The 112,606-nt window shown below is 71.4% G+C and carries 104 protein-coding genes and 1 tRNA gene (2 of these 105 only partly in view); 54 read left to right on the plus strand and 51 right to left on the minus strand.

Annotated features, from left to right (window positions below):
• On the minus strand, window positions 1-313 hold the 5' portion of the coding sequence (gene dcd, locus KSO98_RS02510) for a dCTP deaminase (protein ID WP_225283259.1). The gene continues 263 nt to the left of window position 1, outside the view; only the first 313 of its 576 coding nucleotides appear in the window; its start codon is at window positions 311-313; its stop codon lies off the left edge, out of view.
• A gap of 55 nt (window positions 314-368) precedes the next feature.
• On the opposite strand from dcd, the gene KSO98_RS02515 reads away from it, so the two are divergent.
• From KSO98_RS02515 to KSO98_RS02530, 4 genes are all read left to right on the plus strand, one after another.
• The gene (locus tag KSO98_RS02515; protein ID WP_225283260.1) at window positions 369-1,124 is read left to right on the plus strand and encodes an SGNH/GDSL hydrolase family protein; all 756 of its coding nucleotides are present in this window, start codon (window positions 369-371) and stop codon (window positions 1,122-1,124) included.
• Window positions 1,125-1,155: 31 nt separating this feature from the next.
• Window positions 1,156-1,231 (plus strand) — tRNA-Gly (locus KSO98_RS02520).
• 387 nt (window positions 1,232-1,618) lie between these two features.
• Window positions 1,619-2,968, plus strand: coding sequence for a C39 family peptidase (locus KSO98_RS02525; protein WP_225283262.1), 1,350 nt, complete (start codon window positions 1,619-1,621; stop codon window positions 2,966-2,968).
• On the plus strand, window positions 2,965-4,158 hold the full coding sequence (locus KSO98_RS02530) for a hypothetical protein (protein ID WP_225283264.1): 1,194 nt from the start codon (window positions 2,965-2,967) through the stop codon (window positions 4,156-4,158). The genes KSO98_RS02525 and KSO98_RS02530 overlap by 4 nt, the downstream gene beginning before the upstream one ends.
• Window positions 4,159-4,216: 58 nt before the next feature.
• On the opposite strand, the gene KSO98_RS02535 is transcribed toward KSO98_RS02530, so the two are convergent.
• Window positions 4,217-6,733 (minus strand): carboxypeptidase-like regulatory domain-containing protein, encoded by a 2,517-nt coding sequence (locus KSO98_RS02535; protein WP_225283266.1) that lies wholly within the window; start codon window positions 6,731-6,733, stop codon window positions 4,217-4,219.
• A 161-nt stretch (window positions 6,734-6,894) separates the two neighbouring features.
• On the opposite strand from KSO98_RS02535, the gene KSO98_RS02540 reads away from it, so the two are divergent.
• Window positions 6,895-7,527: a DUF2461 domain-containing protein gene (locus KSO98_RS02540; RefSeq protein ID WP_225283268.1), complete on the plus strand. Its 633-nt coding sequence runs from the start codon at window positions 6,895-6,897 to the stop codon at window positions 7,525-7,527.
• A gap of 9 nt (window positions 7,528-7,536) precedes the next feature.
• On the opposite strand, the gene KSO98_RS02545 is transcribed toward KSO98_RS02540, so the two are convergent.
• A complete protein-coding gene (locus tag KSO98_RS02545; RefSeq protein ID WP_225283269.1) occupies window positions 7,537-7,977 on the minus strand; it encodes a nuclear transport factor 2 family protein in 441 nt (146 codons plus the stop codon).
• Window positions 7,978-8,116: 139 nt separating this feature from the next.
• Here KSO98_RS02545 and KSO98_RS02550 point away from each other — a divergent pair, with 139 nt between their 5' ends.
• From KSO98_RS02550 to KSO98_RS02560, 3 genes are all read left to right on the plus strand, one after another.
• Window positions 8,117-9,976: an acyl-CoA dehydrogenase gene (locus KSO98_RS02550; RefSeq protein ID WP_225283271.1), complete on the plus strand. Its 1,860-nt coding sequence runs from the start codon at window positions 8,117-8,119 to the stop codon at window positions 9,974-9,976.
• 160 nt (window positions 9,977-10,136) lie between these two features.
• Window positions 10,137-11,636 carry a family 43 glycosylhydrolase gene (locus KSO98_RS02555; protein WP_225283273.1) on the plus strand — a complete coding sequence of 500 codons (1,500 nt, stop codon included), beginning with the start codon at window positions 10,137-10,139 and terminating at the stop codon, window positions 11,634-11,636.
• Window positions 11,637-11,748: 112 nt separating this feature from the next.
• Window positions 11,749-12,672 carry an oxidoreductase gene (locus tag KSO98_RS02560; protein ID WP_225283274.1) on the plus strand — a complete coding sequence of 308 codons (924 nt, stop codon included), beginning with the start codon at window positions 11,749-11,751 and terminating at the stop codon, window positions 12,670-12,672.
• A gap of 9 nt (window positions 12,673-12,681) precedes the next feature.
• On the opposite strand, the gene KSO98_RS02565 is transcribed toward KSO98_RS02560, so the two are convergent.
• The 4 genes from KSO98_RS02565 to KSO98_RS02580 are packed head-to-tail and all read right to left on the minus strand — an operon-like array spanning window position 12,682 to window position 16,349.
• Entirely contained in the window at window positions 12,682-13,473 is a 792-nt protein-coding gene (locus tag KSO98_RS02565; protein WP_225283275.1) for a crotonase/enoyl-CoA hydratase family protein, read from the minus strand.
• Window positions 13,474-13,522: 49 nt separating this feature from the next.
• Window positions 13,523-13,918: a hypothetical protein gene (locus KSO98_RS02570; RefSeq protein WP_225283276.1), complete on the minus strand. Its 396-nt coding sequence runs from the start codon at window positions 13,916-13,918 to the stop codon at window positions 13,523-13,525.
• Window positions 13,919-13,956: 38 nt separating this feature from the next.
• Window positions 13,957-15,186 (minus strand): fatty acid desaturase family protein, encoded by a 1,230-nt coding sequence (locus KSO98_RS02575; RefSeq protein WP_225283277.1) that lies wholly within the window; start codon window positions 15,184-15,186, stop codon window positions 13,957-13,959.
• Complete coding sequence (locus KSO98_RS02580; RefSeq protein ID WP_225283278.1) at window positions 15,183-16,349, minus strand: ferredoxin reductase; 1,167 nt, start codon at window positions 16,347-16,349, stop codon at window positions 15,183-15,185. Before KSO98_RS02580 ends, KSO98_RS02575 begins: the two co-directional genes overlap by 4 nt.
• Window positions 16,350-16,435: 86 nt before the next feature.
• Between KSO98_RS02580 and KSO98_RS02585 the strand changes: the two genes are divergently transcribed.
• Together KSO98_RS02585 and KSO98_RS02590 are read left to right on the plus strand one after the other, a co-directional pair.
• Window positions 16,436-17,581, plus strand: a complete 1,146-nt coding sequence (locus KSO98_RS02585; RefSeq protein ID WP_225283279.1) for a PucR family transcriptional regulator — start codon at window positions 16,436-16,438, stop codon at window positions 17,579-17,581.
• Between the two features lie 20 nt (window positions 17,582-17,601).
• On the plus strand, window positions 17,602-18,456 hold the full coding sequence (locus KSO98_RS02590) for an SGNH/GDSL hydrolase family protein (protein ID WP_225283280.1): 855 nt from the start codon (window positions 17,602-17,604) through the stop codon (window positions 18,454-18,456).
• A 12-nt stretch (window positions 18,457-18,468) separates the two neighbouring features.
• On the opposite strand, the gene KSO98_RS02595 is transcribed toward KSO98_RS02590, so the two are convergent.
• The 3 genes from KSO98_RS02595 to KSO98_RS02605 all read right to left on the minus strand — a co-directional run bounded on the left by KSO98_RS02595 (window position 18,469) and on the right by KSO98_RS02605 (window position 22,892).
• A complete protein-coding gene (locus KSO98_RS02595; RefSeq protein ID WP_225283281.1) occupies window positions 18,469-19,707 on the minus strand; it encodes a CoA transferase in 1,239 nt (412 codons plus the stop codon).
• A gap of 114 nt (window positions 19,708-19,821) precedes the next feature.
• Window positions 19,822-21,264 (minus strand): amidohydrolase, encoded by a 1,443-nt coding sequence (locus KSO98_RS02600; protein WP_225283283.1) that lies wholly within the window; start codon window positions 21,262-21,264, stop codon window positions 19,822-19,824.
• Window positions 21,258-22,892 carry an ABC-F family ATP-binding cassette domain-containing protein gene (locus KSO98_RS02605; protein WP_225283285.1) on the minus strand — a complete coding sequence of 545 codons (1,635 nt, stop codon included), beginning with the start codon at window positions 22,890-22,892 and terminating at the stop codon, window positions 21,258-21,260. Before KSO98_RS02605 ends, KSO98_RS02600 begins: the two co-directional genes overlap by 7 nt.
• A gap of 63 nt (window positions 22,893-22,955) precedes the next feature.
• On the opposite strand from KSO98_RS02605, the gene KSO98_RS02610 reads away from it, so the two are divergent.
• Window positions 22,956-24,440, plus strand: a complete 1,485-nt coding sequence (locus KSO98_RS02610; protein WP_225283286.1) for a carboxyl transferase domain-containing protein — start codon at window positions 22,956-22,958, stop codon at window positions 24,438-24,440.
• Between the two features lies 1 nt (window position 24,441).
• Here KSO98_RS02610 and KSO98_RS02615 read toward each other — a convergent pair whose 3' ends face one another.
• The 3 genes from KSO98_RS02615 to pdhA are packed head-to-tail and all read right to left on the minus strand — an operon-like array spanning window position 24,442 to window position 27,786.
• Complete coding sequence (locus tag KSO98_RS02615) at window positions 24,442-25,677, minus strand: dihydrolipoamide acetyltransferase family protein (protein ID WP_225283287.1); 1,236 nt, start codon at window positions 25,675-25,677, stop codon at window positions 24,442-24,444.
• 34 nt (window positions 25,678-25,711) lie between these two features.
• Entirely contained in the window at window positions 25,712-26,683 is a 972-nt protein-coding gene (locus KSO98_RS02620) for an alpha-ketoacid dehydrogenase subunit beta (protein ID WP_225283289.1), read from the minus strand.
• Entirely contained in the window at window positions 26,680-27,786 is a 1,107-nt protein-coding gene (gene pdhA, locus KSO98_RS02625; RefSeq protein WP_225283291.1) for a pyruvate dehydrogenase (acetyl-transferring) E1 component subunit alpha, read from the minus strand. The genes KSO98_RS02620 and pdhA overlap by 4 nt, the downstream gene beginning before the upstream one ends.
• 199 nt (window positions 27,787-27,985) lie before the next feature.
• Here pdhA and KSO98_RS02630 point away from each other — a divergent pair, with 199 nt between their 5' ends.
• On the plus strand, window positions 27,986-29,002 hold the full coding sequence (locus KSO98_RS02630; protein WP_225283293.1) for a family 43 glycosylhydrolase: 1,017 nt from the start codon (window positions 27,986-27,988) through the stop codon (window positions 29,000-29,002).
• Window positions 29,003-29,013: 11 nt separating this feature from the next.
• Here the strand turns inward: KSO98_RS02630 and KSO98_RS02635 are convergent, their stop codons facing one another.
• Genes KSO98_RS02635 through KSO98_RS02650 form a run of 4 tightly spaced genes read right to left on the minus strand, consistent with a single transcriptional unit; the run spans window position 29,014 to window position 31,207 of the window.
• Window positions 29,014-29,733, minus strand: coding sequence for a hypothetical protein (locus tag KSO98_RS02635; RefSeq protein ID WP_225283295.1), 720 nt, complete (start codon window positions 29,731-29,733; stop codon window positions 29,014-29,016).
• 3 nt (window positions 29,734-29,736) lie between these two features.
• The gene (locus tag KSO98_RS02640; protein WP_225283296.1) at window positions 29,737-30,555 is read right to left on the minus strand and encodes an EsaB/YukD family protein; all 819 of its coding nucleotides are present in this window, start codon (window positions 30,553-30,555) and stop codon (window positions 29,737-29,739) included.
• Window positions 30,548-30,856, minus strand: a complete 309-nt coding sequence (locus KSO98_RS02645) for a WXG100 family type VII secretion target (protein WP_225283297.1) — start codon at window positions 30,854-30,856, stop codon at window positions 30,548-30,550. The genes KSO98_RS02640 and KSO98_RS02645 overlap by 8 nt, the downstream gene beginning before the upstream one ends.
• 30 nt (window positions 30,857-30,886) lie before the next feature.
• Window positions 30,887-31,207 carry a WXG100 family type VII secretion target gene (locus KSO98_RS02650; protein WP_225283298.1) on the minus strand — a complete coding sequence of 107 codons (321 nt, stop codon included), beginning with the start codon at window positions 31,205-31,207 and terminating at the stop codon, window positions 30,887-30,889.
• 179 nt (window positions 31,208-31,386) lie between these two features.
• Between KSO98_RS02650 and eccCa the strand changes: the two genes are divergently transcribed.
• Window positions 31,387-35,019 (plus strand): type VII secretion protein EccCa, encoded by a 3,633-nt coding sequence (gene eccCa / locus KSO98_RS02655; protein ID WP_225283299.1) that lies wholly within the window; start codon window positions 31,387-31,389, stop codon window positions 35,017-35,019.
• A 130-nt stretch (window positions 35,020-35,149) separates the two neighbouring features.
• The gene (locus KSO98_RS02660) at window positions 35,150-35,326 is read left to right on the plus strand and encodes a hypothetical protein (protein ID WP_225283300.1); all 177 of its coding nucleotides are present in this window, start codon (window positions 35,150-35,152) and stop codon (window positions 35,324-35,326) included.
• Window positions 35,327-35,434: 108 nt separating this feature from the next.
• Here the strand turns inward: KSO98_RS02660 and KSO98_RS02665 are convergent, their stop codons facing one another.
• Window positions 35,435-37,054 carry a helicase HerA-like domain-containing protein gene (locus tag KSO98_RS02665; RefSeq protein ID WP_225283301.1) on the minus strand — a complete coding sequence of 540 codons (1,620 nt, stop codon included), beginning with the start codon at window positions 37,052-37,054 and terminating at the stop codon, window positions 35,435-35,437.
• 49 nt (window positions 37,055-37,103) lie between these two features.
• Here KSO98_RS02665 and KSO98_RS02670 point away from each other — a divergent pair, with 49 nt between their 5' ends.
• Together KSO98_RS02670 and KSO98_RS02675 are read left to right on the plus strand one after the other, a co-directional pair.
• Window positions 37,104-37,424 (plus strand): type II toxin-antitoxin system VapB family antitoxin, encoded by a 321-nt coding sequence (locus KSO98_RS02670; protein WP_225283302.1) that lies wholly within the window; start codon window positions 37,104-37,106, stop codon window positions 37,422-37,424.
• On the plus strand, window positions 37,425-37,928 hold the full coding sequence (locus KSO98_RS02675; protein WP_225283303.1) for a LytR C-terminal domain-containing protein: 504 nt from the start codon (window positions 37,425-37,427) through the stop codon (window positions 37,926-37,928).
• Between the two features lie 85 nt (window positions 37,929-38,013).
• Here the strand turns inward: KSO98_RS02675 and KSO98_RS02680 are convergent, their stop codons facing one another.
• Window positions 38,014-39,504 (minus strand): potassium/proton antiporter, encoded by a 1,491-nt coding sequence (locus KSO98_RS02680; RefSeq protein WP_225283305.1) that lies wholly within the window; start codon window positions 39,502-39,504, stop codon window positions 38,014-38,016.
• An 84-nt stretch (window positions 39,505-39,588) separates the two neighbouring features.
• Between KSO98_RS02680 and KSO98_RS02685 the strand changes: the two genes are divergently transcribed.
• From KSO98_RS02685 to KSO98_RS02700, 4 genes are all read left to right on the plus strand, one after another.
• Complete coding sequence (locus KSO98_RS02685) at window positions 39,589-40,758, plus strand: aminotransferase class I/II-fold pyridoxal phosphate-dependent enzyme (protein ID WP_225283307.1); 1,170 nt, start codon at window positions 39,589-39,591, stop codon at window positions 40,756-40,758.
• 64 nt (window positions 40,759-40,822) lie between these two features.
• Window positions 40,823-41,125 carry a putative T7SS-secreted protein gene (locus tag KSO98_RS02690; RefSeq protein ID WP_225283309.1) on the plus strand — a complete coding sequence of 101 codons (303 nt, stop codon included), beginning with the start codon at window positions 40,823-40,825 and terminating at the stop codon, window positions 41,123-41,125.
• A complete protein-coding gene (locus KSO98_RS02695; protein ID WP_225283311.1) occupies window positions 41,122-42,348 on the plus strand; it encodes a lipase family protein in 1,227 nt (408 codons plus the stop codon). Before KSO98_RS02690 ends, KSO98_RS02695 begins: the two co-directional genes overlap by 4 nt.
• Window positions 42,349-42,437: 89 nt before the next feature.
• Window positions 42,438-43,880 (plus strand): glycosyltransferase 87 family protein, encoded by a 1,443-nt coding sequence (locus KSO98_RS02700; RefSeq protein WP_225283313.1) that lies wholly within the window; start codon window positions 42,438-42,440, stop codon window positions 43,878-43,880.
• Here the strand turns inward: KSO98_RS02700 and KSO98_RS02705 are convergent.
• Entirely contained in the window at window positions 43,864-45,267 is a 1,404-nt protein-coding gene (locus tag KSO98_RS02705) for a VWA domain-containing protein (protein WP_225283315.1), read from the minus strand. The genes KSO98_RS02700 and KSO98_RS02705 overlap by 17 nt on opposite strands.
• Before the next feature lie 8 nt (window positions 45,268-45,275).
• Complete coding sequence (locus KSO98_RS02710) at window positions 45,276-46,202, minus strand: AAA family ATPase (protein ID WP_225283317.1); 927 nt, start codon at window positions 46,200-46,202, stop codon at window positions 45,276-45,278.
• 62 nt (window positions 46,203-46,264) lie between these two features.
• On the opposite strand from KSO98_RS02710, the gene KSO98_RS02715 reads away from it, so the two are divergent.
• From KSO98_RS02715 to KSO98_RS02730, 4 genes are read left to right on the plus strand one after another with little or no spacing between them, the layout of a single operon-like run.
• On the plus strand, window positions 46,265-46,582 hold the full coding sequence (locus KSO98_RS02715) for a hypothetical protein (protein WP_225283319.1): 318 nt from the start codon (window positions 46,265-46,267) through the stop codon (window positions 46,580-46,582).
• Window positions 46,583-46,628: 46 nt separating this feature from the next.
• Entirely contained in the window at window positions 46,629-47,333 is a 705-nt protein-coding gene (locus tag KSO98_RS02720; protein ID WP_225283320.1) for a response regulator transcription factor, read from the plus strand.
• Window positions 47,334-47,341: 8 nt separating this feature from the next.
• On the plus strand, window positions 47,342-48,748 hold the full coding sequence (locus KSO98_RS02725; RefSeq protein ID WP_225283321.1) for a sensor histidine kinase: 1,407 nt from the start codon (window positions 47,342-47,344) through the stop codon (window positions 48,746-48,748).
• On the plus strand, window positions 48,745-49,329 hold the full coding sequence (locus KSO98_RS02730) for a DUF3558 family protein (RefSeq protein WP_225283322.1): 585 nt from the start codon (window positions 48,745-48,747) through the stop codon (window positions 49,327-49,329). Before KSO98_RS02725 ends, KSO98_RS02730 begins: the two co-directional genes overlap by 4 nt.
• On the opposite strand, the gene KSO98_RS02735 is transcribed toward KSO98_RS02730, so the two are convergent.
• The 3 genes from KSO98_RS02735 to KSO98_RS02745 all read right to left on the minus strand — a co-directional run bounded on the left by KSO98_RS02735 (window position 49,295) and on the right by KSO98_RS02745 (window position 53,635).
• Entirely contained in the window at window positions 49,295-50,110 is an 816-nt protein-coding gene (locus KSO98_RS02735; protein ID WP_225283323.1) for a TetR/AcrR family transcriptional regulator, read from the minus strand. The two genes, KSO98_RS02730 and KSO98_RS02735, sit on opposite strands and share 35 nt — an antisense overlap.
• A 103-nt stretch (window positions 50,111-50,213) precedes the next feature.
• Window positions 50,214-51,641 carry a glucose-6-phosphate dehydrogenase gene (gene zwf / locus KSO98_RS02740; protein WP_225283324.1) on the minus strand — a complete coding sequence of 476 codons (1,428 nt, stop codon included), beginning with the start codon at window positions 51,639-51,641 and terminating at the stop codon, window positions 50,214-50,216.
• Between the two features lie 74 nt (window positions 51,642-51,715).
• Window positions 51,716-53,635, minus strand: coding sequence for an anthranilate synthase family protein (locus KSO98_RS02745; RefSeq protein ID WP_225283325.1), 1,920 nt, complete (start codon window positions 53,633-53,635; stop codon window positions 51,716-51,718).
• Between the two features lie 149 nt (window positions 53,636-53,784).
• Here KSO98_RS02745 and KSO98_RS02750 point away from each other — a divergent pair, with 149 nt between their 5' ends.
• The 8 genes from KSO98_RS02750 to KSO98_RS02780 all read left to right on the plus strand — a co-directional run bounded on the left by KSO98_RS02750 (window position 53,785) and on the right by KSO98_RS02780 (window position 58,328).
• The gene (locus tag KSO98_RS02750; RefSeq protein ID WP_225283326.1) at window positions 53,785-54,285 is read left to right on the plus strand and encodes a hypothetical protein; all 501 of its coding nucleotides are present in this window, start codon (window positions 53,785-53,787) and stop codon (window positions 54,283-54,285) included.
• A 118-nt stretch (window positions 54,286-54,403) separates the two neighbouring features.
• On the plus strand, window positions 54,404-54,739 hold the full coding sequence (locus KSO98_RS02755; protein WP_225283327.1) for a hypothetical protein: 336 nt from the start codon (window positions 54,404-54,406) through the stop codon (window positions 54,737-54,739).
• A complete protein-coding gene (locus tag KSO98_RS19095) occupies window positions 54,736-55,086 on the plus strand; it encodes a hypothetical protein (RefSeq protein ID WP_504756268.1) in 351 nt (116 codons plus the stop codon). The genes KSO98_RS02755 and KSO98_RS19095 overlap by 4 nt, the downstream gene beginning before the upstream one ends.
• Window positions 55,087-55,810: 724 nt before the next feature.
• Window positions 55,811-56,083 (plus strand): glycine zipper domain-containing protein, encoded by a 273-nt coding sequence (locus KSO98_RS19100; RefSeq protein WP_504756270.1) that lies wholly within the window; start codon window positions 55,811-55,813, stop codon window positions 56,081-56,083.
• 8 nt (window positions 56,084-56,091) lie between these two features.
• Window positions 56,092-56,862 (plus strand): TY-Chap domain-containing protein, encoded by a 771-nt coding sequence (locus KSO98_RS02765; RefSeq protein WP_225283329.1) that lies wholly within the window; start codon window positions 56,092-56,094, stop codon window positions 56,860-56,862.
• Complete coding sequence (locus KSO98_RS02770; protein WP_225283330.1) at window positions 56,859-57,293, plus strand: hypothetical protein; 435 nt, start codon at window positions 56,859-56,861, stop codon at window positions 57,291-57,293. Before KSO98_RS02765 ends, KSO98_RS02770 begins: the two co-directional genes overlap by 4 nt.
• A complete protein-coding gene (locus tag KSO98_RS02775) occupies window positions 57,260-57,904 on the plus strand; it encodes a hypothetical protein (RefSeq protein ID WP_225283332.1) in 645 nt (214 codons plus the stop codon). Before KSO98_RS02770 ends, KSO98_RS02775 begins: the two co-directional genes overlap by 34 nt.
• Before the next feature lie 37 nt (window positions 57,905-57,941).
• Window positions 57,942-58,328: a TY-Chap domain-containing protein gene (locus KSO98_RS02780; RefSeq protein ID WP_225283334.1), complete on the plus strand. Its 387-nt coding sequence runs from the start codon at window positions 57,942-57,944 to the stop codon at window positions 58,326-58,328.
• Between the two features lie 121 nt (window positions 58,329-58,449).
• Here the strand turns inward: KSO98_RS02780 and KSO98_RS02785 are convergent, their stop codons facing one another.
• The 3 genes from KSO98_RS02785 to KSO98_RS02795 form a co-directional block, all read right to left on the minus strand.
• The gene (locus tag KSO98_RS02785) at window positions 58,450-60,630 is read right to left on the minus strand and encodes a HelD family protein (protein WP_225283335.1); all 2,181 of its coding nucleotides are present in this window, start codon (window positions 60,628-60,630) and stop codon (window positions 58,450-58,452) included.
• Between the two features lie 147 nt (window positions 60,631-60,777).
• Window positions 60,778-61,530 carry an enoyl-CoA hydratase family protein gene (locus KSO98_RS02790; protein WP_225283337.1) on the minus strand — a complete coding sequence of 251 codons (753 nt, stop codon included), beginning with the start codon at window positions 61,528-61,530 and terminating at the stop codon, window positions 60,778-60,780.
• Window positions 61,523-62,608, minus strand: coding sequence for a YihY/virulence factor BrkB family protein (locus tag KSO98_RS02795; RefSeq protein ID WP_225283339.1), 1,086 nt, complete (start codon window positions 62,606-62,608; stop codon window positions 61,523-61,525). Before KSO98_RS02795 ends, KSO98_RS02790 begins: the two co-directional genes overlap by 8 nt.
• A gap of 45 nt (window positions 62,609-62,653) precedes the next feature.
• On the opposite strand from KSO98_RS02795, the gene KSO98_RS02800 reads away from it, so the two are divergent.
• Window positions 62,654-63,163, plus strand: coding sequence for an RDD family protein (locus KSO98_RS02800; RefSeq protein WP_225283341.1), 510 nt, complete (start codon window positions 62,654-62,656; stop codon window positions 63,161-63,163).
• Window positions 63,164-63,170: 7 nt separating this feature from the next.
• Here KSO98_RS02800 and KSO98_RS02805 read toward each other — a convergent pair whose 3' ends face one another.
• The 12 genes from KSO98_RS02805 to KSO98_RS02860 all read right to left on the minus strand — a co-directional run bounded on the left by KSO98_RS02805 (window position 63,171) and on the right by KSO98_RS02860 (window position 76,325).
• Window positions 63,171-64,334 carry an acyl-CoA dehydrogenase family protein gene (locus KSO98_RS02805; RefSeq protein WP_225283343.1) on the minus strand — a complete coding sequence of 388 codons (1,164 nt, stop codon included), beginning with the start codon at window positions 64,332-64,334 and terminating at the stop codon, window positions 63,171-63,173.
• Window positions 64,331-66,319: an ATP-binding protein gene (locus tag KSO98_RS02810; protein WP_225283345.1), complete on the minus strand. Its 1,989-nt coding sequence runs from the start codon at window positions 66,317-66,319 to the stop codon at window positions 64,331-64,333. The genes KSO98_RS02805 and KSO98_RS02810 overlap by 4 nt, the downstream gene beginning before the upstream one ends.
• A gap of 20 nt (window positions 66,320-66,339) precedes the next feature.
• A complete protein-coding gene (locus tag KSO98_RS02815) occupies window positions 66,340-67,953 on the minus strand; it encodes an acyl-CoA carboxylase subunit beta (protein ID WP_225283347.1) in 1,614 nt (537 codons plus the stop codon).
• A 13-nt stretch (window positions 67,954-67,966) separates the two neighbouring features.
• Window positions 67,967-69,103 (minus strand): acyl-CoA dehydrogenase family protein, encoded by a 1,137-nt coding sequence (locus KSO98_RS02820; RefSeq protein WP_225283349.1) that lies wholly within the window; start codon window positions 69,101-69,103, stop codon window positions 67,967-67,969.
• On the minus strand, window positions 69,100-69,450 hold the full coding sequence (locus KSO98_RS02825; protein WP_225283350.1) for an AtuA-related protein: 351 nt from the start codon (window positions 69,448-69,450) through the stop codon (window positions 69,100-69,102). Before KSO98_RS02825 ends, KSO98_RS02820 begins: the two co-directional genes overlap by 4 nt.
• A 76-nt stretch (window positions 69,451-69,526) precedes the next feature.
• On the minus strand, window positions 69,527-70,834 hold the full coding sequence (locus KSO98_RS02830; protein WP_225283351.1) for an acyclic terpene utilization AtuA family protein: 1,308 nt from the start codon (window positions 70,832-70,834) through the stop codon (window positions 69,527-69,529).
• Window positions 70,827-71,624 carry a TIGR03084 family metal-binding protein gene (locus KSO98_RS02835; protein WP_225283352.1) on the minus strand — a complete coding sequence of 266 codons (798 nt, stop codon included), beginning with the start codon at window positions 71,622-71,624 and terminating at the stop codon, window positions 70,827-70,829. The genes KSO98_RS02830 and KSO98_RS02835 overlap by 8 nt, the downstream gene beginning before the upstream one ends.
• Window positions 71,624-72,220 carry a TetR/AcrR family transcriptional regulator gene (locus tag KSO98_RS02840; RefSeq protein WP_225283353.1) on the minus strand — a complete coding sequence of 199 codons (597 nt, stop codon included), beginning with the start codon at window positions 72,218-72,220 and terminating at the stop codon, window positions 71,624-71,626. The genes KSO98_RS02835 and KSO98_RS02840 overlap by 1 nt, the downstream gene beginning before the upstream one ends.
• Window positions 72,221-72,287: 67 nt before the next feature.
• Entirely contained in the window at window positions 72,288-74,948 is a 2,661-nt protein-coding gene (locus tag KSO98_RS02845; RefSeq protein WP_225283354.1) for an FtsX-like permease family protein, read from the minus strand.
• Window positions 74,945-75,664 carry an ABC transporter ATP-binding protein gene (locus KSO98_RS02850; protein ID WP_225283355.1) on the minus strand — a complete coding sequence of 240 codons (720 nt, stop codon included), beginning with the start codon at window positions 75,662-75,664 and terminating at the stop codon, window positions 74,945-74,947. The genes KSO98_RS02845 and KSO98_RS02850 overlap by 4 nt, the downstream gene beginning before the upstream one ends.
• The gene (locus KSO98_RS02855; RefSeq protein ID WP_225283356.1) at window positions 75,661-75,807 is read right to left on the minus strand and encodes a hypothetical protein; all 147 of its coding nucleotides are present in this window, start codon (window positions 75,805-75,807) and stop codon (window positions 75,661-75,663) included. Before KSO98_RS02855 ends, KSO98_RS02850 begins: the two co-directional genes overlap by 4 nt.
• On the minus strand, window positions 75,804-76,325 hold the full coding sequence (locus tag KSO98_RS02860) for a PadR family transcriptional regulator (protein WP_225283357.1): 522 nt from the start codon (window positions 76,323-76,325) through the stop codon (window positions 75,804-75,806). Before KSO98_RS02860 ends, KSO98_RS02855 begins: the two co-directional genes overlap by 4 nt.
• Before the next feature lie 83 nt (window positions 76,326-76,408).
• On the opposite strand from KSO98_RS02860, the gene KSO98_RS02865 reads away from it, so the two are divergent.
• From KSO98_RS02865 to KSO98_RS02880, 4 genes are all read left to right on the plus strand, one after another.
• Window positions 76,409-77,932, plus strand: coding sequence for a flavin-containing monooxygenase (locus tag KSO98_RS02865; protein WP_225283358.1), 1,524 nt, complete (start codon window positions 76,409-76,411; stop codon window positions 77,930-77,932).
• Window positions 77,933-77,985: 53 nt separating this feature from the next.
• Complete coding sequence (locus tag KSO98_RS02870) at window positions 77,986-79,029, plus strand: AurF N-oxygenase family protein (RefSeq protein ID WP_225283359.1); 1,044 nt, start codon at window positions 77,986-77,988, stop codon at window positions 79,027-79,029.
• A 52-nt stretch (window positions 79,030-79,081) separates the two neighbouring features.
• A complete protein-coding gene (locus tag KSO98_RS02875) occupies window positions 79,082-80,125 on the plus strand; it encodes an AurF N-oxygenase family protein (RefSeq protein ID WP_225283360.1) in 1,044 nt (347 codons plus the stop codon).
• Between the two features lie 83 nt (window positions 80,126-80,208).
• Window positions 80,209-80,901: a TetR/AcrR family transcriptional regulator gene (locus tag KSO98_RS02880; protein WP_225283362.1), complete on the plus strand. Its 693-nt coding sequence runs from the start codon at window positions 80,209-80,211 to the stop codon at window positions 80,899-80,901.
• Window positions 80,902-80,933: 32 nt separating this feature from the next.
• Here the strand turns inward: KSO98_RS02880 and KSO98_RS02885 are convergent, their stop codons facing one another.
• Window positions 80,934-82,082: an acyl-CoA dehydrogenase family protein gene (locus KSO98_RS02885; protein WP_225283363.1), complete on the minus strand. Its 1,149-nt coding sequence runs from the start codon at window positions 82,080-82,082 to the stop codon at window positions 80,934-80,936.
• 60 nt (window positions 82,083-82,142) lie between these two features.
• Between KSO98_RS02885 and KSO98_RS02890 the strand changes: the two genes are divergently transcribed.
• The 7 genes from KSO98_RS02890 to KSO98_RS02920 all read left to right on the plus strand — a co-directional run bounded on the left by KSO98_RS02890 (window position 82,143) and on the right by KSO98_RS02920 (window position 90,433).
• Window positions 82,143-82,754, plus strand: coding sequence for a MerR family transcriptional regulator (locus KSO98_RS02890; RefSeq protein ID WP_225283365.1), 612 nt, complete (start codon window positions 82,143-82,145; stop codon window positions 82,752-82,754).
• A 46-nt stretch (window positions 82,755-82,800) separates the two neighbouring features.
• Window positions 82,801-84,012, plus strand: a complete 1,212-nt coding sequence (locus tag KSO98_RS02895) for an acetyl-CoA C-acetyltransferase (protein WP_225283366.1) — start codon at window positions 82,801-82,803, stop codon at window positions 84,010-84,012.
• Window positions 84,013-84,041: 29 nt separating this feature from the next.
• On the plus strand, window positions 84,042-86,231 hold the full coding sequence (locus KSO98_RS02900; protein ID WP_225283367.1) for a 3-hydroxyacyl-CoA dehydrogenase NAD-binding domain-containing protein: 2,190 nt from the start codon (window positions 84,042-84,044) through the stop codon (window positions 86,229-86,231).
• A gap of 106 nt (window positions 86,232-86,337) precedes the next feature.
• Window positions 86,338-87,297 (plus strand): IS481 family transposase, encoded by a 960-nt coding sequence (locus KSO98_RS02905; protein ID WP_225283428.1) that lies wholly within the window; start codon window positions 86,338-86,340, stop codon window positions 87,295-87,297.
• 143 nt (window positions 87,298-87,440) lie between these two features.
• Complete coding sequence (locus tag KSO98_RS02910; RefSeq protein WP_225283368.1) at window positions 87,441-87,959, plus strand: PadR family transcriptional regulator; 519 nt, start codon at window positions 87,441-87,443, stop codon at window positions 87,957-87,959.
• Complete coding sequence (locus KSO98_RS02915; RefSeq protein ID WP_225283369.1) at window positions 87,956-89,962, plus strand: NADPH-dependent 2,4-dienoyl-CoA reductase; 2,007 nt, start codon at window positions 87,956-87,958, stop codon at window positions 89,960-89,962. Before KSO98_RS02910 ends, KSO98_RS02915 begins: the two co-directional genes overlap by 4 nt.
• A gap of 60 nt (window positions 89,963-90,022) precedes the next feature.
• Window positions 90,023-90,433, plus strand: a complete 411-nt coding sequence (locus KSO98_RS02920) for an HIT family protein (protein WP_225283370.1) — start codon at window positions 90,023-90,025, stop codon at window positions 90,431-90,433.
• A 43-nt stretch (window positions 90,434-90,476) separates the two neighbouring features.
• On the opposite strand, the gene KSO98_RS02925 is transcribed toward KSO98_RS02920, so the two are convergent.
• Window positions 90,477-91,874, minus strand: coding sequence for a glycoside hydrolase family 1 protein (locus KSO98_RS02925; RefSeq protein WP_225283371.1), 1,398 nt, complete (start codon window positions 91,872-91,874; stop codon window positions 90,477-90,479).
• A 16-nt stretch (window positions 91,875-91,890) separates the two neighbouring features.
• Between KSO98_RS02925 and KSO98_RS02930 the strand changes: the two genes are divergently transcribed.
• Together KSO98_RS02930 and KSO98_RS02935 are read left to right on the plus strand one after the other, a co-directional pair.
• Window positions 91,891-92,565 (plus strand): pirin family protein, encoded by a 675-nt coding sequence (locus tag KSO98_RS02930; RefSeq protein ID WP_225283373.1) that lies wholly within the window; start codon window positions 91,891-91,893, stop codon window positions 92,563-92,565.
• A 61-nt stretch (window positions 92,566-92,626) separates the two neighbouring features.
• Window positions 92,627-93,634, plus strand: a complete 1,008-nt coding sequence (locus KSO98_RS02935) for a helix-turn-helix transcriptional regulator (RefSeq protein ID WP_225283375.1) — start codon at window positions 92,627-92,629, stop codon at window positions 93,632-93,634.
• 3 nt (window positions 93,635-93,637) lie between these two features.
• Here KSO98_RS02935 and KSO98_RS02940 read toward each other — a convergent pair whose 3' ends face one another.
• The 3 genes from KSO98_RS02940 to KSO98_RS18770 form a co-directional block, all read right to left on the minus strand.
• The gene (locus tag KSO98_RS02940) at window positions 93,638-95,089 is read right to left on the minus strand and encodes an NAD-dependent succinate-semialdehyde dehydrogenase (protein WP_225283377.1); all 1,452 of its coding nucleotides are present in this window, start codon (window positions 95,087-95,089) and stop codon (window positions 93,638-93,640) included.
• Between the two features lie 321 nt (window positions 95,090-95,410).
• On the minus strand, window positions 95,411-97,264 hold the full coding sequence (locus KSO98_RS02945; protein ID WP_225283379.1) for a penicillin-binding transpeptidase domain-containing protein: 1,854 nt from the start codon (window positions 97,262-97,264) through the stop codon (window positions 95,411-95,413).
• A 117-nt stretch (window positions 97,265-97,381) separates the two neighbouring features.
• Window positions 97,382-99,193: a DEAD/DEAH box helicase gene (locus KSO98_RS18770; protein ID WP_225283381.1), complete on the minus strand. Its 1,812-nt coding sequence runs from the start codon at window positions 99,191-99,193 to the stop codon at window positions 97,382-97,384.
• Between the two features lie 141 nt (window positions 99,194-99,334).
• On the opposite strand from KSO98_RS18770, the gene KSO98_RS18395 reads away from it, so the two are divergent.
• From KSO98_RS18395 to mctP, 4 genes are all read left to right on the plus strand, one after another.
• Complete coding sequence (locus KSO98_RS18395) at window positions 99,335-99,463, plus strand: hypothetical protein (RefSeq protein ID WP_263642202.1); 129 nt, start codon at window positions 99,335-99,337, stop codon at window positions 99,461-99,463.
• A gap of 153 nt (window positions 99,464-99,616) precedes the next feature.
• Window positions 99,617-100,216, plus strand: coding sequence for a YceI family protein (locus tag KSO98_RS02955; RefSeq protein ID WP_225283383.1), 600 nt, complete (start codon window positions 99,617-99,619; stop codon window positions 100,214-100,216).
• Between the two features lie 112 nt (window positions 100,217-100,328).
• Window positions 100,329-100,580: a DUF3311 domain-containing protein gene (locus KSO98_RS02960; RefSeq protein WP_225283384.1), complete on the plus strand. Its 252-nt coding sequence runs from the start codon at window positions 100,329-100,331 to the stop codon at window positions 100,578-100,580.
• A complete protein-coding gene (mctP, locus tag KSO98_RS02965; protein WP_225283385.1) occupies window positions 100,577-102,199 on the plus strand; it encodes a monocarboxylate uptake permease MctP in 1,623 nt (540 codons plus the stop codon). Before KSO98_RS02960 ends, mctP begins: the two co-directional genes overlap by 4 nt.
• A gap of 62 nt (window positions 102,200-102,261) precedes the next feature.
• On the opposite strand, the gene KSO98_RS02970 is transcribed toward mctP, so the two are convergent.
• The 4 genes from KSO98_RS02970 to KSO98_RS02985 are packed head-to-tail and all read right to left on the minus strand — an operon-like array spanning window position 102,262 to window position 106,116.
• The gene (locus KSO98_RS02970) at window positions 102,262-104,151 is read right to left on the minus strand and encodes a M3 family metallopeptidase (protein ID WP_225283386.1); all 1,890 of its coding nucleotides are present in this window, start codon (window positions 104,149-104,151) and stop codon (window positions 102,262-102,264) included.
• A gap of 56 nt (window positions 104,152-104,207) precedes the next feature.
• Window positions 104,208-105,371 carry an RNA polymerase sigma factor gene (locus KSO98_RS02975; RefSeq protein WP_225283429.1) on the minus strand — a complete coding sequence of 388 codons (1,164 nt, stop codon included), beginning with the start codon at window positions 105,369-105,371 and terminating at the stop codon, window positions 104,208-104,210.
• Window positions 105,372-105,417: 46 nt separating this feature from the next.
• A complete protein-coding gene (locus tag KSO98_RS02980) occupies window positions 105,418-105,747 on the minus strand; it encodes a YciI family protein (RefSeq protein WP_225283387.1) in 330 nt (109 codons plus the stop codon).
• Window positions 105,748-105,750: 3 nt separating this feature from the next.
• Window positions 105,751-106,116 (minus strand): YciI family protein, encoded by a 366-nt coding sequence (locus KSO98_RS02985; RefSeq protein ID WP_225283388.1) that lies wholly within the window; start codon window positions 106,114-106,116, stop codon window positions 105,751-105,753.
• Between the two features lie 139 nt (window positions 106,117-106,255).
• Here KSO98_RS02985 and KSO98_RS02990 point away from each other — a divergent pair, with 139 nt between their 5' ends.
• Window positions 106,256-107,548, plus strand: a complete 1,293-nt coding sequence (locus KSO98_RS02990; protein WP_225283389.1) for an MFS transporter — start codon at window positions 106,256-106,258, stop codon at window positions 107,546-107,548.
• A gap of 4 nt (window positions 107,549-107,552) precedes the next feature.
• Here the strand turns inward: KSO98_RS02990 and KSO98_RS02995 are convergent, their stop codons facing one another.
• Entirely contained in the window at window positions 107,553-108,059 is a 507-nt protein-coding gene (locus tag KSO98_RS02995; protein WP_225283390.1) for a mycothiol transferase, read from the minus strand.
• Between the two features lie 44 nt (window positions 108,060-108,103).
• Between KSO98_RS02995 and KSO98_RS03000 the strand changes: the two genes are divergently transcribed.
• Together KSO98_RS03000 and KSO98_RS03005 are read left to right on the plus strand one after the other, a co-directional pair.
• On the plus strand, window positions 108,104-109,093 hold the full coding sequence (locus KSO98_RS03000; RefSeq protein ID WP_225283391.1) for a TIGR03557 family F420-dependent LLM class oxidoreductase: 990 nt from the start codon (window positions 108,104-108,106) through the stop codon (window positions 109,091-109,093).
• 61 nt (window positions 109,094-109,154) lie between these two features.
• A complete protein-coding gene (locus KSO98_RS03005) occupies window positions 109,155-110,006 on the plus strand; it encodes a sigma-70 family RNA polymerase sigma factor (protein ID WP_225283393.1) in 852 nt (283 codons plus the stop codon).
• Window positions 110,007-110,017: 11 nt separating this feature from the next.
• On the opposite strand, the gene KSO98_RS03010 is transcribed toward KSO98_RS03005, so the two are convergent.
• Window positions 110,018-110,608: a TetR/AcrR family transcriptional regulator gene (locus KSO98_RS03010; RefSeq protein WP_225283394.1), complete on the minus strand. Its 591-nt coding sequence runs from the start codon at window positions 110,606-110,608 to the stop codon at window positions 110,018-110,020.
• A 71-nt stretch (window positions 110,609-110,679) separates the two neighbouring features.
• On the opposite strand from KSO98_RS03010, the gene KSO98_RS03015 reads away from it, so the two are divergent.
• Window positions 110,680-112,119, plus strand: a complete 1,440-nt coding sequence (locus KSO98_RS03015; RefSeq protein WP_225283395.1) for an MFS transporter — start codon at window positions 110,680-110,682, stop codon at window positions 112,117-112,119.
• A gap of 28 nt (window positions 112,120-112,147) precedes the next feature.
• Here the strand turns inward: KSO98_RS03015 and KSO98_RS03020 are convergent, their stop codons facing one another.
• Window positions 112,148-112,606, minus strand: partial view of a carbohydrate kinase family protein gene (locus KSO98_RS03020; protein WP_225283396.1) — the end only. The gene runs 471 nt beyond the window's last position; only the last 459 of its 930 coding nucleotides appear in the window; its start codon lies beyond the right edge, outside the window; the stop codon is at window positions 112,148-112,150.

Consider the following 112,606-nt stretch of genomic DNA (forward strand, 5'->3'; position numbering starts at 1 on the left):
CCAGGGAGGACTTGCCCTCGACGCGGGCGGCGATGTCGTCGGGCAGCGTCACGGTCTCGTAGGTGGAGCCCAGCACGAACTCGCCCGGGTGCAGGATGAACGGCTCGTCGCCCTCGGTCTCGACCATGCGCGTGAGGTCGGACTGGTCGGCGGCCGGGTCGATCGCGGCGTACTTGTGGTTGTCGAAGACCCGGAAGAACCGGTCCAGCCGGACGTCGATCGAGGACGGCTGGAGCATGGCCTCGTCGTACGGCTCGAGCGCGATCCGCCCGTTGTCCAGCTCGGTCTTGATGTCCCGGTCACTCAGCAGCACGGGGTCAACCTACCCAATTCCGTCCCAGCGGGACCGTCGCGTCAGAATGCTGGGCATGATCAAGCGGTACGTGGCTCTCGGGGACTCCTTCACCGAGGGCGTCGGCGACGTGGATCCGACCCGGCCCAACGGGGTGCGCGGCTGGGCCGACCGGGTGGCCGAGGTGCTCGGCGGCTGCTGGGGCACCGAGTACGCGAACCTCGCGATCCGCGGCCGCAAGCTGGGTCAGGTGATCGACGAGCAGGTCCAGCCCGCACTCGACCTCGGCCCGGACCTGGTCACCATCTACGCTGGCGCGAACGACATCCTGCGCCCGTCGGTCGACATCGACGACCTGATGACCCGGTACGACGAGGCCATCGGCGCCCTGCGCTCGGGCGGCGCGACCGTGCTGGTGTGGAGCGCCTTCGGCGCCCGCAAGTCCAAGTTCTACGGGCTCCTGCGCGGCCGGTTCGCGTACTACAACGAGTGCGTGCGCGAGCTCGTCGACAACCACGGCGCGACGCTGGTCGACTACTGGCGGATGGACGAGTACAACGACTGGGGCTACTGGGACGTCGACCGGCTCCACATGAGCACGCCCGGCCACGCGCTGATGGCGACGAAGGTCCTCGACCGGCTCGGCCTGGGTCACGACCTGCCGACGCCCGAGCCGCTCAAGCGCCCGATCCTGAGCGTCGCCGAGCAGCGATCCGCCAACCTGGCCTGGACGCGCGAGCACCTCGGCCCCTGGGTGAAGCGCCGGCTCACCGGCACCTCGTCCGGCGATGGTCTCAGCCCGCGTTATCCGACGCCTCAGATCATCGGATAGGGTTCCTCACAGCCTGGCTGGCCCAGGTGTTGCGGATGTAGCTCAGTTGGTAGAGCGCGACCTTCCCAAGGTCGATGTCGCGAGTTCGAGTCTCGTCATCCGCTCCAACAGCCCGAGAGGGCTCGAGCGCAACACTGCGCCCGATCGTCGATGTCGCGAGTTCGAGTCTCGTCATCCGCTCCAACAGCCCGAGAGGGCTCGAGCGCAACACTGCGCCCGATCGTCGATGTCGCGAGTTCGAGTCTCGTCATCCGCTCCAACAGCCCGAGAGGGCTCGAGCGCAACACTGCGCCCGATCGTCGATGTCGCGAGTTCGAGTCTCGTCATCCGCTCCGACGACAGAAGGTCGCCGCCCACCCGGGCGGCGACCTTCTTCTTTCCTGGCAGATGCCTGTGTGACTGGTGGGATTGTTGCGACTTCTGGGATTCCGGCCGATAGTGGAGCGTCGATACGACCCGAAACTGCCTCTTCCCCAGCCCCTCGGAGTGACGCCATGCACCGCCCTCGCCCTCGCACCATCGCCGCCGGCGCGCTGATCCTGCTGCTCGCCGCCGCGCCCTTCATCCCGCGCGGCGAGGACGACCACGGCAGCATCGCCCCCTCCAGCGAGCAGCCCCGCTTCCAGCCGCGCGACTCCTCCGCGGTCGGCACCACCCGGATCACGCCGGAGATGCGCAGCGAGATCGAGCGGGTCGCGGACGCGACCGCCGGCGTGCCGCAGGTCCACGGCCGCATCGACCCGCGCACCGCGGCCGCGATGGCCCAGTGCGCCGACCTCGACGGCCAGCACTACTGCCTGGGGGTCGGCTTCACCGAGGAGGCCCCGGCCGCCATCCAGGCCCGGGTCGCCGCCGATGCGGCGCCCGCCCGTCGTACGGCGCACCGCAGGCCGCGCGTCAACACCGGCGACCTGTCCGCGCGGGGCGAGGCCAAGCGCCTGGCCGCCATGACGCCGGCGAAGCGCGCCGCGGCCACCCGCCGCGAGCTCACCCGCGCGGCCCGCTCGGTCGGCAAGGTCTGGATGCTGCGCCACGAGATCCAGGGCGTGCCGCTGCCGGACGGCTTCCTCGCCGCTCACCCGGAGGCCCGGGTCAGCACGACGACGCCGGCCGCCCGCGCCGCGGTGACCACGGCCGCCGCGACGAAGAGCGCGTCCCCCACCCCGACCACGGTCAAGGCGACCACCGCGGCCGCCCCGCGTACGGGCACCGCGAGCCCGAGCGCCACCGCCTCGGCGACCGCCGCCCCCACGATCGCCGCCTCCGTGCCGGTGACGTATCCGGTGAAGAAGCGGATCCTCAAGAGGACGCAGACCGCCGAGCAGATCCGGACCTACTGGTGTGGCCCGACGTCGATGCAGATGATCACCTGGGGCTGGAAGCAGAAGGACCGCGGCGCTGCGCACTGGGCCAGCAAGCTGCACACCACGACCGGCGGCACCGCGATCACCGACATGGTCCGGGTCGTCAACCGCTCCACCGGGTGGGACGACGCGGCCCACGCCGGCACGTACGTCGTGCTCGACGTCCGCGGCTGGTCGACCGCGCAGTTCTACGCCCTGATGCAGAAGCACATCGCGCAGTACAGGGCGCCGGTGATCCTGCACCCGCTGCTCTCGACGCGCTACTTCCCCTACTTGCCGTACAGCGGCAGCGGCCACTACCAGGTCGGTCGCGGCTACCGGACGACCGCGGACGGGGTGAAGGAGATCGGCTACTTCGAGCCGTGGAACCCGCAGCGCTTCCACCCGTCGGTGCCGTACGTCTCGCGCGTGCAGTGGCTCCCGGTGAGCAACGTCCTCGCCGCGAACAAGGCCAACTCGCTGCATAACATCGGCCTGTGACCTCGCCCGTGCCCCTGTCCGCGACGCTGCGACGTACCGCCTGGGGGCTGCTCGCCGCCCTCGCGCTGACGGCCGTGGCCGGCTGCACCGGATCCGACGACCAGCCGGAGAACGCAGCGGCGCCACAGCCCGAGCCGTCGGTCGCCTCGTCGAGCGCGCCCGCGACGCCGTCGCCGACGGCCTCGGCGAGCGCGTCGCAGCCCCCGAGTGCGGGTGGTACGACCACTGCGTCGCCCACGACCGCGCTTCTCGCCTGGAAGCCGTTGCCCGGCGACCCGGCCGACACGATCACCACCAACGGCCGGTGGACCCTCACGATCGCCGCCGACGGCCGGTCGTGGAGGCTCACGCCGGCAGGCAAGGGGCCAGGCAGGACCTTCGGGGCGAGCGCGCCGCGCGGGGAGCGGATCATGAAGGCCGGGCTCAACGGATCCTTCGCCGTCGTCGTCTACGGCACCGAGGCCGGCACCAGGCCCGAGACCGCGGCGGTGACCGATCTCGGGAGGCAGCGGACCAGCACGATCGACGCCGACGCCGATGCCGCCCCCGCCTCCGACACCTCGTGGTCGCTGTACGGCACGCACCTCTGGTACGCGACCGGGGGCCAGGGCGGCACGCCGTACTGCCTCGCGAGCGCGGACCTCGACACCGGCCGGTCGGCCGTCGGCTGGTGCGCCGACGCGCACCACGGATTCACCAACATCACGGCCGCCGACGGCCCGACCGCGATGATGACGTTCGACGACGCCCGCCCGACGTCCTGCCGCACCCTCGTCACCGTCTCCGGCGAAGCCCAGCGCCCCGGCAACGAGATCACCCCCGTGCCCGGCGTGCCGGCGTGCAAGGGCAGCCAGGCGGTCGCGCTGGCCGGCAGCACGGTCTGGTCGATGGTGCCCGACGAGCACCGCTACCAGCAGATCCACGTGTACGCGTCGGCCTCCGACGGCGGCGTCACCGACCTCGGCCTGGGCGTGAACAACACGCTGGCCCGCTGCGGCGACTCGATCTTCTGGGCCAAGAACGCGACCGGCTCGGCCCCGGCCGCGCTGATGCGCTGGGACGGCTCGGCGCTGACCACCGCGTACGAGACCAAGGGCTTCCTCGGCCAGCCGCTGTGTGCCGGAGACCGGATCAACATCGCCGAGTCCGGCACTGCCCGCGACCGCCAGCTCACCGCCACCGTCGACTGACCTGACGATGGCCCCGGCTCCCTCCACGGGAGCCGGGGCCATCGCTGTTCCTACGGGATCAGCGCACGCGGCCGACCCGGACGATCCTCACGATCGGCTCCTGGCCCGGCACCTCGATGGTGATCCTGACCTTGACCGAGCGGCCCTGGTCACCGTCCTTGACGGTGTAGCCCTTCCGCTGGCCGTGGTGCTTGACCTTCTTGCCGCCGACGAACCACTGGTAGCTCACGGTCGCGCCCTCGGGAAGGTCATCGATGGCGGCGATGAGCTTCTTGCCCGGCTTCGGCTTGCCGGCGACGTCGGCCGTGGGCTGGGTCTGCGGCGTGGGCGAGGCCGACGGCGTCGGCGTCGGGGTGGGCTTCGGTGTCACGCTCGGGCTCGGCGATGTGGACGGCGACGTGGACGGGGTCGGCACCCCGCCACCGCCGCCTCCGGACGGTGGGCCACCCGGGGTGGCCACCGTGACCGTCAGGGCCGTACGGGAGCCGACCGTGTTGCTGTCGAGGTCCGGGCTGAAGATCGCGACCAGAGCATGCGTAGCCGGGCTGCTCGGGACCGTCCAGCTCACCGTGCGGCTGCTGGTGTCGGGGTCACCCACGTGACCGATCGGCAGCGGCTGGCCGATGATCACGCCGTTGTCGGTCAGGAGCAGGGTGCCGCGCAGGCCCTCGGTGTTCGTGTCCACGGTCACCGTGAGCGGGACGATCGAGCCCGCGGCCAGGCTCCCACCGGTGGCGCCCGCGACGGTGAAGTCGACACTCGTCGTGGCCGGCCGATTCGCCACCTCGCCGAGCTGCTCGAAGGAGACCGTCGCGGCGTCCAGGTCGACGACGACCCGGTAGTCGGCGCCGAGGACGAACTGGCGCGGATCGATGGTGCCGGTGCTGATCGCGAACTCGCGCGCGTCATCCTCACCAGCGACGAGGAACGAGCCGGAGACGGTACCGCTGAGCAGCAGCGACGGGTCGTAGGCACCCGCGAAGCGGAAGCCGCTCACGCCGTCGACGGTCTGCATCACGACCTCGGGCTCGAAGTCGGGGTAGCCGATCGCGGAGGCGTTGATCCGGATCGACGTCAGCACGGCGTTCGGCAGCTGGTCACCGTTGCCGAAGTTCCAGTGGGAGGAGAGGAGCACGCCGCTGTCGAGCCGTGCCGGTGCCAGGACGTTGATCCGCAGGTCCTGATCGACGAAGCCGCTGCCGACGGTGACGCTCGCGCTCGGGCTGGTCACGTCCGTGCCGTGGCCGCAGACGTAGGCATAGACGTCGTACGACCCGGCCGGGACCGGAGCGCTGTAGTGGCCGCTCACGTCGGCGGTCACGTCCATCGACAAGTCATCGTTGTCCAGGTGGACACACATACCCGCACCGCCGTCGTTGCGGGTCGCGGTGCCCTCGACACCATCGGTGGGAGCCACCGGCTGGACCAGGAGCCGGAAGAGGCCGGCACCCGCCGCGGACCAGCTGCCGACGAGGACCCGGTAGGTGGTGCCCGCGACGGCTTCGAACTGCACCGTGCGCCGCGCATCGGCGACGACGGGCTCGACGTCGGCGAGGGACTGCCCCGTGAAGACACCCGTGACCTGCCCGTTGCCGGCGGCCTGGACGGAGACGAGACCGCTCGTGCTCGGGGTCCAGGAGTACCAGACGGTGTGGGTGAGGTCGCCCAGAGCGTCCTCACCCTCCTCGTGCGTCCCTCCGTCCGAGTTGTTGCCGAGCGCGAAGCTCGGCAGGGCGCCGCTGAGCGTCAGCGCATCCGCGAAGTCCGCGCCCCAGTGCACCGCCGGCGCTGTGACCGTGACGCCGGCCTCGGCGGTGGTCAGGTCGACGTCGAGGACGGTGGTGGCGCCGGCGACGATCTGCTGGGTCACGTCGTGGGAGACCGAGTGCTCGTCGTTCCCGTAGTACCGGTACGTGATCGTGCGCGGCCCGTCGGCGCGGAGCGCCACGGGCAGCTCGTAGTGGCCGTCCTCGTCGACCTGGGCCTGGACGTCGCTGCCGGTGACCCAGATCTGGACGTTGCTGAGAGGGATGCCGTCCGGCACGACCACCGTGCCACGCACGGCGGTCGGCGCCGCGGTGATCGCGAGGTCGAACGGCTGGGTGGCCGTCTCCCCGTCGTAGCGGTCCACCATGATGCGGTACGTCTGACCCGCGACGGCGTTGAAGTCGACGGCGCTCTGCAGGTCGTAGAAGTCGTCGTTGTCGACGATCCAGTTCAGGTCGGCGACGTCGTCGCCGGTCATGACCGCGAGGACGGTGTCGAACCTCGACCCGGCGAGATTGACCTCGATGGGCCCGCTCGTCGTCGCCGTCCAGGAGTACCAGACGGTGCTTCCCCCGCCGAAGTCGGCGGACTCGCCGTCCTCCAGGGTGGCACCGGCGACGGTGCCCGTCGTGTGGAGCGGCAGTGCGCCGCTCAGCGTGATCGCGTTCGCAAGGTCGTCGTTGGACGGCGCGGTGTCCGCGTGGGCGGCCGGCGCGACGACGCCGAGGCCGGTCAGGGCCAGGGCCGTCGTGGCGATCGCGGCCGCGAGCCGGCGGCGGCGCAGGGACGCGCCAAGTGTTCTCGTCATACGCGCTGTCTATGCGGACCCTGTGTCCGGAAGTGGACGTTGACAGCGAACGGACAGGTACACGACCCGATCCGACCCCCTACCCGGGACAGACACCGGGGACGTTCGTCCCCGAAACCCGGGACACCAGCAGCGGTCGCAGCGGTCGTAGGCTCGGGCGCGTGACCTTCGAAGGCTTCCCGTCCGCCGCGCTCGACTTCTACGACGACCTCGAGGTCGACAACACGAAGAGCTTCTGGGAGGCCAACCAGCAGGTCTACAAGGACTCCGTGCTGGCGCCGATGAGGGCGCTGACCGAGGCGCTGGAGCCCGAGTTCGGGAAGGCGAAGATCTTCCGCCCGTACCGCGACGTCCGCTTCGCGAAGGACAAGACGCCGTACAAGACCCACCAGGGCGCCTTCGTCGGCCTCGCGCCGGCGACCGGGTTCTACATCGAGGTCTCCCCGCGCGGCGTGCGGACCGGCGGCGGCTGCTACGACTTCGACTCGGCCCGGCTGGCGTCCTTCCGCGCGGCGATCGCCCACGACACGTACGGCGTCGAGCTCGAGCGCCTGCTCGCGCAGACCGAGAAGGACGGGTATGAGACCGGCGGTGATCTGCTCAAGACCGCCCCGCGCGGCTTCGACAAGGACCACGCTCGCATCGGTCTGCTGCGCCACCGGAGCCTCTTCGTCGGCCACCTGATCGGCTTCGAGCCGGTCATCCACACCGCCGAGCTCCTCGACCTGGTCCGCGACGACTGGCGCGCGGTCCGCCCGGTCGTCGACTGGATCGTCCGGAACGCCGGCGCCTGAGACCGACGGTCAGGGCGCCGGCGTGAAGCTCGCCATCGAGCGCTCCGGCTCCCAGTAGGCCCGCATCGACGCCACCCGGCCCTCCTCGTCGACGACGTAGACCATGACCAGCTCGGTCGTCGTGTACGAGCCGTCGGGGAACGTCGTCGTGATCCGGCCGATGTTCGCGCAGGTGTTGGAGCCGGGGTTCGCGAACGAGTCGTCGATCTCGAAGGCGAACGCCGCGATCGGCGCGATCGCCTTCTCCCAGAACGCCGTGATCCCCGCGTGCCCGTGGTGACCGAGGCCCTCGGGGTCGAACATCGACGGACCGACCGGGTCCTCCAGCACGGCGTCCTCGGCGTAGACCGTCAGCCACTCGGCGAGGTCGCCCTTGGCGACCGCGGAGTACGACCGCTGCGACGCCAGCCGGGCCGGATGCGGGTCGTTGGGCGCGTTCCAGGTGATCATGCCGGGCAGTCTAGAACGTGTTCTATTTTCCGGCGAGACCTCCTTCACGTCCACCCGGTGTTGCCTGGAGCAAGCACCCAACTTAGACTTTAGTTACCGGCCAGTAGCCGGGCGATCCCCGAGCCAGAAGGTGCAAGCAGTGAGCCACTACAAGAGCAACCTGCGCGACGTCGAGTTCAACCTCTTCGAGGTGTTCGGTCGCGAGAAGGTCTACGGCCAGGGCCCGTTCGCCGAGATCGACGTCGACACGGCCAAGGAGCTCCTTGCCGAGATCGAGCGCATCTCGGTCAACGAGCTCGCCGCGTCCTACGAGGACAGCGACCGCAACCCGCCGGTCTTCGACCCCCAGACCAACACCGCCCCGGTCCCCGCCTCGTTCAAGAAGTCGTACGACGCCTGGATGGAGTCGGGCATGTGGGCCATCCAGACCCCTGCCGCCGTCGGCGGCCAGGACGCCCCGCCGAGCCTGATCTGGTCCACCGCCGAGTTCATCCTGGGTGCCAACGCACCGGTCTGGATGTACGCCGCCGGCCCGTTCTTCGCCTCCGTCGTCCACAAGAACGCCAACGGCGTCGAGCGCGACCTGAAGATCGCGAAGCACATGGTCGAGCGCCTCTGGGGCGCCACCATGGTGCTGACCGAGCCGGACGCCGGCTCCGACGTGGGCGCCGGCAAGACCTACGCCACCGACAACGGCGACGGCACCTGGAACGTCACCGGCGTGAAGCGCTTCATCACCTCCGCAGAGTCCGACCTGCAGGAGAACATCATGCACCTCGTCCTCGCCCGCCCGCGCGGCGTCGAGGGCGTCGGCGGCCCGGGCACCAAGGGCCTCTCGCTGTTCCTGGTCCCGAAGTACCACTTCGACGTCGAGACCGGCGAGCTGACCGGCGAGCGCAACGGCGCCTACGTCACCAACGTCGAGCACAAGATGGGCATCAAGTCCTCCAACACCTGCGAGGTCACCTTCGGCGACCCGCAGGTCGGTGGCGGCGAGCCCGCCCGCGGCTGGCTGCTCGGCGAGGTCCACGACGGCATCCGCCAGATGTTCGACGTCATCGAGAACGCTCGCATGATGGTCGGCACGAAGGCCATCGCGACCCTGTCGACCGGCTACCTCAACGCCCTCGAGTACGCCAAGACCCGCGCGCAGGGCGCCGACCTCACCAACTCGGCCAAGGACGCCCCGCGCGTCACGATCACCCACCACCCCGACGTGCGACGCTCCCTGCTGGTGCAGAAGTCGTTCGCCGAGGCCATGCGCGCCCTGGTCGTCTACACCTCCTGCTGGCAGGACGACATCATGGCGGCGAAGGCAGCCGGCGAGGAGAGCGCGCTCGCCGAGGCCGTCAACGACCTGCTGCTGCCGATCGTGAAGGGCTACGGCTCGGAGCGCTCATGGACCCTGCTCGGCACCGAGTCGCTGCAGACCTTCGGTGGCTCCGGCTTCCTCCAGGAGTACCCGCTGGAGCAGTACGTCCGCGACGCCAAGATCGACTCGATCTACGAGGGCACCACCGCGATCCAGGGCCAGGACTTCTTCTTCCGCAAGATCGTGAAGAACCAGGGCCAGGCGCTCGGCCACATCGCCGGCGAGATCAAGGCGTTCCTCGAGGCCGACGGCAACGCCGAGCTCAAGGAGAGCCGCGCCCTGCTCGGCACCGCGCTCGAGGACGTCAACGCGATCGCCGGCCACATGTTCAACGACCTCATGTCCGCGCAGGAGGAGATCTCGAACATCTACAAGGTCGCGCAGAACACCTCCCGCCTCCTGATGGCGGTCGGCGACGTGGTCTGCGCCTGGCTGCTGCTGCGTCAGGCCGAGGTCGCGCTGACGGCGCTCGCAGGTGAGCCGGGCAAGGACAAGGACTTCTACACCGGCAAGGTCGCCGCCGCGAAGTTCTTCGCCGCCTACAACCTGCCCAAGATCACCGCCGAGCGCGCGATCGCCGAGGCGATCGACAACTCGATCATGGAGCTGGACGAGTCCGCCTTCTGAGCGCGCTGCTGCTCGCATGATCGACCTGATCTGACCTCCTTCTGGGTCAAGAAGCTGTGGGGTCCGGCCAAAAGCCGGACCCCACAGTCGTTTCAAAGCGAAAAAGCAGCCGCGCCGGGTTAGCCTCATTCGTCACTTTCGTCACGTCCCGGGGTCACTCATGCGTCTCGCTCCCTCCCGTCCGCCTGCCCGCTTCTCCCGCCGCCTGGCCGTCGGCGTCGTCGCGCTGCTCGCCCTGGTCGCGCCCGCGGCCGTCGCGCTGAAGCCCGTACCCCTGGACTGGAAGCACACCGTCGGCGACCCCAGCATCGTGCGGACGGCGACCGACTACGTCGTGATCGCGACCGGCGCGAAGGTCAACCGCGCGCTGTCGAAGAACGGCAAGGTCTGGAAGTGGCACTCCTCAGCGCTGGGCAGGCTGCCCTCCTGGGCGCGGCCCGCCGGCGGCGACATCTGGGCCGCCGACATGGAGAAGGTCGGCTCGCAGTACGTCCTCTACTTCTCGGCCCCGATCCGCGGACGAACGGGCAGTAGCCGCTGCATCGGCGCCGCGACCTCGGCCTCGGCGACCGGCACCTTCGTCCCGGTGGCGGGGCCGCCGCTCGTCTGCCCGTCGTGGTTCACCGTCGCGCCCGCGCAGGACCGCATCATCGACCAGTCGGTGATCGCCGCCTACCCGTCCGCCTCGGCCGCCGCCCAGCAGAAGCGGAAGCTCGCCAGTGCCCAGTGCACCAGCGCCAGCGCCAGCGCCGTGGCGGTCGCCAACCTCGCCAACTCCCAGGCGGAGGCCGACGCGCGGGCCTCCGCCTCGGCGCGGGCCGGAGCCGAGTCGCAGGCCGCTGCCGCCGCCAACGCTGCGGCCGCCACCGCCACCGCCCCGGCGACCGCGACCGGGACGGCCACCGCCACCGCCACGTCATCGGCCACACCGCACGCCACCGCGACGGCGACCGCCACCGCGACGATGGTCACCATGCCGAGCACCTCGACCACTCCGGCCCAGGTGCTGCCGACCTGGAGCCCGGTCGCGCCCACCATCCCCGCCTGCGTGCTGCCGCCGAAGGCACCCAAGCCCGCGACCGCCGCTCCCGTGATCGGCGCGATCGACCCGTCGTTCTTCCTCGACACCGACGGCAAGCCGTACCTGCTCTACAAGACCGACGGCCGGCCCTCCTCCATCCGGATCCTGGCCCTCACCGCGGACGGCCTCCACCCGGCGGCGGGCGCGTACAGCCAGGAGCTGGTCAACAACTCCGGCGTGCTGGAGAACCCGGTGATGATCCACCAGGGCGCGCGCTACTACCTGTTCAACTCCTACGGCGACTACGCGCGGTGCAGCTACTCGACCGTGTGGCGCTCCTCCACCTCGCTGCTCAACTGGCGAGGCGCGAGCCAGCACCCGCTGCTGAGCCGCTACCGGACGCACAAGCTCTGCGGCCCCGGCGGCGCTGACGTGCTCACCCGGCCCAGCGGCGCGGTGATGTACTTCGAGGCCTGGACCTGCAAGCGCAGCTGGCACCCGTGCGGCAAGAGCTTCTGGTCCTACAGCAGCACCTGGCAGCGCCAGCACCCCGTCCGGGCGCTCTACGCGGTCCGGCTCGGCTTCAACAGCGCCGGCGCGCCGTACGTCAGCCACTTCCTCAAGGGCTCCAAGCACTGACCCTCGCGGTGGCTCGCTCGGTCGCCTCCTGCGCTGCTCGCGAGCCGGCTCCTTGCTCGCCACCCACGAGCAAGCTCGCGGTGGCTCGCTTCGTTCGCCTAAGTTGAGCGCCATGACCTGGACGACGGCTGACATGGGCGACCTCGACGGCATGACGGTGGTGGTCACCGGCCCCTCCGTCGGCGGCATCGGGTACGACACCGCGCTCGAGCTGGCTCGGCACGGCGCCCGGGTGGTGCTCGCCGGGCGCTCCGTGGCCAAGCTCGACGAGGCCGAGGCGGAGATCCGGCGGGTCGTCCCCCGCGCCGACCTCGTCCAGGTCGTCCTGGACCTCAGCGAGCTCGCGTCGGTGCGCCGCGCGGCTTCAGAGATCGCCGCGCTCGGCCCGCTGCACCGGCTGATCAACAACGCCGGGATCATGGCCACGTCGCACGGACGCACCGTCGACGGGCTCGAGCAGCAGCTGGCGACGAACCACTTCGGCCCGTTCCTGTTGACCGGCCTGCTGCTGCCCTCGCTGCTCGAGGCGGGCACGAGCCCGTACGGCGCCCGGGTGGTCACAGTGGCGAGCGTCGGGCACAAGCTGGCCCCGAAGGCGCCGCTCGCGGACCCGCGGGTCGAGGGCCGCTACCTGCGCTGGCCCACCTACTTCCAGACCAAGCTGGCCAACCTGCTCTTCACCTACGAGCTCGACCGGAGGCTGCGCGGCGCCGCGCTGCCCGTACGGGCGCTGGCGGCGCACCCGGGCGCGGTCAACAGCCGGCTGATCAGCAACGGGACCTCGTTCGGGCCGCTGTCGCGGATCGCCGACGCCGCGTACCCGCTGGTCTCGCAGCGTCCTGCCCAGGGTGCGTGGCCCTCGCTGATGGCAGCCACCGCCGACCTGCCCGGAGGCACGTACGTCGGGCCGTCAGGCATCGGCGAGATGCAGGGGCCGCCGCGGGTGGTGGGCTCGACCAAGCTGTCCCACGACCAGATCGCGCAGCGACGCCTGTGGGAGATCTCCGAGCAGACGACCGGGATCAGCTACCCCTGAGGGGCCAGATCAGCGCCGCGGCTCGTAGACCGGCTTCTCCTTCTTGAAGGCGGCCTTCTGGGCGATCTTGGTGTTGGTGCCGACGAGCAGCTTGAGCTGCTCGAAGCGCTCGCGCCGGAAGACCTTGCGCGGCGAGGCGCCCCACGTGTCGAGGAAGATCCGCTTGGTCGCGGCGAGCGCGTCCGGGGAGCGCTCGGCCAGCTGGCGGGCGAACGCGGTCGCCGAGGCGATCGGGTCAGCAGAGAGCTCGCCGACCAGGCCGAGGCGGTGCGCCTCCTCGCCGGTGAGCATCTGGGCGGTCATGGTGAGCCGCTTGGCGGTCTCGAGCCCGACGACCTCGGCCATCGAGCGCATGCCGCTCATGTCCGGGATGATGCCCCACTTGCCCTCGAGGACCGACCAGGTCGAGTCGGGGGTGGCGAAGCGGAAGTCCGCGCCGAGGGCGATCTGCACGCCGCCGCCGAGGCAGTGCCCCTCGATGGCCGCGATCACCGGCACCGGCACCCGACGCCACGCCCATGCGGCCTCCTGGAAGGTGTTGGTGCCTCGCCACGGACGGGGCGCGAAGGCCGTCCACATCTTCTTCGGCTCCTTGAGCACGGAGGCGAAGTCCAGGCCGGCGGTGAAGGAGCCACCCTCGCCGGCGATGACGACCGCACGCAGGCTCTTGTCCTTGCCCAGCGTCCGCGCGGTCTCGACCAGCTCGGTGAGCAGGTCGAGGGTGAGCGCGTTGAGCTTGTCGGGCCGGTTGAGCCGGACCTGGGCGATGCCGTCGGAGATCGTGGTGGTGACGAGAGCCATGGCCGCAGCCTACGACCACATCCCTACCGGCGAGTAACCACGTCTCGGATCAGAGGAAGTCCGGTACCACGAACGCCTCGGGGTCGGCCTTCGGCGGGATCGACTCGAGCGCGATCCGCACCAGCGCGACCCGGGCGGTGAGCAGCATCTTGCGGCGCAGCCGGCCCTCGTCGCCGAGCTGGGCCTCGACCGCCTCGGTGATCTGCTCGTCGGTGTACTGCGGGCGCTCGCCGATCGCCACCTCCACGTCGGGCAGCGCCACCAGGACGGGCAGCACCTGGTCGCCGAGGCCGTTGAGGACGACGTACCGCTGGTAACGGGTCATCAACTCCCACAGCTCGTCGACGCTGACCTTCCCCTTGCGGACGCTCTTGTCCTGCGCCGCCACGACCTGCTTGGCGACGCCCGTCAGGGCGGCGGTCATCTCCTTCTCGGTGAGCCTCATGCGCACATGATGCCCGGCCCACCGAGAAGGAGTGATGATCAGGCCAGGTAGGCGGCCTCGAGGTCGAGCTGCTCCTGGAGCTTGCGGCGCTGCGCACGCGAGCCGCGCGACATCTTCCACAGCACCTTCATCTGCTTGGGCAGGTTCTTCGGCGTCGTGGTCGCGAGCCAGTTGTTCGGCAGCGAGAGGCGCACGACCTTGTGCCAGGCCGAGTAGACCTGGGCCGGCATCGAGGCCTCGTGGTAGTTCAGCCCGTACTTCTCGAAGAGCGCCTTGACCTGCGGCGCGACCTCGGCGTAGCGGTTGGAGGGCAGGTCCGGCCAGAGGTGGTGCTCGATCTGGTGGGACAGGTTGCCGGTCATGACGTGCATGGCCTTGGAGCCGGAGATGTTGGCCGAGCCGAGCATCTGGCGCAGGTACCACTCGCCACGCGTCTCGTTCGGGTCGATCGAGGCCTTCTCGTACGTCTCGACGCCCTCCGGGAAGTGGCCGCACATGATGACGCTGTGGGACCAGACATTGCGCACGACGTTGGCGATCACGTTGGCCGCCAGCGTGGGCAGCGCGGCGCCGAGGGGGAGCGCGAGGAGCGGGTGGACGACGTAGTCCTTCGTGGCCTGCTTGCGGACCTTCCGCAGCGTCTTGCCGACGTTCTCCGTGAACTCCTGCGGACGCTTCTCCTTCGGCAGGCGCAGGTTGCGGCCCAGCTCGAGGTCGTAGGCGGCGATGCCGTACTCGAAGAAGATCATGTTGATGAAGTTGTAGAGCGGCTGGCCCAGCGACGCCGGCGTCCAGCGCTGGTCCTCGTCCACGCGCATGATGCCGTAGCCGAGGTCGTTGTCCTTGCCGATGATGTTCGTGTACGTGTGGTGCAGCTCGTTGTGGCTGTGCTTCCACGACTCCGCGGTCGAGGCGCTGTCCCACTCCCAGACGCTGGAGTGGATCTTCGGGTCGCGCATCCAGTCCCACTGGCCGTGCAGGATGTTGTGGCCGATCTCCATGTTGTCGAGGATCTTGGCCACCGAGAGACCGGCGGTGCCGAGGAAGAAGGCCGGCGGGAAGAACCCGCTGGCGAGCAGCGTCGCGCGCGAGCCCAGCTCGAGGTAGCGCTGCGTCTTGATCATCCGGCGGATGTAGCGCGCGTCGGCCTCGCCACGGGTCTCCATCACGGACTGGCGGATGGCGTCGAGCTCGCGGCCGATCGCCTCGATGTCCTCGGGGCTGAGGTGCGCGACGGGTGAGGTGGGCTTCTTGGTGATGACGGTCATCGAACGCTCTCCTTCATGGGGGTGGCGCTGGTCGGACGGGGGTGGTGGTCGATGGTGCAGGCGCCGGCGGCGGCACTGATGCACGTCTGGATCGGGAGGCCGCCCTCGGGCGTCTCACCGGGCACGGCGCGGGTGACGTCGCCGTTGCGCAGATCGCGTACGGCCCCCTCGCGCAGCGGAAGGACGCAGCCCATGCAGATGCCCATCCGGCAGCCGCTGGGCATGATCAGGCCGGCCTCCTCGGCGGCGTCGAGGATCGGCGTGGTGCCGTCGACCTCGATCTCCTGGCCGCCGATGGCGACCGTGCCGCCCTCACCCGCCTCGACCTGACCGAGGCGGAACTGCTCGGTGAAGAGCGGCAGGCCCAGCGCGTCGTGGTGGGACTGGAGGGCGTCGAGCAGGCCGTGCGGACCGCAGGCGTAGGTGACGCGGTCGTGGAGGTCCGGCACGAGCTCGGCGAGGGACTCGACGCTGAAGAGGCCGTGCTGGTCGTCGTACCGGGGGATCAGGGTGATGGCGCCGGAGGCGCCGAGCTCGCTGAGGTTCTCGCGGAAGATCGTCTGCGGCTCGCTCGGCGCGAGGTGCACGACGGTGATGTCGAGGTTGCGGTCCTTCGCTCCCAGGACGCCGGAGTCGGTGACCGGGTAGAGGTTGCGCAACATGCCGATCACCGGGGTGATGCCCGAGCCCGCGGTGACGAAGAGCAGCTTGCGGTGGCTCTCGTCGAGGACGAACTCGCCGGCCGCCTGCTCGAGGTGGACCATCGTGCCCGGCGTGGCCTGGTGCACGAGGAAGGGGCTGACGACACCGTCGGGCACTGCCTTCACGGTGATCGAGATGCGGCGATCGGCACGCGGGCCGTGGGTCAGCGAGTAGGCGCGCCAGTGGCGACGGCCCTCGACGTCGATGCCGATCCGGATGTACTGGCCCGGCACGTGGCCGGCCCAGTCCTTGCCCGGCTTGAGCTCGATGGTGGCGGCGTCGTCGGTCTCGGCACGCACGGCGGTGATCCGGGCGCGGAGGTCGGCGCCGCGGCGCAGCGGGCTGAAGAGGTCGAGGACGTCGGCGGGCTCCATCGGGGTGACCGCCGCGGAGAAGGCCTGGTGGAGAGCGCGCCGCAGACCGCCCGATCGGGTCTGCTCGGCGATGGATGCACTGCTCATGGAACCAGAGTGCCTGGCGGATGGGGTTAAACTCTTGTGGTCACGACGCGAATCTACGCGCCGGTTTTGTTCGCAGGAGACAAACAATGACCCGTCCGCCGGAGCTGTTGCTGCCGCCCCAGGTCGTCGAGGCCCTCGGCCCCATCCTGCCCCGGGTGGGCGAGCAGGTGGTCGCCGCGGTGATCAGCGAGGTCCCCGCCTATCAGGGCGCCTGGTCCGACCAGATGAGCAAGACGATCCAGAGCGCGGTGAAGGTGGCGCTCGGCGGCTTCCTCGCCGTCGCCTCCGGCGAGATGTCCGACGCCGGCCAGGCGACGCCCCCGGCGGTCAAGGGCGCGTACGAGCTGGGCCGCGGCGAGGCCCGCAGCGGGCGCTCCACCGAGGCGCTGCTCGCCGCCTACCGGATCGGCGCGCGGGTGGCGTGGCGCGAGCTGTCCACCGCCGCGGTCGCCGCGGGGCTCCCCTCCGAGACGCTGGTCGAGCTGGCCGCGCTGGTCTTCGCGTGGATCGACGAGGTCTCCGACGCCTCGGTCGCCGGGCACGGCGACGAGCTCGCCACCGCCGGCCGGGTCCGCCAGCAGCTGATGTCGCGCCTGGGCCGGATGATCCTGCGCGGCGACCCGCCCGACGCCCTCGACGCCGCGGCCGAGCGGGCCAGCTGGGAGCGGCCGTCGACGCTGACCGCCGCCCTGGTGCCGGCCGCGCAGGTCGGGCCGGTGCTGGCGATGGCCTCCCAGGCGACGATCGTGCTCTCCGAGCTCAGCGAGCTCGACGAGGTCACCCTCCTGCTGGTCCCCGACGTGCACGGTCGCGCCCGCGGCGCGCTGCTGCGGGTGCTGGAGGGTCGCGACGCGGTCTGCGGCCCGGCCAAGCCGTGGCGCGATGCGCGCATCTCGTACGAGCGGGCGATGCGGGCTCGCGACGCCGGGCTCGGTCTCGACACCGACAAGGCGCTGGTAGCACTGGTCCTCGACGCCGACCCCGAGGCCCGCGCCGACCTGCGCGCCGCGGTGCTCGCGCCCCTCGCCGACCTGCGCCCCTCGACCGCGGAGAAGCTCACCGAGACGCTGCGCTCCTGGCTGCTGCACCAGGGGCGGCGCGAGGAGATCGCCTCCGAGCTCTTCGTGCACCCGCAGACCGTCCGCTACCGCATCGGTCAGCTGCGTGAGGTCTACGGCGACAAGCTCGAGGACCCGAAGTGGCTGCTGGCTTTGACCGTCGCGCTCGGCTGAGGCCACGTACGGTGGGTCGCATGCTTCGCTCGCTCGGTCCGGTCCTGCTCGCGCTCGCCCTCCTGACGGGGTGCGGCGCGGAGTCGAGCGACGTCGCAGGACCCACCGGCGCGCCCGCTCCGGGCGGCCTGGGGCGCTATGTCGCGCTGGGCGACTCCTACTCGGCGGCGCCCGGCGTGCCCGATGCCGTCCCCGACACCAGCTGCTTCCGCTCGACGCACAACTATCCGCACCTGATCGCCGCCGCCGTCTCGGGCCTGGAGCTGGTCGACGTGACCTGCTCCGGCGCCGCCACCGCGGACATGACGTCGCGACAGCAGACCGACCGGGCGCACGGGCTGAGCGAGGCACCTCAGTTCGACGCCCTCACGCCCTCGACCCGGTTCGTGTCCGTGAGCATCGGCGGCAACGACCTCCACTTCTTCCAGCGGATGCTGATGTGCCTGACGCACGGCGGCTGCGCGCAGCGCTTCGGCGGCAGCGCGAGCGACGAGGTCGTCGAGATCGGCCACCGCCTCGATCGGGTGCTGCGCGGCGTCCACCAGCTCGCGCCGCAGGCCAAGGTCGTCGTCGTCGGCTACCCGCGCATCCTGCCGACTAAGGACAGCTGCCCGCTGCTGCACTCGGATCCGACGGCGCTCGCCTTCGCCCGTACGGCCTGGGCGGACCTGGTCGGCGAGATGCGGCGCGCGGCGAGGTCCGCCGGCGACAGCTTCGTGGACCTGAGCGACGCGGCCTCCGGCCACGACCTCTGCGCGGCCGAGCCGTGGTTCAACGGGCCGGTCGACAACGAGCAGGCGATCGCCTGGCACCCCTACGCACCCGAGCAGGCCGCCGCGGCGAAGCTCGTGGGCGCGGCGCTCGCCGCTCGGTGACGCCGCGCCGGCTCAGCGCCAGGCGGGCGCGCTGGCGGCGTAGCCGCTGATCGACCGCTCCAGGGTCTCGCCGTCGAGGAGGATCGGCGGCGGGACGGCGACCACCGGGCCGTACGGGGAAGGCACCTCGACGGTGTGTGCGCGAGGCGACCCGACCGGGCCGTCCGACGGCGCCGGTCGCCCGAGGAGCGTCCGGGCGGCACCGAGCAGGCTCGCGCGCACCACGCCCGCCTCGCCGCGGGCGAGCATGCCGATGACATGGGCGGCGAGCTCGTAGCCGGTGGCGTAGTCGAGGGCCTGGACCGGGAGTGCGCCGGGCCTGCCGTCGGCGGCGCACCGCTCGGCGATGCCGCTCGCGGCCTGGACGATCGAGTCGAAGCCGGGGCGCTCGGCCCACGGGCCGTGCTCGCCCCAGGCGGAGAGCGACCCGACGACGAGCCCCGGCCTGTGCTCGATCAGCTGCGCGGGCGTCAGACCGAAGCGGGCCAGCGACCGAGGGCGGTAGCCGAGGATCACGACGTCGGCCCGCGGCACGAGTCCGTCACGCACCAGATCGCACGAGTCCGCCAGATCGAGCTCCGCCGAGCGCTTGCCCATGGCGTTGGAGATGTACTGGTCGAGCAGCTCCGGTCGCGCCGGCGCGTCGATCCGGAGGACCTCGGCGCCGAGGCAGGCGAGCAGCTGGGTGCAGGCCGGGCCGGCGAGGACGCGGGTGAGGTCGAGGACCCGTACGCCCGCCAGTGGGAGGCCGTCTCCGGTGGGAACGGCCGGGCGCGTGCCGGTGGTCTCCTGGGTCACCCAGGCGTCGCCGGCTGTGGCGAGCGCGTGCGGGTGAGCACCCCACTCCCGCTCGCTGCGCACGACCGTCGCGATGCCGCCGGCGACGACGATGCGGTCGGCGGCCTCTGCTGCCGGCAGCGCGGCCACCTTCGCGTCGAGCTCGTCGCGGGTGGTGGCGCCGAGCGCGCGTGTGATCGCGGCGGCGTGGTGCGGGAAGTTCGCGTGGGTCCGGATCCAGCCGTCGGTGGCCCGGACGAAGCCGGACATCGGCGCCCACGCCTGGGGTGCACGGCCGTCGATGCGGAGGTGGTCGACCGCGGCGAAGGACGACGCGACCAGGCTGGGCGTGGCGCTGACCTCGCGCCCGGGCGCGCACTCGGCGACGGCGCCGCGGACCGCCTCGACCGCGCTCGTCGCGAACGCCTCGACGTCGAAGGGGCCGGGCCACCACCGGGGGCGATCGTCAGCCATGACAGCACCCTAGCCAGCCGGAGGGCCGGGTCGGCGGGGCGCAAGGGCCGGGTCGGCGGGGTGCGAGGGCCGAGTCGGCGGGGTGCGAGGGCCGAGTCGGCGGGGTGCGAGGGCCTACTCGACGGGGCGGCCGGCGACCAGGGTGCGCTCCACCGGCATCGTCCGCAGCTCGGCGGGCGTGGCGGCGAGAGGGTCGCGGTCGAGGAGGACCAGGTCCGCACGGCTGCCGACGCCCACGGTCGGCTGGCCGTCGACGCTGGCGGCGAGCGCCTCCCGTACGGTCAGCGCCTGGGCCGGGTGCCACGGCTCGCGCTCGTCGCCGCTGCGGTGCACCGCGGCCGCGATCGCGAGCCACGGGTCGAGCGGCGCGACCGGGGCGTCACTGCCCAGCGCCAGCGTGACTCCGGCGTCGCGCAGCCAGCCGAACGCGAAGCTGCGCTCCCCCGCGGCCGGCCAGACCCGGTCGGCGACGTCGCGGTCGTCGAGCAGATGGGCCGGCTGGACGCTCGCGATCAGCCCCAGCTCGGCCATCCGGACGGCGTGCTCGCGCTGGATGAGCTGGGCGTGCTCGATGCTGCCACCGGCTCCGGTGCGGGCGTAGGCGTCGAGGGCGATGCCGACGGCCCGGTCGCCGATCGCGTGGGTCGCCACCGTCACGCCCTGGGCGTGGGCGCGCGCGAGCGCCGCCTCGAGGTCAGCGGCCGTCAGGTTGGGGGCGCCGTGGGCGCCGGTGTCGGCGTACGGATCGCAGCACCAGGCCGTCCGGCTGCCGAGCGAGCCGTCGCTGATGATCTTGAGCGAGCCGAGGGTCAGCCCGGGCCTGATCTCGTCACCCGTGCGGCCGCCCCGGAAGGCGTCCAGGTCGTAGGTCGCGCACCGTACGCGCAGGAGGTCGCAGCCCGCGTCCCAGCGCTGCGCCCAGTCATCGTGGTGGACCCCGAACTCGAGGTCGACGAGGCCGACCACGCCGAGCCGGGCGGCGGAGCGCAACATCCGCGCGTAGGCGGCGGGCGTGGCCGCCTCCGCCTCCAGGGCGTCGAGTCGCGGGCTGGCGGCGTACCACTCGGTCTCGCGGACGACGGTGTCGCGCCGCGGGAGACCGAGGAGGTCCAGCGCGGCGGTCGACATCCAGGCGTGGTGGAAGTCGGAGTTGATCAGCACGACCGGGGTCGGCCCGGCGACGGCGTCGAGCTCGGCGACGGTGACCGGTCGGGGCCACGTGCCGGCGCGGTGGCCGGCACCGACGACCGGGTCGCCGGGCCGCTCCCGCAGCCGCTCGGCGACCGCGGCCAGGGCCTCCTCGGGCGAGCCCGCGGCGCCCAGATCCAGGCGCGTGGTGGTCCGCGCCCACTGGCCGGCGTGCACGTGCTGATCCCACAGGCCCGGGATGAGCCAGCGCCCCTCCGCGTCGTACGTCTCGCGCCGCCCGGACGGATCGAGGCGGGGACCGATCTCGGCGACGCGGCCGTCCGCGATGAGGACGTCGACCGGCACGGCTGGCGCAGGCGTCGTCACGGGCACGACCCGGGCGTTCCTGATCAGCACGTCGCTCAGCATTCGGTGACGGTGCCCCCTTCGACGCGGAGCTGTCGGGTGGTGTGCACCGCGGCGAGCATCCGACGGTCGTGGGTGACCAGCAGCAGCGTGCCGGGATAGGTGTCGAGGGCCTGCTCGAGCTGCTCGATCGCCGGCAGGTCGAGATGGTTGGTCGGCTCGTCGAGGACCAGCAGGTTGACGCCGCGTGCCTGGAGCAGCGCGAGCGCCGCGCGGGTGCGCTCGCCGGGGCTGAGGCTGGCGGCCGGCCGGGTCACGTGGTCGGACTTGAGGCCGTACTTGGCCAGCAGCGTCCGGACCTCCTCGGGATTCTGGTCCGGGACGTGCGCCTGGAAGGCGTCGACCAGGATCGCCTCGCCCTCGAACAGCCGACGGGCCTGGTCGACCTCGCCGACGACGACACCGGGGCCGAGGTAGGCGGTGCCCTCGTCGAGCGGGATCCGGCCGAGGAGGGCGGCCAGCAGGGTGGACTTGCCGGCGCCGTTGGGGCCGGTGATCGCGACCTTCTCCGCCCACCCGATCTCGAGGTCGACCGGGCCGAGGACGAAGCCGCCGCGGCGGACGACGGCCCTGGCCAGCGCGGCGGTGACCGCGCCGGATCGGGGAGCGGCGGCGATCTCCATCCGCAGCTCCCACTCCTTGCGGGGCTCCTCGACGGCGTTCTTCTCCAGGCGCTCGATCGCCTTCTCGGACTGGCGGACCTTGGCGGCCTGCTTCTCGGAGCGATCGGCCTGCCGGTTGCGCAGCGACTTGTCGGGCTCGCTGCCCTGCTTGCGCATCGCGTTGCGGACGCCCTGGGTCATCCAGTTGCGCTGGGTGACCATCCGGTCGCCGAGGGCGCCGAGCTTGCCGGCGTACTCCTCGTACTCCTCACGGGCGTGTTGCCGGGCGATCTCGCGCTCGCGCAGGTAGGCGTCGTAGCCGCCGCCGTAGAGGTTGACCTGGTGCTGGTGCAGGTCGAGCTCGAGGACGCGAGTGACGGTGCGGGCGAGGAACTCACGGTCGTGGCTGACCACGATCACCCCCGCGCGCAGGCTCGTGACGAAGCGCTCGAGCCGGTCGAGACCGTCGAGGTCGAGGTCGTTGGTCGGCTCGTCGAGCAGGAAGAGGTCGTAGCGGCTCAGGAGGAGGGAGGCGAGGTTCGCGCGCGCAGCCTGCCCGCCGGACAGGCCCGTCATCAGGGCGTCGGTGCCGACCGTCAGGCCGAGGTCGGCGAGCACCTCGTCGCTGCGCTCCTCCAGGTCGGCGCCGCCGAGGGCGAGCCAGTGGTCGAGCGCCTCGGCGTACTCGTCGGGGTCCTGGTCGTAGTGGGCGGTCGCGTGGTCGTAGCGGGCCTGGGCGGCCGCGACACCCGTACGGCGGGCGAGGAACTGCGCCACGGTCTCGCCCTCGCGGCGCTCGGGCTCCTGCGGGAGGTAGCCGATGGTCGCCGACGGCGGGCTGGTGGCGACCGAGCCGGCCTCGGGCGCGAGCTCGCCCGCGATCGTACGAAGGAGGGTGGACTTGCCGGCGCCGTTGGGACCGACCAGGCCCACTACGTCACCGGGCGCGACGACGAGGTCGAGCGCGTCGAACAGGACCTTGGCGCCGTGCCCGCTGGAGAGATCCTTGACCTGCAGGGTGGCGCTCATGAGGCGCAACGCTAGCGATAGTTGCCAACGCGCTTTCCACTACCGGGCGGTAACCTCCGGGCCATGGGCAAGCGACCGAGCGCGACCGAGCTGATCGACCTCGTCCTCGACGAGGGGTCCTGGGAGTCGTGGGACGCACCGCCGTCCTACGGCGAGATCTCGGAGGCCTATCAGGCGGATCTGGTGGCGGCGCGGGAGAAATCGGGTGTCGACGAGGCGGTGATCACCGGCGCCGGCGCGATGCACGGACGCCGGGTCGCGGTCGTGGCCTCGGAGTTCCGCTTCCTGGCCGGCTCGATCGGGCGCGCGACCGCGGAGCGGTTGATCTCCGCGATCCAGCGCGCGACCGCTGAGGGCCTCCCGCTGCTCGCCGCACCCGCGTCCGGCGGCACCCGGATGCAGGAGGGCACGCCCGCCTTCGTCCAGATGGTGCGGATCGGCGAGGCCGTGGCCGCGCACCGCGCCGCCGGGCTCCCCTACCTCGTCTACCTGCGCCACCCCACCACGGGCGGCGTGATGGCCTCGTGGGGATCGCTCGGCCACGTCACCGTCGCCGAGCCCGGCGCGCTGCTGGGGTTCCTCGGCCCGAAGGTCTACGAGGTGCTGCAGGGCCGGGCGTTCCCCGAGGGGATCCAGCAGGCGGAGAACCTCTACGCGCACGGGATCATCGACGGCGTGGTGCCGCCCGAGGAGATCGCGGCGCTGCTCGACCGGGCACTGACGATCCTGACCGCCCGGCCCGCTCCCGCTGCTCGTCCGGCGAGCGCCGGCGAGCGCACCGAGACCCCTGTCGCGTCCCCCGACACGTGGGACGCGATCACCCGCTCCCGCCGCCCGGACCGCCCCGGCGTACGGGCGCTGCTGAAGCTGGCCGCCACCGACGTCGTACCGCTGAACGGCACCGGGCAGGGCGAGCGTGACCCGGGCGTGATGACCGCGCTGGCGCGGTTCGGCGACGCGCCGTGCCTGGTGCTGGCGCAGGACCGCCGCGAGCAGGCGGTGCAGCCGTTCGGTCCGGAGGGTCTGCGCGAGGCGCAGCGCGGGCTGCGGCTCGCGGCCGAGCTGCGGCTGCCGGTGCTGACCGTGATCGACACGCGCGGCGCGGCGCTGTCGCCCGAGGCCGAGAACGGCGGCCTGGCCGGCGAGATCGCGCGCTGCCTGGCGGCACTGGTGACCGTGAAGGCGCCGACGCTGTGCCTGATGCTCGGTGAGGGCAACGGTGGCGGAGCGCTGGCCTTCCTGCCGGCCGACCGCGTGGTCGCCGCACAGCACGCCTGGCTCTCGCCGCTGCCGCCCGAGGGCGCCTCCGCGATCGTGTACGGCGACGGGTCGCACGCGGCCGAGATGGCGGCCAAGCAGCGCGTGCTCGCCAGCGAGCTGGCCGAGCTGGGCGTGGTGGACCGGATCGTCGCGGAGATGCCGGACGCGGCCGACGAGCCGCTGGACTTCTGCCGCCGGGTCGGCGCCGTGCTCCAGGAGGAGCTGACCGCGCTGCTCGCGGCCGGTCCGGGGACCCCGGAGACGCGAGCGGCCCGCTACAGCTTCTGACTCAGCCGAGCTGCGCGGCGACGTCAGCGAGGAAGGCCGATCCGGCCGCGCCGTCGATGTGACGGTGGTCGAAGCTGAGGCTCAGCGTGCAGACGTCGCGGATCGCGAGCCGGTCCTCACCGTCCACCGAGACCACCCAGGGCCGCTTGTCGATGGCACCGAAGCACAGGATCGCGGACTCACCCGGGTTGATGATCGGGGTGCCGCCCTCCATCCCGAGCGGGCCGATGTTGCTGATCGTGAAGGTGCCGCCCTGCTGCTCGGCCGGCTGGGTGCGACCCTCGCGCGCCACCCCGATCAGGTCGGCGATCGCGCGCCCGAGATCGGGGGTGCCCATCAGGTCGGCGTCCTTGATGTTGGGCACGATGAGACCGCGCGGGGTCGCCGCCGCGATGCCGAGATTGACGTAGTGCCGCAGCACCACCTCCTGGGCGTCCTCGTCCCACAGCGCGTTGAGCAGGGGATGACGGCGCAGTGCCTCGACGCACGCCTGGGCGAGGACCAGCAGCGGGCTGACCTTGACGCCGTCGTACGCCCGATCCTGCTTGAGCTCCTCGACGCGGCGCATCGTGGCGGTGACGTCGACCGTCGTCCACACCGTGACGTGCGGGACGGTGAAGGCGCTCGCCGCCATCGCCTGGCCCATCATCTTGCGCACGCCCTTGATCGGCTCGCGGGTCGTCCGTCCGGTGAAGACCGGCGCCGGGACGTCGTACGCCCTGCGCCTGTCCGCGGTGGGCGCCGTATGACGTCCCGCGAGGTCGGCGGTGGTGATCACGCCGTCCGTGCGGGCGGGAGTCACGTCGGCCAGATCGATGCCCTGCTCGCGGGCCGCCGCGCGGGCGGTCGGCTTGGCCAGGAACCGCGGACGGCGGGCGACCGCGGCCGTCCTCGGGCCGGAGCCGACCAGGGTGAGCGGCTGCTCCTCCTCGACGACGACGGCTCCCGCGGACTCGGCGGGCTTCTCCGCCGACGCGTCCGGATCTTCTCCCGATCCGGCGGTGTCACCGACCCGGATGATGGGGGTGCCGACGTCGACGGTCTCGCCCTCCTGCACCAGCAGCGCCTGCACGTAGCCGGCGAAGGGTGACGGCAGCTCGACGACGGACTTGGCGGTCTCGATGTCGCACACGACGTCGTTGACCTTGATCTGGTCCCCGACCTTGACGTGCCAGCTGACGAGCTCGGCCTCGGTCAGGCCCTCACCGACGTCGGGCAGCTTGAACTCGTTCACCATCTGACTCGCTCCCTCGCTCGCTCGTCTCCGTCGGTCACCACGCGAGACTCCGATCGACCGCGTCGAGCAGCTTGTCGAGGTCGGGCAGGAAGTGCTCCTCGGCCCGGGCCGGCGGGTAGGGGGTGTCGAAGCCGCCGACGCGCAGCACCGGAGCCTCGAGGGAGTGGAAGCACTCCTCGGTGATCCGGGCAGCCACCTCGGCGCCGACCCCGAAGGAGACGTGGGCCTCGTGCATCACGATCGCGCGCCCCGTCCTCCGTACCGACGCGAACACCGGCGCGAGGTCGAGCGGCGAGAGCGTGCGCAGGTCGATCACCTCGAGCGACCGGCCCTCGCTCTCCGCGGCCGCCGCGGCCGCGAGCGCCGTCTTCACCGTCGGGCCGTAGGCGAGCACGGTGACGTCCTCACCGGCGCGGGCGACGCGCGAGGCCCACAGCGGCATCGGCGGCACGGCGAGGTCGAGCTCGGCCTTGTCGGAGTAGTAGAGCCGCTTCGGCTCGAGGAAGACGACCGGGTCCGGCGAGGCGATCGCCTGCTGGATCATCCAATAGGCGTCGACCGGGTTCGAGCAGGCCACCACCTTGAGCCCCGGCGTATGGCAGAACTGCGCCTCCGGCGACTCGCTGTGGTGCTCCACGGCGCCGATGCCACCGGCGAACGGGATCCGGATGACCATCGGCATCGACACCTTGCCGCTGGTGCGGAAGTGCATCTTCGCGACCTGGTTCACGATCTGGTCGTACGCCGGGTAGACGAACCCGTCGAACTGGATCTCGACCACGGGGCGGTAGCCGCGCAGCGCGAGGCCGACCGCGGAGCCGACGATGCCCGACTCCGCGAGCGGCGTGTCCATGACACGCTCCTCGCCGAAGTCCTTCTGCAGACCGTCGGTGATCCGGAAGACACCGCCGAGGCGGCCGATGTCCTCACCCATCAAGACGACCTTCGGGTCGTTCTCCATCGCCTTGCGCAGGCCGGCGTTGAGCGCCTTCGCGAGCGTGATCATGACGCGGCCCCCTCGAACGTCGCGAGGTAGGCGTCGAACGCATCACGCTGCGCGGCCAGCTCCTCGCTGATCTCGGCGTTGACCCGGTCGAAGAGCTGGTGCGCGGTCGGCTCGGCCATCGCCCTCACCCCGGCGCGCAGCCGCTCGCCCAGGGCGTCGCCCTCGGCGTCGAGGTCGTCGAAGAAGGCCTGGTCGGCGAGGTCGTCGGTCCGCAGGTAGGCCTCCGCCCGGGCCAGGGGATCGCGCTGCCGCCATTGCTCGAGCTCGTCGTCCAGCCGGTAGCGGGTCGGGTCGTCGGTGGTGGTGTGCGCGCCCATCCGGTACGTGTACGCCTCGATCAGCGTCGGGCCCCCGCCGTCGCGGGCCCGCTGGAGCGCGGCCTCGGTGACCGCCCGTACGGCCAGCACGTCGTTGCCGTCGACCTGGACGCCGGGGAAGCCGAAGCCCTCGGCGCGCCGGTAGAGCGGGATCCGCGACTGCCGCTCGAGCGGCTCGGAGATGGCCCACTGGTTGTTCTGGCAGAAGAAGACGACCGGCGCCTGGTAGGAGGCGGCGAAGACGAAGGCCTCGTTGACGTCACCCTGCGAGGTGGCGCCGTCGCCGAAGTGCGCGACCACGGCGGTGTCGCGGTCGGGGTCGCCGGTGCCGATGGCGTGGTCTCGCTGGACGCCGAGGGCGTAGCCGACGGCATGCAGCGCCTGCGCGCCGATCACCAGCGTGTAGAGCTGGAAGCCGGTCTCGAGCGGGTCCCAGGAGCCGTAGTCGATGCCCCGGAAGAGCGAGAGCACCTGGAGCGGGTCGATGCCGCGACACCACGCTACGCCGTGCTCGCGGTAGGTCGGGAAGACGTAGTCCTGGGGGCGCAGCGAACGACCGGCGCCCACCTGCGCGGCCTCCTGACCGGCCAGTGGCGCCCAGAGGCCGAGCTCGCCGTGGCGCTGCAAGGCGGTCGCCTCGAGATCGAAGCGCCGTACCAGTGCCATGTCGCGGTAGAGGGACCTGATCTCCTCAGGGCCTCCGCGGAAGTCGTAGTCCGGATGCTCGAGGCGCTCGCCGGTGGGAGTGAGCAACTGCACGAACCCGGCCTGATCCAACCCAGCCATCCTGTGCTCCTTCGTCCTGCGGCTCGCACGGGATCGCCGCGCTGCCGTCGCCGAGGGATCTCCGTCCACCGCCGCAGGGGTGGCGCGCCTGTGGTCCAGGTCACCCGCTGCTGTCCAAAGTAGCGCGCCGGAAAGTTACTCGCGAGTGGGCTCGGCGTGCCGATAGGACCGCGACACATATCGGTTCTGGAGCAACACGTTGAAGCAGCGGTTCACGGCGAGCATCGCCACCCTCATCCTGGTCCTCGGTGCACTCGCCGCCACCGTCGGCGCCGGCCCGGCCGACGCCCGCCGGCACAGCCCCCGCCCGATCACCGAGCACACCATCGCGGACCCGTCCGTCGTGCCGTACGCGTCCGGCTTCCTGGCGATCAGCACCGGCGTCGGCGCCCCCGGTGCGGTCGCCTCCAGCGTCTCGGGACAGTGGCACCGCACCGGTCCGCTGCTGCGTCACCTCCCGCCCTGGGCGAAGAACCATGTGGTCTGGGCGGCTGACGCGGCCCACGAGGGCCGACGCTGGGTGATGTACTACTCAGCCCCTGTCCGCGGCCTGGGACACGACGCCCGCTGCATCGGGGTCGCGGTCTCCAGCAACCCCGCTCGGGGCTTCGACGCGCGCGGCCGCCGGCCGCTGGTCTGCCCGTACGGCGCCCACGCCCGGGCCGACGACCGGCTCCCCGGCCGCGCCCGCTCGCTCCCGCACCGCGGCGTGATCGACCCGTCCTACTTCCGCAGCGGCAGGCACAGCTACCTGCTCTACCGGACCCAGGGGACGCCCGCCACGATCCGGATCGTGCGGCTGCGCCACCACGGCCTGCGGGCCACGCGGCACAGCCACCAGATCCTGCGCACCCGCCACGTCACCGAGAACCCGGTCCTGGTCAGGCGCCACCACCGATACGTCCTCTTCGCCTCCCAGGGCTTCTACGGCAGCTGCGCGTACCGGACCTCGTGGCGCGCCTCCCGCTCGCTGCGCCACTTCCCGAGCCGCGGTCATCAGCTGCTCTCCCGCCGCCGCACCCGGATCTGCGGCCCGGGCGGTCTCGACGTCGCCGGGCGGACCGTCTTCTTCCACGGCTGGCTCTGCGGCGACCGCGGACGCCACTGCCGCCACAGTCGCGACTACACCCATCGGGCGGCCGCCCACCGCAGGATGTACGCGGGTCGGCTGCAGTGGCACCACGGCCGGCCGCACGTGCAGGTGCTGCGCGGCTGATCACTCCCTGATCACCTGCCGATCAGCGTCCGCCAGGCGGTCGGGATCGGCACGTCCCGCGCCGGGAGGTCCGGATCCACGTCACGGGTGACCTGCCCGGGCGGCGGTGCCGTCCAGGATGCCTGCGCCGGACGCGTGGCGAGCCGGACGTACGGCGCCGGGGCGTCGAGCACCAGCTCGGCGCAGACCAGGGCCGCGAGCGGCTGCAGGGTGGCGCTCGCCCAGTGCGAACGCACCCAGGTATCGCCGGCCAGGGTCCCCTGCTCGGGCAGGAGCATCAGCCACTGCGGCGGCACCCGTACGGCCTGGGCGACCGGCGGCAGGCCGGCGGTCGTGAGGAGCGCTTCGCCCGCGCTCCCGCGTGGCACCCGGTAGCGCGCGGCATGCTGACCGCCGTCCATCGCGACCAGCCACGCGTCGACGCCGTCGGCACTCACCACGGCGCCCGTGCCCGAGGCGGTGACGACCGCCCGCGCCGGCCTCGCCGCCACCGCGAGGCCGGCCCTGTCGGCGGTGCAGGCGCTCGCCGTCATCGGGGGCCCGGGTGTGAGCAGCGCCCTGATCCCGTATCCCGCGACGAGAAGGACTCCGAGGACGACGCTCGCCACCGCCGCGCCGCCGCGCGCCCGGTGGGTCTCGCCGGGGACGGCGACCAGGGCGTCGACGAGTCGCCGGCGCTCGTACGCGTCGGCCTCGGCCTGCTCGGCCCGGGTGAGTCCCGTGGTGATCACGGCTCACACCGGGAGCCGGTCGAGGAGCCCGCCGGCCAGGACGAAGAGCGGCACCAGCGCGGCCAGCAGGATCGCCTCGCCGAGATCGAGCAGCCGCTCGCCACGGCCGCTGTGGGGCCGGACGGCGCCCACCAGCACCGCCAGGCAGGCGGTGGCCGCGAGGCAGGTCCCCGACCGGCCGAGGGTGGCGACGAAGGGCGCCGCGCCCACCAGGATGACGCCGGCGGCGATGGTCAGCGCGGTCAGGATCGCGTACGCGCGGCGGGCCTCGGCGGCCCCCGCACCCGCCGACGCACCACCTGGCGCACCGCTCAGCGCGAGCGCGAGTCGCGGGAACAGTCCGCGGCCGAGCACCACGCCGACCAGCAGCGATGCCAGCGACACCGCGACCCCGTGACCTGGCATCGGGAGGCCGCGCCCGAGGACGATGCCGAGCAGGGTCCCGCCCGCCACCGCCGCACCGGCGTGGGCGAGGGCCACGGCGCGACCCGCATGCTCGCGCGCGACGGAGTCGGCGAGTGCCTCGACCGGGTCGTCGTACCGTCGCGGCGCGGGCGGCGCGACACCGGTGGTGAGCGTGAGGATGCTCCCGTCGGCCACACCCTGGCCCTGCAGACCGGTCTCCGGGGCGAGACGCCGCCCGTCGAGCCGCGTCAGCGCGTAGCCGCGGTGCGCCGTCGTGGCGTCGAGCAGCCCGACGTCGCGGGCGAGGTCGCCGATGAGCTCCGCGACCGGCACCGCGCCGGGCACGGCGAGATCGACCCGCCGTTCGCCCGCGGCGACGGTGATCCGCACGAGCCCGGCGGGGAACAGGTCAGCCACCGAAGTAGCCCGCGGCCTTCCGGTCACCGGCGGCGTAGTTCTCCCGCGAGGTCAGCACCCCTTGCCGGGCGTCGGCGATGATCTGCTGCATCTGGGCGATCTGAGCGGTCCATTCCGCGTGGGCGACGTCGAACGCGTCGCGCGATCGGCCCTCCCAGCCGGCCCCGAAGATCCGGCGCAGCGTCGCGCTCAGCTCGTCGAGGCGGCTCTGCAGGGCCGCGTTGGCGGTGCCGAGGTCCGCGGCCATCTGGCCGAGATCGGCTCCGGCGACGCGGATGGTCCCGTCCGCGTGGTCAGCCATGTCGTCGTCTCCTTCTCACGTACGCGCTCGTCAGCCGAGCCGGTCGGCGATCGCGCGGTAGGCGCTGGACTCGGTCTCGTCGATCCGGGTCGTGGTCGTCCGGGTCGCGCCGATCGCCTCGCTGAAGCCGGTGAGGATCGTGACGATCTGCTGCTCGCGCTGCTGCCAGCTCTGGTGGAAGCCGAAGAACGCACCGGCACCCGCCCCCTGCCACGTCGCCGCCATCGGCTCCACCTGGGCCGCGAGTCGCCGTGCGATCGCGTCGAGATCGCTCTTCGCCGCCGCCACCTCGCGCGCAGCCTGCTCCAGGACGCCCGCGCCCTGATCGATGACACCTGCGGGACCGGTCATGGCCCCTCCTCTCCTGACGGCTTGGCCGTCGGTCGACACCGGATCCCGAATCGCCCGGACCTCCTTCACCTTCCCGGCACCCGTCGCCGGAAACGCGGGCCGGATCGTCTGTGGATAACCCGCTGTGGATAACTCGGCGGCCCGGTTTCGGGCCGCCGAGGGGCGGGAAGGGCACGCTCATGGGATCTCTCGTGCTGCAGCCGCCGCCGGTGCCGGACCGGGCGGAGTCGGGCGGTGTGCTCATGGCCGCCGTCCCGTTGCTCGGCAGCCTCGGCTCGGTCACGCTGATCGTCACGATGGGCGGCCGCGGCGCCCCGGCCTACCTCGCCGCGGGGCTGTGCCTGGTCGCGAGCCTCGGCTTCGTGGCCGCCCAGGTCGGGGGTCGACGACGCCAGCGCCGGCAGCGGATCGTCGCCCAGCGCAGCGACTATCTGGCGTACCTCGCCTCGGTCCGCGATCGGGTGCGCGCCACCGAGGAGCAGCAGCGCGACACCGCACTGCGACGCCACCCGAGTCCTGCGGCGCTGCCGGCTCTCGCGGCGGAGGGCTCGCACCTCGCCGAGCGCGGCCCGGCCGATCCCGACTTCCTCCGGATCCGGTACGGCGTCCGCTCGGCGCCGCCCGACCTCGAGCTGTCGCTCCCCGACCCGGCGGCCCCAGGTCGACCGGACCCGGTCTGTGTCCGGGCACTCGATCGGCTGGTCGCGGTCCACCGCGATGTGCCGGATCAACCGGTCACGCTCGATCTGCGTGAGCACCGCCGCCTCCGGGTCGTGGGCGAGCCGGACGCGGCCCGCGCGACGGCCCGCGCCCTGATCTGCTCCGCGACCGCCCGCCACGCGCCGGAGCACGTGCTCGTCGCCGTGCTGACCACACCCGCCGCCCGGGCGCAGTGGGACTGGCTGAAGTGGCTGCCGCACGCCCTCAGCCCGCGTCGTGCGGATGCGGTCGGCGCCTGCCGGCTGGTCGCGACGTCCACCGACGAGCTCGACGCGCTGCTGCCGGGCGACGACGACCCCGAGCAGCCGCACATCCTCCTCGTCCGCGACGGGGACCTCGCCCCCACGGCCGAGCGGCCGGGTGTCACCGTCGTCGAGCTGGGCCCGGCCGCCGCCGGACCCGATCCCGGCGGCACCGTCCTCGACGCGGCGGGCCTGCTGGGCGATCGACTCGACCCGATCGTCGCGGAGGCCTACGCGCGCCGCTGGGCGCCGCACCGCCGTACCCGCTCGATCACGCGCGGCCCGCGCGACCTGATGGCCCTGCTGGGCGCCGGTGACGTGCGGGCGCTGGATCCGGCCGCCGGCTGGCGTCCGCGCCCCGAGCGCGAGCGGCTGCGCGTCCCGATCGGGGTCGACGACACCGGCGAGCCGGTCCATCTCGACCTCAAGGAGTCCGCGCAGCAGGGCATGGGTCCGCACGGGCTGCTCGTCGGCGCCACCGGCTCGGGCAAGTCTGAGCTGCTGCGCACGCTGGTGGTCGGGCTGGCGGCCACCCATGCACCGGACGAGCTCAACCTGGTGCTCATCGACTTCAAGGGCGGCGCGACCTTCGCCGGGACGGCCGGGCTGCCCCACGTCTCGGCGGTGATCACCAACCTCGCCGACGACCTCGCCCTGGTCGACCGGATGCAGGACGCGCTCCTCGGGGAGCTGACGCGGCGACAGGAGCTGCTGCGGGCGGCCGGCAACCTGGCCTCGATCACCGAGCACGCCCGCGCGCGGCGCACCGACCCGACGCTGGCGCCGCTGCCGACGCTGCTGATCGTGGTGGACGAGTTCTCCGAGCTGCTCACCGCCAAGCCCGAGCTGAGCGATCTCTTCGTCGCGATCGGCCGGCTCGGTCGCTCGCTCGGGCTCCATCTGCTGCTCGCCTCGCAGCGCCTCGAGGAGGGCCGGCTACGGGGGCTCGAGTCGCATCTGTCCTACCGGATCGGGCTGCGCACCTTCTCGGCACACGAGTCGCGGGCGGTGCTCGGTGTCCCCGACGCGTACGACCTGCCGGCCAGGCCCGGCGCCGGCTATCTGCGCAGCGGACCCGAGACGCTGGTGCGGTTCCAGGCGGCCTACGTATCGGGCCCGGCGCCGGTGCCCGTCCCGGAGCAGGCGCACGCGGCCGGGATCCTCCCGTACGACGTGAGGCCCATCGAGCAGCCCGACGAGCCGATTGTGGACCGCGAGCAGCCGCCGGTGCGCACGGTGCTCGACCTCGCGGTCGAGAGGCTGACCGGGCGAGGGGCGCCCGCGCACCGGGTCTGGCTGCCACCGCTCGACGAGCCGCCGCGGCTGACGGCCCTGATCGGCGAGCACGCCGAGCTCGTCGTCCCGGTCGGCGTCGTCGACCGGCCACGGGCGCAGCGCCGCGACACCCTCGCCCTGGACCTGCGCGGCGCCGCCGGCCACGTGGCGATCGTCGGAGGTCCCCGCTCCGGGAAGTCGGCCCTGCTGCGCACGATCGTCTCGACGCTCGCCCTGACGCTGTCGCCGCGCGAGGCGCAGATCTATGCGATCGACCTGGGCGGCGCGCTCACCGGGTGGAGCGGGCTGCCGCACCTCTCCGGGCTCGGCACGCGCAGCACGCCGGACGTCGTGCGCCGGATCGTGGCCGAGGTCCGCCAGCTCCTCGAGCAGCGCGAGGGGGCACCGGACGGTGGCACGATCCGTCACCCGCATCTCTTCCTGGTGGTCGACGGCTGGGCCGGGCTGCGGGCCGAGTTCGAGGACCTGGAGGGCGAGCTCCAGCAGGTGGCAGAGCGCGGTCTCGCGTACGGCATCCACCTCGTGACGTCCGCCGCCCGCTGGACCGACTACCGACCCGCGCTGCGCGACCTCCTCGGCTCGCGCCTGGAGCTGCGCCTCGGCGAGGTGAGCGACTCCGCAATCGATCGCCGGCTCGCCGCGACGGTCCCCGCCGGACGTCCCGGGCGCGGCCTCACCCCCGAGGGGCTGCACTTCCTCGCCGCCCGCCCCGGCGACCCGGACAGGGTGATCGCGCAGACGCGTGCGCTGTGGCCCGGCGCGAGCGCGCCTCGGCTGCGGCTGCTCCCGGAGCGGATCGACCTCCACGAGCTGCGGCGGGCCGCCGGAGTCACGGCGGAGACACCCGGCAGGCGGCTGCTCCTCGGCATCGACGAGCGCGTCCTACGGCCCGTCACGCTCGACCCCGACACCGACCCGCACCTGCTGATCCTCGGCGACGCCCGCTCCGGCAAGAGCTCCCTGCTGCGCGCCTACGCGCACGAGGTGATCCGCACGCGGAACCCAGCCGAGGCCCAGCTGGTGGTGGTCGATCCGCGGCGCGCGCTGCTCGGCGACCTGCCGGAGGAGTACGTCGTGCACCACCTGACGTCGGCCGCGCGCTCGGCTCCCGCACTCGAGGAGCTGGCCGCGTACCTCACCCGGCGGCTCCCGGGACCGGACGTCGCGCCCGCACAGCTGCGCGCCCGGTCGTGGTGGCAGGGAGCGGAGGTCTTCGTGCTGGTCGACGACCACGACCTGGTGACCACCGCCTCCGGCTCACTGCTCCTCCCCCTGCTGCCGCTGGTGGCGCAGGCGGGCGATGTCGGGCTCCACCTCGTCGTGGCGCGGCGCTGCGGCGGTGCCTCCCGGGCGCTCTACGAGCCGGTGCTCCAGACCCTGCGCGATCTGGCCACGCCGGGGCTGCTCCTCGACGGCGATCCCGCTGAGGGGCCGCTCCTGGGCACGACCAGGCCCGTCCGTGCGCAGCCCGGCCGGGCGCGCTTCGTCACCCGCGACCGCACCGAGGTGGTCCAGACCCCCTGGATCGATCCGGAGAGCCGGCGTACCGTTTAAGTAATGTAATCTGAGCGACTTAGATAGATTGATTCACCGGATCGTTACCTGACGACAACGTCGCGGCGATCTTGGCGGGCAACGCTTACGACGCACGAACCACCAGACACCCCGGAAGGAGGGGCCCGACATGGAGAACACCACCCCGATCGAGCCGATCGCCCTGGACCGCACCACCCTGCAGCAGTCCAGCCTGCGCGACCGCCACGCCAGCGCCCTGGCCAAGCTGATGGAGGAGCGCGACGACCTGCGCGGCACGTACGCGTTCGCCGACATGGTCGACGACTCGCTGCGCTGGTCCGCCTGAGGCGCGTCGACGAGAGAGTGTTTGAAGCTGGCGCCGTTGGGTTACTAGGCGCTTCCGGCCGGATCCCGTTACGCACGGGGCCCGGCCGGTCGGCTTTCTGCGGGCGGATCAGCGACGCTTGCCGAAGACGCCCTTCAGCACGTTGGTGATGTTGCGCGCCATCTGCTTCTTGCCACGGGGCGCCAACGCCGCCGCGATGTCGTCGGCGCTGTTCCAGGCGGCGTCGGCGATCGAGCCACCGTGGGCGCCGCTCTTCTTCTCGGCCCGCTGTGTCTTGTGGGCTGCGGCCTCGTCGGCCTTCGCCTGCTTCGCCGCGACCTTGGCGTCGGCCTCGGCCTTCTCGGCCGCCTGGGCGGCCTGCATCTTCGCGCCGAGGGTGTCGGCCGCGGAGTCCGTCGGATCGATGGCGGCGCCGTACTTGGCGAACAGCGGCGAGGCCTGCACGGCCGCGCTCACCACCGACGCATCGGTCGCGCCCATCAGCGACTCGGGCGCCCGCAACCGTGTCCACGCCACCGGGGTGGGTGCGCCGCGCTCGTTCATCACGGTCACGATCGCCTCGCCGATGCCGAGGGTCTGGATCACCTGACCCAGATCCGCGTACGAGGAGGTCGGGTAGGTGTTGACGGTCTGCTTGAGCGCCTTCGCGTCGTTGGGGGTGTTGGCCCGCAGCTGGTGCTGGACGCGCGAGCCGAGCTGGGCGAGCACGTCCTCGTGGATGTCGGTCGGCGACTGGCTGATGAAGAAGACGCCGACACCCTTCGAGCGGATGAGCCGGACGGTCTGGGTGATCGTGTCCAGGAAGTCCTTGGAGGCGCCGTTGAAGAGCAGGTGCGCCTCGTCGAAGAAGAAGACCAGCTTCGGCTTGTCCGGGTCGCCGACCTCGGGCAGCTTGCGGTAGAGGTCCGCGAGCAGCCACATCAGGAAGGTGGAGAAGACGGCCGGCTTGTCCGCGACGTTGGGCAGCTCGAGGAGCGAGATCCGGCCGCGGCCGTCGCCCTCGACGACGAGGAACTCGCTGGAGTCGAACTCCGGCCGGCCGAAGAAGGCGTCCGCGCCCTGGTCGGAGAACGCGATCAGCTCGCGCAGGATGACGCCGACCGTGGCCGAGGACAGGCCGCCGAGTCCGGTCAGGTCCGCCTTGCCCTGCTCGGAGGTCAGGTACGTGAGGACGCTGCGCAGATCCGCCAGGTCGACCAGCTCGAGGCCGGCGCTCCTGGCGTAGTGGAAGACCAGCCCGAGCGACGACTCCTGGGTGTCGTTGAGCTCGAGCACCCGCGAGAGCAGGGTGGAGCCGAAGGTGTCGACACTGACCCGGATGGGGACGCCGGAGCCGTTCGCGCCCAGCGCGAAGTACTCCACCGGGAAGCTCTTCGCCGCCCACGTCTGGCCCACCGAGGCCGTCCGCGCGGTCAGCTTGTCGCTGGTCACGCCCGGCGTGGCCAACCCGGAGAGGTCGCCCTTCATGTCGGCGGCGAAGACCGCGACGCCCGCCGAGGAGAGCTGCTCGGCGATCAGCTGCAGGGTCTTGGTCTTGCCGGTGCCGGTGGCACCCGCGACCAGGCCGTGCCGGTTGAGCATGCCGATCGGGATCTTGATGTGGACGTCGGTCAGCGTCTCGGCGTCGGCCATCAGACCGCCCAGCTCGAGCGCCGCGCCGTCGAACACGTAGCCGGGCCGCACGGCCTCGGCGATCGGATTCGTGGACTCCCCCGGGGTCACCGTCATGCATGGAACGGTATCCGCGGATCCCAGGTCGTGGCGATAAGGTCGCAGGGTGATCTTCAAGCGCGTCGGCTCGGACCGGCCTTACCCCGATCACGGCCTGACCGCGCGTGAATGGGCCGCCCTTCCGCCGCGTCAGCTGCGCCTCGACGAGCTGATCACCACCAAGGACACGCTCCAGCTCAGCTCCCTGCTGGACGAGGACTCCACGTTCTACGGCGACCTGTTCGCCCACGTCGTGGAGTGGCGCGGCGAGTACTACCTCGAGGACGGCCTGCATCGAGCCCTGCGCGCGGCCCTCCAGCAGCGCCACGTGCTGCACGCGCGGGTCCACACCCTGACCGACGCCGCTGCCGCGCCGCAGGGGGCCTGAGTGCTCCCCGGCCTCCGTACGCTCCTGTCCCTCACGGTGCTGGCCCTGCTCGTGGTCGCCGTCGGCGGCTGGGGCTGGTCGATGCTCACCGAGCCGTTCCCGAAGAAGGCCGAGGCGCCGGTCTGCAGCTCGGTCGACGTGAAGGCGGGAGATCACGTCTTCCCGGCGCAGGTGACCGTCAGCGTCCTCAACGCCTCCAAGCGCGAGGGGCTGGCCGGCCGCACGATGGCCTCGCTGATCGAGGACGGCTTCGCGCGCGGCACCTCGGGCAACGCGTCCAAGCGCGCCGGAGTGAGCACGGTGCAGATCTGGACCAGCGATCCGCAGAGCCCCGCCGTCCAGCTGGTCGCGGCCTGGCTGCCCGGTGCGAAGGTCGTCCGCCACGCGACGACCGACCCCGGCGTGGTGGTCGTGGTCGGCGACAAGTTCGGCGGAGCCGACAACGGCCCGAAGTCGTACACGGCCAAGACCGACGCGACGATCTGCAGCCCGACGCTCTCGTAGGCGACCAGCCGAGCGACGACCGAGCCCGGAGCGCGCGCAGCCGCCGGCCGCGGTCGCGGGAGACCGCCGCGAAGCGCCCCGGGGGCTAGATCCGCCCGACCCAGCCGGCCAGGCGCCCGTGCCGGGAGACCTGGCGCAGCCGACGCTCGGCCTTCTCCCGCAGGGCGCGCGGCACCACGACCAGCATGTCGTCGCCGCGCCGCAGGACGGTGCGCGGCTCGGCCGGGATGCTCTCGCCCTCGCGGATCACCATCGAGACCGAGGCGCCGCGCGGCAGGCGCAGCTCGCCCACCTCGACGCCGTGCAGCAGGGAGGCCGGCGTGATGGTGATCTGGAGCAGGTCGGCCGCGACCCGCTCGAGCACGGCGACCTCGAGCTCGAAGGCGCGCGCGTCACGTGGTTGCACCAGGCCGAGCAGCTTGGCGATGCCGGGCAGGGTCGGCGCGGTGACCAGGGTGTAGACGACGACCAGCACGAAGACCAGGTCGAAGAGGTGGAGCGAGCCCGGCACCCCGTCGGCCAGCGGGATCGTCATCAGCACGACCGGCACCGCACCGCGCAGCCCGGCCCAGCTGAGGAAGATCGCGTCACGCAGACCCAAGGGCTGCACGATCATCGCCACCAGCACGGCCAGCGGTCTCGCCACGAAGGTGAGGACCAGCCCGGCGACCAGGGCGCGCCCGACGATGTCCCAGGTGAGCGTCTCCGGGCTGAGCAGCAGTCCGAGCATGACGAAGAGCCCGATCTGGGCCAACCACGCGACGCCCTCGGCGAAGCCGCGCGTCACCTGCCGGTGCGGCAGCTCGGCGTTGCCGAGCACCACCGCCGCGACGTAGATCGCGGCGAATCCGCTGCCGTGCAGCACCGCAGCGCCGCCGTCGGCGAGGAAGCAGAGCGCCAGCACGCTGATCGAGTAGAGCCCGGAGGTCGGCAGGGAGACCCGGCGCAGCAGCCACGCGCCTGCCGCGCCGACGACGACCCCGATCAGGACGCCGAGCGCCAGCTCACCGGCCACGATGGCCAGCACGACCCACCACGGGTGATCGTGGACCGTGCCGGCCGAGATGAGGCTCACCAGGACGACTGTCGGGGCGTCGTTGAGACCGGACTCGGCCTCGAGCGCGCCGGTGAGCCGCCGGGGCAGCGGCACCACCCGGAGTACGGAGAACACCGCGGCCGCGTCCGTCGGGGAGGTGACCGCGCCGAGGAGGACCGCGAGCTCCCACGGCAGCCCGAGCAGGTAGTGCGCGCCGAGCGCCATCACGCCCACCGAGACAGCGACGCCGATGGTGGCCAGGGAGAGTCCCAGTCGCATCGAGGGACGCAGAACGCGCCATGACGTCGTGACACCGCCCTCCGCCAGGATCAACGCCAGGGCGGCGAAGCCGAGCGAGTGCGCCATCTCGGCGTTGTCGAAGTGGATCCCCAGCCCGGCCTCGCCGAGCGCGACGCCCATCAGGAGATAGACGAGCAGGGACGGCAGCCCGGCGACCGAGGTCAGCCGGACGGCGAGGATGGCGCAGAGGGTGACGGTGGAGCCCACAAGCAGGAAGAGATCGAGCTCATGGATGCTCACGTGTCACCTCGCTCTTTCCAGCAGGGGCGGCGGGGTGCCAGCCTAGAGGACCACGCGACCAGGCCCTGCCCTTAACCTCGGGGCATGGATTCCCGTCTCGGTGTGGCCCGACGCGCGAACGTGCCGCCGTTCCACGTGATGGACATGATCGAGGCCGCCGCCCGGCGCCAGCGCGAGCACGGCGACGTTCTCTCGCTCCTGGCCGGTCAGCCGCTGACCGGGGCGCCCGCTGCGGTGACCGCCGAGGCGATCCGCCTGCTGAGCAGCGGCGATCCGCTCGGCTACACCCCGGCCACCGGCATCCTGGAGCTGCGCGAGGCGATCGCCGGCCACCACCTCCGGACGCGCGGGATCGCGGTCGATCCCGACGACGTGGTCGTGACGACGGGCGCCAGCGGCGGCTTCCTGCTGGCGTTCCTCGCGGCCTTCGAGGCCGGCGACCGGGTCGCGATGGCGCGGCCGAACTACCCCTGCTACCGCAACGTGCTGACCGCTCTGGGCTGCGAGGTGGTCGAGCTGGAGAGCGGCCCGGAGACACGGTTCCAGCCGACCCTTGAGCAGCTCGCCGCCGTGCCCGACCTCAAGGGCGTCGTCATCGCCAGCCCGGCCAACCCGACCGGCACGATCATGCTGCCCGAGGAGCTCGCCGCGATCGCGACGTGGTGCGAGGCCAACGGCGTGCAGCTCATCTCCGACGAGATCTACCACGGGATCGAGTACGGCGCCGGGGCGACCACGAGCAGCGCCTGGGAGACCAGCCGCGAGGCGGTCGTCTTCGCCAGCTTCTCGAAGTACTTCTCCATGACCGGCTGGCGGATCGGCTGGATGCTCGTGCCGCGGCGGCTGCGCCGCGCCGTCGACGTGCTCACCGGGAACTTCACCATCTGCCCGCCGGCGCTGGCGCAGTACGCGGCGGTGGCCGCGTTCAGCGAGGAGTCGTACGCCGAGCTCGACGGGCACGTCGCGCGCTACGCCTCCAACCGGGAGCTGCTCCTGGGCGGGCTCACGGAGCTCGGCATCGACCGGTTCGCCCCGGCCGACGGCGCGTTCTACGTCTACGCCGACGTCAGCCACCTCACCGACGACACCATGGCCTGGGCGAGGTGGCTGCTCGCCACCCACGGGGTCGCACTGGCGCCCGGCGCCGACTTCGACACCGAGGACGGCCATCGCTTCGTCCGCTTCAGCTTCGCCGGGGACGCCCTCGAGATCACCCGGGCGCTCGACCGGTTATCCACAGCCGTGCGCGGCTGACGTTTCGCGGGCTCCTCCGCGGGCAGCGTCCTGGACGGGACGGCACGACCTGAGGAGGAGAACGATGATCGGAGATCCTGGGGCGATCCGCGCCCTGGCCCGTCCCCTGCGCCGCCGCGCCGACGAGCTGCACACCCTGAGTGATCGGCTGCTCGACCAGGCCCGGGCGACGTCCTGGCAGGGCGTGGCGGCCGACGCGATGCTGGTCGCCGTGGGCGGCTCGGCGAACGGCCTGCGGCGCACCGCCGACCTGCACGACGAGGCCGCCGACGCCCTCGAACGGCACGCCGACCACGTCGCCGCGGCCCTGGCCGCGATCGAGGGCGCCCTGCACGCGCTCAAGAGGGTGATGGGAGCGGTGACATGAGCGCCGACATCACCGGGATCAGCGGCGGCCCGGTGCTGAGCGCGGAGTACGACCAGCTGGAGCGGCTCGCCGGGACGTTCGCGCACGCCGGGCTCGTGCTCGGGGAGTGGCTGGCACTGCCGACCGCCACGCTCCTCGACCCCGACCTGGTCGCGTCCGCATCCCTCGCGCCGGTCAGCTTCGCGCAGGTCGAGGCCCGCCTGGGCCTGACCATGATCGGGCCCGACTCGCTGGTCCAGGCGGCCGCCTCGTGGGCCGAGCTCGCCCTCGGCGTGATCGCGGCGCGCGGCGTCATCGAGGAGGTCGACAGCGGCGAGGTGCAGCGGCTGTGGACCGATGCTGACGAGGTGATCCGGCTCAGGACGGCCGGTCTCCCCTCGATGGACACGCTGACCGCAGCGGCCGGGGGCGGCCTCGGCCTGATCACCGCCACTCTCGGCGCAGCGAACGTGAGCGCGGGCGCCGGGCTGCTGGCCCGGCACCAGGGCCCGGACACCGCGACCACCACCCAGCCCGTGACCGTCGGACCGTCCGCGGGCCCGCGGGATCTCGCCGACCTCACACGTCACCTCGGCCTGCTCGCCGACGCGGCCGACGGCAGCGTCGAGGTGCAGACCCTGACGGCGGTGGACGGCAGCATCCGGCACATCGTCTACCTGCCCGGCACCGACGACATGAACCCCTTCAGCCACGACGCGCAGGTCCGCGACATGGCCGAGAACGTCCGCCTCATCGCAGGCGAGCCGACCGCGTACGGCGCCGGGATCCTCGCGGCGATGGCGCAGGCCGGCGTGCGACGGGGGCAACCGGTCCTGCTGGTCGGGCACAGCCAGGGCGGGATGCAGGCGGTCGCGCTCGCCTCGCACGGCACCCCGTACGACGTGACCGACGTGGTCACGCTCGGCAGCCCGACCGCGCAGATCCGGCACTATCCCGCGGGTGTCCAGGTGCTGTCGCTGGAGCACGTCGGCGACGCGGTGCCCGAGCTCGACGGCGCACCGGCCTCGACCAACCCGGCGCAGGTCACCGTCCGCTTCGACGACGGCGTCGAGGGGCTGGTCGCGAACCACTCGTACGGGCACTACCTCGCCGGCTCGCGGGCCGTCGACGCCTCCCACGACGCGACGATCCGGGCGAACGTCGGTGGCCTGGGCAACTTCCTCGCCCCCGGCCAGCACGCCACCTCGCACGTCTTCCAGATCACCCGCGTCCGGGGCGGTTGATGAGAGCTTCCTGAGCGCACGGCCGTGGTCACCTGATTAGCGCCGCCGAACCTCTCGTCCGGGCGTCTCCTCGGTGTCACTCTTCCCCTGTGCGTCGTGTCGTCCTGCCCGTCATCGCGGTGGCCGCGCTGGCCGTCCGGCTGGTGCCGTTGCTGGCCGCGTCCGGGCTGGTGAGCGTCGATCACTATGACGACGGCGTCTACTACGCGGCGGCCGCGTCGCTCGTCGACGGCCGGCTGCCGTACCGCGACTTCGTGCTGCTCCACCCGCCGCTGATCGCGTTGGTGCTGACGCCGTTCGCCGCTCTCGGCCGGCTGACCAGCGACCCGACCGGCTTCCTCCTCGCTCGCCTGGCCTGGATCCTGGTCGGCACCGCCACCGCGGTGCTCGCGGCGCGCTTCGCCGCTCGCTGGGGCACCGGGGCCGCTCTCGTCGCGGGACTGTGGGTGGCGTGCTCGGCCACCGCCTCGTACGCCTCGCAGAGCACGTTCATCGAGCCGGCCGCCGATCTCGCGCTCCTGGGCGGCGTGGTGCTGATCTCCGGCGACCACGAGCGCCCTCGGCGCGAGCTGGCCGCCGGCGTCCTGCTCGGCGTCGCCCTCACCGGGAAGATCTGGTACGTCGCACCGGTCGGCGTCCTGCTGCTGGTGCTCCTGCTCCAACGTCGGTTCCGGCCGGCGCTGCGGGCCGCCGCGACCGCGTCGGTGACCGCCACCGCCATCCTGCTGCCGTTCTTCGTCGCGGACCCCGCCGCCATGTGGCGGATGGTGGTCCACGACCAGCTGACGCGCCGCCCGACCGAGCGGGCGACGCTCGCCGACCGGCTCGCGCTCGGCACCATCGGGCACGACCTCGGCCTCGGGCACCCGGGGATGGTGGCCGCAGCCACGGTCGCGACGGTGCTCCTGGTCGCGGCCACCGTGGCCATCGCACGGTACGAGCGGCAGGCCTGGCCGGTGGCTGCCGTGGCGGCCGCCACGCTGGGGCTCCTCCTGCTCAGCCCGAGCAGCTTCCGGCACTACGGCTCGCTGACCGCGGCGCCGGTCGGGATCACCCTCGCGGTCGGGCTCTCGCTCCTCGGACCACGGATGCTCCCGCACGGACGCACACGGCGGGTCGCCACCGTCGCGCTGGTGGCCACGATCGCGGCCACCGGTGTGCTCACGATCGCGACCTCGCACCTCCGCCCCTTCCCCCGGGCGCAGGTCGCCGCCGTGCTGCCCGCGGGCTGCATCACAGCCGACAGCCCGAGCTCGCTCATCCTCACCGACCGGCTCACCAGCGACCTCCGCGACCGCTGCCCGGTGCCGGTCGACGTCAGCGGGACCAGCTACGGCGTCGGGATCGCCCGGAGCCGCGACGTGCCCTACCTGACGTGGCTGCGGGGCTACCTCACGTCGGGGAGCGCGATGATCCTGACCCGCCGGCCGCACGGCGACGGGCTGAGCCGGCCGGAGCTCGCCGCCCTCGGCCGCCCCGTCTACGACAGCGGCCGGGTACGGGTGCAGCTGCCGCTCAGGCGAGGTCCTTGATGAAGGTCTGCAGCTGGACCAGGTTGCGGCACTCCACCATCGGCACGAGCGCCGCATAGCGGGAGGCCGCCGAGTCGCCGGTGTCCCACTGGCGCCGCACCTCCGGGTTGAGCCACCACTGGTGACGGCTGCGGTCGACGACCTCCTGCAGCGCGGGCAGCGCGAGGTCGGCGTAGTTGGAGCGGGCGTCGCCGAGGATGAGCACCGACGACTTCGGGGTGAGGGCGTCGCCGTGCAGCTCGACGAAGCGGGTGAGCGCGCGGCCGTAGTTGGTCCGACCCATCCGGGCGGCGTGCGCCGAGGACTCGACCAGGCCGGTCATCACGTCGACCAGGTCGGCTCCCGGTCGGAACTGGTCGGTGACCTCGACGATGTCGTCGACGAACGTGAAGGCGCGGACCTTGGTGAAGACCTCGCGCAGCGCGAAGACCAGCATCAGGGTGAAGGTGGCGAAGTTGGCCACCGAGCCGGACACGTCGCACAGCACCACCAGCTCGCTGCGGTGGGGCCGCTTCGGCTTGTGGTGGGTGGTGATCGGGACACCGCCGGAGGCCATCGAGGCGCGGACCGTACGACGGAAGTCGAGCGGGCCGCGATGACGCGACCGCTGCTCGCGCGCCAGCCGGGTGGCCATCCGGCGGGCGAGCGGATAGAGCTCGCGGCGCAGCTCCTCGACGTCGGCTCGGCGCATGTGCAGGAAGTCGAGCCGGTCGATCGTCGGACGCACCGTCACCTGGGCGATGTGCTCGGGCCCCTTCTCCTCCGCGATCCGGCGCCGCGCGTCGGCCTCGACCATCGCGACGTAGGAGCCCGTACGACGCCCGGCGGCGCGCTCGGCCTCCTCCTCGGTCCAGCCGTGGCTGCGCAGCGCCTCGGCCAGCCGCTGGGTGAGATCGTCGGTGGAGAGCCGGCGCAGCGCGGTGTAGGACGACCACGACGACAGCCCCGGCCCACGCCCCGGCATCGACCCGAACCGGCCGACCGCCTCGGCCGCGAGCTCGCGCAGCCGCTCCACGTCATCGGCCGCCAGCGCCTCGAGGATCTGCTCCTGCATCGCGGCGAGCGCCTCGCCGTTGTCCATCGACTCGGCCCTCGGGCCACCCTCAACCGGCCCTCCGGCGCCGTCGACCTGGCCCTCGAGCAGACCGTCGGCGGCGCCCTCCCCGACCAGCCGCGGGAAGTAGAGCTCGAAGAGCTGGTCGAAGGTCGCCCGCTGACCCTGCCGCTTGACCACCGTGGCCGCGTACACGTCGCGCACGGTCGTCCGTGACGACCAGCCGACCGCACCGAGCGCGGTGACCGCGTCCAGGTCCTCCGACAGCGAGACCGGGAGCCCCGCGCCGCGCAGGGCCTCGAGGAACGCGATATGCCGATCGAGCAGGGTCATCGACGCGCCTAACGGAACGGGTGGGCCGACGTCGTGCTCGCGACCGGGCCGCCGGTGGCGAGTCGCAGCTCGCGGCGCGCCCGGTCCTGGTCCGAGACGTGCTTGAGCACCACGCCGAGGGTGGCGTCGATGGTGGCGGCGTCCAGCGTGCCGGCCTGCAGCGCGATCAGGGTGCGCGCCCAGTCGACCGACTCCGCGATCGAGGGCGCCTTCTTCAGCTCCAGCTCGCGCAGCCGCGCCACCACGTCCACGAGCTGTGCGACCACGCCCTCGTCGAGCTCCGGTACGTGCCGGGTGACGATCTCGCGCTCCCGCGACGCCGACGGATAGTCCAGGTGCAGGTAGAGGCAGCGGCGCTTCACCGCCTCGGAGAGCTCGCGGGCGGCGTTGGAGGTGAGCACGACGAACGGGCGGCGCACCGCCTCGATCGTGCCGAGCTCGGGCACGGTCACCTGGAAGTCGGACAGCACCTCGAGCAGCAGGCCCTCCACCTCGACGTCGGTCTTGTCGACCTCGTCGATGAGGAGCACCGTCGGCTCCGTGCGGCGGATGGCGGTGAGCAGCGGGCGCGACAGCAGGAACTCCTCGCCGAAGATCTCGTCGTGTGCCTCGGCCCAGCTCTGCGACCCGGTGCCCTCGACGCCGGCGGCCTGGATCCGCAGCAGCTGCTTCTTGTAGTTCCACTCGTACAGGGCCCGCGCCTCGTCGAGGCCCTCGTAGCACTGCAGCCGGACCAGCTCGGCGTCCGCGGCCCGCGCGACCGCCTTCGCGAACTCGGTCTTCCCGACGCCGGCCGGGCCCTCGATCAGCACCGGCTTCTCCAGCGCACCGGCCAGGAAGGCGACCGTCGCGGTCGCCTCGTCGGCGAGGTAGCCCGTCGCACCCAGGCGGGTGAGGGCGTCGGACGGCGAGGAGAACCAAGCGGGAGCTGCCATGCAGGGCATCTTGCCCTACTGGCGTCACGTCCTGGGCGGAGCCTCGTTGAGCCTGTGTGCAGTTGTTCCGCCACCTCCTCGGGATCGTCTTGGGCCTGGCCCTGACGGCGCTCGTGGTGATCCCGGTGACCGCCGCCGTCGTCTCCTCCGCCGAGGAGGACACGCCGCACGGATCGGTGACCGCGGGCCTGGCGCGCGACCTCACCACCCCCGCTGCGGACGTGCCGGATCGCTGTCACGGCACCGGCGCGCTCATCCGCACGCATGGCCGGATCCACCAGGTCAGCCTCGCCCGCGGTCTGCGGACCTACGAGCACAAGGCGCCCGGCACGTTTCTCAGCCTGTGCCCACGCGGGGACGCGACACCTCAGGGTTCGTGAGCCGCAATCTCAGCGCCGGCTCAGCCAGCGATGGCACAGTGACCCCGTGAGCACTCCGAGCCCTGGCAAGCCGCGCGCGCTGGTCGTCGACGACGACAAGGCCGTCCGGGAGTCGCTGCGTCGCTCGCTGGAGTTCAACGGGTACGACGTGGTGCTCGCCTCCGACGGCGCCGAGGCGCTGGCCGGCATCTCCGCCGCCGCCCCCGACATCGTCGTGATGGACGTGATGATGCCGCGCCTGGACGGCATCGAGACCACGAAGGCGCTGCGCCAGGCCGGGAACGACCTCCCGATCATCGTGCTCACCGCCCGCGACGCGGTCGGCGACCGGGTCGACGGTCTCGACGCCGGCGCGGACGACTACCTCACCAAGCCGTTCGCACTGCAGGAGCTCCTCGCCCGGATGCGGGCGCTGCTGCGCCGCGCCGTCCCGACCGCGCCCGGCGAGAGCGACGAGGTCCTCTCCTACAGCGACCTCACGATGAACATCGCCTCGCGCGAGGTCACCCGCGCGGGTCGCTCGATCGAGCTGACCCGCACCGAGTTCACCCTGCTCGAGATGTTCCTGCGCCGGCCCAAGCGGGTGCTCGAGCGCTCGTTCATCCTCGAGGAGGTCTGGGGCTACGACTTCCCGACCACCGCCAACTCCCTCGAGGTCTACGTCGGCTACCTGCGCCGCAAGACCGAGGCGGAGGGCGAGTCGCGACTGCTGCACACCGTGCGCGGCGTGGGGTACGTGCTCAAGGAATGACCCCCGAGATGACGCTGCCCTTCCCTCAGCGCGTCGCACTCGCCTGGCACCGCCGATCGCTCGCCAGCCGCGTCACGTTGCTCACCACCCTCGCCGTCGGCCTGGTCGTCGCCCTGATCGCGGTGACCGGCTACTTCACCGTCCGCATGCAACTGCAGTCGACGACCGACGAGTCGCTCGTGCAGCGTGCCCGCACCGCGGCGGCGAGCTACAGCAGCCCGGTCGGCCAGCCGGTGCCGCTGTGGGTCCTCGGCGCCGGCGAGACCCGGGTGGCGGTCCTCGCCGCCGGCAGGGTCTACAAGCCCGACTTCGACTCGCGGCCCTTCCCCGAGCCGGGCGCGCCCGAGCGGGCGGTCGCCGACGGTCAGACCACCGGAAGCCTGCGCACCATCTCCGCGGGCGGCGTGACCTATCGGGTCGCGGCAGTCCCCCTCACGCGCGGCAGCGCCCTGGTCGTCGCCCAGTCCCTGGAGTCCCAGGAACGGGTCCTGGCCAAGCTCGGGATCCTGATGCTCATCCTCGGCCTGGCCGGGGTCATCGCCGCCGGCTTCGCCGGCTGGGGCGTCGCGACCGGGGGCCTGCGGCCGGTGCGCCGGCTCACCGACGACGTCGAGCGGATCGCCCGTACGGAGGACCTCACGCCGATCCCGGTCGAGGGCCATGACGAGATCGCCCGGCTCGCCACGTCCTTCAACGGCATGCTGATCGCGCTCTCCGCCTCCCGTGACCGGCAGCGCCAGCTGGTCGCCGACGCCGGCCACGAGCTGCGCACCCCGCTCACCTCGATGCGGACCAACATCGACCTGCTCACCCAGGCCGGCCTCTCCCTCACGGAGGCACAGCGCGAGGAGCTCCTCGACGACGTCCGCGCGCAGATGGAGGAGCTCACCACCCTCATCGGCGATCTGGTCGAGCTCGCCCGCGACGAGCCACTGCCGCCGGTTGTCGAGACCGTCGAGCTACCCGAGGTCCTCGACCACGCCGTCACCCGCGTGCGCCGCCGCGCCCCGTCCTTGGCGTGGGTCGTCGAAGCGGAGCCGTGGTGGGTCGTCGGCGAGGCCCCCGGCCTGGAGCGCGCCATCACCAACCTGCTGGACAACGCCGCGAAGTTCTCCCCCGACGGCGCCACCGTGCACGTGTCCCTCGACAACGGCGTCCTCACCGTCGACGACGAGGGCCCCGGCATCCCCGAGGACGACCTTCCGCACGTCTTCGACCGGTTCTACCGCGCCATGGAGTCGCGCTCGATGCCCGGCTCCGGCCTCGGCCTGTCGATCGTGCGCCAGATCGCCGAGCGCCACGGCGGTACGGTCACCGCCAGCCGTTCCCCGTACGGTGGGGCGCGCCTCGAGTTGCGCCTGCCCGGCGCGGCCGCGCCCATGCCCCGGACGACACCTGTGGAGATCTCCTCGTGAACCTGACGCGCGCTGCGCTCCTGCTCCTCGCGCCGCTCGCGCTCGCCGGCTGCGGCGGTGCAGCGGACAACGGCGCCACCAGCGACCCGACGCCGGCGCCCGCCTCCGCGAGCACCCCGGCCACGTCCAGTGCTTCGTCCAGTGCTTCGCCGACCGGCAAGCCGTTCAACCCGTGCGACGGCCTCGATGTGGCCGCCATCTCCCAGGCACTCGGCTCGCCGCTGAAGCTCGCCACCGGCACCGCAGCTGAGCCGCGCTGCGCGCTGCTGCCGAAGAAGCACGGCGACCCGACCTTCGAGCTCTCCTACCTGTGGTTCGACGGCGGGCTCGACGCGGCCTGGCAGGCCATCACCGACAAGCCGGCCGGCGCGGTCACCGAGCCGCAGATCAAGGGCGCCGACGCGACCAAGCTGATCGTGCAGCGGAAGAAGAGCGGTTACCTGGTGTCGGCGTTCATGCAGAACGGCGACCTCATCCAGTCGCTCAACGGCGCCGCCCTGCCGCCGTACGACGCCAGCGCGATGCAGCGTGCCACCACGGCGATCCTCACCCAGCTCTCGGCGGCTGCCCCGGCCGGATGATCGTGTAGGGCGGCCGGGTCGCCTCCTCGAACGATCGTGCAGGGATCGGGGCTGCCTCGTCCGCGTCGAACGATGGTGCGGCGAGCGAGCGCCGCCACTGCGGAGCGGACATCTGTTCGACAGGAGGGCCCTTCTCCTGCGGAGCGGACATCTGTTCGGCGTCGTCGGAATGCCCCGCCGAACGGGACAGCTGTTCGACGCGCGCCACGGGGTCGCCGCCGGCGAACATCTGTGCGGCCCCGAGCAGGATCAGCGTGCACGCGACCTCGAACTCCGCTCGGGCGGCGGCGCGATCCGGGTGGCGGCGCGCGTCCCAGAGCGCGACGGCACTGGCGTGGAGCGCGTCGACCGTCGGGGCGTCGATCGGCCGTGGAGGGTCGTACCTGCTCCACGAGCGCGCCGGGACATAGCGCTGCACCCAGACGACGAGCAGCTCCCGCTCGAAGGCGACGATCTCCTCGAGCACCTCGGCGAGCGCCGGGTCGGAGCGGGCGAGCTCGTCGTAGGCGAGCCGCAGGCGCGCATGCTCCATGCCCCTGTCCTCGGCCGGGATCGGGTGCCGATCCAGCGTCTGGCGCCACCGGACGCCGAGCGCCAGCAGCGCCCTGCGATGTAGCTCCCGCTTGCTGCCGAACCATGCCAGCAGCGTCGAAGGGCTGCGCGACGCCGTACGGGCGATCTCACGCAGGCTCGGGGAGTCGAGCCCGACGCGCGCGACGAGCGTCGAGAGCGCGACCCGAGCGTCCTCGCCCTCGTACTCCCGGAGCAGTGTGAAGTCCATGTCAGGACCCTAGGGAGCGATCCGCCGTGACGGGTCGCCGTGGAGCTCACCTGTGGATGAGCGTGTCCCGAAGCCCTCCTGTGGACGATTTCCGGCCGGCGGCTCAGGCCCGCCAGGTCCGCTCGAACGGCAGCCGCCACGCGTGCGGCGCGATCAGCTGGTGGATGGCGTTCGGACCCCAGGAGCCGGGCGAGTACAGCCGCACCGGCGGCGGGCTGTCGAGCAGCGGCTGGGAGACCTCCCAGAGCGTCTCGATGCCCTCGGCGGTGGTGAAGAGGGTGTGGTCGCCGCGCATCGCGTCGTGGATGAGCCGCTCGTACGCCTCCAGCACGCCGGTCGACGTCGAGGTCTCCGAGGTGTCGAACTGCATGGAGAGCTTCTCCAGCTTCATGCCCGGACCCGGGCGCTTGCCGTAGAACGACAGCGACATCTTGGACTGGTCGGCCAGGTCGAAGGTCAGGTGGTCCGGACCCTGCGTGCCGGCGTTGGAGCCCGCCGGGAACATCGTCAGCGGGGGCTCCTTGAACGCGATCGAGATGATGCGCGCGCCCTCGGCCATCTTCTTGCCCGTCCGGAGGAAGAACGGCACGCCGGCCCAGCGCCAGTTGTCGATCTCGACCTTGAGCGCCACGAAGGTCTCGGTGTCGGAGTCGTCGGCGACCTCGTTCTTGCCGCGGTAGCCGGTGTACTGACCGCGCACGACGTTCTTCGGGTCGAGCGGGCGGATGGAGCGGAAGACCTTGTTCTTCTCATCCGAGATCGGGCCCGACGCCAGCGACGTCGGCGGCTCCATCGCCATGAAGGCGAGGATCTGCATGAGGTGCGTGACGACCATGTCGCGGTAGGCGCCGGTGCCCTCGTAGAAGGCCGTACGGCCCTCGAGCCCGAGCGTCTCGGGGACGTCGATCTGGACGTGATCGATGAAGTTGCGGTTCCAGATCGGCTCGAACAGACCGTTGGCGAAGCGGAAGGCGAGGATGTTCTGCGCCGCCTCCTTGCCCAGGAAGTGGTCGATGCGGAAGATCTGCTCCTCGGCGAACACCTCGTGGATCTTGGCGTTGAGCTTCTTCGCGGAGGCCAGGTCGGTGCCGAACGGCTTCTCCATGATGATCCGGGCGCGCTCGACCAGGCCGGCCTCCTCGAGCTGCCGGATGACGTCGAGCGCGGCCTTCGGGGGCACGGAGAGGTAGTGCAGGCGGCCGATCGTTCGCCCGAGCGGCTGGAGCTGGCGCTCGGCCTCGCGGACCTTGTCGGCGAGCGCGTGCGGGCCCTTGGTCGTCGGGACGTAGGCGAGCATCTTCTCGAACGGCGCCCAGCGCGCGTCGGTGACGTCGCCCTTGCCGAACTCCTCACACGCCTGGCGCGCGAGCTTGGCCCACTGCTCGGTGTCGATGTCCTCGAGGGAGGTGCCGACGATCATCGCGTCCTTGAGCAGACCCGCCTCGAAGAGCCGCAACAGCCCGGGCAGGAGCTTGCGCTTGGCGAGGTCTCCGGTCGCACCGAAGAGCACGATGACGTGCGGCTGCTCCATGTCGTCCACGGTACTCACTTTAGTGGAGACCATGCGGGCGTCGATGAGGACGCCGCTACTCGCCGGTCACCGCGTCATTCGGGGAGGACGACGCCCCGGACGAGGTCGTGGATGATGTCGAAGCCGCGCTCGGTCAGGATCGACTCCGCGTGGAACTGGATCCCCCGGAAGTGCGGACCCGTGACGGCGTGGATGTCGCCGGTCTGGGGGTCCGCGTCGACCGTGACGCCCTCGGGCAGGGCGGCGTCGCCGACCCGCCCGACGAAGGTGTTGTAGAAGCCGACCCGCTCCGTACGGCCGTCGAGGTCGACGGCCGACTGCGTCCCCTGGAAGACGATGTCCTTGTAGTGCAGACCGAGGCCGAGCTGGTGGCACAGCGCCTGGTGACCGAGGCAGACCGACAGGAAGGGCTGGCCCGACTCGAGCAGCTCGGAGACGGCCGCGCGCAGCTGCGCCATCTTCGGGTCGGCGTCGTCGCGCGGGTCGCCGGGACCCGGCCCGACGATGACCAGGTCGGCGCCCGTGAAGCAGCCGTGCAGGTAGTCCTCGTGCCGGATCACCGTGGAGGTGATCCCCATCCGCAGCAGCATGTGCCGCAGCATGTTCACGAAGTCGTCCTCGCCGTCGAGGATGACCGCGGTCTTGCCGATCAGGCGGTGGTCCACCGGGGAGCCGGACTGGTTGGCCAGCCAGAAGCCGGACAGGCGCCGGTTGCGACTGTTGAGCTCGATCATCACGTCCTCGTCGAGGACCAGCTCGGCGGGGTTGATCGCCAGCGCGGGCGCCGGCGGGACCAGCCCGAAGGCGCCGAGGATGCCGCCGGCCTTGGCGTGGGTCTCCGCGACCTCGTAGGCCGGCTCGGAGTCGCGCACCAGGGTCGCGCCGGCGCTCACCTTGAGGTGGCCGTCGAGCGATACGTCGGCGGAACGGATCACGATGGGGCTGTCGACGACCGGCCCGCCGGCCTCGTCGCGCCCGAAGATCGCCAGCGCGGCGCCGTAGTAGCCGCGGCCCTCCGGCTCGTACTGCTTGATCAGGCGGCACGCGTTCTCGACCGGCGACCCGGTGACGGTGGCGGCGTACATCGTGTCGCGCAGGATCTCGCGCGGGTCGCGGTTGGAGCGACCGGCCAGCAGGTACTCGGTGTGGATCAGGCGCGACATCGGCTTGAGGAACGGGCCGAGGACCTGGCCGCCCTCGGTGCAGATGTCGCACATCATCTTGAGCTCCTCGTCCACGACCATGAAGAGCTCGTAGATCTCCTTCTCGTCCTTGAGGAACTCCAGGAGCTGCGGCTTCAGGTCGCTGGCGCTCTCGACGCCGACGGGCAGGCGGAAGGTGCCGGAGATGGGGTTCATCCGCACGTCGCCGCCGGTCACGCTGACGTGGCGCTCCGGTGAGGCGCCGATCAGGTAGCGGTCGCCGGTGAAGAAGACATAGGTCCAGTACGCGCCGCGCTCGCGCTCGAGCAGGCGGCGGAAGACGGCGAGCGCCTTGGCGGTGTTCCAACCCTCGATCTCGGCGCGGTAGTGCCGGCCGATGACGAGGTTGGCGCCCTCACCCTGGCCGATCTCCTCCTCGATGATCTGCCGGACGAGCTGCTCGTACTCCTCGTCGGAGGTGTCGAAGCCGCCGCGGTCGGTGAACTCGACCGGCTGCTCGTCGATCGCCGCGATCACGTCGGCGACGGAGAACTCGTGCTCCTCGGCGACGTCGACGACGACCAGCGGGGTGCCGTCGTCGTGCGCCTCGAAGCCGCGCTCGGCGACCTGGCGGAACGGCACCGCGACCAGCCGGTCGGCGACGTGGCCGTCGGCCGGCGTACCGGTCTCGAGCGGGATGTCGAGGATCGAGTCGGCCACCCAGCGCTCGCCGCCGAGGAGCCCGACGGTGTCGCGGTCACCGGCTCGGGTGGAGCGCCGGATGATCGCCCACGCCCCGTGCCCGGTGATCGCCTCGATCGCGGTGCGGGCATCAGTAGCGTGGGAGGTCATGGCGGAAGCGTAGTTGGGCGCCACCCCCGCTCACCCCCGGGTTTCATGCGGTGGTCTTCTCGACTCGCTGTTTCGTTTCGTGCGACGCGCGACATGTAGGAGGTGCACGCGTCGGATCTCCGGCATCCCAAGCTTTGAGGAGCACGAATATGACGAACCTGCGTACGGGCCTCGGCGCCCTCGCCGCCACGGCCGCCCTGACCGCCGCCGGCATCGGCACCGCGGCTGCCGCCACCCACGCCCCCCACGGCCACGGGCACGGCGTCACCGCTAGCGGCCCCTGCGCGATCCAGCAGGCCCAGGTCGACAAGGCCCAGGCCAAGCTCGACGCGCTCACCGCGAAGTTCGCCGCCGCCAAGAAGACGGTGAAGGAGGACAAGCGCGACCTCACCCACGGCTCCGCGACCGGCCAGGAGAAGAAGGCCCTCGCCGCCGCCAAGGAGAAGAAGGCCCACATCGCCAAGGCGAAGAAGGCCCAGGTCCAGCGCCTCGCCCACGCCACGGCGCGCCTGCAGAAGTGCCTCGCCGGCGTGAGCGCCACCTCGACCCCGACCGAGTCGGAGTCCGTCACCCCCAGCGAGACGGCGACCACCACGCCGACCGAGTCCGCGTCGACCAGCGCGTCGATGTCCGCCTCGGCCACGGCCTGAGCCATCTCGTAGCGAGGGCGAGCGCCCCGTCTCCTGCTGTTCCACGCAGGGGACGGGGCGCTCGTCGTCCCCGGGCACGTGACGTTTGTCCACGCCCCGGGCGGGTATGACGGTCCGCGTGGTGATCCCGAACGACGGCACCGGCAGCCCCAGCGCGCCGTTGCGGCTGACCTCTCAGGCCGCTGCCACCGTGAAGAAGCGCTTCGAGCACGCCTCGCAGGACCTCACCGGCCACCTGAACGGCATGGCCGGCCTCAGTGGCGCGATCAGCGAGGGCGCCGGTGAGCTGAGCGGCGACATCGAGGCCGACGTCCTGGCGTTCCTCCAGTCCTGGACCAGCGCGTTCGACGTCCTGTCGACCTCGACCGCCCTCATCGCCGGCAACACCAACAACCTCGCCGTCGACCTGGATGCGCTGGATCGCGGGAGCACGATCGATCTGAGCGGCTCATGACCGGCCACTTCCACGTCGAGCTGCACCCGCAGGTGCTGCGCAAGGCCGCGCGCGGCATCGCCACCCTCCAGGAGGACCTGGCCAAGCGGGCCACGGCGATCGGCAACACCCCCGACGAGATCCGTGGCGAGTGGACCGGCGAGGCCGCCGACGCGACGCTCCCCGAGATGGCGGGAGTCGCCGGCCACCTGCGCTCGTACAAGCCCGAAGCTCCAGGCGGTGCACGACGCGCTCACCGCGCTGGCCGCCACGTACGAGACCGCGCAGTCCGACATCGCCGGCTACAACCGGCGCTGGACGGCGGCAGACACGGCGCATCAGAGCGCGATCGACGGCGCCACCGGTAACGACACGGCGAAGAGCACAGCCAAGGACGACGCCGACGCCGCCCGGACCAGGGCCCGGACCGCGATCGAGGCCGACTTCGCGACCACGCACCAACACCTGGTGTCCAGGACCAAGCACCTGGGCGACGTGTTGCGCAGCCACCTGCCGGTCCCGGTGATCCCCGCGAGCGGCCCGGGCAAGAACCCGACGGTCGACCCGGCCCGGATGCTGCTCACCCTCAGCATGACGGCCGCCTACGAGGTGAAGGACGATCTGCCGGCGTCCCAGGACGGCGCCCCGAAGCCGACCGACGGTGAGCTCGTGAAGCTGATGTCGAAGGCCGGCGAGGTGGTGCGCAAGGAGACCGGGAAGTACTTCGACACCTGGGGCGGCTTCAAGCCGCCGGACGACATGGGCCCCGTGACCGGCGCGCTCTACGCGCTCGGTCTCACCAGCAACGTCGCCAGCGCCGGCGCGGACGTCGCGCTCAAGCACCTGCTGCAGAACTTCCAGCCGCTCATCGACGGCCACCGCTACAAGCAGACCGGCCTCCCGAAGTCGTTCAGCCAGTTCTGGGAGCGGCTGAAGGCCGCCAACACCGACCGGAACTGGCGCGCCAAGCCCTACAAGGCGCTGCTGCGCGGGAAGTGGGAGACCGCGGGCAAGTGGATCAACCGCGGCGGCTCGGTCGTCGCGGGTCTCGCCGCCGGCGTGGACGAGTTCCTGAAGAGCGACGAGAAGGAGATGGACAAGCGCGTCGCCGAGGCGACCACCGTCGCCGCCACCACCGCGGTAGGCGCCTACGCCGGCGCGGAGGCGGGTGCCTGGGCCGGCGGCGCCATCGGGACGGCGATCTGTCCGGGCGTCGGTACGGTCATCGGGGGCTTCGTCGGCGCCGGCATCGGCGGCTTCGTCGGCTCCGAGGTGGGCCAGGAGGTCGGCAGCGTGGTCAAGGACGGCGTCGGCGACGCGGTCGACGCCATCGGGGACGCCGCCAGCCATCTGAAGTTCTGGTAGGGAGAAGCATGGCTCTCGTACTGATCATCGGCGTCCCCCTGGCCGTGTGGGGGACCTGGCTGCGCCTCGGCCGCACCCCCAGCGCCCGGCGCTGGGCGAGTGGGGACAGTCCGGAGCGTTCGATGTTCAGCATCCCGTTCTTCGGAGGAGCGCTCGTGCTGATCGCGGCCGGCGCTCTGGCCCACGGCGTCCGCGCCCTCGCCACGGTGCTCACCCTGGCCGGAGTCGTGTGCTTCCTCATCGCCCTCGTCTTCGGCATGCTCCGCGCTCCCGCGCCGGCGTTCCTCAAGCCCCGCTGGTACCGCGAGATCGAGAAGCGCACCCCCACGAAGCGCGCGCCGCGGAAGGCCCACTCGGTCGCGGAGCCCCCGGCAGCACGGACGGCGCCCACGGTCGAGCCGGCCTGGAGGCCCGTACGCGACGCCCTGCGTGCCGACGTCACCGCGTTGCAGCCCGAGGGACTCGTCGAGCTCAGGGCCGACGCCCAGCACTACGTGCTGATCTACCACTACGGCGACCGGCTCTCCGTCGACTGCGCCGGCTCGCAGGCGTGGGGAGGCGACGCGCCGGTCACCGCCGCCCAGGAGGAGCGCCTCCTCGCCCTGGGATTCACCACCCCGCTGCAGCGTCGTCGTGAGATCGAGACCACGACCTCGTACCGCTGCACCATCGCGACCGATCGCCCCGAGCACGCGCAGGAGGCCGCCGACCTCGCTGTGACGGCGCTCTCCATCCTCGGGGTGCAGCCCGACGCCCACCTCGACCAGGTGCGCTCGTGAGGCTCGAGCTGCTCGGCTCCTCGGTCGAGGTGCCCGACGGGTGGGAGCTGGCCGACACCGCCGCTCTCGAGCCGGCCGAGGGCGATGGCTTCCGCGCGTCCGCCGTGCTGAGCGCGGAGCCGCTCGGCGACGTCGACTTCAGCACCTGGCAGGACACCGCGGACGCGGCCGCGCCGTCGGTGCTCACCGACTTCCGGCTGATCGACCGCGAGCACGTCACCGTCGACGGGCACCCTGGTGGGCGCCGCGTCGCGCACCACCTCGCACCGACCGGGCACGCTCTGGTGATGGAACAGTGGGTCACCGTGCTCGACGCGGTCGGCTGGACGCTCACCCTCACCGTGGACGCACCCCGCTACGACCTGCTCGCGGACCCGTTCGCCGGCATCGCGTCCTCGTGGCGCCTCCCGGAGGCGGTGACGCGGCCGTGATGCGGGTGGAGGGCGGCGAGGTCCGCGGGACGATGGCGCAGTTCGAGGCGCTCGCCGCCGGCGAGGGCCGCGAGGCCGTACGGGAGATCCCGGGCCTGGTCGAGGCCCTGGCCGCGATCGAGGCGCCCCTGGTCCGGCTGCAGCTCAACACCGCCACCCGGACGACCAGCCGGATGACGTTCGGCTGGTGCGGTCCCGACGCGATCGCGCTGCTGATCCAGCTCGGGCCCGAGTGGCAGCTCCTCCCCGTCCCGCTCGACCAGCTGCCGATCCTGCTCGCCCGGCTGACCGGGCTGCACCCGGTGACGCCTGCGGGGCGGGAGCCCGTCGTGGGCGCCGACCCGTTCGACCGGCTGCTCAGCGATGACGAGGCCGCCCGCGTCGCTGCCTTCGACGCGTACGACGCGGCGCTGGCCTTCACCCTCGGCCTGGCCTCGGCCGACGACGAGTGGCGGCTGGCGGGCCTCACCGGACCCAGCGGCTCCTGGCTGCTCGACGGCGTCGACGGCGGCGACGAGTGGCGGCTCGTGCCCGTCCGCGCTTCGACCGTGTACCGCCGACTCACCGCGATCCTGCCCGGCCTCCTCGCCCCGGCCCTGTCGGCCTCATGATGGGACGCGACCCGTGGTGACGCCCTACGCTCGACGGGTGGATTCTCAGTGGACACCCGTACGAGACGCGCTGCGCGCTGACGTCGCGGGCCTGGCGCCGCACGGCTCGGTGATGCTGACCGCGGATGCCCAGCGGTTCGTCGAGATCTATCACGAAGGCGAGCGGCTGAGCGTCGACTGTGCGGGCTCCCAGGCCTGGGGCGGCCCGGCGCTGACCGACGCGGATCAGGACGCGGCGCTGACGGGTCTCGGCTTCACCACCCCGACGGACCGGCGCGATGAGACCGAGGTGCACTCGTCCTTCCGCATCCACCTCCCGGCGGATCGGCCGGAGAGCGCCGATCGGGCCGCTGACCTGGCGGTCGCCGCTCTGGCGATCCTCGGCGTGCAGCCGACCGACCACCTGGCGCGAGACGTCTCGTGAGACTCGCCCGCGCGGCGATGTAGCAGATCGGGACCCTGGCGACAGGTATGAGTAGCGGGACTGGGCCCGCACCCCGGACGAGAGGGGCACACTGCAGCGGCTGTGTGCCTCTCTCTCGGTCTCAGGACACCGTGCTGAGCAGCTGCGTCGCGCGGGTGAGGACGACGTAGAGCGTGGCGCGGCCGGTCGGGGACTCGTCCTCGATCTCCTGCGGGCGCACCACCACGATCGCGTCGAACTCCAGGCCCTTGGTGTCCAGTCCGGTCAGCACGACCAGACGGTCCTCGCCGCTGGGCACCGCATCGGCGTCCCTCGACGCGGCCACAGCCGCGGGTGCCTCGTCGGAGACCTCCGGCCAGGACGCGAGCCAGCCGTTGACCTCGCCGCGACGGGCGAGCGGCACCACGATGCCGACGGTGCCGGCGACCTCGCCGGCCAGCCGTACGACCTCCTCGCGGACCGCCGCCTCCAGGTCCGGCACGCCCTCGATCACGACGGGGTCGATGCCGGTGGAGCGGACCGCGGTCGGCAGGTCGGCGTCCAGCCCGACGCGCTCCGCGTAGGCCGCGGCGTACGCGTAGATCTCGGAGCTGTTGCGGTAGTTGGTCGCGAGCCGGAAGGAGTGGATCGCCTTGCCCTCGAGTGCCTCGGCGCGCGCGGCGGCGGCCTCGGCCGGGATCGGCCACGACGACTGCGCCGGGTCGCCGACGATCGTCCACGACGCGGTGCGGCCGCGACGACCGACCATCCGCCACTGCATCGGCGTCAGGTCCTGCGCCTCGTCGATGAGGACGTGGGCGAACGGGTCGTCGTCGAGGCGGTACGTCGGCGCCTTCCAGCTCGGGCCGGAGGAGAACTCGCGGTCCGAGGACGTCATCAGCTCCTGGACGTTGATACCCAGCTCGGGGTCGAAGTCACGCTCGTCGGCGGCCTGCTCGGGCACGTCACCGATCGCGTAGCGCAGCTCGTCGAGGAGCGGGATGTCGTCGATGGAGAGGTCCATGACCCCGGGCCCCGTCGAATTCCAGGACTTGAGCAGCAGCCGCTGCTCGTCGGAGCTGAGGAGGCCGTCGGAGACCCGCGCCAGGAACTCGCCGTCGCGCAGCCACGACAGGACCGTACGGGCCTCCAGCGGCGGCCACCAGGCGTGCACGAAGTCGAGGAACTTCGGGTTGTCGAGCAGCTCGTCCTCGAACGCCTCCTTGCCGCGCTCGCGGCCGCGCTCGCCGCGGACCTGGCGCCACAGGGTGTTCAGCAGCTCCTGCGGCACGCGCCGGATCTGCTGGTTGCGTCGCCCGCCGCCCATCAGCTGGCGGCGCAGCTGGCCGAGCTTGCCGCGGTCGAGGCGCAGCACGTCGTCGCGGTAGAAGATGGTGAACTCCCCCGGCGAGCCGGGCACCTGCTGGCGGGCCGTCCGACGCAGCACCTCGGCCATCCGGGCCGAGCCCTTGACCGCGGCCACGGCCGGGTCGTCGTGCCGGGTGGCTCGGACGCCGTCGACGACCTCGCCGAGGGAGCGCAGCGCCACGGCGGTCTCGCCGAGCGAGGGCAGCACCCGGGCGATGTAGTTCATGAAGACGCCGGACGGGCCGACGATGAGCACGCCGCCGGCCTCGTACTTGCGACGGTCGCTGTAGAGCAGGTAGGCCGCGCGGTGCAGCGCGACGACGGTCTTGCCGACGCCCGGGCCGCCGGAGATCGTGACGACGCCCTTGGCGGGCGCGCGGATCGCCTTGTCCTGCTCGGCCTGGATGGTGGCGACGATGGAGTGCATCGTGCGGTCGCGGGCGCGCGACAGCTGCGCCATCAGCGCGCCCTCGCCGATGATCGGGAGGTCGGTGTTCGCCTCGGCGTCGAGCAGCTCGTCCTCGACCCCGACGACGGTGCGGGCCTCGTTGCGCAGCACCCGACGCCGGACGACCTTCTGCGGCTCCGCGGCGGTGGCCTGGTAGAACACCGCGGCGGCCGGAGCGCGCCAGTCGATCAGCAGCGAGTCGCGGTTCGCGTCGCGCAGGCCGATCCGGCCGATGTAGCGCGGCTCGGGGTCGAGCTCGGGCAGCATGTCGAGGCGGCCGAAGACCAGGCCCTCGTGGGCCGCGTCGAGCTGCGCGATGCGGCGCGCGGCCTGGAACAGCATCGCGTCGCGCTCGACGAGGCCGCCCTCGTGCTCGAGACGGCCGCGCTCGCGGCCCTCGGCCGCCAGCGCCTCGGCGGCCTTCGCCGACTCCTCCAGCTGGACGTAGACCCGATCGACGAACTCCTGCTCGCGACCGATCTCCTGCTGGATCAGATCATCACTCAACGCTGTGTTCTCCACGTCTCGCGCCACTGCTGCCCGGATGCGGGCGGCAAGGAGAAGACTCTACCGGCAGGCGCTGCGCACCGGTTCATCACGGTAGGTACGTCAACCGACGCTTCCTGTGGGGAATTCCGTATGGGGGGGCGCCGCCTACTTCGACAAGAAGGCGAGCATCGCCTCGCGGGCGGCGTCGGAGCCGAAGAGCCGGGCGGACAGCGCGGCCACCTCCTCGGCGTGCGCGTCGATGTTCGCGAGCAGCGCGGCGTTGATCAGTCGCTTGGTCTCGCGCAGCCCCTGGGGCGCTCCGGTGGCGAGCTCGGCGGCCACCCGCGTGATCTCTGCGTCCAGCTCCCCGGCCGGGACCGTCGTCGTGACCAGGCCCATCTCCACCGCCTGGGCGGCCGTGAACCTCTCCCCGGTCAGGCACGTGTACGCGGCCGCCCGGCTGGTCATCCGGGGCAGCACGGTGAGCGAGATGGCGGCGGGGGCGAGGCCGAGCTTGACCTCGGTGAGCGCGAAGGAGGCGACGTCGGCCGCGATGGCGATGTCGCAGGCGGCGACCAGGCCGATGCCGCCGGCTCGGACAGCGCCCTGCAGTCGGCACACGACCGGCTTGGAGTGGGCGACGATGGTGCGCTGCAGTCGCGCGATGGTCCGCGGCCCGTCGGCGAAGTCCGCTCCGCCGGAGGCCTCCGAGAGGTCGGCCCCGGAGCAGAACACCGTGCCGGTCGCGGCGAGCACCACGACCCGGACGGCATCGTCGTTCTCGGCGCGCTCGAGACGCTCGAAGAGCTCGCCGATCAGCTGGGCGGAGAGCGCGTTGCGGTTGTGCGGGGAGTCCAGGGTGATCGTCGCGATCGCGTCGGCGACCTCGTAGTGGACCAGCTCGGCTCGATCAGTCATCGGTCTCCTCCAGGGGCAGCTCGAGCTGGGCCAGCTCGTCGCGGGTCTTCTTGCGGGACTTGGCGAGCCACGAAGGGTCCATCACGATCTCGTGGGTGTGGCCGTCGCGGCCGTCGAACGTCACCGCGACGGTCTGGAAGCCCTTGTGCCGCTGCATCAGCGCGTAGCCGGCGTACGCCCGGCGGTCGGCCTCGGTGAGGTCGACCCGGTCGGTGAAGGGCGTCAGCAGGGCGCGCGGCCACAGCCGGCGGGCCAGCACGACGTTGACCTCGATGCCGAGCACCCCCATCACCGAGGCGATGTAGAGCAGCCCGACGAGACCGAGCACGAGGGCGAAGGTCTGGTTCATGCCGGAGGTCGCCTGGATGACGTTCTCCACGTAGATCGCGCCGATCCACTGCAGCGACTGCCACATCAGCGCCAGCGTGAACGCACCGGGGGCGGCGTTCCTGAGCGGGTGGTCGCGGGTGGTCGCGAGCCGGAAGAGGATCGTGATCATCAGGCCGATGATCACGAACGAGCCGAGCTGGATCAGCCAGCGCAGCCAGCCGCTCGTCGGCGTGGAGCCCATGATGTCGGTGTGCGCGCCGACGGTCGCCAGCACCGAGACGCCGAGCACCGCGACGCCCGCGGTGGCCAGCAGCACCAGCGAGCGCAGCCGCAGCAGGATCGGGTTGGGGCGGCTGTTGCGCGGCACCGACCAGGCGATGTTGACGGTGTTCTGGATCGCCTGGCCCAGACCCATCGCGCCGTACGTGGCGGTGAGACCACCCACGATGATGCCGCTGGTCGAGCCGCGCAGCTCCTGGCGGCCGAGCTCGTCGCCGATGATCGGGAACTGCCGCAGTGCCGAGTTGAGCACCTCCTGCTGGAGGTGCGGGTTGCCCTGCAGCACGAAGCCGAGGATCGAGGAGCCGAGCAGCAGCAGCGGGAAGATCGCGATGAAGGCGTAGTAGGTCACGATCGCGGCCAGGTAGTTGCCCTGGTCGTCGAAGAACTTGTAGATCACTGCCAGCGGGAAGGCGATCGGTGTGAACCGCCGCTGCCCGCGGTCGATCGCTTGCACCACCCCCGCCACGGGAGCAGGGTATCCGTACAGGCATCGACGATGGGGGATCGACAGATGAGCCACGACGTGACGCCGCCCGCTCCGATCCCGTACGCCCAGTGGGGCAGGCGCGTCGCCGGTCGACTCCTCGATGGTCTCTTCGCCTTCCTGGCGGCGCTGCCGCTCGTCGTGGGCTTCATCGTCCTGTTCGCCACCGCCGACTACGTCGACGCCCCGGACGGGTCCACCGAGATCCACATGAGTCACGCCGGCACCACCGCGGGGGTCATCCTGATCGCGTTCGGGTTCATCTTCGCGATCGCCTTCGAGATCTGGAACGTCTTCGTGCGCCAGGGCGCGACCGGCTACTCGCTCGGCAAGAGCATCGTCGGCATCAGGCTGATCAAGGAGGCGACGGGCCAGCCGATCGGCGGCGGCTGGGCGTTCCTCCGCGAGATCCTGCACGCCGTCGACAGCGCCCTGCTCTACCTCGGCTGGCTCTGGCCGCTGTGGGACCGCAAGCGCCAGACCTTCGCCGACAAGATCGTCGAGACGGTGGTCATCGTCCAGCCCCCACAGCGGTGAGCGCCGATCAGTAGGACTTCGGCAGTCCCAGGGAGTGCATCGCGACGAAGTTGAGGATCATCTCCTTGCTCACCGGCGCGATCCGCATGACGCGGGAGGCCGCGACCAGCGCGCCCATGCCGTACTCCTGGGTGAGGCCGTTGCCGCCGAACGTGTGGACGGAGGTGTCGACGGCGAAGCAGGAGGCCTCGGCGGCGGCGTACTTGGCCATGTTGGCCGCCTCGCCCGCCTCGAGGTCCTTGCCCTCGTCGACCAGGGAGGCCGCCTTCTGGGTCATCAGCCGGGCGAGCTCCACCTGGATGTGCGCCTGCGCGAGCGGGTGGGCGATCGCCTGGTGCGAGCCGATCGGCGCGTTGAAGACCGAGCGCTCCTTGGCGTACGCGGCCGCTTTGTCGAGGGCGTAGCGGGCGATGCCGGTGGCGAAGGCCGAGGCCATGATGCGCTCCGGGTTGAGCCCGGCGAAGAGCTGCACGAGCCCGCCGTCCTCATCACCCACCAGCGCGTCGGCCGGCAGTCGGACGTCGTCGATGAAGACCTGGAACTGCGACTCCGGCGAGACGAACTCCATCGCGATCGGGGTGAAGGTGAAGCCCGGGGCGTCGGTCGGGACGACGAACAGGCAGGGCTTGAGCTTGCCGGTCTTGGAGTCCTCGGCCCGAGCGACGACGAGGACGTTCTTCGACTCGTCGAGGCCGGAGATGTAGACCTTCTTGCCGTTGAGCACCCACTCGTCGCCGTCGCGGCGGGCGGTGGTGATGATGTTGTGCGAGTTGGTGCCCGCGTCGGGCTCGGTGATCGCGAACGCCATCGTCTCGGTGCCGTCGGCGATGCCCGGGAGCCAGCGCTGCTTCTGCTCGGCGGTGCCGTACTTGTTGATCACGGTGCCGCAGATCGCCGGGCTGACGACCATGAGCAGCAGCGGAGCGCCGGCCGCGCCGACCTCCTCCAGGACCGCGGCGACGTCGCCGATGCCGCCGCCACCGCCGCCGTACTCCTCGGGCAGGTTGACGCCGAGGTAGCCGTTCTTGCCCAGCTCGAGCCAGAGCTCGGTGGTCTTCTCGCCGGCGCGGGCCTTCTTCAGGAAGTACTCCTGGCCGTACTTGCTGGCGAGCTTAAAGACCTGCTTGCGCAGCTCGATCCGCTCGTCGGACTCAACGAAGTTGCTGCTCATTCTGCGATCTCCTCGGGTGTGTCCACGACGACGAGGACGGCCCCGCCGTTGACCTGGTCGCCGATGGCGACGTCAAGCTCGATGACGGTGCCCGCGTGCGGGGCATTGATGGTGTGCTGCATCTTCATCGCCTCCAGGACCAGCAGCGGCTGACCCTCGGCGACCGCGTCGCCGACCGCGGCGTGCACGGCGACGACGGTGCCCGGCATCGGCGCGAGCAGGCTGCCCTCGGCGACCCGGTCGGCGGGATCGGTGAAGCGAGGGGTACGCCGCAGAGCGACGTGGCCGGCCGGGCTGTCGACGTCGACGTGGCTGCCCAGGTGGCCCGAGACCGTGACCTCGTAGGTTGTCGCCACGCCGTTCACCGCCAGCGTGACCTCGCCGGGCGTGGCGGCGAGGACCACCACGTCGTCACGCGCGTCGAGGCGGGGCGTACGCCCGCTCCACCAGCTGACCTCGACATCCTCGTCGCCTCGGGTGAAGGAGGCGACCTGCGGCTGCGAGGGGACGTTGCGCCACGCGGCCGGGATCCGGGCGTGGTGCGCCGAGCTGGCGCGAGCGCGCTCGGCCAGCGCCAGTGCGGCCGCGAAGGCGGAGAGCTCGAGGTTGTCCGCGGCCGGTGCGGAGAGGCTCTGCGCGACGGCCGGGTCGTCCAGCCAGGTGGTGTGCATCCGGCCCTCGAGGAAGACGTCGCTGCGCAGCAGCCCGACCAGCAGGTCGCGGTTGGTCCGCAGGCCGTGGATCCTCGCCGCCGCCAGGGCGCCGGCGAGCCTGCGAGCAGCCTGCTCGCGGGTCGGCGCCCAGCAGATGACCTTGGCGATCATCGCGTCGTAGAAGGTGCCGATCTCGTTGCCGGCGACGACGCCGGAGTCGAGCCGGATGCCACCGGTCGAGCCTGTCGAGACGAGCTCGAACTCGGCGCCCACGCCGGGGATGTCGAGCGCGGTCAGCAGGCCGGTCTGCGGGGAGAAGCCGGCGGCCGGATCCTCGGCGTACAGGCGCACCTCGACCGCGTGCCCACGGGGCGGGGCGATCACGACGTCCGCGATCGAGCGCCCCTCGGCCACCGCGATCTGCAGCTCGACCAGGTCGGCGCCGAAGATCTCCTCCGAGACCGGGTGCTCGACCTGGAGGCGGGTGTTCATCTCCAGGAAGAAGAACCGGTCGCGGGCCGGGTCGTAGAGGAACTCGACGGTGCCCGCTCCGCGGTAGTCGATCGCCGCGGCCGCGAGCCGGGCCGCGGCGTGCAGCGCCTCCCGGGTGGCGCCGGGCAGACCGGGCGCCGGCGCCTCCTCGATCACCTTCTGGTGACGCCGCTGCACCGAGCAGTCGCGCTCGCCGAAGACGAGCACCTGTCCGTCGCCGTCGCCGACGACCTGCACCTCGACGTGGCGGCCGCTCTCGATGAACGGCTCGACGAAGACGGTGCCGTCGCCGAACGCCGACTCGGCCTCGGCCTGCGCCTTCGCGATCTCGCCGGGGAGCGCGGCGAGATCACGGACGATGCGCATCCCGCGGCCACCGCCGCCGGCGCTGGCCTTGACGAGCAGCGGCAGGTCGGACTCGGTGGCGGTCTCGGGAGTGAGGTCGCCCAGGACCGGCACGCCGGCGGCGGCCATCAGCTTCTTCGACTCGACCTTCGAGCCCATCGAGTCGACCGAGTCGGGTGCGGGCCCCACCCAGGTCAGTCCTGCGTCGGTCACGGCGCGGGCGAAGTCTGCGTTCTCGGACAGGAAGCCGTACCCGGGGTGGATCGCGTCCGCGCCGGCGGCCTTCGCGGCGGCGATGATCAGGTCACCGCGCAGGTACGTCTCGGCGGGCGTGTTGCCCGGGAGGCGGACGGCGGTGTCCGCGTCGTGCACGAACGGCGCCGACGCGTCCGCGTCGGAGTGGACCGCGACCGTGGCGATGCCGAGCCGGCGGCAGGAGGCGAAGACGCGGCGGGCGATCTCGCCGCGGTTGGCGACCAGGAGTTTCGTGATCATGCGGTGCTCCATCTCCGGACTCACATCCGGAAGACGCCGAAGTTGAGGTTGCCCTCGATCGGCTGGTTCTCGATGACGGACAGGCAGATGCCGAGGATGGAGCGGGTGTCGCGCGGGTCGATGACCCCGTCGTCGTAGACCATGCCGGAGAGGAAGTACGGCAGCGACTGCTGCTCGATCATGTCCTCGACGAAGGCCTTGGTCGCGGCGCCCGCCTCCTCGTCGTACGCGACGCCCTTGGACTCCGCGGCGCCGCGCGCGACGATCTCCATCACGCCGGCGAGCTGCTGCGGTCCCATCACGGCGCACTTCGCGTTCGGCCAGGTGAAGAGGAAGCGCGGGTCGTACGCGCGCCCGTTCATGCCGTAGTTGCCGGCGCCGTACGACGCCCCGATCAGGATGGAGATCGCCGGCACGGTCGAGTTGGAGACCGCGTTCACCATCATGGCGCCGTGCTTGATGATGCCGCCCTGCTCGTACTCCTTGCCGACCATGTAGCCGGTGGTGTTGTGCAGGAACAGCAGCGGGGTGTCGGAGGCGTTGCACAGCTGGATGAACTGCGTCGCCTTCTGCGCCTCCTTGCTGAAGAGGATGCCCTGGGCGTTGGCGATGATCCCGATCGGACGACCGTGGATCCGCGCCCAGCCGGTGACCAGCGAGGGGCCGTAGAGCGGCTTGAACTCGTCGAAGGAGACCTCGTTGGTCTCGCTCGGGCCGTCGACCAGCCGCAGGATGACCTCACGCGGGTCGAAGGGCTCCTTGAGGTCGGTCGGGATGATCTCGAGCAGGCCCTCGGGGTCGAGGAGCGGCTCGGCGTAGGGGCCGGTGAACCGGGCGCCCTTCTTCGACACGTTGAGGCGGGCGACGATGCGCCGACCGAGCCGGATCGCGTCGCGCTCGTCGACGGCCAGGAAGTCCGCGAGACCGGAGGTGGTGGCGTGCATCCGCGCGCCGCCCAGCTCCTCGTCGTCGGAGACCTCACCGGTCGCCATCTTCACCAGCGGCGGGCCGCCGAGGAAGACCTTGGCACCGCCGTCGACCATCACGATGTAGTCGCTCATGCCGGGGATGTACGCGCCGCCGGCGGTCGAGTTGCCGAAGACCAGCGCGACGGTGGGCTGCTTGCGGGCGCTGGCGCGGGTGATGTCGCGGAAGCCGCGACCGGCCGGCAGGAAGATGTCCTTCTGGTGCGGCAGGTCGGCGCCGCCGGACTCGACCAGGGTGACGCAGGGGAGGTGGTTCTCCTCCGCGATCTGCATCGCCCGGCCGGTCTTCTTCATCGAGATCGGGTTGATCGACCCGCCCTTCACGGTGGGGTCGTGGGCGATGATCATGCACTCGACGCCGGAGACGACGCCGATGCCGGTGACCGTCGAGCCGCCGATGGTGAACTCCGTGCCCCAGCCGGCCAGGGTCATCAGCTCGAGGAAGGGCGCGCCCTCGTCGAGGAGCAGCTCGATGCGCTCGCGGGCGGTGAGCTTGCCCCGCGCGTGATGACGCTCGATGTACTTGCCGCCGGCGTTGACCGCCTTCTGGTGCTCGGCGTCCAGGTCGGCGATCTTGGCGAGCATCGCCTCGCGCCGGACGTCGCGCTGATCGAGGGCCGGCGAAGGGGACGTATCGAGATCGGTCATGAGTTGCCCCTCATCAGCACAGCCCCAAGAGCTTGGCGGCCAGGTCGGTCATCACTTCGGTTGCTCCTCCTCCGATGGGCAGGATCCGGGTGTCTCGGTAGTGCCGCTCCACCTCGGTGCCGTGCATGTAGCCGGTGCCGCCGTGCAGCTGCACCGCCTCGTTGCAGACCCATTGACTCGCCTCGACGGCGGTCTGCTTGGCCAGCGCCGCGCCGGCGATGGTGCTGGCCGTCGTGCCGGTCTGGTCGTACTCGCGGACGACGGCGTGGGTGTACGCCTTGGCCGACTCGACCAGCCGGTGCATCTCGACGAGCTTGTGCCGGACGACCTGCCGCTTGATCAGCGGCTCGCCGAAGGTCGAGCGCTCGCGGGCGTACGCAGCGGTGAGCGCCAGCGAGCGCCCCGCGATGCCGTACGCGTGCACGGCCAGCGCGATCCGCTCGGTCACGAACGCCTCGGCGATGTAGCCGAACGCGGCGTTCTCCTCGCCGACCAGGTTGGCGGCCGGCACGCGGACGTCGGCGAAGCCGAGCTCCGCGGTGTCGGAGCAGTGCCAGCCCATCTTCCGCAGGCGGCGGTCGACGGTCAGGCCGGGGGTCTCCTTGTCGATCACGAGCAGGCTGACGCCGCCGGCACCGGCACCGCCGGTACGGACGGCGACGGTGAGGAAGTCGGCGCGCACGCCGCTGGTGATGAAGGTCTTGGCGCCGTTGACGACGTACTCGTCACCATCGCGCACCGCTCGGGTCGTGAGGTGGGCGACGTCGGAGCCCCCGCCCGGCTCGGTGATCGCGAGCGAGCCGATCTTCTCCCCGGCCAGCGTCGGGCGTACGTAGCGCTCGATCAGGTCGGGTGAGCCGTGCCGCGCGATGTGAGGCAGCGCGATGCCGTTGGTGAAGAGCGCGGCGAGCAGGCCCGACGAGGCGCCCTCCGACAGCATCCCCTCCTGCAGCGCGGTCATGTCGGCCAGGCTGCCGCCCTCGCCGCCGACCTCCTCGCGGAAGCCCATGCCGAGCAGGCCCTGCTTGGCCGCGGCCAGGTGCAGCGCGCGCGGGATCTCGCCGGCGTCCTCCCACTCCTGGAGGGACGGGAAGACCTCGCGGCGGGCGAACTCCGCGCCGAGCTCGTAGATCGCCGAGGTGTCACTCATGCCATCAGCCGATCCGGGATCGCGACGTGCCGGCTGCGGATCCACTCACCGAGGGCCTTGGCCTGGGGGTCGAAGCGCACGCCCTCGGCCACGCCGGCGCCGAGGATGCCGTGGATGACGATGTTGACGCCGCGCAGGTTGGGCAGCGGGACCAGGTCGATCTCGAGGTCGGCCGTCTCCGGCAGCAGCTCGCGGACCCACTCGGCGGTGAGCGTCTGCAGGAGCCAGTCGACCGCGGCGTCGGAGCGCCCGGCGGGCACCCACAGGCCGATGTTGGCGTTGCCGCCCTTGTCCCCGGAGCGGGCGTAGACCAGGTCTCCGAGGGGGCGGAGGGTGGAGACGCTCATGCACGTCCTCGCTTCGCTCCGTGCGCGCACGGGACACATGACGCGCTGCATGGGATGAATCGCTCGCTGCGCTCGCTCATGCGATCACCTCGGTGGTGCCGTCGTGGTGGTGGACGGTGTGCGTCACCTGGTCGCGGTCGACGTAGGTGGGCGTGTAGACGCCGTACGCGCTCGGCTTTCCGGGCGGGGCGGTGACGTGGAAGCCGGCGTAGGAGGCCAGCACGAGCTCGATCGCGGGGCCGGTGAAGGCCTTGCCGACCTCGTCGGGATCCTGCGACCAGACGACGAGACGCTGCAGGACCGCGGCACCCTCCTCGGTCGGGGAGTCCGGGGCCGGGGCGCGCCAGGTGGACCAGGAGCGCTCGAGGCCGGCCGGGAGGGCCGCCTCGACCTGGGCGCGGAGCAGGTCGCTCTTGCGCTGCAGGTCGAGCCCGGTGAGCACGAACTCCACCTGGTTGCGCCAGCCGCCGAGCTGGTTGGCGGCGACCTTGAGCTGGGCGGGCGGCTCGGAGCCGCGGGTGCCGGCGATCTCGACGCGGTCCTTGTCGAGCTGACGCAGCGAGATCGAGGTGAGGTCGGTGGTGACGTCGGGGTTGAGGTAGCTCGCGCCCTGGATCTCGTAGAAGAGCTGGGCGGTCACCGTGTCGACGGAGACCAGGCCGCCCGTGCCGGCGTGCTTGGTGATGACGACGGTCCCGTCGGCGGCGATCTCGGCGATCGGGAAGCCGAACGGCTGCACCGGGTCGTCCACGAGCCCGGCGTCGATCGCGTCGAAGAGGCCGGCGAAGTTGCCGCCCGTGGCCTGGGTGCCGCACTCGATGACGTGGCCGGCGATGACCGACCCGGCGAGCGCGTCGTAGTCGGTCGGCGACCAGTCGTGCCACCAGATCGCCGGGCCCATCACCACGGCGGCGTCGGTGACGCGGCCGGTGACGACGACGTCGGCGCCGTGCGCGAGGGCACGGGCGATGCCGAAGCCCCCGAGGTAGGCGTTGGCGGTGAGCGCACCAGAGAGCTCGGGAGCGATGTCGCCGATCCTCTCGCGCAGGTCGTCGCCGTCGACGTACGCGATCTTGGCGCCGGTCCCGAGGGCGTCGAGCGCCTCGGCGAGGCCCTTCGGGTTGAGGCCGCCGGCGTTGCTGACCAGCTTGACGCCCTTCTCGAGCGCGAGGCCGAGGCAGTCCTTGGCCTGGGCGAGGAACGTCTTCGCGTAGCCCAGTGAGGCGTCGCGCATGGTGTCCTTGCCCAGGATGAGCATCGTCAGCTCGGCGAGGTAGTCACCGGTGAGGACATCGAGGGGGCCACCCTCGAGCATCTCGCGCATCGCGCTGATCCGGTCGCCGTAGAAGCCGGAGCAGTTGCCGATCCTGATCGGTTCAGGCACGGTCGCGCCCCTTTCCTGACGGGCCGGCGAAGGCCTGCACGATGTCGAGCCACTCGTCGGCGTCCGGGCCGGTCGCGACCAGGTCGGTGTCGTCGCGGTGGATCCGCTTGGTGGCCAGCTGGGCGAAGTCCCACGCGGAGCCCTCCACGGACTGGGCGGCGTCCTGCGGACCCCACGCCCACGTCTCCCCACTGGGGGCGGCCAGCTCCACCCGGACCTCGGCCTCGGGGACGTCGAGCGAGTGGACCGAGTAGGCGTACCCGCGCGTGCGGACCGCCAGGTGGCACACGTGCTTGACCCGATCGGTCCGCTCCGCTGTCACGCCCACCGCGTCGCGGACGTCGAGGCCGTGGGCCCAGGTCTCCATGAAGCGCGCGGTCGTCATCGAGGCGGCCGACATCGGCGGCCCGAACCACGGCAGCTTGAGGCCCGCCGCGTCCGTGCCGCGCAGGGCCTCGGCGAGCGCCGGGCGGGCCGTGTCCCAGCGGGCCAGCAGCTCGGCGGGCGCGACCGCGCCACCCGCGAGTGCGGCCTTGTCGACGACACCGTTCATGTCGGCGAGCGCCTCCAGGACGAGGGCGTCCCAGGACTCCTTGTCGCCGGCCGCCGCGGCAGCGGCGGCGACGGCGGCCTCGTCGGTCCATGCGAGGTGCGCGATCGAGGTCGCGACGTCCCAGCCCTCCGCGGGCGTGGCCGCACGCCACTGCTCCTCGCTCAGCTCGGCGACCACGGCCCGGAGCGCGTCGCTCTCCGCCTCCAGGTCGGCGAGCAGCTCATCCAGCAACGACATCAGGCGATCTCCTTCTCGAGGACCTTGGCCCACTGGTCGAGGATCCGGCGGCGGCGCTTGGCGTCGTCGGAGAGCGTGTCGGCGAGGCCGAGGCCACGGCACAGGTCGAGGGTGGCCTGGATCATCTCCCGCATGCCCTTGCGGGCCTCGTCGACGCCGAGCAGCTCGACGGTGAGCCGGTGGGCCTCGCGGCCGAGCCGCCGCTCGAGGGGCGCCACGGCCGCCAGCAGATCGGGGTCGGTGCGGGCGGCGGTCCACAGCTCGAGCGCGGCCTTGAAGCCGGGCGAGGTGAAGTGATCGGCCAGCATCTCGAGGACGCCGCGCACCTTCGCGCCCCGGTGCTCGCGCACAGCGACCCGCAGCGCCTCGTCGCGGCCGGTCATCACGTGCTCCACAGCAGCGACCACCAGGTCGTTCTTGGTCGGGAAGTGGTGCAGCTGCGCGCCGCGGCTGACTCCCGCGCGCTCGGAGACGAGCGTCGTCGTCGTGCCGGCGAAGCCCTTCTCGACCAGCAGCTCCACCGCGGCGTCCAGCAGCCGCGCCCGCATGAGGCGGGTGCGCTCCTCCTGGGGAACGCGCGTGGTGGTCTGGGTCACGGACCCAGACCACCACGACTACTAACAAACAGTCAAGACTGACTTTTATTGACCACCCGGTCAGCGATCAGCTCAGCCGCGACACCATCGGGAGCTTCGAGCGGACGCAGAGCCCGACCAGGAGCGAGGCCAGGATCGGCAGCCCGATCACCACGACCGCGATCATCAGCCACGGGATCTCGAGGAAGTACGCCGTCGGCCCCTCCCCGTACGACCTCGTCAGCGGCCGGGTGATCGCGATGCCCGGCACGAAGCCGACGAGCATCCCCAGCACCGCCCCGACGAACGCCATCACGAAGGTGTAGGACGCGGCCACCTTGCGCCGCACCCGCGCCTCCGCGCCGACCGCGGCCAGGGTGGCCAGGTCCGGACGAGCGTCGGTGAGCGCAAGGAACATCGCGGTCAACGTGCCCCCCATCATCAGGATGCCGCCGAGCAGCGCGAGCACCCACTGCACGATCTTGGTGTACGCATCAGGCTGGTAGCCGCGCTCGACCTGGAGGCTGGCCGGCGTCGCCAGCGCCCCGAGGGCGGCGCCGAGATCCTTCTCCGCCTCCTTCGACAGTCCGGGCCGGTCGAGCTCGAGCCCGACCGTGGTGACGGGGACGCCGATCTTCGTGGCGAGCGACGGCGGCAGGATCGCGACCGCCGGAGCCGGCTCGTCGCCCCGATCGATGACCGTCGCCGGGACGATCGCGCGGTGCCGCGCGGTGGTCTTGCCGGCGGGATCGGTGATCCGGACCTTGATCTGGACCTGGCGCAGATCCGCCGCGCCGGAGCCGGCGAAGACGACCGCGCGGCCGGCCGCCAGAGCCGTCTGGACCTCGTCGCCGGCGGGCAGCGACGCCTCGACCGTCGGCGACAGGTTGGTCCCGTCACTGACCAGCGCGGAGGTGGCGAAGCCACCTCGCATCTGGTCGGGGCTGATCCAGTCGGTGCTGTCCGGCGCCGTGAAGGTCATCTCGGTGTACCCACCGTCCGCGGCGTTCTGCGCGAAGCCGGTCACCGTGCTGATCCGGGCGCCGGGCACGTGCTGACGCACGGTGTCGGCGACCTTCCTCCAGTCGGTGGTGGCCTCGTTCGAGTCGATGAAGTCGTACGACGGCGTCACCGCCGCATTGCCGAGCACCATCGACGGCAGGTACGTCTCGCGGTTCTGCTTCTCATCGCTGGCCTGGGCGATGCCGAGCGCCACCACACCGGCGACCGTCGCGGCGACGGCGGCGACGGCCGGCGTCGTCCGGGTGCGGTGCCGGACCGCGTCCCGGGCGGCGAACCGCACCGGCAGCGGGAAGCTGCGGGCCATCCGCGCCATCCACGAGACCACTGCGGGCACCAGCAGCACCATGCCGAGCACACAGATCACCGCGGCCCAGGCGATGGTCAGCTCGCCCCCACCCTCGGGACGGGCGCCGGCGAGCGCCACCAGGACCCCGATCGCGAAGAGCACCAGGCCGAGCCAGGGGAAGGCCCGTACGGGCTTGGCGTCGCCGCGCCGTCCGGCGAGGACCGCCACGACGTTCTGTCGCGACGCGATCCAGGCGGGCACCACGCAGGCGATGAGGGCACTGACCAGGCCGAACGCGGCCACCGCCAGCACGTGCAGCCAGTCGATCTCGAAGGGGCCGAGCCACTCGCCGTTGAACCGCTGAGCGGCGGGCAGCAGCAGCCGGCCGGCGAGGATGCCGCCGACGACGCCGATCACACCCGCGCTCACGCCGAGCAGGAGGCCGCCACCGATGATCACCCGGCGCGCCTGCGCCGGCGTACCGCCCGACGAGACGAGCAGGGCGAGCGAGCGCTGCTGCTTCCGCGCACCGACCGCGAAGGCGGGCCCCGCCAGCAGGACGACCTCGATCAACGCCATCACGACGATGAGCGCGGCGACCTGGACGGTGGTGTCATCGATCCCGGTCGAGTAGCCGAGCGGGTCGGGGTAGTCCCCCGCGTGGGTGACGACGTGGCGGTCGGTGACGAAGACGCCGAGCCTGTTGAGCTGCTGGATCTGGTCCCAGGTGATCGACGGGCCGTCGATGAGCCAGGCCTGCTGGGCCGCGTTCCACGACGAGTAGGCGGGCGCGTCCGGGAAGGCGCCCGGCACGCCGAGCACCACCGGCGCGGTCCGGCTGGTCGCGTCGACCACCGTGCCCACGATGGTGCGGGTCGACTCGGACCGGTCGCGCTCGACGATCGTCAGGGTCGAGTGGCTCGCGATGCGGTCGAGGGTCGGCCGGTTGACCACCACCTCGTCCGGGCTGGCCGGCCAGCGCCCGCTGGCCAGCCGGAAGAGGCCGGACGCGAGCGGGGCCTTCACGTCCAGCTCCGTGCCGGTGGCGTACTCGCGACCGTGCACGGTCGCCAGGAGCAGGTCCTTGCGCATCGGTGCAGGGGTCATGGAGCGCTTGCCGATCACGGCCTCGATGTCGGCGACCGTGGTCGGCCGGGCGAGCTTCTCGCCCGTGCCCGACGCCTGCATCGGGTCCGGCCCCTGCTGCACCTGGTGGCGCCCGTCCGCCGTTGCGATCTCGGCGGTGGCCGAGGTCCCGAGGCGCCGGTCGATGCCCTCCGCCGGGGAGACCTGCGCGGTCTGGATCAGCACGTCCGCGGCGACCACCAGCAGCACCGGGAGTGTCACCATCGCCAGCGCGATGATCGCGCGGGCCTTGTTCTTGCCCAGGTCGCGGCGGGCCAGTCTCAGCGCCAGCCGCCAGGAGGTCCACCAGCTCATGCGTTCACGCCCTCACCGGCAGCGAGCGCGGCGCCGGACTCGTCGACGACGAGACCGTCGCGCAGGTAGACGACCCGGTCGGCCCAGCCGGCATGGCGCGGCTCGTGGGTGACCAGGACACCGGCCGCCCCCGCGTCGCAGCGGGCCCGGAGCAGGCGAAGGATCTCCTCGCCCGTGACCGAGTCGAGGGCGCCGGTCGGCTCGTCGGCCAGGATCAGCCGGCGCTCGCCGACGACGGCGCGCGCGATCGCGACCCGCTGCTGCTGACCACCGGACATCTCGTCGGGGAAGCGGTCGGCGAGGTCGGCCACGCCGACCTCCTCGAGAGCGGCCACGGCCGCTGCGCGGGCCGCTCGGGCAGGGGTGCCGTCGAGCTCCAGTGGCAGGCTGACGTTCTCCGCGGCGGTCAGGGCCGGGATGAGGTTGAAGTCCTGGAAGACGTACCCGATCGAGGTCCGGCGCAGCTTGGCGCGACCGCTCTGGCCGGCGGCGACGAGGTCGGCGCCCTCGACGAGCACGCGGCCGGCGTTCGGCTCGTCGAGCCCGCCGGCGATGGTGAGCAGGGTCGACTTGCCCGAGCCGGAGGGGCCCATCACGGCGATGAGCTCGCCGGGGTGGGCCTCGAAGGAGACCTCGCGCAGGGCGTGCACGGCGAGCTCGCCGGTGCCGTGCACCCGGGTCACCCGGTCGAGCTGGAGGACGGGGTTGGTGCTCATCGGGGGGTCTCCTCGTTCGGGGAAGGGGTCGAAGTGGGGGTACGGCGATCGGGGCGGCGCAACCGCTCACGGGCCTGCTCGAGCCAGCGGCTCTCGGCCCGGCGCAGCCGGTCGGCCTCGCGGAGCTCCAGATGCGCGCTCATCGCGCACCGTCCCGCTGGGCCTGCCGCAGCCGGGCCTCGCAGTGGTCGAGCCAGCGGATCTCGGCCTCGGCGTCGAAGACCAGCGCGTCGAGCACCAGTCCGTGGGCGAGGTCGGTGGTCGCGCGCTTGGCCCTCGTGTAGCTCTGCAGCGCGGTCATCGTCGCGCTGCGCTGCTTCTGGATCACCGCGGTGACGTCCAGCCCGGAGGAGCCGACGGCGAGCGCGATCTTGATCGCCAGCTCCTCGCGCGGCGGCTGGGTGCGCGGCACGGCGGAGCCGAACCACTCGGCGAGCTCGTCCTTGCCGGCGGCGGTCAGGCGATAGAGCTGCTGGCCCTCGGCGTTGGTCTCGCCGCCCTCGACCAGGCCGTCGCGCTCGAGGCGCGAGAGGGTCGTGTAGACCTGCCCGATGTTCAGCGGCCAGAGCTCCGCGGTGCGCTCCTCGAACGCGGACCGGAGCTGGTAGCCGTACATCGGCTCCGGCTCCAGCAGCGCGAGCAGCGCGTGTTTGACGGACATTCCCGACCCTTTCGTCAGTGTGCATACCGAGTATGCACATACTCGGTATGCAGGTGCAAGCGACCCACCAGTAACATGGCGCCATGAGCGAGCATGTCGATGTCCTCGTCGTCGGCGCCGGCCTGTCGGGCATCGGCGCCGCGGCCCAGCTGCGCCAGCACCTGCCGGAGCTGAGCGTCGCGGTCCTGGAGAGCCGCGAGGCCAGCGGTGGCACCTGGGACCTCTTCCGCTACCCGGGGATCCGCTCGGACTCCGACATGTTCACCTTCGGCTTCTCCTGGCACCCCTGGCCGAGCGACAAGTCGCTCGCCGATGGTCATCTGATCCTCGAGTACCTGCGCACCATCGAGCGCGAGTACGGCGTCGACGAGCTGATCCGCTACCAGCACACCGTCACCGCGGCCGACTGGGACACCGCCGCCCGGCAGTGGACGGTCACCGTCTCCACGCCCGACGGCGAGCAGCGGTTCACCACCAACTTCCTGTGGGCCTGCTCGGGCTACTACGACTACGACGAGGGCCACCAGCCGGAGTTCCCGGGCCTCGCCGAGTTCGAGGGCACGTTCATCCACCCGCAGCACTGGCCCGCCGACCTCGATCATGCGGGCAAGAAGGTCGTCGTGATCGGCTCCGGCGCCACGGCGGTCACCCTCGTGCCGGCGATGGCGCTCGGCGACCCGGGCGACGTGGTCGAGAAGATCACGATGCTCCAGCGCACCCCGACGTACATCATGTCGCGGCCCGCGAAGGACCCGCTCGCGCGAGGGATCAACAACGTCCTCGGCAAGGTCCCGGGCATCGTGCCGTTCAAGAAGACCCGGGAGAAGCTCGGGTACGAGGCGATCCGCTGGGCCAACATCGGCCTGCTGATCGGCTCCTACCAGCTCGCGCGCCGCAAGCCCGAGCTGGTGAAGCGGATGGTGCTCAAGGGCGTCGTCGAGCACCTCACCGCCCGTCCCGGGCAGGACGGGATGACCGCCGACGAGGCCCAGGCCTACGCCGAGAAGCACTTCACGCCCCCGTACGACCCATGGGACCAGCGCCTGTGCGTGGTGCCCAACGGCGACCTCTTCCGCGCCATCCGCAGCGGGCGCGCCGACATCGTCACCGATCGGATCAGGACGTTCACCGCCAAGGGCATCGAGCTGGAGTCCGGCGAGACGCTCGAGGCCGACATCGTGGTCAGCGCGACGGGCCTGAAGATCAAGCTCTTCGGCGGTCTCGACATCCATGTCGACGGCAAGCCGGTCGACATGGCGCAGACGATGTCCTACAAGGCGGCGATGCTCAGCGGGCTGCCGAACTTCGCCTTCACCATCGGCTACACGAACGCGTCTTGGACCCTCAAGGCCGATCTGGTCGGCGACTTCGTGGTCAACCTGCTCAAGCACATGCGCGCGCACCGCTACACCGAGGCGCTGGTCGAGCGCGACCCGCGCGTCGAGGAGCGCCCCCTGATGGATCTGGCCTCGGGCTACATCCAGCGCGCAGCGGACACGATGCCGCGGCAGGGCGACCGGGCACCGTGGATGCTCAAGCAGAACTACCTGGTCGACATGTTGGTGATGCGCGGCGACGTCGAGGACGGCGTCATCACGTTCTCGTGACGTTTCCGCGCGTTTAGGTATCCGCGACACGTTGTCTTGGGTACCTTGCCAGCATGGCTCCCGTGACACTCGCCAAGCGCGCTACCCACCGCATGGTCGGCAGCGGCGTCCGCGCCGCGTCCACCGTCGTCCCCTTCCGACCCCAGGGCCGGCAGTCCTACGAGGAGACGCTCCGCACGCTGTCGGAGGCGTCGGTGGAGCAGTGCTTCAACGCGTTCAAGGACATCGCGTGGGACTCTCCGGAGCTCGCCGTCGATCCCGACGACGACCGCTGGATCCTGCCGCGCGTCGATCCGATCGGGGCACACCCCTGGTACCAGGCCCTGCCGAAGGAGCGCCAGCGCGACATCGGCCGCTACCGGTTCGCCAACATCTGCAAGGTGGGCTCCCAGTTCGAGCAGGTGCTCATCGCCGGCGTCTCCCTGCACCTGATCTGGGCGCGCAACGGGAACCCGGAGTTCCGCTACGCCACCCACGAGGTGACCGAGGAGACCCACCACACCCAGATGTTCCAGGAGTCGGTGAACCGCATCTGTCCCGACGCCGCCGGCGCGCCGCTCCTGTTCAAGGTCCTGTCCCCGCTGATGGCGCTGGCCGGCCCGCTCGTCCCGGCCGGTTTCCTGGTGGGCATCCTCGCGGGCGAGGAGCCGATCGACCACCTGCAGAAGAACGTGCTGCGCGCCGGCGGCACGCATCCGCTGGTCGACCGGGTGATGCAGATCCACGTCGCCGAGGAGGCCCGTCACATCGGCTTCGCGCACCACTACCTCACGCACCACGTGCCTCGCCTTGCCGGCTGGGAGCGAGCGCTCATCGGCGTCACCACGCCGCTGATCATGCGCGTCCTGTGCGACGTGATCATGCGGCCGAGCCCGGCGGCGCTGCGCGACATGGGCATCCCCAAGGAGGTCGCCCGGGAGATCTGGTGGGACGACGAGGAGTCCCGAAAGGTGCTGCGCGACATGTTCGGCGACGTCCGGATGCTCTTCGACGACCTCGGCCTGCGCACCGCCGGGACCCGGTGGCTGTGGCGGGCGATGGGCATCGAGGGCCGCTCCTCCCGTTTCCGCTCCGAGCCCTCGAACGCCGCTGCCTGATGTGTCCGCGCGACATCTATCCGAGACACGCTGTCGCATGTATCGTGGCGGCATGGCTCCTGTGACTCTCGCCAAGCGCGCCACCCTGCGCGCCGTCGGCACCGGCGTACGCGCCGCCTCCACCGTCACCCCGTTCCGCCCGCAGGGCAAGCAGTCCTACCAGGACACCCTGCGGACGCTGTCGGAGGCCTCGGTGGAGCAGTGCTTCAACGCCTTCAAGGACATCGCCTGGGACTCCCCCGAGTTCGCGCTCAGCGACGACGATGACCGCTGGCTGCTGCCCCGCGTCGATCCGCTCGGCGCCACCGCCTGGTACCAGGAACTCCCCCGCGCTCGCCAGCTCGAGGTGGGTCGCCACCGCCTGGTCGCGATGACGAAGACCGGGTCGCAGTTCGAGCAGCTGCTCCTCATCGGAGGCGCGCAGTTCCTGATGGGCCTGAAGAACGAGAACCCCGAGTTCTGCTACTTCATGCACGAGCTCACCGAGGAGTGCCACCACATCCAGATGTTCCAGGAGCTGACGAACCGCGCCTGTCCGGACGTGGTCGGGGCTCCGCTGTGGCTGCGCCGGTCGATCCCGCTCGTCGGCCTGCTGGGCGGCCTGTGGCCCTCGCTCTTCTTCACCATCATCCTCGCCGGCGAGGAGCCGATCGACCACCTGCAGAAGAAGATGATGCGGGCCGGCGGACAGCTCCACCCGATGCTGACCCGCATCACCCAGATCCACATCGCCGAGGAGGCCCGGCACATCGGCTTCGCCCACGCCTGGCTCGAGCACCACGCCCCGGCCATGAATGCGGTCAACAAGCTCGCCCTGGGCCTGATGGTGCCGATGGTGCTCCGCCTCGGCTACGGCGCCATCGTGGTCCCCAGCCGCGAGGACCAGGCGGCCATGGGCATCCCGGACCGGGTGATGCGCGAGGCCTTCGGTGGCGCCGAGAACGCCAAGACCCGGCGCGACGTGTGCGCGGACGTGCGTCACATGGGCGAGACCACCGGCATCCTGACCCCGCTCACCCGCATCGCATGGAGGCTGTGGGGCGTCGACGGCCGCGCGTCGCGCTACCGCTCGGAGCCCGCCAGCGCCGCCGCCTGAGCAGCGCGCCGCGGGTGCGGCTGTGACCGTCGACCTCGCACTCGAGTCGAACGGCGAGCGCGTTGCGTCTAGGCTCCAACACCATGGACGGACGAGCGACCCGGTGGGCGGCTCACAACGACGCGCAGCGTGAGCGCATCATCACCGCAGCGATCGCGCTGTACGACGAGGGCAACACCGCCCCGTCGCTGCAGGAGATCGGCGAGCGCGCCGGCCTGGCCCGCTCGGTCCTCTACCGGCAGTTCGAGGACCGGCGCGACCTGGAGCTCGCCGTCGAGCGCTACGTCCTCGACGATCTGCTTGCGCGCCTGGAGGCGTCACTCGTCCTCGACGGCGCGATCCGCCAGGTGCTGCGACGGGTCGCGTCCACCTACATCGAGTGGGCCGCGACCCACCCCCGTCTGCACCAGCTCTCCGACCTGGACTCGGCCTCCGACGGGCCGCTGAGCCAGGCGATGGAGCGGATCGCCACCCGGATCGGAGGGGTCATGATCCTCGCCTTCCGGGTCACCGGAGCCGAGATCTCCGAGGCCGACGTCGCGGCGACCGACCCCCTGATCCACGGCCTCATCGGCGCGGTCTTCGCCGCCGTGCGACGCTGGCTGCACCTGGGCGCGAAGGTCCCCGACGTCGAGCACATGACCGACCAGATCGTGGAGAGCGCGTGGGCGGTCATCGATGCGCGGCTGCGCGCGTACGGCGTCGAGGTCGACCCCGACCTCCCGCTCGCCCTCGGCGACCTCGACCTGACGGGGCTGGACCTCCTCGGAGCCTGACCAGGGCCCCTCGCAGGGCCCTGGCCGGCGCGTCACAGGCCGAGGAACCGCCCGATGATCTCCTTCTGGATCTCGGTCGTCCCGCCGTAGATCGTCTGGATGCGGCTGTCGACGTACGCCTTGGCGATGGGGTACTCGTTCATGTAGCCGTACCCGCCGTGGATCTGCACGCCCGCGTCCACCGTGCGCTTCTGCAGCTCGGTGGTCCACCACTTCGCCATCGAGGCGAGGGAGGTGTCGACCTCGCCGGCGTTGAGCTTGGTGATGCAGTCGTTGATGAAGACGCGGGCGATGTGTGCCTCGGTCGCCATCTCGGCCATGACGAAGCGAGTGTTCTGGAACTTCCCGATCGGCTTGCCGAACGCCTCCCGGGTCTTGGCGTAGTCGAGGCACATCTCGAGGACACGCTCGGTGGCGGCGACCGCGACCATCGCGACCGAGATGCGCTCGCGCGGCAGCTCGGTCATCAGGTGGATGAAGCCCTGGTTGAGCTGGCCGAGCAGGTTCTCCTTCGGCACGATCACGTTGTCGAAGACGAGCTCGGCGGTGTCCTGCGCCTTCATGCCCATCTTGTCGAGGTTGCGACCGCGGGTGAACCCCTCCATGCCGCGCTCGACGACCAGCAGGGAGATGCCGTGCGCGCCGGCCTCCGGGTCGGTCTTGGCGACCACGATGACCAGATCGGCGTTGATGCCGTTGGTGATGAAGATCTTGGTGCCGTTGAGGACGAAGTGGTCGCCCTTGTCGACGGCAGTGGTCCGGATGCCCTGCAGGTCGGAGCCCGCGCCGGGCTCGGTCATCGCGATGGCGGTGATGAGCTCGCCGCTCACGCAGCCGGGCATCCAGCGCTGCTTCTGCTCCTCGGTGCCCAGGTGGAGCAGGTACGGCACGGTGATGTCGTTGTGCAGCGTGAAGCCGGGCCCGCTGGCGCCGATCCGGGTGATCTCCTCGATCAGGACCGCGTTGAAGCGGAAGTCGTCGACGCCCGCGCCGCCGTACTCCTCGGGGACCTCGAAGGCGAGCAGGCCGGCCTGTCCGGCCTTGGCCCACAGCTCGCGCGGCACGATCCCGTCCTTCTCCCACTGGTCGTGGAAGGGGGCGACCTCCTTCTCCATGAAGGCCCGCGCGGTGGTGCGGAAGTCCTCGTGCTCAGCGTCGTAGATCGTCGGCTTCGTCGGCATGCCCCGAATCGTTACAGCACAACTGTCATGTTTCAAGACTTCGCGGTAATGTCCCGCGCCATGACGCAGGCCCCCGATGCACCGGCGAGTGATCTGACCGTCGACGAGCTGGCCGAGGCCACCGGCGTCTCGGTCCGCAACATCCGCTACTACGCCAGCCTCGGCCTTCTGCCCGCCCCTGAGCGGCGCGGGCGGATCGCGTACTACGGCGTCCGGCACCGCGCGCTGCTCGATCTGACGACCGCACTCCAGGAGCACGGCTTCACCCTCCAGGCGATCGAGCGCTACCTGGCCCGGATGCCCGAGGACATGACCATCGAGGACATCGCGATGCAACGCGCGATGATCACCTCCTGGACCACCCCGGACGCCGACGAGGTCCAGCGCCGGATCGTGCGCGAGCTGCGTGACCTGGGCCTGTCCCGCGACGCGGTCACCGCGGCACACGAGATCATCGAGGGCTACCTCGACGCTCTGGCCACCGACCTGCGCGCCCTGCTCGAGGACCGGCTCCTCGACCCGTGGCGCCGCACCCACCACTCCGCCGACGAGCTGGCCGCCCTCGAGAAGGCGCTGCCGCGCCTACGTGGGCTCGTCGTGCAGTCGGTGATGATCTCGTTCCAGGGCGCCGTCAACCGGGTGATCGGCAAGAGCCTGCGCCGCAGTGCCTGACCCGGTCCGGGGTTGACCCTGACAGTTTTGGTGTCACAATCGTCGCATGGCAGAAGCATTCATCTACGACCACGTGCGCACGCCCCGTGGTCGAGGCAAGAAGACCGGCGCGCTGCACGAGGTCAAGCCGGTCGACCTGGTCGTCGGCCTGATCGACGAGCTGCGCAAGCGCAACCCCTCGCTCGACCCCGAGCGCATCGACGATGTGGTCCTCGGCGTGGTCAGCCCGATCGGCGACCAGGGCGGTGACATCGCCAAGACGGCCGCCCTCAAGGCTGGTCTCCCCGAGACCACCGCCGGCGTCCAGCTCAACCGCTTCTGCGCCTCGGGCCTGGAGGCCGTCAACCAGGCCGCGTCCCGCATCCGCGGCGGCTTCGAGGACCTGATCATCGCCGGTGGCGTCGAGGCCATGAGCCGCGTCGCGATGGGCTCCGACGGCGGCGCCTGGGCGATGGACCCGGACACCGCGCTCGCCACGGACTTCGTGCCGCAGGGCATCGGCGCCGACCTGATCGCCACGATCGAGGGCTGGAGCCGTACGGACGTCGACACCTACGCCGCGGAGTCCCACCAGCGCGCCGCGGCCGCCTGGGAGGCCGGCAAGTTCAAGGACGCCGTCATCCCGGTCGTCGACCGCAACGGTCAGGTCGTGCTCGACCACGACGAGCTGATCCGCCCCGGCACGACCGCCGAGGGCCTCGCCGGCCTCAAGCCGTCCTTCGTCCAGCACGGCCAGGAGGCCGGCTTCGACGACGTCGCGCTGTCGAAGTACCACTGGATCGAGAAGATCGACCACGTCCACCACGCCGGCAACAGCTCCGGCATCGTCGACGGCTCCGCGCTGATGCTGATCGGCTCGGAGGAGGTCGGCAAGGAGCTCGGCCTGACCCCGCGCGCGAAGATCATCTCGGCCGCCGTCTCCGGCGCCGACCCGACGATCATGCTGACCGGTCCGGCCCCGGCCGCCCGCAAGGCGCTGGCCAAGGCCGGCCTGACCGTCGAGGACATCGACCTCTTCGAGATCAACGAGGCGTTCGCCGCGGTCGCGATGCGGTTCATGCGCGACATGGGCATCAGCCACGAGATCACCAACGTCAACGGTGGCGCCATCGCGATGGGCCACCCGCTGGGCGCCACCGGCGCGATCATCCTCGGCACGCTCGTCGACGAGCTCCAGGCCCGCGGCAAGAAGCGCGGCCTCGCCACGCTCTGCGTCGGCGGCGGCATGGGCATCGCCACGATCGTCGAGCTCGTCTGAGCGCGGAACAGGAAACGGAACCCATCGCTATGTCTGACGCTACGTCCGCTGTTAAGTACGACATCGATGCCGACGGCATCGTCACGCTGACCCTCGACGACCCCAACCAGTCGGCGAACACCATGAACGAGCTCTACAAGAGCTCGATGGAGGCCGCCATCGAGCGGCTCCACGCCGAGCAGGAGAGCATCTCCGGCGTCGTCATCGCCTCGGCGAAGAAGACCTTCTTCGCCGGCGGCGACCTGAAGAACATGATGCAGATCCGCCGCGAGGACGCCCACCTCGTCTTCGACGAGGTCGAGGGCGTCAAGGCCACCCTGCGCAAGCTCGAGCTCTTCCCCAGGCCGGTCGTCGCGGCCATCAACGGCGCCGCCCTCGGCGGCGGTCTCGAGATCGCGCTGGCCGCCAACCACCGCGTCGCGGTCGACGGTCGATACGAGATCGGCCTGCCCGAGGTCTCCCTCGGCCTGCTCCCGGGCGGCGGCGGCGTCACCCGTACGGTCCGCATGTTCGGCATCATCACCGCGCTCACCGAGATCCTCGGCACCGGTGCCCGGTTCAAGCCGTCGGCCGCCCAGGCCAAGGGCCTGGTCAACGAGCTCGTCGCCACCCAGGACGAGCTGATCCCGGCCGCGAAGGCGTGGATCAAGGCCAACCCCGAGGCCGCCGCGCAGCCGTGGGACGTCCCCGGCTTCAAGCTCCCCGGCGGCACGCCGTCGAGCCCGTCGCTGGCCGGCTTCCTGCCCGCGCTCACCCCGATCCTGCGCAAGCAGCTCAAGCAGAGCGACATGCGCGCCCCGAAGGCGATCCTGTCGGCCGCCGTCGAGGGCGCCCAGGTCGACTTCGACACCGCCTCGCGGATCGAGTCGCGCTACTTCACCTCGCTGGTCACCAGCCAGCAGGCGAAGAACATGATCCAGGCGTTCTTCTTCGACCTCGGCTCGATCAACGCGGGCAAGGAGCGCCCGCAGGGCGTGGAGAAGTACATGCCCACCAAGGCCGTCGTCCTCGGCGCCGGCATGATGGGCGCCGGCATCGCGTACGTCCTGGCCCGCGCGGGCGTCGAGGTCGTCCTCAAGGACGTCGCCATCGAGTCCGCCGAGAAGGGGAAGGCGTACACCGCCAACCTCAACGAGAAGGCCGTCTCCCGCGGCAAGCTCAGCCAGGAGAAGGCCGACGAGATCCTCAACCGGATCACGCCGACCATCGATGCGGCCGACGCCGCCGGCGCCGACCTCGTCGTCGAGGCCGTCTTCGAGAGCGTCGAGCTCAAGCAGCAGGTCTTCAACGAGGTCATCCCGCACCTCGCCGACGGCGCGCTGCTGTGCTCCAACACCTCGACCCTGCCGATCACCGAGCTGGCCAAGGGCCTCGACAGCACCGGCGGCACGTCCTCGGCGTCCCGCTTCATCGGCCTGCACTTCTTCTCCCCCGTGGACAAGATGCCGCTTGTCGAGATCATCAAGGGCGCCGAGACCTCCGACGAGACCCTCGCCAAGGCGTACGACGTCACGCTCGCGATCAAGAAGACCCCGATGATCGCCAACGACTCGCGCGGCTTCTACACCTCGCGCGTCATCGGCACCCAGATCGAGGAGGGCCTGGCGCTCCTCCTCGAGGGTCAGCACCCGTACTCGATCGAGCGCGCGACCACGCAGGCCGGCTACCCGGTCGGCCCGCTCCAGATCGCCGACGAGCTCAACATGGAGCTCATGGTCAAGATCGGCAAGACCACCCGCGAGGCCGAGGGCATCGAGGAGCTCACGGTCACCGAGCAGGTCTGCGGCAAGATGATCGAGGCGGGCCGGCCGAGCAAGCTCAAGGGCGCCGGCTTCTACGAGTACGTCGACGGCAAGCGCACCTCGATCTGGGCGGGCCTGTCGGACCTCTTCCCGATCGCGGAGAAGCAGTACCCGCTGCAGGACATGAAGGACCGGATCCTGTTCCGCGAGGCGATCGAGACGGCCAAGACGTTCGAGGAGGGCGTGGTCACCTCGGCCGCGCACGCGAACATCGGCTCGATCTTCGGCATCGGCTTCCCGCCGGCGACCGGTGGCGCGGCCCAGTTCATCACCGGGTACGAGGCGGCCGACGGCTCCCTCGGCATCGACGCGTTCATCAGGCGCGCCGACGAGCTGGCCGACACCTACGGCGAGCAGCTGCGCCCGACGCAGTACCTGCGCGACCTGGCGGCGAAGGGCGGGTCCTTCCCCGCCTAGCTGTACCCGGCCATGAGGTCGGTAGCAGCAGACCGTTGACGTGAAGAGAACCTCCGGATGGGGTGTGGCTTGTCGAAGGCCCATCCCGCAACACCCGGAGGTTCTCTTGTCTCACGGTAGTGCCCGCCTGACCGTCCACGGTCGACTGCTGATCGTGCAACGCCACCAGCAAGGCTGGAAACAAGCCCATATCGCCGCCGCGATGGGTGTCTCGCGCAAGTGCGTGCGGACCTGGATCGAGCGCTACAACGCCGAAGGCGAGCCCGGCCTCGTCACGAGGTCCTCGCGACCACACACCACCCCGACCAGGACCAGTGTCGAGGTTGAGCAACGCGTCCTCACCGCTCGTGCCGCCCATCGTGAAGGCCCCGACGTCCTCGGCCCCAAAGTGGGGGTGCCGGCCCGCACGGTGTCGAGGATCCTGCGCCGCCACGCCGTGGCCTATCTGCGTGAGCTGGATCCGATGACCGGTGAGGTGATCCGGTCCTCGAAGCAGACCGCGGTGCGCTACGAACGCGCCCGGCCCGGCGAGCTGGTCCACATGGATGTGAAGAAGATCGGCCGGATCCCCGACGGCGGCGGCTGGAAGGCCCACGGCCGTGACAACGTGAAGCGCGTTCGAGTCAACGGCCCCGGCTACGACTACGTCCACTCACTGGTCGATGACCACTCCCGGCTGGCCTACAGCGAGATCCTGCCCGACGAGAAGGGCGCCACCTGCGCGGCGTTCCTCGAGCGTGCGGTCGACTACTTCGCCGCTCACGGCATCGCCCACATCGAGCGGTTGATGACCGACAACGCCTGGGCCTACCGCTACTCGCTGCGCGAGGTCTGCGCTGTGCGTGGCATCCGCCAGAAGTTCATCCGTCCGCACTGCCCTTGGCAGAACGGCAAGGTCGAGAGGCTCAACAGGACCTTGGCCACCGAATGGGCCTACCGGCAGGTCTTCACCACAAACGACCAACGAGCAGCAGCACTTGCACCCTGGCTCGAGCACTACAACACTCAACGACGCCACAGCGCACTCGGAGGCAAGCCACCGATCAGCAGACTGTCACCAACGTGATGGCCGGGTACACCTAGCTCGGGAAGTTGCTACACGGCTTCAACGATGGCCCCGCGGAATCCCGCGGGGCCATCGGCGTCTGTGACCGTCCACACTCTGCAACTAGTTGCACAATTCGGTGCAACACGACAGACTCGTCGTCCGTGGCCATCGAACACGCGCTCCTCGTCTCGCTGCGCGAGCGCCCGGCCGGCGGGCTCGAGCTCGCCCGGCGGTTCGATCGCTCGATCGGTTTCTTCTGGCCGGCCACGCACCAGCAGATCTACAAGGTGCTGCACCGGATGGCTGCCGACGGCTGGATCGCGCCGACGGGCGACGAGGGCGCCCGGACGACGTATGCCGTCACTCCTCGGGGCGAGGAGGAGCTGGCCGCCTGGATCGTCCGGTCCACGCCCACCGAACGGCTGCGGAGCGAGCTGGCCCTCAAGATGCGCGCGGCGTCGTACGGCGACCGCGCGACCCTGCTCGCCGAGATCGAGGGTCGGGTCGCCGAGCATCGCATCCGGCTGGCCCACTACGAGACGCTGCAGCGTCGCGACTATCCCGAGCCCACCGGCCTGACCGGCCAGGACCTCGACCAGTACCTCGTCCTGCGCGGCGGGGTGTTGCTGGAGGAGTTCTGGATCCGCTGGCTGACCGAATATCTGGAGGCCCACGCATGACCACCTACGACCACCTGCTCTCGCCGCTCACCATCGGCGATCTGACCCTCCGCAACCGGATCGTGATGGGCTCGATGCACACCGGCCTCGAGGACAAGGTCCGCGACATCCCGAAGCTGGCGGCCTACTTCGCCGAGCGCGCCAAGGGCGGCACCGGCCTGATCATCACCGGCGGCTACGCGCCGAACAAGCGCGGCTGGCTCAAGCCGCTCGCCAGCGAGATGAGCAACCGGCTGCAGGCGGCCCGTCACCGCGAGATCACCGATGCCGTGCACGAGCACGAGGGCGCGATCGCCCTCCAGGTGCTGCACGCCGGCCGGTACGCGTACGTGCCGTGGTCGCAGTCGGCCTCGGCGATCAAGGCCCCGATCAACCCGTTCAAGCCCTCCGCGATGTCGAGCAAGCAGGTCGAGGAGACCGCCTCGGACTTCGCCAAGTCGGTCGCGCTCGCGCGCAAGGCCGGCTACGACGCCGTGGAGATCATGGGCTCGGAGGGTTACCTGATCAATCAGTTCCTCGCCGAGCGCACCAACCAGCGCAGCGACAAGTGGGGCGGCTCGGTCGCGAACCGGCACCGCTTCCCGGTCGAGATCGTGCGCCGGACGCGCGAGCTGGTCGGCGACGACTTCCCGATCGTGTTCCGCCTCTCCCTCATCGACCTGGTCGAGGGCGGCCAGACGTGGGAGGAGACCATCGACCTCGCGTACGCCCTGCAGGACGCCGGCGTCTCGGTCCTGAACACCGGCATCGGCTGGCACGAGGCCCGTGTCCCCACGATCATCACCCAGGTCCCGCGTGGCGCGTGGGTCGACTACACCGCCCGCCTCAAGGCCGAGGTCGCGATCCCGGTCTGCGCCTCCAACCGGATCAACACCCCCGAGCTCGCCGAGTCGATCGTCGCGAACGGCCAGGCCGACCTGGTGTCGATGGCGCGCCCGCTGCTCGCTGACCCGGAGTTCGCGCGCAAGACGAGCGAGGGCCGCACGGACGAGATCAACACCTGCATCGCCTGCAACCAGGCCTGCCTCGACCACGCCTTCGAGAACAAGCGGGCGTCCTGCCTGGTCAACCCGCGCGCTGCCCGCGAGACCGAGCTGATCCTCGCGCCCGTACGGACCAAGAAGTCGGTCGCCGTCGTCGGCGCCGGCCCCGCCGGCCTGTCGGCCGCTGTCTCCGCGGCGGAGCGGGGTCTGGCCGTGACCCTCTTCGAGCGCGGCGAGGAGCTCGGCGGTCAGTTCCGGCTCGCGATGGCGGTCCCCGGCAAGGAGGACTTCGCCGACACGCTGCGCTACTTCGGGCGCCGACTCGAGGTGCTGGGCGTCGACGTCCGGCTCAAGACCGAGGCCACGCTGGCCGACCTGCAGCCCTTCGACGAGGTCATCATGGCCACCGGCGTCACCCCGCGCGCGCTGACCCTGCCGGGCGCGGACCTGCCCGGCGTCGTCTCGTACGCCGACCTGCTCTCGGGTCGCGTCGACGCGGGCCGCCGGGTCGCGGTGATCGGCGCCGGCGGCATCGGCGTCGACGTCTCGACCGCTCTGACCCACGAGCCGGAGACGCTCGAGGAGTGGCGCGCGCACTGGGGTGTCGGCGACCCGGCCGCCCACCGCGGCGGTCTCACCGAGCCCGCCCCCCGCGTGCCGGCGCGCCACGTGACGCTGCTGCAGCGCAAGTCCACCCCGATCGGCATCGGCCTCGGCAAGACCTCCGGCTGGGCGCACCGCGCCCGGCTCAAGCAGGAGGGCGTGACCCTGGTGAGCGGTGCCTCGTACGACGCCATCGAGACCCACCCCGAGGGCGGCCTCGTGCTGCGCTACACCGTCGACGGCGCCCCCACCTCGGTGCAGGTCGACACCGTCGTGGTCTGCGCCGGCCAGGAGTCGGTGCGCGACCTGTGGGTCGAGGGTGCGGGCTGGCACCTCATCGGCGGCGCCGACGTCGCTGCCGAGCTCGACGCCAAGCGGGCGATCAAGCAGGGCACCGAGGTCGCCGCCGCGCTGTGAGCGAAGCCGCCGCTGCGGTCCGCCGCCTGCCAGCGGTCGGCGGTCGGTAAGGTCGGAGGCGTGGACTGCCTCTTCTGCGCGATCGTGGCCGGTGACGTCCCCTCGACGAGGGTCTACGAGGACGAGCGCACCTACGCCTTCATGGACATCTCGCCGGCCACCGAGGGCCACCTGATCGTGGTGCCCAAGCGACACTCGAGGGACATCCTCGAGATCGCCGAGGAGGACCTGGCCGCGGTCGCGGCGACCGGCAAGCGGATGGCGCAGCGCGTCACCGACGTGCTCGGCGCCGACGGCGTGAATCTGCTCAACAACCGCGGTGAGCACGCCTGGCAGACGGTCTTCCACTTCCACCTGCACGTCATCCCGCGCTACGCGGACACCTCCCGCGACACCATGCAGCTGCCGTGGATCCCGGCACCCGGGGACGGGGACGCGATCCGGGCCACCGGCGCGCGGCTGGCCGTCTAGGGCGTGTCGCTCAGGCCGGCGTCAGCGACGTGAGTCGAACGCCCTAGGTGGCGAGCGGCTCGGGGCGCTCGCCCGGCTCGCCCTGACGGCCCCTCTGGCCGGCGATGAACGCCGCGTACCAGTCGAACGACCTCTTCGGCGTACGCGTGCCCGTGGCGCGGTCGACGTGGACCAGGCCGAAGCGCTGGGTGTAGCCGTACTCCCAGTCCCAACCGTCGAGCAGATCGCCGACGTAGTAGCCGCGGATGTCGACGCCCCGGGCGCACGCCTCGGCGATCGCACCCAGGTGCGCGGTCAGGAAGTCGATGCGCGGCTGGTCGTCGACCACACCTGCGGCGTCGGGCTCCGCCCGGTAGGACGCGCCGTTCTCGGTGATCACGAGCGGCGGCAGCGCGCCCCGGAACCGCGCCCGCATGAGGATCAGCCACTCCCGCAGGGCAGACGGCACGACCGGGCAGAAGGTGTCGGTGACCGGGTAGCCGAGCAGGGGAGCGAAGACGAACGGCGACTCGGCGTCGACGTCATCGACCTCCGTGATGGGCTCGGGCGCCGCTGCGATCCGCAGCGGGTGGTAGTAGTTCACGCCGTAGAAGTCGAGCGGCTGCCGGATGGTGGCGAGGTCGCCCTCCTGGACGAGTCCCTCGGCGAGCACCTCGAGGTCGACCGGGTAGCGGCCGAGCAGCATCGCCTCCAGGAACAGGCCGTTCCACAGCGAGTCGAAGAGCTTGCTGGCGCCGACGTCGGCGGGGTCCTCGGTCATGGGCCACATCGGCGCGTGGTTGTTGGCGCACCCGATCGTGGTGGCGCCCGCGGCGCGTAGGGCGATGACCGCGCGCCCGTGGGCGAGCAGCATGTGGTGACTGGCCGGCAGCGCGCCGAAGACCATCCGCCTGCCCGGGGCCCACTCGCCGCTGTCGTAGCCCAGGTACGCGTGGGCGTTGGGCCCCTGGAGCGGCACCCACGAGGAGACCCGGTCGGCGAACCGCGTGCCGACGAGATGGGCGTACTCGCCGAAGGCATCGGCCGTGGACCGGTTCAGCCAGCCGCCGTCGTCCTCGAGGGCCTGCGGGAGGTCGTAGAAGCAGAGCGTGGCCATCGGCTCGATGCCGGCGCCGAGCAGGGTGTCGAGATAGCGGTCGTAGTGGTCGACGGCCAGCGGGTTGAGCGGACCGCGACCGGTGGGCTGCAGCCGAGGCCAGGCGAACGAGAACCGGTGCCCGTCCACGCCCAGGCGGCGGAGCAGCTCGATGTCCTCGCCGAAGCGGTGGTAGCTGTCGGCCGCGACCGCGGCGTCGCTGCCGTCGATGATCGCCCCCGGACGACGTACGAAGCGGTCCCAGATGCTGTCCCCGCGTCCGTCCTCGGTCGTCGCGCCCTCCACCTGATAGGCGGCGGCGACAGTCCCGAAACGGAAGCCGGATGGGAGCCGAGGATCAACCACAGGCACAATCTTCCTCGTGACCGTCGAGATCCGCCGAGGAACCACCCGATTCATGGACCGAGGTCCGGGTCGAGCGACCTGGCACAGCCTCTCGTTCGGGCAGCACTACGACCCCGAGCGGCTGCGGATCGGTCCGATGGTCTGCCATGACGAGCACCTGCTCGGAGACGGCAAGGGCTTCGAGACCCACCAGCACGACGAGCTCGAGATCGTCAGCTGGGTGGTCAGTGGCGCCGTCACGCATGTGGACTCCCTCGGCTCGGAGGTCACCCTCAGCGCCGGCCAGGTGGGTCACCTGCGCGCAGGGTCGGGCGTCACCCACAGCGAGGTGGCCGCCGCCCCCCAGACGCGGTTCGTCCAGGTGTGGATCACGCCGGACGAGCCGGACCTCGAGCCTGCGTACTCCGCGCCCGACGTCAGCCTCGAGTCCGGCCGGCTGGTCGAGGTGCTCCGCCCGACGTCGACCGCGGTCTTCTCGGTCGCCCGCCTCGCGGCGGGTGAGAGCGTCACCGTCCCGGCGGGCCCGATCCGGCACGTGTACGTCGCGGCCGGCGCTCTGCTGCGCTCCTCGCTTGCCGAGCCGCTGACCCAGGGCGATGCGTTCGTGGTCTCCGACGAGGCTGACGCCACCCACGACCTGACCGTCACGGCCGCGATCGAGACCGAGCTCCTCGTCTGGCGGCTCGGCTGAGCCGATCGGTCCAATGTCCCGCGCGAGCGGTGAGCGGCATGGGATTCTTGAGAGCGTGCCCATGACCGATCCGACCCAGCCGCCGGCATCGGAGTCGTCGGCTGCGCCGCCGGCCTTCGCCGGGCCGGTCGGCACGGCGTGGGCATCGGTACGCGCGGGCCGGATCCGGGCGGCCCGCAGCGAGCTCACCCGGCTGCTGGAGCCGGAGGATCCGACCACGCAGAGTGATGACCAGCGGGCTCTCGCCCTGCTGCTCCAGGTCGAGATCGATCTGGCCAGCGGCGAGCTCGGACACGCGACCGCCCACGGCAGCGGCATCGCCGAGATCGAGGGCCCGATCGCCGAGCTCGCGCGAGCGCTGGCTGCCGGCGAGACCGCCGCCGCCTACGGCGATCACGCCGAGGCCCGCGACCACTTCCTGGCCGCCGGCGCCCTGCCGGGAGCCGAGCTGATGCTGGTCCGCCCCTGGTGGGTCGGCGCGGTGATGGCACTCGTCAGGACCGGCCGACGCCGCGAGGGGGCCGAGCTCGCCCGGGCGCAGCTCGCCCCCGCCGAGCAGAGTGGTGACCCGTTCACGCTCGCCCACGCGCTGCGCGGGCTGGCCACCGCCGACGCCGACCGTCAGCCGCTGACGCTGCTCGATCAGGCCCGCACCCTCGCCGTCGAGGCCGGCTGCCAGCGCCTCGCCGTCCAGCTCGACACCGACATCGCGGCGATGAGCATCCTGGCCCCCGGCATGCACGGCGCCGAGCTCGCGCCCCCACTGCGCGCGGCGGAGGCGTACGCGGCCGAGGAGGGCCTGTGGCCGCTGCACAACCGTGTCATCGGCCTCCTGCTCCGGATCGGCCAGGAGCCGCGCCCGGTGATGGGCCTGGCCCTCGACGTGCTCACCGAGTCCGAGCAGCGCGTCGCACGCCTCGCCGCCCGCTCGATGACCAACCGCGAGATCGCCGCCGAGCTCGGGGTGAGCATCAAGGCCATCGAGTGGCACCTCTCACGCACCTACCGCAAGCTCGGCATCAGCTCCCGCCAGGCCCTGATCAGCATCCTGGACACCCCCGCGAGCTGACGATCAGGTCCCCGCGGGGATCGCCACGTACGCGGTGTCGAGATACTCCTCGATCCCCTCGAACCCGCCCTCGCGACCGAAGCCGGACGACTTCACCCCGCCGAAGGGCGCTGCCGGGTTCGAGATCAGACCGGTGTTGATCCCGACCATGCCGAACTCGAGCGACTCCGCGAGGCGGATGGTGCGGGCCAGATCACGCGTGTAGGCGTACGAGGCGAGGCCGTACTCGCTGGCGTTGGCGCGCGCCACGGCCTCCTCCTCGCTGCTGAAGGTCGTGATCGGGGCGACGGGGCCGAAGATCTCCTGGGTGTTGATCTCCGACTCCGGGTGCACGTCGACCAGCACGGTAGGGCTGTAGAAGAAGCCCGGACCCGCCGGCACCGTGCCGCCGGTGACCAGCCTGGCACCGTCGTGGATCGCGTCGGTGACGAGCTGGTGGACCGACTCGACCGCCTTCTCCTCGATGAGCGGGCCGACGTCCACACCGGCGTCCTGGCCCCGGCCGACGGTCAGCGCAGACATCCTCGCCGCGAGCTTCTCGCCGAACTCGGCGGCGACGTCCTGGTGCACCAGGAAACGGTTGGCGGCGGTGCACGCCTCGCCCATGTTGCGCATCTTGGCGACCATCGCACCGTCGACCGCCGCATCGATGTCGGCGTCCTCGAAGACGAGGAAGGGCGCGTTGCCGCCGAGCTCCATCGACATCCGCTGGAGGTTCTCCGCCGACTGGCGCACCAACACCTTGCCCACTGCCGTGGAGCCGGTGAAGGAGACCTTCCGGAGCCGGTCGTCCTGCATCAGCGCCTCGCTGACCTCACCCGAGCGCGAGGACGGGATGACGTTGAGGACCCCGTCGGGCAGTCCGGCCTCCTGGAGAACGGAGGCGAGGGCGAGCATCGTGAGGGGCGTCATCGAGGCCGGCTTCACTACCATCGTGCAGCCGGCCGCGATCGCCGGCCCGATCTTGCGGGTGCCCATCGCGAGCGGGAAGTTCCACGGGGTGACGAAGAGACACGGCCCGACGGGCTTCTTGACCGTCAGCAGCCGGCTCCCGCCGGCCGGTGCCTGCATCCAGCGCCCGTGGATCCGGACCGCCTCCTCGGAGAACCAGCGGAAGAACTCGTTGCCGTACGCGACCTCGCCCTTGGCCTCCGCGACGGTCTTGCCCATCTCGAGGCTCATCAGCTCGGCGAAGTCGTCGGCGCGCGCGTTGACCAGCTCGAAGGCGCGCCGGAGGATCTCCCCGCGCTCGCGCGGTGGCGTACGGGCCCAGTCGTGCTGGGCGGCGACCGCGGCGTCGAGGGCCTCGATCGCATCGTTCACCGACGCGTCCGCGACCCGGGCCAGCACCGACCCGTCCGCGGGATCGAGGACCGCGAAGTCCTCACCGCCCTCCGCCTCGCGCCAGGACCCTCCGATGAGAAGGCCGCGCTGCTGCTCCGGAACAAGCTTCATAGCCGTCATGACATCCAGACTGGCACCTGGGCACAACCACGTCGCGGACGCCGGGGTCGCGGCGCAGGTTGTCCTGTGCGTGCGGTGGCAAGGCGGAGGAGGAGCCGTGGCGGAGCCACGGCGACTGACGACAACGCAGCCAGCGTGCGTGCAGGGCGGCCGGCGGTCGGCCCGCCGGTGGCCGTGCCGTGGCTTATTCGACAGGGCGACGCACGACGTTGCATCATGGGAACATCGAATGAGGAGGGAGCACTCCGGAATTCGAAGAAGAGGCCCTCCTGACCCCATGCAGTCGAGGGCCTCTTCGCCATTTCGGTGAGGTCAGTGCGCTCCGCGCAGGAATCCCTCGACGATCGGGCCGGCGGTCTCCGCACCGGTGACGCCCTCGTCGACGTAGACCGCCACGGCCAGGTCGCCCTGCGCGGCGATCATCCAGGCGTGCACGAGCCGCTTGCCGTCGCGGTCGAACTCCGCGGTGCCGGTCTTGGCGATGACCGGCTTGCCCGGGATGTCCGCGAGCCCGGCACCGGTGCCACGCTGCACCACGGCCCGGAAGATCTGTAGGAGCTGCGTGTGCTCCGGCGCGCTGATCGGGTCACCGCCGGCCTTGACGTGGGTGTCGGCGATCAGCGTGGGCACCGTGGAGACGCCACGCTGGATGGCGCCGATGACGCTGGCCATCACCATCGGGGAGGCGAGGACCTTGCCCTGGCCGATCATGTCGGCGGCCCGCTCGGTCTCGCTGGCCGGCGCCGGGGCCTGCCCGAAGTAGGCCGGGAAGCCGGTGTCGTGGTCGATGCCGAAGCCGAGCGAGGCGGCGGCGCCGACGAGGTCGTCGTGGGCGACCGAGTCGCGCTGGCTGATCATCGCGGTGTTGCACGAGTTGGCGATCGCGGTGGTCAGGGAGACGTCACCGAGCCCGCTGGCCGGGTAGTCGGAGTCGTTGGTGAACTTCTTGCCGTCGACCGTGAGCGACGGCGTGCACGGCACGGTCGACTCCGGATCGCGACCCTCGCGCAACAGGGCGAGGCTGTCGATCGTCTTGAAGGTGGAGCCCGGGGGCATCCGACCGTACGTGGCGAGGTTGAGACCGCCGTTGCCGGGACCGTTGGCCGCGGCCAGGATCCGGCCGGTGCTGGGGCGCAGCGCGACCAGGGCGCTGGCCGGGCGGACCCCGGAGAGGAGCCGCTCGGCGAGCGTCTGCAGTCGCAGGTCCAGCGTGGTGACCAGCGGCTTCCCGTCGACCGGCGGGGCGTCGAAGATCTGGGTGATGGTGCCGTCGCCGGCGACACGCTGGACCACCGTGCCGGGGGTGCCGCGCAGCTGGGTGTCGTAGCGGGCCTCGAGCCCGCTCGTGCCGGCGAGGTCGCCGGGGTGGTAGGTCTGCGGGTCCTTCTTGACCATCTCCGCGGTGACCGGCCCGACGCGGCCGAGGATCGGGGCGGCGAAGTCCTTGGTGGGCGCGAGCGAGGCGCTGGTGTGCTGGGCCACGGCGCCCGGGATCGCGTCGAGCTGGCTCTGCGTGAGCGGCGCCTCGGCGGCGCGATAGGTGATCGCCGGGACGAACTGCTGGGGACCGGCCGCCTTGACCTGCTTCACGAACCCGCCGACGTCGACGCCGAGCCGCTGCGCCAGGCGCCGGGCAGCGGGTGCCGGCTTGCCGTCGGCGCCGAGGCGGGCCTTGTCGAGGCCGTAGATGACGACCGGGCGCTCGGTCACGAGGACCTGGCCGCCCGCACCCATGATCTGCCCGCGCTGCGGCTGCACGGTGGTGGTCCGCAGCGTCGCCTGGGGATCGGTCAGCGCGTCGTTGACGATCGTCGGGCTCCAGGTGATCGGCCCGTCGCTGCCCTGCTTGGTCGCCGTGGTGCTGTACGTCCAGGCGCCGCCCCGCATCGGCCAGCGCCAGTCGAGCGTGGTGCCGTGCGCGGTGACCCTGGGCTTCGTGCCGGTCATCCCCGCGATGATGCGCTGGTAGTCGGCCTTCGCCTCCGCGGCGGTGCTGCCGTCGGCGAACCGCACCAGGTCGAATCCCATCGCGCCGCTGAGCGCGGCGGCGAGGGCCACCACGTTGCTCGCCCGATCCGGCTCGTTCGGCGGCGTCACCCCGCCGCCACCGCCACAGCCACTGAGGGTGAGCGCGAGGGTCACGAGCCCGAGACAGATCCGTCGCATACGGACGTTCTACCAGTGACGCCCGACAACGAGGGAAGGGCCGGGACCCTTGGCCCCGACCCTTCCGATCACGTGCGTGAAGCTCAGTCCGGGCCCGCCGGACGGCCCACTGGCTCCTCAGTCCTTGCGACGCGGCTTCTTGCGCGCCTGGTCCGACCAGCCGCCGTCGACGTCCTGGTGCTCGGAGGAGCCACGGCCGCCCTTCGGGCCGGTGGAGCCGCCGCCCTCGTCGGGGCGCAGCTCGATCAGCTTGCCGCTGATCCGGGTCGCCTCGAGCGCGCGGTAGGTCTCCGCGGCGAGGTCGGCGGGCAGCTCGACCAGCGAGAAGTCCGGGCGGATGGTGATGTTGCCGAAGTCGCCACGGCGCAGGCCGCCCTCGTTGGCGATGGCGCCGACGATCTGGCGGGGCTCGACGCGGTGGCGCTTGCCGACGCTGATGCGGTAGACGGCCATCGGCTGTCCGTTGCCGCGCGAGCGCGAGCTCTCGCGGGGACCGCGCTCGCCGCGACCCGGGCGGTCGCCGCGGTCACCACGGTCGCGGTCACGGTCGGTGCGCTCGGTGCGCTCGCGACGCACCGGCTCCGGCCGGTCCTCCAGGAGCAGCGGCACGTCGCCCTGCAGGACCACGGCGAGCGCGGCCGCGACATCGACCTCGGGCACGTTGAACTCGTCGACGTAGTGCTTGACCACGTCGCGGAAGAACTCGACCTTGGCGGTGTCGTTGAGCGCCTCGGTGATCTGGTCGTCGAAGCGGGAGAGACGCGTCGCGTTGACCTCGTCGGCGCTCGGCATCCGCATCTCGGCCGGGGTGGCCTTGGTGTGCTTCTCGATCGCCTTGAGGAGGTAGCGCTCGCGGGGGGTGACGAACGAGATCGCGTCGCCCGTGCGGCCGGCGCGGCCCGTACGACCGATGCGGTGGACGTAGGCCTCGAGGTCGGTCGGCAGGTCGTAGTTCACGACGTGCGAGATGCGCTCGACGTCGAGACCGCGGGCCGCGACGTCGGTGGCGACGAGGATGTCCAGGCCGCCGTCCTTGAGCTGGGCGACCAGGCGCTCACGGACGTTCTGGGTGACGTCGCCGTTGATCGCGGCGGCGTTGAAGCCGCGCGCGCGCAGCTTCTCGGCCAGCGTCTCGGTCTCGCCCTTGGTGCGGGTGAAGACGATCATCGCCTCGAAGTTCTCGACCTCGAGGATGCGGGTGAGGGCGTCGACCTTCTGCGGGTACGACACCATCAGGTAGCGCTGGGTGATGTTGACGTTGGTCTTCGTCGCCGACTTGATCTGGATCTCTTCAGGGTTGTTCAGGTACTTCTTCGACAGGCGACGGATCTGCGGCGGCATGGTCGCGGAGAAGAGCGCGACCTGCTTGCTGTCCGGGGTGTCGGCCAGGATCGTCTCGACGTCCTCGGCGAAGCCCATGTTGAGCATCTCGTCGGCCTCGTCGAGGACCAGGAAGCGCAGCTTCGACAGGTCCAGCGTGCCCTTGTCGAGGTGGTCCATGATGCGGCCCGGGGTGCCGACCACGACGTGGACGCCGCGGCGCAGCGCGGTCAGCTGCGGGCCGTAGCCCTGGCCGCCGTAGACCGGCAGGACGCGGATGCCGGGCATCTTGGACGCGTAGCGCTCGAACGCCTCGCACACCTGGAGCGCGAGCTCACGGGTGGGGGCGAGGACGAGCGCCTGCGGCGAGGAGACGTCCTTCGGGTCGAGGTTGGAGAGGATCGGCAGGGCGAACGCCGCGGTCTTGCCGGTGCCCGTCTGCGCCAGTCCGACCACGTCGCGACCATCCAGCAGAACCGGGATGGTGGCGGCCTGGATGGCCGAAGGGGTCTCGTAGCCGGCGGAGGTGACGGCGTCGAGAACGGCATCGGCGAGGCCGAGCTCAGCAAACGTAGGTGCGGGCGCGGTGGTCTCGTCGGTGTTGCTCACCACACCAAGGTAGAGCGTGTGGGAAGGGTCGTGTCATTCCTTGATGCGGTGCGTCCCATCACAGGCCGCATCACAACCGCTTGCCTTTTACCTACCGGTGCCGATACCTTAGGTGAACAGACGGTGAACAGGAGGTGTCTCATGAAGGAATCCAAGGTGTCGAAGCAGCTCACGCTCCACTGGGTGCCGGTCGTGGACGCGCAGGGTCGTACGCACATGGAGGCGGTCTGGACGACCGACGCCGTGGTGCACACCGCACACGCTGCCTGAGCACACCACCCAGCAACCGACAGGGCCGCGACTCACACGAGTCGCGGCCCTGTCATTTCTGTTCACCGAGAGTTTTCCTCCCCCTCGGGAATGGATCCGCCCTCGCCGACGCTAAGGTGGTCAAAGATTCAACCAACCAGGAGGACAGACATCATGGGCATCTTCAGCAAGAAGGCCGCTACGACCACCGAGGTCTTCGACGCGCCGACCGCCGCCGTTGCTGACATCTCGGGTGACTACACGCTCGACGCCTCGCACACCCGCCTCGGCTTCAGCGCCCGCCACGCGATGGTCACCACCGTCCGCGGCTCGTTCACCGGCTTCGAGGGCACCGCGCACGTCGACACCGCGAACCCGGGCAACTCCACGGTGTCGGTCAAGATCGACGCCTCCACGATCACCACCGGCAACGCCGACCGCGACGGCCACCTGCTCTCCGGAGACTTCTTCGAGACCACGGCGCACCCGTACATCACCTTCGAGTCCACCGCGGTCGCCTTCGACGGCGAGACGTGGGACGTCACCGGCGACCTCACCATCAAGGGCGTCACGCACTCGATCACCGTCCCGTTCGAGGCCACCGGCTCGGCCCAGGACCCGTACGGCAACACCCGCGTGGGCTTCGAGGGCGCCGCGTCCCTCAACCGCTCCGACTGGGGCCTGACCTTCAACGCCGCGCTCGAGACCGGCGGCGTGCTGGTCTCCGAGAAGATCAAGCTCGAGTTCGACATCTCCGCGATCAAGACGGCCTGAACCCGACCGTCCGGTCCTCCGCGCTGGGAGAAATAATCCAGCTCTCCCCGTGACAGACGATGACGGGTGTGGCTACGGTCACACCCGTCATCGCTCTTACTCGGAGGTGAGCATGTCTTCTCGGAGCACGTCCCTATGGGTCGCGGTGGGGGTCCTGCTGCTGCTCGCAGCGGTCCCGCCGCTCCTGGTCCCCGTCTACGCCCGGCTCACCCCGGAGCTGTGGGGCTTCCCGTTCTACTTCTGGTTCCAGTTCCTGCTGGTCATCTGGGCCGCCATCACGACAAGCATCGCCTTCGTCATCGCGAAGGAGGCGATCCGGCGCGACCGGGCCGCTCGCGCTGAGCACAGCGGCGGTGCGCGATGAGTGCCGTCGCCTTCAGCGTCTTCATCTTCCTGTTCCTCGTCGTCACGGTGATGGGCTTCGCGGCCGCCCGCTGGCGCAAGGCCGAGTCGATGGCCAACCTCGACGAGTGGGGACTCGGTGGCCGCGGCTTCGGCACCTTCGTGTCGTGGTTCCTCATCGGCGGTGACATCTACACCGCGTACACGTTCATCGCGGTGCCCGCGACGCTGTTCGCCGGGTCGGTGACCGGCTTCTTCGCCGTGCCCTACACGATCATCATCTATCCGCTGATCTTCGTCTTCCTGCCGCGGCTCTGGTCGGTCTCGCACCGCCACGGCTACGTCACGCCCGCCGACTTCGTCGAGGGACGGTACGGCTCCAAGGGGCTGAGCCTGGCCATCGCGCTGACCGGCATCGTCGCCACCATGCCGTACATCGCGCTCCAGCTCGTCGGCATGCAGGTCGTGCTCGACGTGATGGGCCTCAAGCCGAACAGCGACAACTGGTTCATGAAGGACCTGCCGCTCTTCGTCGCCTTCGTGATCCTCGCCGCCTACACGTACTCCTCGGGCCTGCGGGCGCCGGCGCTGATCGCGTTCGTGAAGGACACGCTGATCTACATCGTCATCATCGTCGCGGTCATCTACATCCCCCACCACCTCGGCGGCTGGGGTCACGTGTTCCAGGTGACCAAGCAGAGCTTCGACGACCAGAACGCGGCGGCCGCCGCGCAGGGACTGCCGGCCACCAAGGGCATCTACCCCTCGACCGGGGTCAGCCAGTGGGCGTACGCCTCGCTCGCGCTCGGCTCGGCGCTGGCCCTGTTCATGTATCCGCACTCCATCACCGGCGTGCTCGCCAGCCGCGACCGCAGCGTCATCCGGCGCAACGCGGCGCTGCTGCCGGCGTACTCGTTCCTGCTCGGTCTGCTCGCGCTGCTCGGCTTCGTCGCCGTCGCGGCGGGCATCAAGATGGCCGACCTCGGCGGCAACGCCCAGCTCGCGATCCCGCAGCTGATGGAGAACGAGTTCCCGGCGTGGTTCGCGGGGGTGGCCTACGCGGCCATCGTGATCGGCGCCCTGGTGCCGGCCGCGATCATGTCGATCGCCGCGGCGAACCTCTTCACCCGCAACATCTACAAGGCGTTCTTCCGCCCCGACGCCGCTCCGGCGGAGGAGGCGAAGGTCGCCAAGCTGGTCTCGCTCGTGGTGAAGGTCGGCGCCCTGGTCTTCGTCCTCGCGATGGACAAGACGTTCGCGATCAACCTGCAACTGCTCGGCGGCGTCTGGATCCTGCAGACGTTCCCGGCGATCGTGGCCGGCCTGTACACGCGCTGGTTCCACCGCTGGGCACTGCTGCTCGGCTGGGCCGCCGGCATGATCTACGGCTCCGTCGTGGCGTACCAGACGCCCGGCACGACCTCGAAGCACTTCGGCGGCTCGGTGCACAACTTCCCCGGCACCCAGACGGGGATCTACATCGCGGTGACGGCGTTCCTCATCAACGTCGTCGTCGCAGTGGTCGCCACCCTCGTCCTGCGGGCGATGCACGTGGCCGACGGTCTGGACCGCACCGTCGCGGACGACTACGTCGCCGACCTCGGCGACACCGGCGTGCAGGCGGAGCTCAACCCGCTCTGAGCGAGCCCGAACTGTCACCGTGACACTTCTGACGTGTCACGGTGACAGTCTCGTCGTGCTGGTCAATGGGCGAGCCAGGCCGCGTACGCGTCGAAGCTGAAGGGCCGCCCGAGGAAGTCCTCGACCAGATCGGCGGCGTCCTTCGAGCCGCCGGGGGCGAGGACCCGGTCGCGGTAGCGGCCGGCGACCTCCGTGTCGAAGAGGTCGCCCGGGTCGAAGGCGCTGAAGAGGTCCTTCGCGATCACCAGCGACCACTGGTAGGTGTAGTAGGCCGACGAGTAGCCGCCCAGGTGACCGAAGCTCGCCCAGAAGTGCGTGTCCTCGATGTAGGGGAACGGCGCGTACTGCGCCATCAGCTCACGCATCCGCACGGTCAGGTCCGCCGGTCGCTCGTGGTGGAAGTAGTAGGAAACCGCCGCGTAGAACGTCTGCGTCTGGGTCAGGTAGCCCTTGCCGAACTCCTCGGCCGCGCGCATCTTCGCGACCAGCTCGGCGGGGATCGGCTCGCCCGCCTCGTCGGTGGCGAAGCTCGCCAGCACCGCCGGATCCCAGGCCCACTCCTCGAGCATCTGCGAGGGCGCCTCGACGAAGTCCCACTCGGTCGCGACGCCGGCGAAGCGCGTCCACGCCCCCTGCCCGCCGAGCACGTGGTGCACCAGGTGACCGAACTCGTGGAAGAGCGTGACGACGTGGTCGTGCTCCATCAGGCCGCGGCTGAAGTTGCAGACCAGGACCCCCTCCGCGAGCGACTTCCCGGCCACGCCCGGCGCCAGGTCGAACTGCGCGGCGTGCTTGTACTTGCCCTCCCGCGGAAACAGATCGAGGTGGATCCGGCCGAGGGTCGCGCCGTCCTCGAGCCGGACCACGTCGTACGAGGCGACGTCCTCGTGCCAGGTCGTGACGTCGACCTGGTCGTAGCGCACGCCGAAGAGCCGGCCGGTCACCTCGAGCAGCCCGGCACGGACCTTGGGGAAGTCGAAGTAGGTCCGGACCAGCTGGGTGTCGAGGTCGAACCGCTCGGCGAAGACGAGGTTGCGGTAGTAGGCGGAGTCGGACAAGGCGACCCGCTCGGCGTCGGGGACGTCGCGGCGGTAGCGCTCGAGCAGGATCGCGAGGTCGCGCTCGCCGGGCTCACGCGCAGCGTCGGCGATCGTGTCGATGAACGCCGGGATGGCCTCCCCGGTGCCGATCATCTTCACCTCGGCGTCGTAGGACGCCCAGTCGGCGTAGCCGAGGGTGGTGGCGTACTCGTGCCGCAGGTCGAGGATCTCGTGCAGCACCGGATCGGCCGCCGGGTAGCCGCGGTTGAAGGACGCCTTGCGCAGCTCTCGCCGCAGCTCGCCGTCATGCGCGTAGTCCGCGACCGGCACCGTGTCCGGATAGTCGGTGGTCAGCGTGACCAGACCGTCCTCGGCGGGAGGGTGCGAGGCGATGAAGTCGGCCGGCAGGCCCGCCAGCCGCCCCGGGGCGACCCGGACCGTGCGCACGTCGTCGCGGGCGATCCGGGAGAACTCCTGGTCGAGCTCCAGCAGGCGCTCGTTGATCTCCTGCAGTCGGGCGCGGGTGGCGTCGTCGCGGTCCACGCCCGCGCGCCGGAAGTCGCGCAGCACCGTGGCGTGGAAGCGGGCCGCGAGCGGGTCGAGGCCATCGACGGCGAGCCCGTCGAAGACCGCGTAGAGCGCGGCATCCTGGGCCAGCTCGGTCGAGAGCTTCTGCGCGGCGAGCTCCGCCGCCTCGGCCGCCGTCCGGACGGCCTCCTCGGGATGCACGTTGGCCAGCAGGCTCGCCAGACCCGAGGTGCTGTGCAGCGCCAGAGTGACGTCGTCCCAGATGCGCAGCGTCTCGAGCGCGGTCGCGGGGGCGGAGGCCTTCAGACCGGCGGCGAGCTCGCGGGCTCGGGCCAGGGCCGAGGCGGCCCGCTCGTCGATCCAGGACTCGGAGTAGGTGGTCACGCTCCCACCCTGCCACCTCGGGTCACGAGGATGGGAGCGACTGATGGGTCAGCTCCTCACCGCCCGGAGAGCTGGCCCCGCCTCCTCGCCAGGTAACGGCGCTGGGCCGGGTTCGCGGTCGCCTCCAGCGCAGCCTCGTACTCCTGCGCCGCGGCGGCTGATCGCCCCAGCCGGCGCAGCAGCTCGGCGCGGGTGGCGTGCCAGGCGTGGTAGCCCTCCAGGGGAAGCCGGTCCACCAGCGCCAGCGCGACGCCGGGCCCGTCGACCTCGCCGATCGCGACCGCCCGGTTGAGCAGCACGACCGGGGACGGGTCGAGCACCGCGAGCTGGTCGTAGAGCTGGACGATCTGGCTCCAGTCGGTGGCGCGGAACTCCGGCGCCGCACAGTGCACGGCACCGATCGCGGCCTGCAGCTGGTAGCGACCGGGGGCCTCACCGGTGGCGATGCGCTCACGGACCAGGGCGTGCCCCTCGGCGATCAGCGCGCGGTCCCAGCCGCCGCGGTCCTGTTCGTCGAGCATCACCAGCTCGCCGTCCGAGCTGAGCCTGGCTGCTCGCCGCGCCTCGGTCAGGAGCATGAGCGCCAGCAGCCCGGCGACCTCACCGTCCGCGGGCATCAGCTCTCGCAGCAGGCGAGCGAGCCGGATCGCCTCCGCCGTCAGCTCGGCGCGGATCGGATCCTCGCCCGCCCCGGCGAGATAGCCCTCGTTGAAGACCAGGTAGATCACCGCGAGCACCGCCTCCACCCGGTCGGCGAGGTCCTCGCGCTCCGGCGTCCGGAACGGGATCCGGGCATCGCGGATCTTGCGCTTGGCACGCGTGAGCCGCTGCGCGAGCGTCGTCTCGGGCACCAGGAACGCCCGCGCGATCTCGTCGGTCGTGAGACCGGCGACCATCCGCAGCGTCAGCGCCACCCGCGCCTCCGGCGCGAGCGCGGGGTGACACGCCATGAAGATCAGTCTCAGCTGGTCGTCAGCCACCGGTCCGCTCACCTCCTTCGGTACGAAGAGCCGCAGCGCCTCGGTGTGCTTCGCGCCGCGCTGCGACTCCCGGCGGACCCGGTCGATCGCCTTGCGCGTCGCGGTCGTCATCAGCCAGCCGACGGGATTCGGCGGGACGCCGTCCGTCTCCCAGGACGACACGGCGGCCGCGACCGCCTCGCCGGCGGCCTCCTCCGCGATGTCGAGATCGCGGAAGCGGCGCACCAGCGAGGCGACCATCACCGGCCAGGCCTCCTGGAAGGCGGTCTCCAACTCCGTCACCGGGTCACTCCGCGAAGGCCCGGACCTCGATCGAGCCGAAGTGCGCGACCGGGTGCCGCCCCGCGATGTCGAGCGCCTCCTCCAGCGAGCCGCACTCCAGCAGGTCGAAGCCCGCCAGGAACTCCTTCGTCTCGGCGTACGGCCCGTCGGTGACGAGCACCTCGCCGGAGCGCACCCGTGCCGTACGGCCCGCATCCGGCTCGGCGACCGGCGAGCCGGTGACCCGGCGATCGCCGACGTAGTCGAGCCACGCCTCGATCGGACCGGCCGCCTCCAGCACCTCGGGCGTGACCTCGATGGCGGGATCGCGGACGACGAGCATCAGGTACTGCACGGCTCAGCTCTCCGCGCCCTGGAACGGTCGGACCTCGACCTTGCCGCGGCAGGCCTTGGAGCCCTCCGCGGCCAGGCGCAGCGCCACGTCCAGGTCGGGGGCCTCGATGACCCAGAAGCCGCCGAGGTACTCCTTGGCCTCCGCGTACGGGCCGTCGGTCAGGATCGGCTTCTCGCCCATCCCGTCGACCACGGTCGCGTCGGTGGGGGCGGTGAGCCCGTTGGCGAACACGAAGTAGCCCTCGTCGATCAGTCGCTGGTTGAAGGCGCCGGTGTCGGCGAACGCCTGCTCCATCGCCTCCTTCGACTCGTAGTTGCCGAACTCGGTGCGCTCGAGCGGTCCGTAGACCGCCATCAGGTACTGCGCCATGGTCTGCTCCTCAGCATCGTGGCCGCCACGGTGGCTGCCTCTCATCCTCTCCACGAACGGGCGCGGGCGGATACGACACCTCGCGAAAAGAAATTCTCGATTCCGGGAAGAGATCGCGATGCCCTTACCTTTGCTCACCGTGTCGTCCCTCAATCTGCGCAGCATCCTGGCCGACACCCGGCCCCTGAAGGAGCCGCACTTCCGGCGCCTGTGGATCGCCATGATCGTCACGATGGTCGGCGCCCAGCTGACCGTCGTCGCGGTGCCCGCCCAGATCTACGCCGACACCGGCTCCTCGGCGTACGTCGGCCTGACCGGCCTGTTCGGCCTGGTCCCGCTGGTGATCTTCGGCCTGTACGGCGGTGCGCTCGCGGACCACTTCGACCGCCGTCTGCTGATGATGGTCTCGACCGTGGGCCTGATCGGCACCAGCGCGCTCTTCTGGCTCCAGGCCGCGCTCGGCCTGGGCAACGTCTGGGTCCTGCTGACGCTCTTCGCGGTGCAGCAGGCCTTCTTCGCGATCAACTCGCCCACCCGGCAGGCATTGCTGCCCAAGCTGCTCCCGGCGCAGCTCCTGCCGGCCGCCAACTCGCTCTCGATGACGGTGTTCACCGCCGGCGCGGTCGCCGGCCCGCTGGTCGCAGGCGTCCTCATCCCGGTCACCGGCTACACGTACCTGTACCTGATCGACACGCTCACGCTCTTCGCCACGCTCTACGCCGTCGTACGCCTCCCGGCCCTGCCGGTCGAGGGTGCCGGCGCGAAGGCGCCGGGCCTGCGCTCGGTGGTCGACGGACTGGTCTACCTCAAGACCCAGCCGGTGCTCATGATGAGCTTCGTGGTCGACCTGATCGCGATGGTCTTCGGCATGCCCCGGGCGCTCTACCCGCAGATCGCCCACGAGTCGTTCCTCGGCCCGGCAGACGGCGGCATCGCCTTCGCGCTGCTCTTCGCCGCGATCCCGGCCGGCTCGGTGATCGGCGGCGTGCTGTCGGGCTGGCTCTCGCGCGTGGAGCGGCAGGGCCTGATCGTGCTCTGGTGCATCGCGGCGTGGGGCCTCGGCATCACCCTGTTCGGCGCCACCCTGTGGGTCACGCCACGGCTGCGGATCCTGATGCTGGTGCTCGGCCTGTTCTTCCAGATGATCGCCGGTGCGGCCGACGTCGCGTCCGCGGCGATCCGCACCTCGATCCTCCAGTCGGCGGCCGACGACAACGTCCGCGGTCGGCTCCAGGGCGTCTTCACCGTGGTGGTCGCGGGTGGTCCCCGGATCGCGGACGTGGCGCACGGTGGCGCCGCTGCGGTCGTCGGGACAGCAGCGACGACCACCGGCGGTGGCCTCCTGGTGATCGTCGGCATCGCGCTGTGCGCGGTGCTGGTGCCGAGCTTCGTCCGCTACCGCGTCACGGCCGCGGAGCCGATCCGCGTCTGACGCGTCACGACCGCTCGAGGATGCCGCGGATGAGGTTGGCCTGGCCGAGGTGCTGGATGTCGTCCTCGAGGATCGACACCAGCCGTACGCCGAGCGTCACCGGCGGGTCCCAGCGCTCGTCGACGACCCTGTCGAGGTCCTCGGCGCTGACCTGGGCGAGCCAGCCCACCGTCGCCTCGTGGGTGGCGCGCAGGTAGTCGGCCAGCAGATCGGCCGAGACCCGCACCTGGCCGACCTCCTCGGCGCTCTGCCCGTACCCGGTCGTCCGGACGTCGAACGGCAGGCCGAAGCGCTCCGCGTATCCCTGCGCCGTCCAGACCTGCTCGTGCCCGGCCACGCCGGCGACCTGCGCGTCCTGCCCCCGGGCCAGGTGCCAGACCAGCCAGGCGATCGTGTTGGTCCCCGGCGCGATCCGGTGGGTCAGCTGGTCGTCGCTGAGGCCGTCGACGACCGCCGTCCCGCCCTCGACGATGCGCCCGAACGCGTCCTGGAGAAGCTCTGCCGGAGTCATGTCTCCGGCGTTAGCGCGCCCGCACAGGAGGGGTACGGGGTCGCATGACGAACTTCGGCTACACCCTCATGACCGAGCAGAGCGGCCCGCGAGAGCTGGTCGGCTACGCACAGCGCGCCGAGGAGCGCGGCTTCGACTTCCTGCAGATGAGCGACCACTACTCACCGTGGCTGACCGACCAGGGACACGCCCCGTACGCCTGGTCGGTGCTCGGCGCCGTCGCCCAGGCGACCTCCGAGATCGGGCTGATGACGTACGTGACCTGCCCGACGATGCGCTACCACCCCGCCGTCGTGGCGCAGAAGGCCGCCACGATCGGCCTGCTCAGCGAGGGGCGCTTCACCCTCGGGCTGGGCAGCGGCGAGAACCTCAACGAGCACACCATCGGGCTGGGCTGGCCGGCGATCGAGACCCGCCAGGAGATGCTGACCGAGGCGATCGAGATCATCCGCGCGCTCTTCGCCGGGGACCTGGTCACCTACCGCGGGGAGCACTTCGACGTCGACTCGGCCCGGCTGTGGGACCTGCCCGAGGAGACCGTCCGGATCGCGGTGGCCTGCGCCGGCCAGCGGGCGGTCGAGACGTTCGCGCCGTACGGCGACGACCTCATCGCGGTCGAGCCCGACGAGACGCTGGTGCCGCAGTGGAACGCCCAGCCGGACGCGCTCGAGATCGGCTCGGGCGCCCGCGCGATCGGCCAGATCCCGATCTGCTGGGACCCCTCGGAGGAGGCTGCCATCGAGCGGGCGCACCGCGAGTTCAAGTGGTTCGGCGGCGGGTGGAACGTCAACGCCGACCTGCCCACCACGGCCGGGTTCTCGGCAGCGAGCCAGTTCGTCCGACCCGAGGACGTCGCGGAGTCGATCCCGTGCGGGCCCGACCTGGACAAGATCGTGGAGGCGGTCTCGAAGTTCTGGGAGGCGGGCTTCACCGACGTGGGGCTGGTCCAGGTCGGCGACGAGGGTCAGGACCGGTTCCTGGCCGAGGCCGCCGGTCCGCTGCTGGAGAGGCTGCGTGCGGCCGCGCACCGCTGATCGCCTCCGCCCGAGGGCATGTCACATCCCTGCGCGCCCGATCGTCGGAGAGGATGTGAACGTGGAACTGGTCCAGGAGTACGAGTCCGAGCGACCGCGCCTGCTGGCGATCGCGAGCCGGATCCTGGGAGGCCCGAGTGGTGCCGAGGACGTGGCGCAGGAGGCGTGGCTGCGGCTGGCCGCCGCCGACCCGGCGCCGGACAACGTCGCGGCGTGGCTGACGACCGTCACCACCCGGCTCTGCCTCGACCAGCTCCGCACCCGGCGGCACGCGTTCCCCAGCGACGAGCTGCCGGAGCTCCTGGAGTCCGTCGATCCTGTGGACGGCCCGGAGGCGGACGCGATGCTCGCGGACCAGGTCGACGCGGCGATGCTGGTCGTGCTGCACACGCTCTCGCCGATCGAGCGCGTCGCGTTCGTGCTCCACGACCTGTTCGGGGTGCCGTTCGAGGACGTCGCGGCCACGTTGGGCCGCTCGCCCGCCGCCGTGCGCCAGCTGGCCTCGCGGGCCCGGCGTCGCCTGCGCGGTGCGGACGTGGACGCCGACCGCCGCGAGCACCAGGCCGTCGTGGACGCGTTCCTCGAGGCCGCCCGCGGCGGTGACCTGCCGCGGCTCGTCGAGCTGCTCGCCCCCGACGCGGTCCTGCACGCGGACCCCGCCGGCATCGCGATGGGCGCCGACACCCGCACCGGCGCAGCGGCGGTCGCCGACCGCTTCAACGGCGCCCGCGGCGCCATGAACGTCACCGTGGACGGCTGGGCGAGCGCCGCCTGGGTCCATCACCGCGACGTGAAGGTCGCGTTCCTCTTCACCATCGCGGACGGCCTCATCACCGACATCGACATGGTCGCCGATGACACGTCACTCGCGCTGATGGACATCTCGGGAACGCACAACCCCCACCGAGGCTGAGGCGGCCGGCCTCAGACCTCCAGGTCGGGCGCGCACGCCCGCACGAGGTCGGCCAGCGGCCCGAGCTGAGCGCCCATCGGACCGTCGAGGACGGCGCCGAAGGCGCCGATCGAGAGCAGCACGTTGAGCAGCATCCCGTAGGCGATGAAGTCCCGGACGGCCTCGTCGCTCCAGCCGGTGTCACGCAGCGTCGCGAAGATCCGGCCCATCCCGTCACGGGAGGCGACCCCGATCTCCGGCACCGCGCTGGCCGAGAAGCCGTGCATGAGGACGTGCAGGAAGTCGCTGTCGGCGAGCAGGTCGGTGTACGCCTGCGCCATCCGCTCCTTGTCCTCCTCGCTGCTCGGGTCGAAGGGTCGCTCGTCCAGGACGCCGCGGAACGCACCCGCGATCCGGTCGCAGGCGTGGGTGTAGACCTCGAGGAAGAGCTCGAGCTTGGTGCCGAACATGCGCACGACGTACGGCTGGCTGACGCCCGCGACCTTGGCCACCGCATCCGTGCTGGTGCCGGCGTAGCCGCCCTCGGCGAAGGCCTTCGTGGCGGCCGCCAGGATCAGCGCCCGGCGCTCCTCAGCAGGCATCCGTACGTTCATGGTTGACATGTTATCAGTTGATTACTTACGGTGAAGACGTCCAAGTAATCATTCAATGCCAACAAGTTCGAGGAGGAGCGATGAGCTCGCTCACCGAAGCACCCGCCCCCGCCGACGGCGTCGCAGACGACTCATCGCGCCTCGCCCGGGCCGCCCGCCGCGCGCCGCTGTGGCTGACCATCGCCGCGGTCAGCCTGCCCATGTTCATGGCCACCCTGGACAACCTGGTGATGACCAGCGCGCTGCCGGTCATCCAGCAGGACCTGCACTCCAGCGTGAGCGACCTCTCCTGGTTCATGAACGCGTACACGCTCGCGTTCGCCACCTTCATGCTCCCGGCCGCGACCCTCGGCGACCGGATCGGCCGACGCCGGATGATGGTCGCCGGGATCGTGGTCTTCACCGTGGCCTCGATCGGCTCGGCGCTCTCGCACTCCTCCAGCACGCTGATCACCGCCCGCGCCGTCCAGGGCTTCGGTGCGGCCGCGATCATGCCGCTCTCCCTCACGCTGCTCGCGGCCAACGTGCCCGACCGGCTGCGTCCGGCCGCGATCGGCATCTGGGGCGGCGTCTCGGGCCTCGGCGTCGCGCTCGGCCCGGTCGTCGGCGGTGCCGTGGTGCAGGGCATCAGCTGGGAGGCGATCTTCTGGCTCAACGTCCCGGTCGCGATCATCGCGCTGCCGCTCATCCTCGCCGCGGTCAGCGAGTCGCGCGGCACCTGGCAGCGGCTCGACCCGATCGGCACCCTGCTCCTGGGCGGCGCCGTCTTCCTCGGCATCTGGGGCATCGTGCACGGCAACGACGACGGCTGGGGCTCGGCCACGGTCCTCGTCCCGCTGATCACCGCCGCCCTCCTCCTGCCGGCCTACGTCGCCTGGGCCGCGCGCCGGGGCAACGACGCCGTCCTGCCGCTGCGACTCTTCGGCTCGCGCAGCTTCTCGGTGGCCAACCTCGTCGCCCTCGGCTTCACCCTCGGCATGTTCGGCGCGGTCTTCCTGCTCTCGCAGTACCTCCAGGTCGTGCAGGGCTACAGCCCGCTCGGCGCCGGCGTCCGGACCCTGCCGTGGACCGCGGCCCCGATGGTCGTCGCCCCGATCGCCGGGGCGCTCGCCGGCCGGATCGGCGTCCGCCCGTTCTTGCTCGGCGGCCTCGCGCTCCAGGCCGGCTCGCTGGCCTGGTTCGCCTGGCTGACCGAGCAGGGCTCGGCCTACTCCGCCTTCATCCCGGCGCTGGCCATGGCGGGCATCGGCATGGGCCTGGTCTTCCCGTCGGTGTCGACCGCGGTCCTCGACGGGCTGCCGGACGGTGACTTCGCGATCGCCTCCTCAGCCAACTCGACGGTGCGCGAGTTCGGCGTCGCGCTGGGGATCGCCCTGCTCACCGCCGTCTTCCTCGGCAACGGTGGCCACATCGCGCCCGACGGCTACGACGGTGCGATCGGCCCAGCGCTGCTCACCGGCTCCGGCGCCGTCGCGCTGGCCTTCATCGCCGCGCTCTTCGCCCCGCGCACCACGGCCTGACAGCAGGCACCTGATCCGCGCGGTCCTGTCAGAGGGCCGCGCGGATCAGCTCGTCGGAGAGATCCGTACGGACCGTCTGCCGCGACGCGATCGTGAGCGCCGCGGCGGCGTGCGCGTAGTGCACGGCCTCCAGCCGGTCGTCCCCCCGCACGAGCGCGTGCGCGAACGCCCCGAGCATCGCATCGCCTGCACCGGTGAGGTCGACGTACTCCTCGATGCGCGGCCCCGGCACCAGCCGGCTCCCGTACGGCGAGACGACGAACGAGCCCTGCTCCGGATCGAGCCGCACCCAGACCGACTCGACCCCGGTCCCCAGGAGCGCGTCGATCGCCACCGCGACCTCGTAGTCGGTGGTGGCCGGCAGCCCGGTGAGCGCGGTGAGCTCGGCGCGGTTGGGGGTGATGAGGTGGATCCCGGCGCGCAGGATCGGGCGCAGGCGCTCGGACTTCGGCACGCTGACCGGCTCGAGGATGACCCGTACGTCGGA

The organism is Nocardioides nematodiphilus (assembly GCF_020216525.1).
GTDB classification, from domain to species: domain Bacteria; phylum Actinomycetota; class Actinomycetes; order Propionibacteriales; family Nocardioidaceae; genus Nocardioides; species Nocardioides nematodiphilus.

Excerpts from the sequence above, each read along its gene's own strand:
- KSO98_RS02815 (WP_225283347.1), bottom strand. The coding sequence starts at position 67,953 with ATGACCGATCTCGATACGTCCCCTTCGCCGGCCCTCGATCAGCGCGAC.
- KSO98_RS02565 (WP_225283275.1), bottom strand. The coding sequence starts at position 13,473 with ATGGCTCTCGTCACCACCACGATCTCCGACGGCATCGCCCAGGTCCGG.
- KSO98_RS02845 (WP_225283354.1), bottom strand. The coding sequence starts at position 74,948 with ATGAGCTGGTGGACCTCCTGGCGGCTGGCGCTGAGACTGGCCCGCCGC.
- KSO98_RS02995 (WP_225283390.1), bottom strand. The coding sequence starts at position 108,059 with ATGACTCCGGCAGAGCTTCTCCAGGACGCGTTCGGGCGCATCGTCGAG.
- zwf (WP_225283324.1), bottom strand. The coding sequence starts at position 51,641 with ATGGAGCAGCCGCACGTCATCGTGCTCTTCGGTGCGACCGGAGACCTC.
- KSO98_RS02590 (WP_225283280.1), top strand. The coding sequence starts at position 17,602 with ATGCTTCGCTCGCTCGGTCCGGTCCTGCTCGCGCTCGCCCTCCTGACG.
- KSO98_RS02585 (WP_225283279.1), top strand. The coding sequence starts at position 16,436 with ATGACCCGTCCGCCGGAGCTGTTGCTGCCGCCCCAGGTCGTCGAGGCC.
- KSO98_RS02685 (WP_225283307.1), top strand. The coding sequence starts at position 39,589 with ATGGATTCCCGTCTCGGTGTGGCCCGACGCGCGAACGTGCCGCCGTTC.
- KSO98_RS02880 (WP_225283362.1), top strand. The coding sequence starts at position 80,209 with ATGGACGGACGAGCGACCCGGTGGGCGGCTCACAACGACGCGCAGCGT.
- KSO98_RS02560 (WP_225283274.1), top strand. The coding sequence starts at position 11,749 with ATGACCTGGACGACGGCTGACATGGGCGACCTCGACGGCATGACGGTG.
- KSO98_RS02835 (WP_225283352.1), bottom strand. The coding sequence starts at position 71,624 with ATGTCGTTGCTGGATGAGCTGCTCGCCGACCTGGAGGCGGAGAGCGAC.
- KSO98_RS02570 (WP_225283276.1), bottom strand. The coding sequence starts at position 13,918 with ATGAGGCTCACCGAGAAGGAGATGACCGCCGCCCTGACGGGCGTCGCC.
- pdhA (WP_225283291.1), bottom strand. The coding sequence starts at position 27,786 with ATGGCTGGGTTGGATCAGGCCGGGTTCGTGCAGTTGCTCACTCCCACC.
- KSO98_RS03010 (WP_225283394.1), bottom strand. The coding sequence starts at position 110,608 with ATGTCAACCATGAACGTACGGATGCCTGCTGAGGAGCGCCGGGCGCTG.
- KSO98_RS02885 (WP_225283363.1), bottom strand. The coding sequence starts at position 82,082 with ATGCCGACGAAGCCGACGATCTACGACGCTGAGCACGAGGACTTCCGC.
- KSO98_RS02985 (WP_225283388.1), bottom strand. The coding sequence starts at position 106,116 with ATGGCGCAGTACCTGATGGCGGTCTACGGACCGCTCGAGCGCACCGAG.
- eccCa (WP_225283299.1), top strand. The coding sequence starts at position 31,387 with ATGGGATCTCTCGTGCTGCAGCCGCCGCCGGTGCCGGACCGGGCGGAG.
- KSO98_RS02960 (WP_225283384.1), top strand. The coding sequence starts at position 100,329 with ATGTCTTCTCGGAGCACGTCCCTATGGGTCGCGGTGGGGGTCCTGCTG.
- KSO98_RS19100 (WP_504756270.1), top strand. The coding sequence starts at position 55,811 with ATGGACAAGCGCGTCGCCGAGGCGACCACCGTCGCCGCCACCACCGCG.
- KSO98_RS02650 (WP_225283298.1), bottom strand. The coding sequence starts at position 31,207 with ATGACCGGTCCCGCAGGTGTCATCGATCAGGGCGCGGGCGTCCTGGAG.
- KSO98_RS02660 (WP_225283300.1), top strand. The coding sequence starts at position 35,150 with ATGGAGAACACCACCCCGATCGAGCCGATCGCCCTGGACCGCACCACC.
- KSO98_RS02735 (WP_225283323.1), bottom strand. The coding sequence starts at position 50,110 with ATGGACTTCACACTGCTCCGGGAGTACGAGGGCGAGGACGCTCGGGTC.
- KSO98_RS02600 (WP_225283283.1), bottom strand. The coding sequence starts at position 21,264 with ATGCTGAGCGACGTGCTGATCAGGAACGCCCGGGTCGTGCCCGTGACG.
- mctP (WP_225283385.1), top strand. The coding sequence starts at position 100,577 with ATGAGTGCCGTCGCCTTCAGCGTCTTCATCTTCCTGTTCCTCGTCGTC.
- KSO98_RS02605 (WP_225283285.1), bottom strand. The coding sequence starts at position 22,892 with ATGAGCGCCACCCTGCAGGTCAAGGATCTCTCCAGCGGGCACGGCGCC.
- KSO98_RS02945 (WP_225283379.1), bottom strand. The coding sequence starts at position 97,264 with ATGCGACGGATCTGTCTCGGGCTCGTGACCCTCGCGCTCACCCTCAGT.
- KSO98_RS02820 (WP_225283349.1), bottom strand. The coding sequence starts at position 69,103 with ATGAGTGACACCTCGGCGATCTACGAGCTCGGCGCGGAGTTCGCCCGC.
- KSO98_RS02525 (WP_225283262.1), top strand. The coding sequence starts at position 1,619 with ATGCACCGCCCTCGCCCTCGCACCATCGCCGCCGGCGCGCTGATCCTG.
- KSO98_RS02825 (WP_225283350.1), bottom strand. The coding sequence starts at position 69,450 with ATGAGCGTCTCCACCCTCCGCCCCCTCGGAGACCTGGTCTACGCCCGC.
- KSO98_RS03015 (WP_225283395.1), top strand. The coding sequence starts at position 110,680 with ATGAGCTCGCTCACCGAAGCACCCGCCCCCGCCGACGGCGTCGCAGAC.
- KSO98_RS02805 (WP_225283343.1), bottom strand. The coding sequence starts at position 64,334 with ATGAGCAGCAACTTCGTTGAGTCCGACGAGCGGATCGAGCTGCGCAAG.
- KSO98_RS02870 (WP_225283359.1), top strand. The coding sequence starts at position 77,986 with ATGGCTCCCGTGACACTCGCCAAGCGCGCTACCCACCGCATGGTCGGC.
- KSO98_RS02895 (WP_225283366.1), top strand. The coding sequence starts at position 82,801 with ATGGCAGAAGCATTCATCTACGACCACGTGCGCACGCCCCGTGGTCGA.
- KSO98_RS02580 (WP_225283278.1), bottom strand. The coding sequence starts at position 16,349 with ATGAGCAGTGCATCCATCGCCGAGCAGACCCGATCGGGCGGTCTGCGG.
- KSO98_RS02875 (WP_225283360.1), top strand. The coding sequence starts at position 79,082 with ATGGCTCCTGTGACTCTCGCCAAGCGCGCCACCCTGCGCGCCGTCGGC.
- KSO98_RS02705 (WP_225283315.1), bottom strand. The coding sequence starts at position 45,267 with ATGACCCTGCTCGATCGGCATATCGCGTTCCTCGAGGCCCTGCGCGGC.
- KSO98_RS02610 (WP_225283286.1), top strand. The coding sequence starts at position 22,956 with ATGGGCAAGCGACCGAGCGCGACCGAGCTGATCGACCTCGTCCTCGAC.
- KSO98_RS02790 (WP_225283337.1), bottom strand. The coding sequence starts at position 61,530 with ATGACTGATCGAGCCGAGCTGGTCCACTACGAGGTCGCCGACGCGATC.
- KSO98_RS02575 (WP_225283277.1), bottom strand. The coding sequence starts at position 15,186 with ATGACCGTCATCACCAAGAAGCCCACCTCACCCGTCGCGCACCTCAGC.
- KSO98_RS02900 (WP_225283367.1), top strand. The coding sequence starts at position 84,042 with ATGTCTGACGCTACGTCCGCTGTTAAGTACGACATCGATGCCGACGGC.
- KSO98_RS02765 (WP_225283329.1), top strand. The coding sequence starts at position 56,092 with ATGGCTCTCGTACTGATCATCGGCGTCCCCCTGGCCGTGTGGGGGACC.
- KSO98_RS02690 (WP_225283309.1), top strand. The coding sequence starts at position 40,823 with ATGATCGGAGATCCTGGGGCGATCCGCGCCCTGGCCCGTCCCCTGCGC.
- KSO98_RS02810 (WP_225283345.1), bottom strand. The coding sequence starts at position 66,319 with ATGATCACGAAACTCCTGGTCGCCAACCGCGGCGAGATCGCCCGCCGC.
- KSO98_RS02515 (WP_225283260.1), top strand. The coding sequence starts at position 369 with ATGATCAAGCGGTACGTGGCTCTCGGGGACTCCTTCACCGAGGGCGTC.
- KSO98_RS02750 (WP_225283326.1), top strand. The coding sequence starts at position 53,785 with ATGACGAACCTGCGTACGGGCCTCGGCGCCCTCGCCGCCACGGCCGCC.
- KSO98_RS02620 (WP_225283289.1), bottom strand. The coding sequence starts at position 26,683 with ATGATCACGCTCGCGAAGGCGCTCAACGCCGGCCTGCGCAAGGCGATG.
- KSO98_RS02555 (WP_225283273.1), top strand. The coding sequence starts at position 10,137 with ATGCGTCTCGCTCCCTCCCGTCCGCCTGCCCGCTTCTCCCGCCGCCTG.
- KSO98_RS02890 (WP_225283365.1), top strand. The coding sequence starts at position 82,143 with ATGACGCAGGCCCCCGATGCACCGGCGAGTGATCTGACCGTCGACGAG.
- KSO98_RS02545 (WP_225283269.1), bottom strand. The coding sequence starts at position 7,977 with ATGATCACCTGGAACGCGCCCAACGACCCGCATCCGGCCCGGCTGGCG.
- KSO98_RS19095 (WP_504756268.1), top strand. The coding sequence starts at position 54,736 with ATGACCGGCCACTTCCACGTCGAGCTGCACCCGCAGGTGCTGCGCAAG.
- KSO98_RS02665 (WP_225283301.1), bottom strand. The coding sequence starts at position 37,054 with ATGACGGTGACCCCGGGGGAGTCCACGAATCCGATCGCCGAGGCCGTG.
- KSO98_RS02645 (WP_225283297.1), bottom strand. The coding sequence starts at position 30,856 with ATGGCTGACCACGCGGACGGGACCATCCGCGTCGCCGGAGCCGATCTC.
- KSO98_RS02710 (WP_225283317.1), bottom strand. The coding sequence starts at position 46,202 with ATGGCAGCTCCCGCTTGGTTCTCCTCGCCGTCCGACGCCCTCACCCGC.
- KSO98_RS02595 (WP_225283281.1), bottom strand. The coding sequence starts at position 19,707 with ATGGCTGACGATCGCCCCCGGTGGTGGCCCGGCCCCTTCGACGTCGAG.
- KSO98_RS02955 (WP_225283383.1), top strand. The coding sequence starts at position 99,617 with ATGGGCATCTTCAGCAAGAAGGCCGCTACGACCACCGAGGTCTTCGAC.
- KSO98_RS02535 (WP_225283266.1), bottom strand. The coding sequence starts at position 6,733 with ATGACGAGAACACTTGGCGCGTCCCTGCGCCGCCGCCGGCTCGCGGCC.
- KSO98_RS02800 (WP_225283341.1), top strand. The coding sequence starts at position 62,654 with ATGAGCCACGACGTGACGCCGCCCGCTCCGATCCCGTACGCCCAGTGG.
- KSO98_RS02935 (WP_225283375.1), top strand. The coding sequence starts at position 92,627 with ATGACCGATCCGACCCAGCCGCCGGCATCGGAGTCGTCGGCTGCGCCG.
- KSO98_RS18395 (WP_263642202.1), top strand. The coding sequence starts at position 99,335 with ATGAAGGAATCCAAGGTGTCGAAGCAGCTCACGCTCCACTGGGTGCCG.
- KSO98_RS02850 (WP_225283355.1), bottom strand. The coding sequence starts at position 75,664 with ATGAGCACCAACCCCGTCCTCCAGCTCGACCGGGTGACCCGGGTGCAC.
- KSO98_RS02865 (WP_225283358.1), top strand. The coding sequence starts at position 76,409 with ATGAGCGAGCATGTCGATGTCCTCGTCGTCGGCGCCGGCCTGTCGGGC.
- KSO98_RS02615 (WP_225283287.1), bottom strand. The coding sequence starts at position 25,677 with ATGGTGAACGAGTTCAAGCTGCCCGACGTCGGTGAGGGCCTGACCGAG.
- KSO98_RS02975 (WP_225283429.1), bottom strand. The coding sequence starts at position 105,371 with ATGGTCGCCTCGCTGGTGCGCCGCTTCCGCGATCTCGACATCGCGGAG.
- KSO98_RS02745 (WP_225283325.1), bottom strand. The coding sequence starts at position 53,635 with ATGACCTCCCACGCTACTGATGCCCGCACCGCGATCGAGGCGATCACC.
- KSO98_RS02940 (WP_225283377.1), bottom strand. The coding sequence starts at position 95,089 with ATGAAGCTTGTTCCGGAGCAGCAGCGCGGCCTTCTCATCGGAGGGTCC.
- KSO98_RS02860 (WP_225283357.1), bottom strand. The coding sequence starts at position 76,325 with ATGTCCGTCAAACACGCGCTGCTCGCGCTGCTGGAGCCGGAGCCGATG.
- KSO98_RS03000 (WP_225283391.1), top strand. The coding sequence starts at position 108,104 with ATGACGAACTTCGGCTACACCCTCATGACCGAGCAGAGCGGCCCGCGA.
- KSO98_RS02855 (WP_225283356.1), bottom strand. The coding sequence starts at position 75,807 with ATGAGCGCGCATCTGGAGCTCCGCGAGGCCGACCGGCTGCGCCGGGCC.
- KSO98_RS02915 (WP_225283369.1), top strand. The coding sequence starts at position 87,956 with ATGACCACCTACGACCACCTGCTCTCGCCGCTCACCATCGGCGATCTG.
- KSO98_RS02695 (WP_225283311.1), top strand. The coding sequence starts at position 41,122 with ATGAGCGCCGACATCACCGGGATCAGCGGCGGCCCGGTGCTGAGCGCG.
- KSO98_RS02725 (WP_225283321.1), top strand. The coding sequence starts at position 47,342 with ATGACGCTGCCCTTCCCTCAGCGCGTCGCACTCGCCTGGCACCGCCGA.